Origin of the sequence: Tenacibaculum sp. E3R01 (assembly GCF_003318185.1) — a bacterium.
GTDB classification, from domain to species: domain Bacteria; phylum Bacteroidota; class Bacteroidia; order Flavobacteriales; family Flavobacteriaceae; genus Polaribacter; species Polaribacter halocynthiae.
The window spans coordinates 288,357-403,699 of sequence record NZ_QOCC01000025.1 but is presented as its reverse complement, the minus strand read 5'-3'; the positions used below and the strand labels follow the sequence as shown (position 1 = coordinate 403,699).

97 protein-coding genes, 1 other RNA gene and 1 pseudogene (2 of these 99 cut by a window edge) are annotated in these 115,343 nt (G+C 28.4%); 54 read left to right on the top strand and 45 right to left on the bottom strand.

Features of this window, described 5'->3' with window-relative positions; all coding sequences use genetic code 11:
* A protein-coding gene (locus DS884_RS14445) for an SCO family protein (protein ID WP_199488218.1) crosses the window boundary here: on the top strand, window positions 1-144 show its 3' portion. It extends 543 nt beyond the left edge of the window; 144 of the gene's 687 nt are visible here — the last part of the coding sequence; its start codon lies beyond the left edge, outside the window; its stop codon occupies window positions 142-144.
* 179 nt (window positions 145-323) lie between these two features.
* On the opposite strand, the gene murB is transcribed toward DS884_RS14445, so the two are convergent.
* Window positions 324-1,331, bottom strand: a complete 1,008-nt coding sequence (gene murB, locus DS884_RS14440) for a UDP-N-acetylmuramate dehydrogenase (RefSeq protein ID WP_113787239.1) — start codon at window positions 1,329-1,331, stop codon at window positions 324-326.
* Window positions 1,332-2,522 (bottom strand): pyridoxal phosphate-dependent aminotransferase, encoded by a 1,191-nt coding sequence (locus DS884_RS14435; protein WP_113787238.1) that lies wholly within the window; start codon window positions 2,520-2,522, stop codon window positions 1,332-1,334.
* A 147-nt stretch (window positions 2,523-2,669) separates the two neighbouring features.
* On the opposite strand from DS884_RS14435, the gene DS884_RS14430 reads away from it, so the two are divergent.
* Window positions 2,670-4,007, top strand: a complete 1,338-nt coding sequence (locus tag DS884_RS14430; RefSeq protein WP_093872053.1) for an aspartyl protease family protein — start codon at window positions 2,670-2,672, stop codon at window positions 4,005-4,007.
* A gap of 44 nt (window positions 4,008-4,051) precedes the next feature.
* On the opposite strand, the gene DS884_RS14425 is transcribed toward DS884_RS14430, so the two are convergent.
* The 4 genes from DS884_RS14425 to DS884_RS14410 all read right to left on the bottom strand — a co-directional run bounded on the left by DS884_RS14425 (window position 4,052) and on the right by DS884_RS14410 (window position 6,355).
* Window positions 4,052-4,321 carry a hypothetical protein gene (locus DS884_RS14425; RefSeq protein ID WP_113787237.1) on the bottom strand — a complete coding sequence of 90 codons (270 nt, stop codon included), beginning with the start codon at window positions 4,319-4,321 and terminating at the stop codon, window positions 4,052-4,054.
* Between the two features lie 4 nt (window positions 4,322-4,325).
* A complete protein-coding gene (locus DS884_RS14420) occupies window positions 4,326-4,913 on the bottom strand; it encodes a hypothetical protein (RefSeq protein WP_113787236.1) in 588 nt (195 codons plus the stop codon).
* 124 nt (window positions 4,914-5,037) lie between these two features.
* Window positions 5,038-5,790 carry a hypothetical protein gene (locus tag DS884_RS14415; RefSeq protein ID WP_093871313.1) on the bottom strand — a complete coding sequence of 251 codons (753 nt, stop codon included), beginning with the start codon at window positions 5,788-5,790 and terminating at the stop codon, window positions 5,038-5,040.
* Between the two features lie 154 nt (window positions 5,791-5,944).
* Window positions 5,945-6,355, bottom strand: coding sequence for a DUF1842 domain-containing protein (locus tag DS884_RS14410; protein ID WP_158530847.1), 411 nt, complete (start codon window positions 6,353-6,355; stop codon window positions 5,945-5,947).
* Window positions 6,356-6,571: 216 nt separating this feature from the next.
* On the opposite strand from DS884_RS14410, the gene DS884_RS14405 reads away from it, so the two are divergent.
* From DS884_RS14405 to DS884_RS14375, 7 genes are all read left to right on the top strand, one after another.
* The gene (locus DS884_RS14405) at window positions 6,572-7,759 is read left to right on the top strand and encodes a DUF4856 domain-containing protein (protein WP_113787234.1); all 1,188 of its coding nucleotides are present in this window, start codon (window positions 6,572-6,574) and stop codon (window positions 7,757-7,759) included.
* Window positions 7,760-7,855: 96 nt separating this feature from the next.
* Entirely contained in the window at window positions 7,856-8,959 is a 1,104-nt protein-coding gene (locus DS884_RS14400; protein ID WP_093871310.1) for an imelysin family protein, read from the top strand.
* Window positions 8,960-9,027: 68 nt separating this feature from the next.
* Window positions 9,028-10,395 (top strand): HTTM domain-containing protein, encoded by a 1,368-nt coding sequence (locus DS884_RS14395; RefSeq protein WP_113787233.1) that lies wholly within the window; start codon window positions 9,028-9,030, stop codon window positions 10,393-10,395.
* Window positions 10,370-12,799 (top strand): TonB-dependent receptor family protein, encoded by a 2,430-nt coding sequence (locus tag DS884_RS14390; protein WP_113787232.1) that lies wholly within the window; start codon window positions 10,370-10,372, stop codon window positions 12,797-12,799. The genes DS884_RS14395 and DS884_RS14390 overlap by 26 nt, the downstream gene beginning before the upstream one ends.
* 54 nt (window positions 12,800-12,853) lie before the next feature.
* Complete coding sequence (locus DS884_RS14385; protein ID WP_113787231.1) at window positions 12,854-13,888, top strand: Fe(3+) ABC transporter substrate-binding protein; 1,035 nt, start codon at window positions 12,854-12,856, stop codon at window positions 13,886-13,888.
* Between the two features lie 34 nt (window positions 13,889-13,922).
* Complete coding sequence (locus DS884_RS14380; RefSeq protein ID WP_113787230.1) at window positions 13,923-15,539, top strand: ABC transporter permease; 1,617 nt, start codon at window positions 13,923-13,925, stop codon at window positions 15,537-15,539.
* A complete protein-coding gene (locus DS884_RS14375; protein ID WP_113787229.1) occupies window positions 15,539-16,264 on the top strand; it encodes an ABC transporter ATP-binding protein in 726 nt (241 codons plus the stop codon). The genes DS884_RS14380 and DS884_RS14375 overlap by 1 nt, the downstream gene beginning before the upstream one ends.
* Before the next feature lie 39 nt (window positions 16,265-16,303).
* Here DS884_RS14375 and DS884_RS14370 read toward each other — a convergent pair whose 3' ends face one another.
* The 3 genes and pseudogenes from DS884_RS14370 to DS884_RS14360 form a co-directional block, all read right to left on the bottom strand.
* Window positions 16,304-17,377 (bottom strand): imelysin family protein, encoded by a 1,074-nt coding sequence (locus DS884_RS14370; RefSeq protein WP_113787228.1) that lies wholly within the window; start codon window positions 17,375-17,377, stop codon window positions 16,304-16,306.
* A 10-nt stretch (window positions 17,378-17,387) separates the two neighbouring features.
* Window positions 17,388-18,784, bottom strand: a pseudogene (locus DS884_RS14365) (di-heme oxidoredictase family protein).
* Between the two features lie 97 nt (window positions 18,785-18,881).
* The gene (locus DS884_RS14360; RefSeq protein ID WP_113787227.1) at window positions 18,882-20,105 is read right to left on the bottom strand and encodes an imelysin family protein; all 1,224 of its coding nucleotides are present in this window, start codon (window positions 20,103-20,105) and stop codon (window positions 18,882-18,884) included.
* A 203-nt stretch (window positions 20,106-20,308) separates the two neighbouring features.
* Here DS884_RS14360 and guaB point away from each other — a divergent pair, with 203 nt between their 5' ends.
* Both guaB and aroQ read left to right on the top strand, forming a co-directional pair.
* Window positions 20,309-21,784, top strand: coding sequence for an IMP dehydrogenase (guaB, locus tag DS884_RS14355; protein WP_093871301.1), 1,476 nt, complete (start codon window positions 20,309-20,311; stop codon window positions 21,782-21,784).
* 119 nt (window positions 21,785-21,903) lie between these two features.
* Window positions 21,904-22,320, top strand: coding sequence for a type II 3-dehydroquinate dehydratase (gene aroQ / locus DS884_RS14350; RefSeq protein ID WP_113787226.1), 417 nt, complete (start codon window positions 21,904-21,906; stop codon window positions 22,318-22,320).
* On the opposite strand, the gene DS884_RS14345 is transcribed toward aroQ, so the two are convergent.
* The 3 genes from DS884_RS14345 to DS884_RS14335 form a co-directional block, all read right to left on the bottom strand.
* The gene (locus DS884_RS14345) at window positions 22,301-23,485 is read right to left on the bottom strand and encodes a DUF4105 domain-containing protein (protein ID WP_113787225.1); all 1,185 of its coding nucleotides are present in this window, start codon (window positions 23,483-23,485) and stop codon (window positions 22,301-22,303) included. The two genes, aroQ and DS884_RS14345, sit on opposite strands and share 20 nt — an antisense overlap.
* Window positions 23,486-23,487: 2 nt before the next feature.
* A complete protein-coding gene (locus tag DS884_RS14340) occupies window positions 23,488-24,555 on the bottom strand; it encodes a PorV/PorQ family protein (protein ID WP_147239415.1) in 1,068 nt (355 codons plus the stop codon).
* Window positions 24,556-24,653: 98 nt separating this feature from the next.
* Window positions 24,654-25,628 carry a YheT family hydrolase gene (locus DS884_RS14335; RefSeq protein ID WP_093871297.1) on the bottom strand — a complete coding sequence of 325 codons (975 nt, stop codon included), beginning with the start codon at window positions 25,626-25,628 and terminating at the stop codon, window positions 24,654-24,656.
* 109 nt (window positions 25,629-25,737) lie between these two features.
* On the opposite strand from DS884_RS14335, the gene DS884_RS14330 reads away from it, so the two are divergent.
* Genes DS884_RS14330 through DS884_RS14320 form a run of 3 tightly spaced genes read left to right on the top strand, consistent with a single transcriptional unit; the run spans window position 25,738 to window position 27,343 of the window.
* On the top strand, window positions 25,738-26,472 hold the full coding sequence (locus DS884_RS14330; RefSeq protein WP_113787313.1) for a CDP-alcohol phosphatidyltransferase family protein: 735 nt from the start codon (window positions 25,738-25,740) through the stop codon (window positions 26,470-26,472).
* Window positions 26,472-26,897 (top strand): GNAT family N-acetyltransferase, encoded by a 426-nt coding sequence (locus DS884_RS14325; RefSeq protein WP_113787223.1) that lies wholly within the window; start codon window positions 26,472-26,474, stop codon window positions 26,895-26,897. Before DS884_RS14330 ends, DS884_RS14325 begins: the two co-directional genes overlap by 1 nt.
* Entirely contained in the window at window positions 26,894-27,343 is a 450-nt protein-coding gene (locus tag DS884_RS14320; RefSeq protein WP_113787222.1) for a hypothetical protein, read from the top strand. The genes DS884_RS14325 and DS884_RS14320 overlap by 4 nt, the downstream gene beginning before the upstream one ends.
* On the opposite strand, the gene lptB is transcribed toward DS884_RS14320, so the two are convergent.
* The 4 genes from lptB to DS884_RS14300 all read right to left on the bottom strand — a co-directional run bounded on the left by lptB (window position 27,340) and on the right by DS884_RS14300 (window position 30,273).
* Entirely contained in the window at window positions 27,340-28,074 is a 735-nt protein-coding gene (lptB, locus tag DS884_RS14315; RefSeq protein ID WP_093871294.1) for an LPS export ABC transporter ATP-binding protein, read from the bottom strand. The genes DS884_RS14320 and lptB overlap by 4 nt on opposite strands.
* An 84-nt stretch (window positions 28,075-28,158) precedes the next feature.
* The gene (locus DS884_RS14310; protein ID WP_093871293.1) at window positions 28,159-28,503 is read right to left on the bottom strand and encodes a carboxymuconolactone decarboxylase family protein; all 345 of its coding nucleotides are present in this window, start codon (window positions 28,501-28,503) and stop codon (window positions 28,159-28,161) included.
* Entirely contained in the window at window positions 28,478-29,299 is an 822-nt protein-coding gene (tatC, locus tag DS884_RS14305; RefSeq protein ID WP_093871292.1) for a twin-arginine translocase subunit TatC, read from the bottom strand. The genes DS884_RS14310 and tatC overlap by 26 nt, the downstream gene beginning before the upstream one ends.
* Before the next feature lie 2 nt (window positions 29,300-29,301).
* Window positions 29,302-30,273: an SIS domain-containing protein gene (locus tag DS884_RS14300; protein ID WP_093871291.1), complete on the bottom strand. Its 972-nt coding sequence runs from the start codon at window positions 30,271-30,273 to the stop codon at window positions 29,302-29,304.
* Between the two features lie 143 nt (window positions 30,274-30,416).
* Here DS884_RS14300 and DS884_RS14295 point away from each other — a divergent pair, with 143 nt between their 5' ends.
* From DS884_RS14295 to DS884_RS14270, 6 genes are all read left to right on the top strand, one after another.
* Window positions 30,417-32,615, top strand: coding sequence for an ATP-dependent DNA helicase RecQ (locus tag DS884_RS14295; protein WP_113787221.1), 2,199 nt, complete (start codon window positions 30,417-30,419; stop codon window positions 32,613-32,615).
* A gap of 11 nt (window positions 32,616-32,626) precedes the next feature.
* Window positions 32,627-33,052: a VOC family protein gene (locus tag DS884_RS14290; protein WP_113787220.1), complete on the top strand. Its 426-nt coding sequence runs from the start codon at window positions 32,627-32,629 to the stop codon at window positions 33,050-33,052.
* Between the two features lie 4 nt (window positions 33,053-33,056).
* Window positions 33,057-33,647: a YdeI/OmpD-associated family protein gene (locus DS884_RS14285; protein ID WP_113787219.1), complete on the top strand. Its 591-nt coding sequence runs from the start codon at window positions 33,057-33,059 to the stop codon at window positions 33,645-33,647.
* A gap of 86 nt (window positions 33,648-33,733) precedes the next feature.
* On the top strand, window positions 33,734-37,039 hold the full coding sequence (locus tag DS884_RS14280; RefSeq protein WP_113787218.1) for a toxin-antitoxin system YwqK family antitoxin: 3,306 nt from the start codon (window positions 33,734-33,736) through the stop codon (window positions 37,037-37,039).
* Window positions 37,020-38,960 (top strand): transglutaminase-like domain-containing protein, encoded by a 1,941-nt coding sequence (locus tag DS884_RS14275; protein WP_233487162.1) that lies wholly within the window; start codon window positions 37,020-37,022, stop codon window positions 38,958-38,960. Before DS884_RS14280 ends, DS884_RS14275 begins: the two co-directional genes overlap by 20 nt.
* Before the next feature lie 4 nt (window positions 38,961-38,964).
* Entirely contained in the window at window positions 38,965-40,920 is a 1,956-nt protein-coding gene (locus DS884_RS14270; protein ID WP_113787216.1) for a DUF3857 domain-containing protein, read from the top strand.
* A 3-nt stretch (window positions 40,921-40,923) separates the two neighbouring features.
* On the opposite strand, the gene DS884_RS14265 is transcribed toward DS884_RS14270, so the two are convergent.
* The 5 genes from DS884_RS14265 to DS884_RS14245 all read right to left on the bottom strand — a co-directional run bounded on the left by DS884_RS14265 (window position 40,924) and on the right by DS884_RS14245 (window position 45,917).
* Window positions 40,924-41,295, bottom strand: a complete 372-nt coding sequence (locus DS884_RS14265; protein WP_113787215.1) for a DUF4258 domain-containing protein — start codon at window positions 41,293-41,295, stop codon at window positions 40,924-40,926.
* 146 nt (window positions 41,296-41,441) lie between these two features.
* On the bottom strand, window positions 41,442-42,152 hold the full coding sequence (locus tag DS884_RS14260) for a DUF6733 family protein (RefSeq protein WP_093871286.1): 711 nt from the start codon (window positions 42,150-42,152) through the stop codon (window positions 41,442-41,444).
* A gap of 7 nt (window positions 42,153-42,159) precedes the next feature.
* A complete protein-coding gene (locus DS884_RS14255) occupies window positions 42,160-42,942 on the bottom strand; it encodes an enoyl-CoA hydratase-related protein (protein WP_093871285.1) in 783 nt (260 codons plus the stop codon).
* 23 nt (window positions 42,943-42,965) lie between these two features.
* Window positions 42,966-44,279, bottom strand: a complete 1,314-nt coding sequence (locus DS884_RS14250) for a hypothetical protein (RefSeq protein ID WP_113787214.1) — start codon at window positions 44,277-44,279, stop codon at window positions 42,966-42,968.
* 3 nt (window positions 44,280-44,282) lie between these two features.
* Window positions 44,283-45,917 carry an AMP-binding protein gene (locus DS884_RS14245; protein ID WP_113787213.1) on the bottom strand — a complete coding sequence of 545 codons (1,635 nt, stop codon included), beginning with the start codon at window positions 45,915-45,917 and terminating at the stop codon, window positions 44,283-44,285.
* A 173-nt stretch (window positions 45,918-46,090) separates the two neighbouring features.
* On the opposite strand from DS884_RS14245, the gene DS884_RS14240 reads away from it, so the two are divergent.
* On the top strand, window positions 46,091-46,831 hold the full coding sequence (locus DS884_RS14240) for a response regulator transcription factor (RefSeq protein WP_113787212.1): 741 nt from the start codon (window positions 46,091-46,093) through the stop codon (window positions 46,829-46,831).
* Window positions 46,803-48,299 (top strand): sensor histidine kinase, encoded by a 1,497-nt coding sequence (locus DS884_RS14235; protein ID WP_113787211.1) that lies wholly within the window; start codon window positions 46,803-46,805, stop codon window positions 48,297-48,299. Before DS884_RS14240 ends, DS884_RS14235 begins: the two co-directional genes overlap by 29 nt.
* A gap of 2 nt (window positions 48,300-48,301) precedes the next feature.
* On the opposite strand, the gene DS884_RS14230 is transcribed toward DS884_RS14235, so the two are convergent.
* The 4 genes from DS884_RS14230 to DS884_RS14215 are packed head-to-tail and all read right to left on the bottom strand — an operon-like array spanning window position 48,302 to window position 52,080.
* Window positions 48,302-49,501 (bottom strand): alanine dehydrogenase, encoded by a 1,200-nt coding sequence (locus DS884_RS14230; RefSeq protein WP_113787210.1) that lies wholly within the window; start codon window positions 49,499-49,501, stop codon window positions 48,302-48,304.
* Window positions 49,501-49,914 carry a tRNA (adenosine(37)-N6)-threonylcarbamoyltransferase complex ATPase subunit type 1 TsaE gene (tsaE, locus tag DS884_RS14225; protein WP_093871279.1) on the bottom strand — a complete coding sequence of 138 codons (414 nt, stop codon included), beginning with the start codon at window positions 49,912-49,914 and terminating at the stop codon, window positions 49,501-49,503. The genes DS884_RS14230 and tsaE overlap by 1 nt, the downstream gene beginning before the upstream one ends.
* Window positions 49,915-49,952: 38 nt before the next feature.
* A complete protein-coding gene (locus DS884_RS14220; RefSeq protein WP_113787209.1) occupies window positions 49,953-50,531 on the bottom strand; it encodes a DUF1287 domain-containing protein in 579 nt (192 codons plus the stop codon).
* Window position 50,532: 1 nt separating this feature from the next.
* Window positions 50,533-52,080, bottom strand: a complete 1,548-nt coding sequence (locus DS884_RS14215; RefSeq protein WP_113787208.1) for a bifunctional response regulator/alkaline phosphatase family protein — start codon at window positions 52,078-52,080, stop codon at window positions 50,533-50,535.
* 133 nt (window positions 52,081-52,213) lie between these two features.
* Here DS884_RS14215 and DS884_RS14210 point away from each other — a divergent pair, with 133 nt between their 5' ends.
* The 9 genes from DS884_RS14210 (at window position 52,214) to fabG (ending at window position 63,252) form a co-directional block, all read left to right on the top strand.
* The gene (locus tag DS884_RS14210; RefSeq protein WP_233487161.1) at window positions 52,214-53,470 is read left to right on the top strand and encodes an HD domain-containing protein; all 1,257 of its coding nucleotides are present in this window, start codon (window positions 52,214-52,216) and stop codon (window positions 53,468-53,470) included.
* A 54-nt stretch (window positions 53,471-53,524) separates the two neighbouring features.
* Window positions 53,525-54,565, top strand: coding sequence for a UDP-3-O-(3-hydroxymyristoyl)glucosamine N-acyltransferase (gene lpxD, locus DS884_RS14205; protein WP_113787206.1), 1,041 nt, complete (start codon window positions 53,525-53,527; stop codon window positions 54,563-54,565).
* On the top strand, window positions 54,558-55,949 hold the full coding sequence (locus DS884_RS14200; RefSeq protein ID WP_093871274.1) for a bifunctional UDP-3-O-[3-hydroxymyristoyl] N-acetylglucosamine deacetylase/3-hydroxyacyl-ACP dehydratase: 1,392 nt from the start codon (window positions 54,558-54,560) through the stop codon (window positions 55,947-55,949). Before lpxD ends, DS884_RS14200 begins: the two co-directional genes overlap by 8 nt.
* Window positions 55,950-55,952: 3 nt before the next feature.
* Window positions 55,953-56,738 (top strand): acyl-ACP--UDP-N-acetylglucosamine O-acyltransferase, encoded by a 786-nt coding sequence (gene lpxA / locus DS884_RS14195; protein WP_093871273.1) that lies wholly within the window; start codon window positions 55,953-55,955, stop codon window positions 56,736-56,738.
* 52 nt (window positions 56,739-56,790) lie between these two features.
* A complete protein-coding gene (gene efp, locus DS884_RS14190; protein ID WP_093871272.1) occupies window positions 56,791-57,357 on the top strand; it encodes an elongation factor P in 567 nt (188 codons plus the stop codon).
* A 36-nt stretch (window positions 57,358-57,393) separates the two neighbouring features.
* Complete coding sequence (locus DS884_RS14185; RefSeq protein WP_113787205.1) at window positions 57,394-58,320, top strand: UDP-3-O-(3-hydroxymyristoyl)glucosamine N-acyltransferase; 927 nt, start codon at window positions 57,394-57,396, stop codon at window positions 58,318-58,320.
* 66 nt (window positions 58,321-58,386) lie between these two features.
* The gene (gene sucD / locus DS884_RS14180) at window positions 58,387-59,262 is read left to right on the top strand and encodes a succinate--CoA ligase subunit alpha (RefSeq protein WP_093871270.1); all 876 of its coding nucleotides are present in this window, start codon (window positions 58,387-58,389) and stop codon (window positions 59,260-59,262) included.
* 115 nt (window positions 59,263-59,377) lie between these two features.
* Window positions 59,378-62,344 carry a M16 family metallopeptidase gene (locus DS884_RS14175; RefSeq protein WP_113787204.1) on the top strand — a complete coding sequence of 989 codons (2,967 nt, stop codon included), beginning with the start codon at window positions 59,378-59,380 and terminating at the stop codon, window positions 62,342-62,344.
* A gap of 161 nt (window positions 62,345-62,505) precedes the next feature.
* Window positions 62,506-63,252 carry a 3-oxoacyl-[acyl-carrier-protein] reductase gene (gene fabG / locus DS884_RS14170; protein ID WP_113787203.1) on the top strand — a complete coding sequence of 249 codons (747 nt, stop codon included), beginning with the start codon at window positions 62,506-62,508 and terminating at the stop codon, window positions 63,250-63,252.
* A 74-nt stretch (window positions 63,253-63,326) separates the two neighbouring features.
* On the opposite strand, the gene DS884_RS14165 is transcribed toward fabG, so the two are convergent.
* Window positions 63,327-64,025, bottom strand: a complete 699-nt coding sequence (locus tag DS884_RS14165) for a LytR/AlgR family response regulator transcription factor (protein WP_113787202.1) — start codon at window positions 64,023-64,025, stop codon at window positions 63,327-63,329.
* Window positions 64,022-65,716 carry a histidine kinase gene (locus DS884_RS14160; RefSeq protein ID WP_113787201.1) on the bottom strand — a complete coding sequence of 565 codons (1,695 nt, stop codon included), beginning with the start codon at window positions 65,714-65,716 and terminating at the stop codon, window positions 64,022-64,024. Before DS884_RS14160 ends, DS884_RS14165 begins: the two co-directional genes overlap by 4 nt.
* 142 nt (window positions 65,717-65,858) lie before the next feature.
* Here DS884_RS14160 and DS884_RS14155 point away from each other — a divergent pair, with 142 nt between their 5' ends.
* The 3 genes from DS884_RS14155 (at window position 65,859) to DS884_RS14140 (ending at window position 69,871) form a co-directional block, all read left to right on the top strand.
* Window positions 65,859-68,246, top strand: a complete 2,388-nt coding sequence (locus DS884_RS14155) for a TonB-dependent receptor domain-containing protein (protein ID WP_113787200.1) — start codon at window positions 65,859-65,861, stop codon at window positions 68,244-68,246.
* 299 nt (window positions 68,247-68,545) lie between these two features.
* Window positions 68,546-69,235 carry a HupE/UreJ family protein gene (locus tag DS884_RS14145; RefSeq protein ID WP_113787312.1) on the top strand — a complete coding sequence of 230 codons (690 nt, stop codon included), beginning with the start codon at window positions 68,546-68,548 and terminating at the stop codon, window positions 69,233-69,235.
* Window positions 69,236-69,244: 9 nt separating this feature from the next.
* The gene (locus DS884_RS14140) at window positions 69,245-69,871 is read left to right on the top strand and encodes a hypothetical protein (RefSeq protein ID WP_113787199.1); all 627 of its coding nucleotides are present in this window, start codon (window positions 69,245-69,247) and stop codon (window positions 69,869-69,871) included.
* A gap of 83 nt (window positions 69,872-69,954) precedes the next feature.
* Here the strand turns inward: DS884_RS14140 and DS884_RS14135 are convergent, their stop codons facing one another.
* A complete protein-coding gene (locus DS884_RS14135) occupies window positions 69,955-70,608 on the bottom strand; it encodes a DUF937 domain-containing protein (RefSeq protein ID WP_093871262.1) in 654 nt (217 codons plus the stop codon).
* A 132-nt stretch (window positions 70,609-70,740) separates the two neighbouring features.
* Here DS884_RS14135 and DS884_RS14130 point away from each other — a divergent pair, with 132 nt between their 5' ends.
* The 6 genes from DS884_RS14130 to DS884_RS14105 are packed head-to-tail and all read left to right on the top strand — an operon-like array spanning window position 70,741 to window position 76,314.
* The gene (locus DS884_RS14130; protein WP_093871261.1) at window positions 70,741-72,066 is read left to right on the top strand and encodes a dicarboxylate/amino acid:cation symporter; all 1,326 of its coding nucleotides are present in this window, start codon (window positions 70,741-70,743) and stop codon (window positions 72,064-72,066) included.
* 35 nt (window positions 72,067-72,101) lie between these two features.
* Entirely contained in the window at window positions 72,102-73,133 is a 1,032-nt protein-coding gene (gene gshB / locus DS884_RS14125) for a glutathione synthase (RefSeq protein WP_093871260.1), read from the top strand.
* A complete protein-coding gene (locus DS884_RS14120; RefSeq protein WP_113787198.1) occupies window positions 73,123-73,965 on the top strand; it encodes a sulfurtransferase in 843 nt (280 codons plus the stop codon). The genes gshB and DS884_RS14120 overlap by 11 nt, the downstream gene beginning before the upstream one ends.
* An 8-nt stretch (window positions 73,966-73,973) precedes the next feature.
* The gene (locus tag DS884_RS14115) at window positions 73,974-74,297 is read left to right on the top strand and encodes a hypothetical protein (RefSeq protein WP_147239414.1); all 324 of its coding nucleotides are present in this window, start codon (window positions 73,974-73,976) and stop codon (window positions 74,295-74,297) included.
* On the top strand, window positions 74,297-75,124 hold the full coding sequence (locus tag DS884_RS14110; RefSeq protein ID WP_093871257.1) for an N-formylglutamate amidohydrolase: 828 nt from the start codon (window positions 74,297-74,299) through the stop codon (window positions 75,122-75,124). The genes DS884_RS14115 and DS884_RS14110 overlap by 1 nt, the downstream gene beginning before the upstream one ends.
* A gap of 41 nt (window positions 75,125-75,165) precedes the next feature.
* Window positions 75,166-76,314 carry a flavohemoglobin expression-modulating QEGLA motif protein gene (locus tag DS884_RS14105; RefSeq protein ID WP_093871256.1) on the top strand — a complete coding sequence of 383 codons (1,149 nt, stop codon included), beginning with the start codon at window positions 75,166-75,168 and terminating at the stop codon, window positions 76,312-76,314.
* A gap of 3 nt (window positions 76,315-76,317) precedes the next feature.
* Here DS884_RS14105 and DS884_RS14100 read toward each other — a convergent pair whose 3' ends face one another.
* Window positions 76,318-76,830 carry a hypothetical protein gene (locus DS884_RS14100; RefSeq protein ID WP_093871255.1) on the bottom strand — a complete coding sequence of 171 codons (513 nt, stop codon included), beginning with the start codon at window positions 76,828-76,830 and terminating at the stop codon, window positions 76,318-76,320.
* Window positions 76,831-77,026: 196 nt separating this feature from the next.
* Between DS884_RS14100 and DS884_RS14095 the strand changes: the two genes are divergently transcribed.
* The 3 genes from DS884_RS14095 to murA are packed head-to-tail and all read left to right on the top strand — an operon-like array spanning window position 77,027 to window position 81,363.
* Window positions 77,027-79,357 carry an ATP-dependent helicase gene (locus DS884_RS14095; protein WP_113787196.1) on the top strand — a complete coding sequence of 777 codons (2,331 nt, stop codon included), beginning with the start codon at window positions 77,027-77,029 and terminating at the stop codon, window positions 79,355-79,357.
* A gap of 47 nt (window positions 79,358-79,404) precedes the next feature.
* Window positions 79,405-80,049: a DUF4290 domain-containing protein gene (locus DS884_RS14090; protein WP_093871253.1), complete on the top strand. Its 645-nt coding sequence runs from the start codon at window positions 79,405-79,407 to the stop codon at window positions 80,047-80,049.
* The gene (gene murA / locus DS884_RS14085) at window positions 80,050-81,363 is read left to right on the top strand and encodes a UDP-N-acetylglucosamine 1-carboxyvinyltransferase (protein ID WP_113787195.1); all 1,314 of its coding nucleotides are present in this window, start codon (window positions 80,050-80,052) and stop codon (window positions 81,361-81,363) included.
* A gap of 80 nt (window positions 81,364-81,443) precedes the next feature.
* Here murA and DS884_RS14080 read toward each other — a convergent pair whose 3' ends face one another.
* The gene (locus DS884_RS14080) at window positions 81,444-81,638 is read right to left on the bottom strand and encodes a hypothetical protein (RefSeq protein ID WP_093871251.1); all 195 of its coding nucleotides are present in this window, start codon (window positions 81,636-81,638) and stop codon (window positions 81,444-81,446) included.
* A 217-nt stretch (window positions 81,639-81,855) separates the two neighbouring features.
* Here DS884_RS14080 and DS884_RS14075 point away from each other — a divergent pair, with 217 nt between their 5' ends.
* From DS884_RS14075 to DS884_RS14040, 8 genes are all read left to right on the top strand, one after another.
* Entirely contained in the window at window positions 81,856-82,416 is a 561-nt protein-coding gene (locus DS884_RS14075) for a nucleotide exchange factor GrpE (protein ID WP_113787194.1), read from the top strand.
* A 67-nt stretch (window positions 82,417-82,483) separates the two neighbouring features.
* Entirely contained in the window at window positions 82,484-83,614 is a 1,131-nt protein-coding gene (dnaJ, locus tag DS884_RS14070) for a molecular chaperone DnaJ (RefSeq protein ID WP_093871249.1), read from the top strand.
* 318 nt (window positions 83,615-83,932) lie between these two features.
* An RNA gene (rnpB, locus tag DS884_RS14065) (RNase P RNA component class A) lies at window positions 83,933-84,239 on the top strand.
* Between the two features lie 320 nt (window positions 84,240-84,559).
* Window positions 84,560-87,337: a bifunctional aconitate hydratase 2/2-methylisocitrate dehydratase gene (locus DS884_RS14060; RefSeq protein WP_093871248.1), complete on the top strand. Its 2,778-nt coding sequence runs from the start codon at window positions 84,560-84,562 to the stop codon at window positions 87,335-87,337.
* A 174-nt stretch (window positions 87,338-87,511) separates the two neighbouring features.
* A complete protein-coding gene (locus tag DS884_RS14055) occupies window positions 87,512-89,779 on the top strand; it encodes an aconitate hydratase (protein ID WP_093872050.1) in 2,268 nt (755 codons plus the stop codon).
* A gap of 108 nt (window positions 89,780-89,887) precedes the next feature.
* The gene (locus tag DS884_RS14050; RefSeq protein ID WP_113787311.1) at window positions 89,888-90,559 is read left to right on the top strand and encodes a Crp/Fnr family transcriptional regulator; all 672 of its coding nucleotides are present in this window, start codon (window positions 89,888-89,890) and stop codon (window positions 90,557-90,559) included.
* A gap of 73 nt (window positions 90,560-90,632) precedes the next feature.
* On the top strand, window positions 90,633-91,517 hold the full coding sequence (locus DS884_RS14045) for a hypothetical protein (RefSeq protein ID WP_113787193.1): 885 nt from the start codon (window positions 90,633-90,635) through the stop codon (window positions 91,515-91,517).
* 69 nt (window positions 91,518-91,586) lie between these two features.
* The gene (locus DS884_RS14040) at window positions 91,587-92,060 is read left to right on the top strand and encodes a DUF6495 family protein (RefSeq protein ID WP_093871246.1); all 474 of its coding nucleotides are present in this window, start codon (window positions 91,587-91,589) and stop codon (window positions 92,058-92,060) included.
* Between the two features lie 9 nt (window positions 92,061-92,069).
* Here DS884_RS14040 and DS884_RS14035 read toward each other — a convergent pair whose 3' ends face one another.
* Together DS884_RS14035 and DS884_RS14030 are read right to left on the bottom strand one after the other, a co-directional pair.
* Window positions 92,070-93,821 carry an amidohydrolase gene (locus tag DS884_RS14035; protein ID WP_113787192.1) on the bottom strand — a complete coding sequence of 584 codons (1,752 nt, stop codon included), beginning with the start codon at window positions 93,819-93,821 and terminating at the stop codon, window positions 92,070-92,072.
* Window positions 93,822-93,842: 21 nt separating this feature from the next.
* Window positions 93,843-94,523, bottom strand: a complete 681-nt coding sequence (locus tag DS884_RS14030; RefSeq protein ID WP_113787191.1) for an SIR2 family NAD-dependent protein deacylase — start codon at window positions 94,521-94,523, stop codon at window positions 93,843-93,845.
* Window positions 94,524-94,570: 47 nt separating this feature from the next.
* Between DS884_RS14030 and DS884_RS14025 the strand changes: the two genes are divergently transcribed.
* A complete protein-coding gene (locus tag DS884_RS14025) occupies window positions 94,571-95,248 on the top strand; it encodes a TrmH family RNA methyltransferase (RefSeq protein WP_093871243.1) in 678 nt (225 codons plus the stop codon).
* 48 nt (window positions 95,249-95,296) lie between these two features.
* Here DS884_RS14025 and DS884_RS14020 read toward each other — a convergent pair whose 3' ends face one another.
* Complete coding sequence (locus tag DS884_RS14020) at window positions 95,297-97,954, bottom strand: T9SS type A sorting domain-containing protein (RefSeq protein WP_113787190.1); 2,658 nt, start codon at window positions 97,952-97,954, stop codon at window positions 95,297-95,299.
* A 93-nt stretch (window positions 97,955-98,047) separates the two neighbouring features.
* Here DS884_RS14020 and DS884_RS14015 point away from each other — a divergent pair, with 93 nt between their 5' ends.
* Window positions 98,048-99,226 carry a hypothetical protein gene (locus DS884_RS14015; RefSeq protein ID WP_147239413.1) on the top strand — a complete coding sequence of 393 codons (1,179 nt, stop codon included), beginning with the start codon at window positions 98,048-98,050 and terminating at the stop codon, window positions 99,224-99,226.
* A 27-nt stretch (window positions 99,227-99,253) separates the two neighbouring features.
* Here the strand turns inward: DS884_RS14015 and DS884_RS14010 are convergent, their stop codons facing one another.
* The 8 genes from DS884_RS14010 to DS884_RS13975 all read right to left on the bottom strand — a co-directional run bounded on the left by DS884_RS14010 (window position 99,254) and on the right by DS884_RS13975 (window position 109,862).
* Window positions 99,254-101,566 (bottom strand): type IA DNA topoisomerase, encoded by a 2,313-nt coding sequence (locus DS884_RS14010; protein ID WP_113787188.1) that lies wholly within the window; start codon window positions 101,564-101,566, stop codon window positions 99,254-99,256.
* Between the two features lie 99 nt (window positions 101,567-101,665).
* Window positions 101,666-103,897, bottom strand: coding sequence for a M1 family metallopeptidase (locus DS884_RS14005; RefSeq protein ID WP_093871237.1), 2,232 nt, complete (start codon window positions 103,895-103,897; stop codon window positions 101,666-101,668).
* Window positions 103,898-104,066: 169 nt separating this feature from the next.
* Window positions 104,067-106,202 carry a M1 family metallopeptidase gene (locus tag DS884_RS14000; protein ID WP_113787187.1) on the bottom strand — a complete coding sequence of 712 codons (2,136 nt, stop codon included), beginning with the start codon at window positions 106,200-106,202 and terminating at the stop codon, window positions 104,067-104,069.
* 66 nt (window positions 106,203-106,268) lie between these two features.
* Window positions 106,269-106,766: a DUF6702 family protein gene (locus DS884_RS13995; RefSeq protein WP_113787186.1), complete on the bottom strand. Its 498-nt coding sequence runs from the start codon at window positions 106,764-106,766 to the stop codon at window positions 106,269-106,271.
* A gap of 30 nt (window positions 106,767-106,796) precedes the next feature.
* Window positions 106,797-107,597, bottom strand: coding sequence for a carboxypeptidase-like regulatory domain-containing protein (locus DS884_RS13990; protein ID WP_113787185.1), 801 nt, complete (start codon window positions 107,595-107,597; stop codon window positions 106,797-106,799).
* A 1-nt stretch (window position 107,598) separates the two neighbouring features.
* Window positions 107,599-108,381 (bottom strand): carboxypeptidase-like regulatory domain-containing protein, encoded by a 783-nt coding sequence (locus DS884_RS13985; protein ID WP_113787184.1) that lies wholly within the window; start codon window positions 108,379-108,381, stop codon window positions 107,599-107,601.
* Window positions 108,382-108,383: 2 nt separating this feature from the next.
* Window positions 108,384-109,196: a carboxypeptidase-like regulatory domain-containing protein gene (locus DS884_RS13980; RefSeq protein ID WP_113787183.1), complete on the bottom strand. Its 813-nt coding sequence runs from the start codon at window positions 109,194-109,196 to the stop codon at window positions 108,384-108,386.
* 141 nt (window positions 109,197-109,337) lie between these two features.
* A complete protein-coding gene (locus tag DS884_RS13975) occupies window positions 109,338-109,862 on the bottom strand; it encodes a lipoprotein (RefSeq protein ID WP_113787182.1) in 525 nt (174 codons plus the stop codon).
* A 52-nt stretch (window positions 109,863-109,914) separates the two neighbouring features.
* On the opposite strand from DS884_RS13975, the gene pepE reads away from it, so the two are divergent.
* Window positions 109,915-110,616 carry a dipeptidase PepE gene (pepE, locus tag DS884_RS13970; protein WP_113787181.1) on the top strand — a complete coding sequence of 234 codons (702 nt, stop codon included), beginning with the start codon at window positions 109,915-109,917 and terminating at the stop codon, window positions 110,614-110,616.
* Between the two features lie 113 nt (window positions 110,617-110,729).
* Here pepE and DS884_RS13965 read toward each other — a convergent pair whose 3' ends face one another.
* The 4 genes from DS884_RS13965 to DS884_RS13950 form a co-directional block, all read right to left on the bottom strand.
* A complete protein-coding gene (locus DS884_RS13965; RefSeq protein ID WP_113787180.1) occupies window positions 110,730-111,914 on the bottom strand; it encodes a class I SAM-dependent methyltransferase in 1,185 nt (394 codons plus the stop codon).
* Between the two features lie 234 nt (window positions 111,915-112,148).
* Entirely contained in the window at window positions 112,149-112,565 is a 417-nt protein-coding gene (locus DS884_RS13960; protein ID WP_317047342.1) for a helix-turn-helix transcriptional regulator, read from the bottom strand.
* Window positions 112,566-113,357: 792 nt separating this feature from the next.
* Entirely contained in the window at window positions 113,358-114,680 is a 1,323-nt protein-coding gene (locus DS884_RS13955; protein ID WP_113787179.1) for a sensor histidine kinase, read from the bottom strand.
* A 4-nt stretch (window positions 114,681-114,684) separates the two neighbouring features.
* Window positions 114,685-115,343, bottom strand: the 3' portion of a protein-coding gene (locus tag DS884_RS13950) for a sigma-54-dependent transcriptional regulator (RefSeq protein WP_113787178.1). The gene runs 712 nt beyond the window's last position; 659 of the gene's 1,371 nt are visible here — the last part of the coding sequence; its start codon lies off the right edge, out of view — the gene reads right to left on this strand; the stop codon is at window positions 114,685-114,687.

The following is a 115,343-nucleotide window of genomic DNA, read 5'->3' as shown; positions in this document are numbered from 1 at the left end:
AAAGATGAAAATGCATTTGTACATACAGAAAACTTTGTTTTAATAGACAAAAAAGGTAGAATAAGAGGAGTTTACAATGGAACGTTGGGGTTAGATACTAAAAGATTAATAAGACATATTAAAATGCTAAAAAAAGAAAGTTAATTTATATATTAGTGACCGATTAAAAAAAACTGTGTCATATAAATAGTTTAACCCCTTAAAAATAGCATAATGAATATCTTAATTAAAAATATTAAAACTTTTTTCAACTCTTTTTTTACAAATAGAAATTTACAACCTATCAAAATTAAGGTTGAAAATAATAGAAAAGGTATTAAGTATTAGATTATATTTACTTCAATTTCTAAATTAATAGAAAATTTACTTTTTATAGTATTTTGAATACTTTGAGCCAGCTGGTATATGTTTTTACCAGTTGCGTTTCCATAGTTAACTAGAACTAAAGCTTGCTTTTCGTGTACGCCATAATCACCAAAGCGTTTACCTTTAAATCCACTTTGTTCTATTAACCAGCCTGCAGGTATTTTTATACTGCTTTCTGATATAATATAATGAGGAATTTCAGGAAACTTACTTTTAAGTTTTTCAAAATGACATAAAGAAATAACTGGATTTTTGAAAAAACTACCACTGTTTCCAATTTTTTTTGGATCTGGTAATTTTGATTGTCGAATTGAAATTATAGCGTCAGATATATTTTTAATATTAGGTTTAGTAATATTTTTTGAAGCTAATTCTTGTTCAATAGCTCCATAAGAAGTATTTAGAGCATGATTTTTTTTGGTAAGTTCAAAACTAACAGAAGTTATTATATATTTTCCTTTAGCCTGATTTTTAAAAATCGAATTTCTATATCCAAATTCACACTCTTCATTTGAAAAGATAACTAATTTTCCAGTTTCAATTTCAAGAGCTTCAACTTTGGTAATAGTGTCTTTAACCTCTACACCATAGGCTCCAATATTTTGAATAGGACAAGTACCTACATTACCCGGAATCAAAGATAAATTTTCAAGACCACCATAATTTAAAGAAATACACCAAAGAACAAATTCATGCCAATTTTCACCAGTATTAACAGTTAAATATACTGAGTTATCATTTTCACGATCAATAGAAATTCCTTTTAAATTTAAATGAATTACTAACTCTTCAATATCTTTAGTGAGTAGCATGTTACTACCTCCACTAATAATAAAAACATTTTGTTCTTCTTTTAAAATATTTTTTAATTCATATAATGAATTAACAGAAACAAAACGTTTGGCATTTACATTTATGCCAAACGTATTGTACTTTTTTAATGATATATTTTCTTGAATATTCAATTAACTATTATATTTTTCTAAAGCTACTTTTAATATTTCTACACATCGCTTTAAATCTGATTTATTTAAAACATATGCAATACGTACTTGATTTTTACCTTCACCTTCAGTAGAATAAAATCCACCAGCAGGAGCTACCATAACCGTTTCATTGTTATGATTAAACTTCTCTAAAATCCATTGAGCAAAATCTTCTGAATTTTCTACAGGTAATTCCGCAATACAATAAAAAGCTCCTTTAGGGTTTGCTACTTTAACACCTTGAATTTTTTGTAATTCAGTTATTAATGTATTTCTTCTATCTTGATATTCTTCAATAACTTCATCGAAATAACTTTGTGGAGTGTCTAAAGCTGCTTCACTAGCTAATAAAGCATATGTTGGCGGACTTAATCTTGCTTGTGCAAACTTAATAGCAGTGCTAATAAATTCTTCATTTTTAGAAACAATACATCCAATTCTAGCTCCACACATACTATAGCGTTTAGAAACTGAGTCAATCATTATTGAATGTTGCTCTAAACCTTCTAAAGACATTACAGAATTATGTTTTTCACCATCATAAGTAAATTCACGATACACTTCATCGGCAATTAAAAATAAATCGTGTTTTAATACAATTTGTTTTAACTTTTCAATTTCAGCCTCACTATATAAATAACCTGTTGGGTTTCCAGGATTACAAATTAAAATAGCTTTAGTTTTTGAAGTAATTAATTTTTCAAAATCTTCAATAGCTGGTAAGGCAAAATTATCTTCAATTTTTGAAATTACTGGTACTACATTTACACCAGAAGCTGTTGAAAAACCATTATAGTTTGCGTAAAAAGGTTCAGGTATAATAATTTCATCACCTGGATCAGTAATACTACCAATAGTAAATAATAAAGCTTCAGAACCTCCTGTTGTTGCTATAATATTATTAGCAGATACATGAATATCATTATTTATATAATAATTCGCTAATTTTTCTCTGTACTGTTCAGAGCCTTCAGATCTAGCATATGATAACACTTCTATAGTATTATTTTTTACTGCATCTAAGGCAACTTGAGGTGTTTTTATATCAGGTTGACCGATATTTAAATGAAATACTTTTGTTCCATTTTTTTTAGCTGCCTCAGCAAAAGGAACCAGTTTTCTGATTGGTGATTGAGGCATTGAACCTCCCTTAATAGAAATAGATGGCATTTTTAATTTAATTAGTTGTTTACTGGGCAAATTTGCAAAATTATTTTGACAATATATGCTTGTTTACTACGAAAAAATAAGGTTAAAAAAATCCCAAAAATTATTTATTGTAAAAATATGATTGTATATTTAGTTATCCCTAAATATATGCTTTTGAAGAAATTTCTACTATGCCTACTATTTTTATGTACTATAAATATTCAATCACAATCAAAATTCCAGTTTCTTAAAGGAAGTAAAAAACAGGTTGTTAAATTTGAATTGTTTAATAACTTAATTGTTTTTCCATTAGAAGTTAATGGTGTTAAGCTTTCTTTTATACTTGATACAGGTGTAAATAAAACGATACTTTTTAATTTAAATAAAACAGATAGCTTAACCTTAAATAATACAAAGAAAGTATTTATTAGAGGGCTTGGAGTAGGAGACCCTGTAGAAGCTATTTTATCAAGAAATAATAACTTTAGAGTTAATAATATCTTAGGAACAAGCCAAGATATTTATGTTGTTGTTGATGATACTTTTAAGTTGTCTTCAAAAATGGGAGTAACAATTCATGGGGTTATAGGATACGATTTATTAAAAGATGTTATAGTTAAAATAAATTATTCATCTAAAAAATTATATTTCTATAAACCTGAAAAGTATAAAGAACCTAAGTGTCGTTCTTGTGAAAAATTAGATGTAGAGTTTTATAGGAATAAACCTTATATAAATGTTAGTATAAAAATAGATAGTGCAGGAAATAATATACCTGTAAAAATGCTTATAGATTCTGGAGGAAGTGATGCTTTATGGTTATTTGAAGGGTCAAAAGAAGAAATAAAGGTTCCTGAAAAGTTTTTTGTTGATATTCTTGGAGAAGGTTTAAGTGGAACAATTTATGGTAAAAGAAGTAGAGTGCCTAAGTTAGAAATTGGTAAGTATATTATAGAAGAACCAACAGTTTCATTTTTAGATTCAGCTACAACAATTAATGCTAGAAGTTTTAAAAAGCGAGATGGAAGTATTGGAGGGAATATATTAAGAAGGTTTAAAGTATGGATTGATTACCCAAATAAAAAAGTAATACTAAAAAAGAATGGATCGTTGAAAAAAGGGTTTTATTATAATATGAGTGGTTTACAGATAATTTATAATGGAGAAGAATTAGTAAAAGAACAGAAGAACTCAATGAAACATAATGGATATTCTAGAAAAGAAGATTCTAAACCGGGACACATAGTTTCTTTTGTTACAAGTTATAGTTATAAGTTTAAACCTTCTTATAAAGTTAATAAAATTGTAAAAGATTCACCAGCAGAGAAAGCTGGAATAATAGAAGGAGATATTATAAAACAGCTTAATGGTAAGGAAGCTCATGAGTATTCACTTAATGAAATAGCAAATTTATTTCAAACCAAACCTAATAAGAGAATTAGAATTGTGGTTGAAAGGGGCATATTTAAATTGAAATATGAATTTAGATTAGAACAAAAAATATAGTTTTATTTCTAAGGTTTTTATGTTTTAAGATATTTTAACTGAGGTTAAACTATTTTTGAAGCTAATTTAACTAAGAAATTAACACCATTTTCAATTGTAGAAATTGCAGTTGCCTTGCTGTTGTTGTTGTCAGTAGCATTGTTTATTATTTTTAATACTTTTATTGCATTAGCATTTGTAATATTGCTTTCTTGAATAAATGTATCTACTTCTGTAATATTTAAATTAGTTAAACTTGCTATTTGTTTGTTAAATTCAAAGTCAGTTTGTGAGGCTGCTTCGTTTGCTATTTTATTCCAGTTAATTGAGCTCATAATATTATTTTAATAATTTTTCAAAAGGAGTTAGTTTATTCAAAATAGTCGATGTTTTGTTTAAAAAATCATTCAAATTATCTTCTACTTTTGTTAGATCAATTTTGTTGCCAGTTAAATTATCTATAGCTAATAAAGCGTCTTTTTCTGTAGCATTTACTTTTGCTATAGAATTGATTAAATTTTGTAAAGAAGTTGATGCTTTACTATATGTTTTATAGTTATTAGTTAGTTTAGAAATAATTACTTTTTCTTGTGCATCTAATAAATTATTTAAAGAATCTTTTTTAGTTTCAATAACAGGTAAAATACTTTTTATAATGTTGCTTAATTCGTTTTTATAATTTACTGAATCTGGCAAAAGTTTTTTGTATTTATTAATTAATGTAGGAGTATATTTAGTTTCAATAAAATTACTTAACCGTGCTTTACGCTCACTAAAAAGTTGTTTTACTAAACTTATATTTAAATTATGCATACTATTTGCTTCGTCAATTACTTGTTTAGTTAGCGTAACGGTTGATTTAGGCACAGTTGCACATGCAGTAAGTAATAGGCAGGTAAAAGAAAGTTTTAAAATAGATAGTTTCATTTTTTAAGTTTTTTAATAAAAAAATAAGGGTAGATATCATAACTAAAAGTATAAAGAAAACTTTTAAAATTGAAGTAGTTCTTAGTTTGTATCTACCCAATTTCCCCTAAAATTTTTTATAAATTTATTTAATGATTGGAGAGGTGAAAATTGATTTAATCCTATCAATTATTCCTTGTAAAACGCTGAAAATTGCATCAGATGAAAAGCCTCCAATTAAAGCTAAAATACTTTTACTAAAAAGATCAATGTTTTTTGGATCGGTGGAATAAAAAGAAATAATTTCTGACATAATTAATCCTGCGATTATTCCTAATGTTATTTGAGCTATATATGATATTGATTCTTCGGCAACAAGAGTTGTGTTTTTAATTGAGTCACTAACCTTTTTTAACAGAAAGAATAAGACTCCTAAACCAGATATTGATGAAAGAAAAGTTAAATTTAGTAGTAATGAAAAACCATTGTTATTCATTATGCCTTCATCAAGTGAGTGATTATTTACTTTAGGAGACAAGCCAGTAATAATGAAAAGAATTAAAAATAAAAGAGCTAGTAAAATTAAATTACGTACTAAAGGTAGTTTATTGAATATTGATTTTCCACTCTCTGATGAACGTAGTTTTTTTGTAAATTCTATAGATTTTGGCGTAGCTGGTGCTATATTTTTGGATAATAAATTATGAGCATTAATTAAATCATCAACGCTACTGTTTTGTATTAAATTATTTATTTGGGTATTAATTATTATGCCATTGTATATAGCATAAGATAGCATATTATTAATTTCTTTGCTTAATTCGCTAATAACTTTCGGAGAAATACCTTCAGTATTTTCTTTGGGTACTTTTTTTTGATCAGTTTTTACTGTAGTCATTTGAGTAGGTTAAACGTTAATATAAAAGTATAATTAATAGCTAGTTATAGCTGTAATTTTACCTTAAGTGATATAAAAACAATGGCAAGCGTAATTTTAAAGGTTATAAAAGATTGATTAACAAAAGGTGGATATCGTTTTATAGTAATAAAAATCAAATTGACTTTACAGGGATATTATTTTCATTTTTTGCCCCACTAATAAAACTACCTATACCATTCCAATTATTGTCAACTTCTAAGCAAGCAGTAAACTTTTCTAAATAACATCCTATAGTTAAGGGGGGGAGAGATACTAAATACTCACCAAATAAATGAACAACGTTATTATTTGTATAATAATTAGATGCTTCTATCTTTCCTACAACATTAAGTTTAATACATTGTTTGTTTATTTCTTGCCTAATCTTTACTATACCTGAAACTATATTTTTAGAAGGGGATACCGTTAATGAAAAGTGTATAACAAAAGCTTTTGGATTGTTAATTTCACCAATGGTTCCTTTTATTTTATATGTTTTTACTATAGCTTTTCTTTTAATGAAGATGTCGTTAGAAGTATTCATAGCTTTAAAAAACATTTAGTTAGTTAATAATGTATTCTAAATATACTTTTTTTAGTTTTAATTAATAGGTTTAATGTCATGAACGTCAGTAAAATAAGTATGAGTGATAGAGCCTTTGTTGTTTTTATTTAAAATAAATCTAATTAAACTTTGTGTGTTTTGCTTAGTATTGTATTTTTGTCGTCAAATATTTATTAAAACTAAATCTAAATAAAGATGAAAAGGGTTATATTTTCAGCAGTAGCTATTTTTGCTATTATGTTTTCTTCATGTTCAAGTGATGAAGTAGTAACACCACCAGTAGAAGCTCCTGCAACTTATGTATTCAATAGGGGAGGGAATACGAGTGTTAGTTATTCGGGTCAAACAACTAGAATTAAAATGGCTGAAGAATTGGTTAGTGCATTAAAAGTATCAACTAATACAAAGGCTAAGTTAGATGGAATGTTTACACATGCAGCAGGAAATAATGATTTTACTGATGCAACTTTAAACACTTCTTCTAAAAATGTTAGGAGTAAAACTGCTGCTTCTGCTGATTATTTTGCGTCGAATACTACGGAGGCAAATGCTATTAAAGCTAAATTTGACGGTTATATTTCTAGTCAAGTATCTGAAGTATTCCCTAATTGGGCAACAAATGCAGTAGCAGGAACTGCCGGTAAAATTCAAGAAGCTGGAGGAGGATCTACTCGTTATGTTAATGCTAAAGGATTAGAATATAATCAAGCATTTGCTAAATCATTAATAGGTGCATTAATGGTAGATCAAATGTTGAATAATTATTTAAGTAAGAAAGTGTTAGATGAAGCTACTAATGTAGCTGATAATGATGCGGGAACTTTAGCTACAGGTAAAAATTATACTACCATGGAGCATAAGTGGGATGAAGCTTATGGATATTTATATGGTGCAGAAGTTGATGGTGCATCTCCAAAATTAGGTGCAGATAGCTTTTTAAACAAGTATTTAGCTAAAGTTGATGGAAATTCTAATTTTAAAGGTATTGCTAAAGAAATTTATGAAGCTTTTAAATTAGGAAGAGCTGCAATTGTTGCAAAAAATTATACATTAAGAGATCAACAAATAGTTATTATTAAGAAAGCTGTCTCTAAAGTAATTGCAGTTAGAGCTGTACATTATTTACAAGCAGGTAAAGCTACTTTAGCAACAGATAAAGCTTCAGCATTTCATGATTTATCTGAAGGTTACGGGTTTGTTCACTCTTTACGTTTCACTCAAGATACATCTGGAAAAGCTCATTTACCAGTAGCAGAAATAGAAGGTTTCTTAACAGCGTTACAAGCGGGTAATGGTTTTTGGACACTAACAACTAAAACGTTAGATGATATGTCTACTAGAATAGCTGCTGTTTATGGTTTTACTGTAGATCAAGCAAAATAATATTTAAGTCTCGTTAAATGATATTAAAAGTAGCTGTTTACTCAGCTACTTTTTTTATATATTTGCACTTATTTAGAATAAATAGAAATAATTATAATGAAGAAAGGTTTATTTATACTAGTGCTTACAATGTTGGGGGTAGCATGTAGTTCAAGTTCTGACAATCCAGATAATAAAACAGATGATACTTTTGATAGAAGCAAAATTTTAACGAATGTAGCTGATAACATTATTATACCTTCGTTTAAAGAATTTAAAAATAAAGTTGTTGATTTAAAAACTAAATCTTCTGCTTTTACAAACAGTCCTACTCAGTCAACTCTTGATAATTTGAGAACATCTTGGTACAATGCCTATAAATCATGGCAGTATGTAGCTATGTTTAATATTGGTAAAGCAGAAGAATTAGAGTTTGTTAATTTTATTAATATATATCCTGTTTCTAAAGCTGATATAGAAAGTAATATTACTAATGGAGGATATGATTTTACACATCCAAACAATCATGATGCACAAGGCTTTCCTGCATTAGATTTTTTATTACATGGAACAGGAGTTAATGATACTGAAATTTTAGAAAAATATACAACAAATTCTAAAGCTGCTAATTATAAAAAATATGTAACGGATGTAGTTCAAAAAATTAATGAAACTGCAGTTGCAGTAGTAAATGATTGGGAAGGAACTTATAGAGAAAAATTTGTTACAAGTACAGGGAACACAGCAACTAGTTCTTTAAACAAATTTGTAAATGATTATATCTTTTACTACGAAAAAAGATTACGAGCAGTTAAAATAGGTATTCCAGCTGGAAATTTTTCTTCAACTGTATTACCTGAAAAAGTTGAAGCTTTTTATAAAAAAACAATATCTAAAGAGTTAGCTTTAGAATCATTGTTTGCTGTGAAAGCTTTATTTAATGGTACTTACTTTAAATCAAGTACTGAAGGTAGTAGCTTTAAAGCGTATTTAAATGCACTAAATAAAAATGATTTGGCTACTAAAATTAACGCTCAATTTGATGCCGCTAAAGCTCAGATTAATACATTAAACTCAAATTTTAATCAACAAATAGCAGACGATAATACAAAAATGACAAAAGCTTATGATGAACTTCAAAAAGCTGTTGTATTATTAAAAGTTGATATGTTACAAGCTTTTAATGTAAATGTTGACTATGTTGATGCTGATGGTGATTAATAATTATTAATCATAATTGTTAAAAAAGAATAGCACCAGATAAGATATAGACAGTTTTTTGTCAACAAATGCTTTTAAAAAAATATTTATCAAAACAAACAAACATTGCTCCATTAATAGTATTTAGACTATTTTTTGGAGTAATGATGTTATTGAGTATAATTAGGTTTTGGTTAAATGGTTGGATTGAAAAATTGTATTTAGAACCAACATTTCATTTTTCGTATTACGGTTTTGAGTGGGTAAAACCTGTAGGTAATTTTACTTATGTTATTTTTTTTATTTGCGGTTTATCTGCTTTGTTTATTGCAATCGGATTTAAATACCGAATTTCTATTATTACTTTTTTTCTAAGCTTTACTTTTATTGAATTAATGGATAAGACAACATATCTTAATCATTATTATTTTATCAGTTTAATGAGCTTTTTATTATGTTTTTTACCTGCTAATAAATCTTTTTCATTAGATAGTTATCTAAAGAAAACAAGCTATGTAAATATACCTAAATGGACTGTAGATAGTATTAAGCTTTTGTTAGGAATAGTTTATTTTTATGCGGGGTTAGCAAAATTAAATTCTGACTGGTTATTAAGGGCCATGCCTTTAAAAATATGGCTGCCATCAAAATATGATTTGCCAATTATAGGTAATAATTTGATGCAACAGGAATGGTTTCATTACAGTATGAGTTGGTCAGGAGCAATATATGACTTAACAATACCTTTTTTATTATTAGCTAAGAAAACAAGAACATATGCATTTGTTTTAGTAGTTTTCTTTCATGTATTTACTAGGATTTTATTTCCTATTGGGATGTTTCCTTTTATAATGATAGTAGGTACATTAATCTTTTTTGATGATAGTTTTCATCAAAAAATTATAAATAAATTAAAAAAACTATTAAATAATAAAAAAACTATTTCCATTACTTCAATAACAAATTATAATTATTCAAAAATTAAGAAGAGTTTATTATTAGTTGGAGTAGGATTATTTTTAACTTTTCAAATAATATTGCCATGGAGATATTTATTATATCCAGGTGAGTTATTTTGGACAGAAGAGGGGTTTCGATTTTCATGGAGAGTAATGTTAATTGAAAAAGCTGGTTACTCAGTTTTTAAAATAGTAGATGGAGAATCAGGAAAGTTTTTTTATGTTGAAAATGATGACTTTTTAACTTCTTTTCAGGAAAAACAAATGAGTTTTCAGCCAGATTTTATTTTAGAATATGCACATTATTTAGGAAATCATTTTAAAAGTCAGGGGCATAAAAATGTAGAAGTATATGTAGACAGTTATGTAGCTTTAAATGGAAGAATGAGTCAATTATACATAGATCCAAAGACAGATCTAATGAAACAAAAAGAGAGTTTTAAACATAAAAAGTGGATTATACCTTTTAATCATGAAATTAAAATTAAAGGATTATAGATTATTAGTATTGTTATTGATGATTTCTTCATCTGTTTTTTCTCAATTTAAAGTAACAGGAATTGTTACTTCTGAAGAGAATAAACCTTTAAATAAGGTTGAAATATTTAATAGTAATGGAGGAGTATTAGCAAAATCGGGAATTGATGGAAGTTATTCTTTTGAAACTGATAAAAGCCAATTGAATATTGTATTTTATGTAGATAATTATCAATTATTAGAAAAAACAGTTTCTTTTTCTCAAAAAGAAACTATACTTAACATTACTTTAAATTCTTTTACTGAAGAATTATCTGAGATAGTAATTCAGGCACAAAAAAGAAAAGTTTTTGAGTTATCTAGATTAAAAGATGTTGTTAAAACAGCTATTTATGCAGGAAAAAAAACAGAAGTTGTATTATTAAATCAGTCTACAGTAAACTTAGCGTCAAATAATGCACGACAGATATATAGTCAAGTAGCTGGATTAAATATTTTTGAAAATGATGATGCAGGATTACAATTAAATATTGGGGGAAGAGGTTTAGACCCGAATAGAACATCTAACTTTAATACACGACAAAATGGATATGATATTAGTGCAGATGTACTAGGATATCCTGAAAGTTATTATTCTCCGCCAGCAGAAGCAATTGAACAAATTCAAATAGTAAGGGGAGCAGCTTCATTACAATACGGAACGCAGTTTGGAGGATTGGTGAATTTTGTACTAAAAAAGCCAAACGCGAATAAATCATTAGAAATTTTAACTAGGAATACTATTGGAAGTAATAGCCTTTTTACAAATTTTACAAGCATAAATGGAACAAAAAATAAATGGAGTTATTTAGCCTATTATAATTACAAGCAAGGTGATGGATTTAGATCAAATTCAAAGTTCGATTCTAAAAATGCGTTTTTTCACCTAGGTTATGAAGTAAATGATAAAACAAATTTAGAGTTTGAGGTAACATATCTTAATTATTTAGCACAGCAAGCAGGAGGGTTAACAGATATAATGTTTAATGAAAATCCTTATCAAAGCAATAGAGCTAGAAACTGGTTTAAAATTGATTGGTTTTTGTACAATTTTAAATTGTCTCATGAATTTTCTGAAAAAACTACTTTTACTTTTAATTTCTTTGGTTTAGATGCTACAAGAAAAGCTTTAGGGTTTAGAACCAATAGGGTAAATCAAGTAGATCCTGGAGATGAAAGAGATTTAATAGAAGGCGACTTTAAAAATTTTGGTTTTGAAGCAAGATTGTTAAGTAGCTACAATATTTTTAATAAAAATGCTACTTTTTTAGTAGGAACTAAGTTTTATAAGGCTAATAATACTTCTATTCAAGGTCCAGGTACGAAAGGTACCGATGCAAACTTTAGTTCAGCTTTGGGCCAATATCCAAATTATGGCAATCAATCTAATTACCTTAATCCTAATTTAAATATAGCTGTTTTTGGAGAAAACATATTTTATATCAATGATAAAATTTCTGTTACACCTGGTATACGATTTGAGTATATCAAAACAGAAAGTGAAGGGTATTTTAAAAAAATAAATACAGATGGAGCTGGTAATGTAATATTGAATGAAACTATTACTAGTAATAATAATAATACAAGGTCATTTTTATTATTAGGACTTGGATTAAGTTATAAAGCATCAAAAAGTTTTGAACTTTACGGAAATATATCACAAAATTATCGTTCGGTTACTTTTTCAGATTTAAATATTGTTAATCCATCATTTAGAATTGGTAATTTAGATGATGAAAAAGGTTACACTACTGATATTGGGGTTAGAGGAAATATAAATAAGTATATTTCTTATGATTTCGGTGCTTTTGGGCTGTTTTATAACGACAGAATAGGTTTAGTATCTAAAGGTTTAGCAGATGGAAGAGTTATTCAAGAAAGAGGAAACGTAGGAGATGCTAGAATATTAGGTGTTGAAAGTTTATTTGATTTTGATTTAAGAAGAATTTTAAAAATACAAAATGATTATAGTTTTAGTTATTTTATTAATGCTTCATTTATAAAATCAAAGTATACAAGATCTGAAGTTCCAGGTGTCATAAATAATCAAGTAGAATTTGTTCCAGATTTAAATTTAAAGACGGGACTTAAATTTGGTTATCAAAATTTTTCGTCAAATATTCAATATACCTATTTATCTAAGCAATTTACTGATGCTTCTAATTCTGTAACCCCAAGTTTAAGTGGTGTTAATGGAATAATACCAAGTTACAATGTACTGGATTTTTCAACTTCTTATAAATATAAAATGTTTAAGCTAGAAGCAGGAGTTAATAATATGCTTGATGAAAAATATTTTACTAGAAGAGCTACTGGTTATCCTGGTCCTGGTATTATACCATCAGCCCCTAGAAGTTATTATGTTACCTTAGAAATTAAAATATAATATTATTTAAAGTTAAATAAATACTCTTTTTAAGAGATTAATACCCGAAATAGAATGAAAAAAATAATAAGTGTTTTTGTTATAGCGTTACTAGTGTTAAGTTGCAAAAAAGAAGCTAAAAAAGAAGAGAAAAAGCAACAAGAAGTAAATGTATATACACACCGTCATTATAAGGCAGATCAAGAATTATTTGCTCAATTTGAAAAAGAATCAGGTATAAAAGTAAATGTTGTCAATGCAAAAGCTGATGAATTAATTCAAAAAATGACAATTGAAGGAGAGCAATCTCCAGCTGATGTTTTAATAACTGTTGATGCTGGTCGTTTAGTAAGAGCTAAAGATAAAGGATTGTTACAATCAGCTACTTCTGAATTTTTGAACAATACAATACCTTCACATTTAAAAGATGTTGATAACAATTGGTTTGCATTAACAAAAAGAGCTAGAGTTATGGTATATAATCCTGAAAAAGTAAAAGAAAATGAGTTATCTTCTTATGAAGATTTAACTAATGAAAAATGGAATAAAAGAGTATTAATACGTTCTTCAGGAAATATATATAATCAATCATTATTAGCTTCAATTATAGCTAATTTAGGAGAAGAAAAAGCTGAAACATGGGCAAAGGGCATTGTAGCTAACATGGCACGTTCACCAAAAGGAAATGATCGTGATCAGGTAAAGGCTGTTGTTGCAGGTGAAGGTGATGTAGCAATTGTTAATACTTATTATATAGGGAAATTATTAAATTCAAAAGATCCAGAGGAAGTAAAAGCTGGGAAAGGAATTAAAATATTTTTTCCAAATCAAGAAGGAAGAGGAACTCATATTAATATAAGTGGTGCTGGTGTAGCTAAATATGCTCCTAATAAAGAAAACGCAATAAAGTTTATTGAGTTTTTAGCAAGTGAAAAAGCACAAAAAGTTTTTGCTAAGGCTAATTATGAGTATCCTGTAAATACAAAAATTGCACCGTCTGATTTATTAGCTTCTTGGGGTACGTTTAAAGAAGATGGTTTATCATTAACTCAGTTAGGAAAAAATAATAAGAAAGCTGTTTTAACTTTTGATAGGGCTGGCTGGAAATAAAGAAATATATTTGTAGTTTTTATACAAATAGTAAGTGAAAATTAGATTTCAAAACATAAAGAGAGATACAAATAAATGGTCAATATTATTATTGACCATTGTTTTGTTTGTAGCAATTCCCATTGGTACAATCTTTTTTAATTTATTTTATGGGCCAGGTGATACTTGGAATCATTTAGTAGTAACTCTTTTACCAAATTATATTGGTAATTCTTTAGTTCTTATTATTGGTACCAGTATTTTAACCTTAGTATTTGGGATATCATCAGCTTGGATAGTTTCTAGATATGAAATACCATTAAAAAAACAGCTAGAGTGGTTGTTAATTTTACCTTTAGCTATACCTTCATATATAACAGCATATGCATATGCTGGGATTTTTGATTATGGAGGTGTTATTGATAAGTTATTACCAGTGAAGTTTGATATAATGAATCAATTTGGACTAATATTTGTTTTAAGCGCATCATTATATCCTTATGTTTATGTAGCATCAAGAGCATTCTTTATAAACCAATCAAACAATATAATAGAAGCTTCTAAAATTTTAGGAGGTACTGAAAGAAGAACATTCTTTAAACTTATTTTACCATTAGCTCGTCCAGCATTTGTAGGCGGATTAATTTTAGTATTAATGGAAGTGTTAAATGATTATGGTGCGGCTAAATATTATGGAGTAAACACATTTACAACAGGGATTTTTCGAGCTTGGTTTTCTTTAGAAGAGCCAGAAACGGCTATTTATTTGTCTGCTATTTTAGTTGCTATTATATTTATTTTAATTGTTATAGAAAAAAGACAACGTAAACGAATAGGGTACTTTAATTCTTCTAAGAATCATCAAAATTTAAAAAAGCATCCTATTAATAAACGAATTAAAACATTGTTTTTTACAATTGTATTAATTCCAGTTTTATGTGGTTTTATTTTTCCTGTTTCACAATTAATTTACTGGGCTATTTTAACATATAAAGAAGTATTTACAACCGATTTTTTGCATGTAGCCTTTCAAAGTTTTACTCTTTCTTTAGTGTCAGCTTTTTTTGCAATTATTTTTGCTTTAGCTTTAATTTTTATGGCTAAATGGAATAAATTATCTATAATTAACGCTATAACTAGAATAGGAACACTTGGTTATGCAATACCAGGAGCTGTAATTGCTGTAGGCGTTTTAATTCCTACTTTGTCATTAGATAAATGGTTAATTACTTTTTTTAAAAATAGTTTTGATTTAAAAATAGGATTCATAATAAATGGAACAATTATAGCATTAGTATATGCATATGTGGTAAGGTATATTGCCGTAGCATATAACCCAATTGAGGCAACCTCATTAAAAATGGGTAAATCTATATCTGAAGTTTCAAAAATGTTAGGAAAAAGTAATTTAGGGACTTTTTTTAAAATTGAATTACCTTTATTGAAACCAGCCATTTTAAGTGGATTTATCTTAGTTTTTGTTGATGTAATGAAAGAATTACCCTTAACCTTAATACTAAAGCCTTATCAAATTAATACACTAGCCGTAAAAGCATATGAATATGCAAGTGATGAGTTAGTAGCTGAAGCTTCATTACCTTCATTATTTATAGTATTAACAGGTGTATTACCAATTATATTTTTAAACAGACTAATATCTAAAGCAAAATAATGAATACTAAAATTTTAGAAATAAATAAATTAAGTAAATCATTTAACAATGATAAAGTTATAGCTTTAAATAACATTACATACTCTTTAGAAAAAGGAAAGATAGTATCTATAGTAGGAGAGAGTGGAAGTGGAAAAACAACATTAATACGATTAATATCGGGACTTGAAGTTTTAAATAACGGAGAGATAAAGCTAAATCAAAAAGTAGTTTCATCTAAATCAATATTTATTGAACCTGAAAAACGTAATGTAGGAATGGTATTTCAAGATTATGCTCTTTTTCCTCATTTAACAGTTTTTCAAAATGTTGTGTATGGAATATCAAAGAAATCAGATAAAAAAGAAAGAGTTTCTGAAGTTTTATCGTTGGTAGGTTTAGAAGGTATGAATACTAGGTACCCTCATGAACTTTCGGGAGGGCAGCAACAGAGAGTTGCTTTAGCAAGAGCATTAGCACCGAAACCAGAATTGTTAATTTTAGACGAGCCTTTTAGTAATTTAGATGTGGTATTAAGAAATCAATTAAGAAAAGATTTACATCAAATATTAAAAAAGACGAATTGTACAGCAATCTTTGTAACTCATGATATAAAAGATGCAATAGCTATTTCTGATGAAATTATTGTATTACAAAAAGGAAAAGTACTAGAGCAGGGGAATACAAAAGATATTTTTAAAGAGTCAACAAATGAATATGTAAGGTTACTACTAGATTCAATATAAAAACAAAAAGCGGATATTTAATATATCCGCTTTTTGTTTTTAATCTCCATCATTATCAGTTCCTGTAATAATAATAGATAGTATACTACGTACATCAGTGTGAAATAGTACAAGTAATTCTTTCAAACTAACGTGAAGCTTTTTAATATTAGTTTTATCTGTATTTACAGCTTCTTTTAATGGTTTTTTTATTGATTTTATAGTTTCTTTTATAGTCTTAATTTTATTTTTAATTTGATTGTTTAAATCATCATTTTTTGTAATCGATTTAATATAAGTAGACACTGAAGTTATTTTATCAGAAAATAGTATTTCTTCTACTGAAGTTATATTGTTGTATATTAAATTTAAAGAATTTCCAGTATAAAAGTTTTCTACTATCTCAGGGTTTGTATGTGAAGATTTTTCAAGCCCACCAGGTTTACCAACTTTAGTAACTTTACAGTTATCTATAACATTGTACATACCATTATATAGTAAATTAAAAGAGCTTAATAATCCTTTTTCATTATTACTTTTAAAGCTTTCAGCATAATTATTCCCAGTAGAAGACCAAATAGAAGATACTTGTATTATATTGTTATGAAACTCATTTGTAATGAGTTTTAAATATCTAACTCTATTTATGTTTGCGCTATATTCCTTTAATAAATCAGTAGTATTCTGTTTTTTAAATACTAAATAATTTAAACCAGGTAAGTTTTTAGCAGCGCTTCCTAAATTTAAAATAGAAAACTTTGTAAAAGTACCTTCACTAATATTCTTTTCGATTGAAATATTATAAACAGGCCAAAAATTAATTTTACGATTCATAAAATTACTTTTTGCTTGTCCAATGTTAAAAACATACATTTTAGCATAAAACTCAGTAATATTTATTAGTTTACTTCTAACATCTAATAAGTTATTTGTAGTTTGATCTTTTGAGAATTGCTCTACAGAATTTTTTAAAGCTATAGATTTTTCAAGTATTGTATTTAAATTAGGTAAAATAATTTGATCAGTGACTGAAGTAACAATTTCATGTTTATAATCAGGTGTTACTGTGTTGTCATTTGAGCACGATACATAAAAAAAAGATATAATTGCAAGTAATAAAATTGCTTTTTTCATAAATATAATATTAAAGAGATTCAACAAAGCTTAAGAGTTCTTCTCTTTGTTGTTTTGATAATTTTTTAAATTCATTTTTTGATTTTTCAGCTTCACCACCATGCCACAAAATAGCTTCTTCAATATTCCTAGCTCTTCCATCATGTAATAAAAATGTGTGTTTATTTACGGTATTTATAAGTCCAATACCCCATAATGGCTGTGTTCTCCATTCTTTTCCATTTGCTAAAAAATCAGGCCTATTATCAGCCAATCCTTCTCCCATATCATGTAATAAAAAATCAGAATATGGTTTAATATTTTTATTTTCTAATAAAGGGTTAAAACTATAGCTATCAGTTTTAAAGTTAGTAGAATGACAACTAATACATTTTGTTCTTTATAATTTCGCCTTTTAGGAACAGCTAAAGAAGTTTGATATAATAAAACTCTATCCATTTGTTTTTCTGTAACTTCAGGATTTCCACCATTTGGAGCATCGTAACAATCTTTTTGAGGGGATGGACAAGGGTTATTGTTAAAAATAGAAGTTGTTAAACCTAGATCACCAAAAAAAGCTCCAGCAATTTGTTGTTTTAAAGAAGGTTGATTTGCTTTCCACCCAAATTTTCCTAATGATGTTTTATTTTCAATGGCATTCCAAACATAATTTGCCTTACCGGAAATACCATCTTTGTTAGTATCAAATTCATCTTCATTTTTTAATATTTCATTATCAGGCAGTGCATCTATTAATCCTAACCCAATTGTTTGTTGGCCAATTCTAGGGGAAATTAATACACCGGTTAATGATCCAAAATTTTCATTTATAATTGAATAACTAGGTTTTCTTAATTGATATTTAGTTCCATCGGGATATGTTTCTTCGATATAAGTATATGTAACATTAATATCAGCCTCTTTTTTAATATTTAAATTTGCATGATTTTGAAGTTGATCTCCATAATTTGGAACTGCTAAAGGTCCTCCATGAGGATTTCTTCCAGGGATACTTAAACGAATTAAAAAACCTTTTGATCCTATATTAGAGGGCTCAAACGGTTTCCCTCTACCATCTTTAAAGTGACAACTAGCACATGCTCTGGAGTTAAAAGTTGGACCTAAACCGTCTAAACCAGTTGTTGACGCTGGTGCAGAAACCCATGATTGATTAAATAATGAATTACCAGAAGCAAAACGAATTTTATCAGTTCTATTTAATCCGGGTATTTCTTTTCCAAAAGAATTATTATTTGTTGTAGCAACACTTAAGTTATCAGTTAAATTTTCTTCTCCTTGTTCATATTGATTTACTGGTAGATATTCATTAGATAAATTATCTTTAGAACATGATGAAAAGAAGAATCCTATACAGAAAATGCAAAGCAATTTGATTCTTATATTCTTCTTTACTCTTATGTATTTCATTTTTTAAATATGACTTTATAATTTAATATGAATTAAAATAAAGAAGAAAAAGACCTAAGTTAATAGACCTTTTTCTTTTTGATTATTAAAAAGATGTTTATTGAACTGGAGCTCCTATTTTAACAGCTACTTCACTAATATTTCCTCCAAGATCTTTTAAAGATTGACCTGCAGCAACAATAGTTCCTGGATTAGAAGTAGATTCTTCTAATAGCAATAAATCAAAAGGTTTTTTATTGTTAGCTTTCGTATCAATATCATTAATTTTTGACATCATTTGATCTGTAGCATCTTTAAACTTTTTTGCGATTGTGTTATCTTGTTGATTAATTAAATCATAAACAGATGCACCTGAAATAGTTCCGTATTTTCCAAAAAGAACATTAATAATTCCTTGGGCATTTGTAACTACATCTCTATGTGTATTGTCAGAAAAACAAGAATGTTCATCTTCTTGTCCAGACTGATCTATTCCGTCTGTTAAATCAACAGGTTTTAACATTCTCTCTTCTGATAATTCTTCATTAGCTAAAAAGAATGGACCAGAAATAATATTTTTTAATGCATCTTTTTCAGATAAAGCCATGAATACTTTGTAGTATTCACCTCCTGTTGCCCATGTATCTACTAATTTTTTTAAATCCTGAACTAAAATAGAAGTAACTACGTTTAAATACGTTTTTCTTCTCTCTTTTTTAGAATCAGTAGTGTAATCTGTTACAGATCTTTGTCCTGCTTTCAGGTCTTTAGGATTTGTTTCATCTTGTCCCCATAAAAGAAATTCGATAGCGTGCCATCCTGTAGAAATTGATTTATCATTTTCTTTTTCATTTTTACCAATTAAAAAAGCTTCTGTAATAGCATCAGTTCCTGCAATAACACCACCACTATAAGCTGTGTATCCAGCATATGCATCAGAACTAGCTGTTACATAGTCAATGTAACCTTCATCTAAAGGCCAGGCATTCATTTGTCCTTCATTATTTATTACCCATGTTTCGCTACCTTCAGAATCAACAGGTCCATTTGATCCTCTAAACACTTCAGTTTGACCATAGATATCTCTAGCTTCTAACCATTCTTTTTTTGAATTATCAAAACCAGCTTGTGAAGGATTACTTGTAAATGCACTAATTGTACTTTGCATTTTAACGGCAGCATTATAACTGTCTAAGTAATTTTGGTGTACTAGTTTTGCATAATTTGCAATCACTTCTTTTACTGTTACTTTATTTTGTGGAAGTTCGTCGTTTTCTGAGGAACATGATTTTAGAGCTATAGCTGCTAATATTAGTAGACATGCTTTTAATATAACCTTCATTTTATTTAGATTTAATATAATTAAGCAACAAAGGAATAAACTTTTTTAAACTTTACAAAGTTTATTTAGATTTAATTTAAATAAGTATCAAAGAAACTTAACATAAACTTAAATTATAGTTTAAGAATAATTATAGTATATTTGCACGTAATTAATTTTTAACAACTAAACGCTCTTTTTAAAGAGTAAAATTGATTACATTTATGGATGCTCACCAGTCAAAAATTGTAGGAGAAGGTTTAACATATGATGATGTTTTATTAGTTCCTGCATATTCAGAAATTCTTCCAAGAGAAGTTTCAATTCAAACAAAATTTACTAAAAATATAACAATAAACGTTCCTATTGTATCTGCTGCAATGGATACAGTAACTGAGTCTGCAATGGCAATAGCAATTGCAAGAGAGGGTGGTATTGGAGTATTACATAAGAATATGACTATTGAGCAACAAGCTCAGGAAGTAAGAAAAGTAAAAAGAGCTGAGAGTGGGATGATTATTGACCCTGTAACTTTATCTCTAGAAGCTACAGTATCAGATGCTAAAAGATTAATGAAAGAGCATAGGATAGGAGGTATACCAGTAATAGATAATAATGGCACTCTTAAAGGAATTGTAACCAATAGAGATTTACGCTTCGAGCATAAAAATAATAGGCCAATTGTAGAAGTAATGACTTTTGAAAATTTAGTTACTGCTAATGTTGGTACATCGTTAAAAGATGCAGAGAAAATTCTTCAACAAAATAAGATTGAAAAATTATTAATTGTAGACGAAAATTATAAGCTTACTGGTTTAATTACTTTTAGAGATATAACTAAAGTAACTCAAAAGCCAATAGCTAACAAAGATACTTTTGGACGTTTACGTGTAGCAGCTGCATTAGGAGTTACAGCTGATGTTGTAGATAGAGCAGAAGCTTTAGTTAAAGCAGGTGTTGATGCTGTTATTATAGATACAGCCCACGGACATACAAAAACTGTTGTAGCTGCATTAAAATCGGTTAAAGAAAAGTTTCCAGAATTAGATGTAGTAGTAGGTAATGTAGCTACTGCTGAAGCAGCAAAATATTTGGTTGATGCTGGTGCAGATGCTGTTAAAGTTGGTATAGGACCAGGTTCTATTTGTACAACACGTGTAGTTGCAGGTGTTGGTTTTCCACAGTTTTCAGCAGTATTAGAAGTTGCTGCAGCTATAAAAGGTTCTGGAATACCAGTAATTGCTGATGGTGGTATTCGTTATACAGGTGATATTCCAAAAGCAATTGCAGCAGGAGCAGATTGTGTAATGTTAGGATCTTTATTAGCAGGAACTAAGGAATCACCAGGAGAAACAATTATCTATGAAGGACGTAAATTTAAGTCTTATAGAGGAATGGGATCAGTAGAAGCAATGAAAAAAGGTTCGAAAGATCGTTACTTTCAAGATGTTGAAGATGATATTAAAAAATTAGTACCTGAAGGTATTGTTGGGCGTGTACCATACAAAGGTGAGTTATTTGAAAGTATTCATCAATTTATAGGAGGTTTACGTGCAGGAATGGGTTATTGTGGTTCTAAGGATATTGAAACACTTAAAAACACGGGTAAGTTTGTTAGAATTACTGCATCTGGAATTAATGAAAGCCATCCACATGATGTAGCTATTACTAAAGAGGCTCCTAATTATAGTAGAAGATAATAAAATCTATATAAAAATTACTAAACCGTTGAGTATTTTAAATATTCAACGGTTTTTTGTTTAGTTAAAGGTAAATGTAAATAACTATTGCTAACTTTACTTTTTATTTAAAGAAAGAAATGAAAAAAGTACTTATTATAAATGGACCCAATTTAAATTTATTGGGAAAGAGAGAACCTACTATTTATGGAGATAACTCTTTTGACGAGTTTTACCAAAGTTTACAAAAAAAATTTACATCTTTAAATTTGAGCTATTACCAATCAAATATTGAAGGTGAACTTATCAATAAGTTACATGAAGTAGGATTTGATTATGATGGAATAATTTTAAATGCGGCTGCTTATACTCATACATCTGTAGCAATAGCAGATGCTATAAAAGCAATAAATACTCCAGTAATTGAAGTGCATATTTCTAATGTATATTCAAGAGAAGAATTTAGACATAAAAGTTATTTAGCTCCTAATGTTAAAGGAATAATAACTGGTTTTGGTTTACAAAGTTATGAGTTAGCTATTCAAAGTTTCTTGTAAACTTTAATAAATAAGTATATCTAATTATAAGTAGAATAAAAAAGCTTATTAATTCAATAGGAAAAAGTTGAATTTTAAAAATCCATATAATTGGAATTAATACGAGTAAAATTAGTAAAAATAAAATGTATTTAGAAATCCACCTTGGTGGATTTTTTCTATTTAAAAGAAAAGAAATTATAATATTAGGAGCAAAAGCCCAAAGAATATTAAAATTATTAGGAGCTGTTGAATGATTAGTGAAAAACCACAAGAAAATAATTAAGATTCCAAAAACGCCAGTTGTAAAAAAAATTAAAAAGTCTAACCATTTTGATCGTGTATTATTTTTAAAATCCTTAAAGGTTATAAATAAACCAATAAGGAACAGTATAAAAAAGATTATAAAAGGGCTAATAGCATCTGATTTTAACTCTTTCTCAGGGTAATTTAAAAGGTTTTTAGTGGTAATAACAAGGTCTTCCTCTTTTCCGTTTTTAATAACTTTTGAGCAGGCTAAAGATTTAAAAACGTAGTCAGGTAAGTATAAATATTCTTTTGAAGTAGCTATTTTATCTAGTTTACTACCTAAAGCAATATTAATACCCAAACTTCCCCATGTATTAGTATGTATTTCATTATTCATGAGTTGTCTAATAGAGGAGTCTTCAATAACAAAATCATCTTTAAAAATCACATTAGCTCCTAACACATTTTTAATAATATCTGCTGGTTTTGTTGAACAATTATTAAAAAAAGGATCATAAAAATAACTAGCATTGCTTGGAAGAGCATTATTTTCTAAATAGCTAAAAAAACTATTTTTTTGTTTATTAGTAAGGTTTAAAATTTGCTCTTTTGCCCATCTTTGATCTTCATTATAGCCTCTTAAAGAAGGAGGGAAGGAATAGCGAACTAATTTATATTTCATGTAGCCTTTTGTAAAGTTTACATAAAAATTACTTTCAGTTAAATCAAAAAAACCGTAATTATAAATTAAATCTAATTGTAAAACAGGATCTTGTATTCTAATAGCTGTATGACCAAATTTTTCATACAGGGCATAACCTGGACCATAAGTTAGCACACTTACTTCAGCGTAAGCAGAAAGTTTAATACCTTGTTGAGCATTTGAAAAATTAAAAACAAATAAAACAAAAAATAGAATAAGGTATTTTTTAAGCATAGTTATTGTCTAAAAAAACTGTAATCAAATTTAATAGAAAAAATATTAGAATATAAAGCATTACCAATACTACCAATATTTGTTAAAGCATAATCAATTTGAATGCCTTTGTAATTAAAACCAACACCCAAATTAGGCTGAATTGCTATGGATTTACTTCCGTCAAATTCAGTAGTATTTTGAATATTACCAATACCTAAACGTAAAAATACCATTTTTTCATAATCTAGTTGTACACCTAATGAAGGATCTATACTAACAAAATCAGAAGCAATGATATCATTTGTTTTAGTGAATCTCATGTTTAAATCAATTTCAGCAAGTAAGCTAAAAAAACGATTAATAGAAAAACTTTTAGCAATACCCAATTGAGCTTTTGGTTTTGTAATTTCTGTAGTTTCTGGGAGCTCTTGGTTTTTTCCTGGAATAGCATTTTTAATTTTATCAAATTCTGTTTTATTAATAGCCCAAGTGTTAAAAGTTGTGGTAATATCTCGAACCATTAAACCAAATTTCCAATTATTTCTTTCAAATTGAACTCCTGCATCAAAACCAAACCCCCAAGAAGTTGCAAAATCACCAATAACCCTACGTACAATTTTAGCATTTATACCAAGTTGAAAACCATCTAATATCATTTTTCTGGCATAACCAATATTAAAAGCATAATCAGCAGCAGAAAAAAGACTTATTCTATTATAATCAATATTTCCTTGATTATCAATTAATTCTGTTGTGTTTAAAATGTCATCTACACCAAAACGAATTATAGCTATACCTAAAGCACTCCTTTGATCTATAGGCATTGCAAAACCAGCAAAGTTATAATTTGCAATTCCAGCAAAATAGGAAGCATGCATTAAGGAGCCTTGATAATCTTCAACAGCTACTAATCCAGCTGGATTCCAATAAATAGAATTGACATCATTAGTAGATGCTACTACAGATTTACTCATACCTAAAGCGCCAGCATCTACACCAATACTTAAAAATTCATTTGAATAATTTCTGAATTGAGCATGTAATGTACTTGTAAATAGTACAATAAAAAATAAAAAACGTGTTTTCAATATTTAAGGTTGAATGATATACAAATATCTAAAATACTAAGAACATAACTATCATTTTTAAAAGATATTGTTTTTAACATATTTAACTTACTTAAAACCTAAGTTAAAATAACTTTTTCATTGATAAAATCAATAATTTTTTGTTCTAACCAATAATTATGTGAATTAGAAAAAGAAGATAAAAAACCAACATGACCTCCATAGTTTGGAGTTAATAAATAAAAATTAGTAGAATTTTCAGCTTCGCTATAAGGGTAACACTCTTTTGTTAAAAAACTATCATCTAATGAGTTTATTAATAGTGTGGTGTGTTTTATGTTAGGTATATAAGGTTTAGAGCTTGCTTTTTTCCAATAATCTTCTGAACTTTCAAATCCAAAAACAGGAACTGTATATTGCTTCTCAATATGTCTAAAACGAGTTGCTTTGAATAATAATTTTTTATCAAGCTTAAAATCAGGAAATTTTTCAGATTTTTTAAGGAGTTTTAATTTCATAGTTCTCAAAAACTCTGTTAAATATATTTTATTTTTAAATTTAGCAAGTTCAGCTTGAGAAGCTGTTAAATCAATAGGAACTGAAATAGCAATTCCTCCTTTTATTTGTTCAGGTATAGCATCATATTCACCTAAATATTTTAAAGCTAAATTTCCGCCTAAACTAAATCCAATAATAAGAATATTTTTGTATTGATATTCTTGGCATAAATAATTTATAATAAAATCTACATCATCAGTTTTACCACTATGGTAAGTTCCTAATAATAAGTTATCTTCACCACTACATCCTCTTAAATTCATGCAAACAGTATCATATCCATTTTTATTAAGTTGTTTAGAAGTAGTGATCATATAGTTTGAATTGGAGCTGCCTTCTAAACCATGAATTAATAAAACAAGAGTATCTGAACCAATACATGAAAAATCTAAATCTATAAAGTCATTATCCCATGTTATAACCCTTTTTCGTTCATAACTAATAGTATCTCTCATGAATAATGGACGATAAATTGTATTAAAATGAGGATTTCTAAAAGGTAAATTTGGTGTAAAGTTAGTTGTGATTTTTGGCATTTGATTTTATTGATTAGCTATTTTTAACAAATATGACAAAAAACAATGAAAAAGTAAAACTGATAAAATGATTTCTTATTTTCGCCTTTAAATTCTATATACTATGAATATTAAAAAACAGATACCTAATTTAATTACTTTAGGAAATTTATTATGTGGAACAATTGCTACAATTTTTGCAGTTAAAGGAGATTTTGTAGGTACAGCAGTTTTAGTAATTATTGGTATTGGGTTAGATTTTTTTGATGGATTTGCTGCTAGGTTATTAAAAGTACAAGGAGAGTTGGGGAAGCAGTTAGATTCCTTGGCAGATATGGTAACAAGTGGAGTAGTACCAGGTATAGTAATGTTACAGTTATTAGTAAATGCAATAGATATTGATGCAGTTGGGTATTTTGGTATTGATGAATATGGAAGGTCTGGAAGTAATTTACCTTATTTAGGTTTATTATTAACATTAGGTGCTGGATATCGTTTAGCTAAATTTAATATTGATGAACGTCAATCCGATAGTTTTATAGGTTTACCAACTCCAGCAATGAGTTTATTCGTTATTTCATTACCACTTATACTTGAATATTCAGGATATTCATTTTTTAATAATATTGTTCAAAATAAATATTTTTTAATAGTTATAACAGTATTACTAACTTTTGTTATGAATACAGAATTACCTTTGTTTTCTTTAAAGTTTAAAACTTTTTCTTTTAAAGAGAATATAGTTAAGTATTTATTTTTAATAGCCTCACTAATACTACTTGTTGCTTTGAAATTTGTAGCTATTCCTATAATTATTTTATTATACATCGTAGTTTCATTACTTCAAAACTTAATAAATAAGTAATGAACACAATAGAAGAATGTCAAAATAAGGATGAAATAGAAAAAATTATTTCTGAAATAAATCATTATAATGATAGTCAAACTGAACGTGTATTACCTGATGTTTGGATTCCTATTGAGTTAATAGCAAAAAATAATAAAAGAGAAATTGTTGGAGGTGTTATAGGTGGGGTTGGTTATTATGCTGGTTTTATGATAAAAATACTTTGGGTTGATGAAAGTGAACGGAAAAAAGGTTTAGGAGGAAAACTTTTAAAACAAGCTGAAGAAATTGCTATAGAGAAAGGGGCAAAGCTAGCGATATTAGAAACATTTTCATTTCAAGCAGAAGGGTTTTATTTAAAACAAGGCTACGAAAATTTCGGTAAAATTGAAAATTTCCCTAAAAAAGGTCAGAACTTTCTATTTTTAAAAAAAGCTTTATGATTTTTATTACAAGAATGTTTTTGATTTTCTTTTTTTCATTCTTAGCAATGTTTTTATATAAAAAGATAGTAGTTTTTAAAAAAGTGAGCTTATTAACCAATAACGAAATTAATGAAGGAGAAAATGAAAAGATAAGTAATAGAGAATCAATTATAATTAATAAACTAAGTTACTCTTTTTTTCTTTTTTCGGGAATTATTGTATTGGGAACTTTAGGTTTAGTTACTGGGAATTTATTAAAATTATTAATTTTAAATTTATCAGTATATTTTAGAGTTATACTTTATGTGTTATTTTATATGCTTCTTATTCGTATCCCTTTTGGAATGGTAAATAGAATGGATAAAGAAGTAATAAAAAACTTAGAAAAAACATTTTTTTCATTACTCGTAATAAGTAGTTTTGTTTTGTCTATTGTGTTTGTAAATAGGGTTTTAGTGATTTAAAACTTCTTTTTCTTTAATTCAAAATCTTTACCTAAATATACTCTACGAACAGTTTCATCTTCTGCTAATTCTTCAGGTGTTCCTTCTTTAAGTATACCTCCATTAAACATTAAGTATGTTCTATCTGTGATAGCTAAAGTAGCTTGAACATCATGATCAGTAATTAAAATACCGATATTTTTATTTTTTAATTGAGCTACAATTCCTTGGATATCCTCTACAGCAATAGGATCAACACCAGCAAAAGGCTCGTCTAATAGTATGAATTTAGGGTCAGAAGCTAAACAACGAGCAATTTCGGTTCTCCTGCGTTCACCTCCTGAAAGTAAATCTCCTCTATTTTTGCGAACATGACCTAAACTAAATTCCTCGATTAGTTCTTCTAAACGTGCTTTTCTTTGCTCTTTATTTCTATCTGTAAATTCTAAAACAGACATAATATTATCTTCTACAGAAAGTTTTCTAAAAACTGAAGCTTCTTGTGCTAAATAACCAATTCCTTTTTGAGAGCGCTTATACATAGCATCTTCGGTAATTTCTTCATCATCTAAGAAAATAGCTCCACCATTAGGCTTTATCATTCCAACAATCATATAGAAAGAAGTAGTTTTCCCAGCTCCATTTGGACCTAATAATCCTATAATTTCCCCTTGTTCTACTTCTAAAGAAATTCCTTTTACAACTTTTCTACTACCGTAAAGCTTTTGTATGTTATCTGCTTTTAATTTCATTTGTGAGTTTAAAAGTTCAATGTTTTAATTTCTTAAAAGTATATAAAAGATATTACTAGCATCATTAAAACATTGTTAAATTGTTTAATTACTTTCTAATACTTCCCAGTACTCGTATGCTTTACGTAAATGTGGAATAACAATGGTACCTCCAACTAAAGTAGCAATACTTAATGTTTCCATTACTTCTTCTTTAGTAACACCACTTTTATGTGCTGTTTCTAAGTGGTAAGCTATACAATCATCACAACGTAAAACTGCAGAAGCAACTAAACCAAGTAATTCTTTAGTTTTTACAGGTAAATGACCTTCTTTAAAAGCGTTAGTATCTAAATTAAAAATACGTTTAATTATTTTATTATCATTGGATAATATTTTTTCGTTCATTTTAGAACGGTATTCATTAAACTCTTGGACTTTTTGAGACATTTTTTTGTTGTTTTTTTATTACATATTTTGAAACATAAATACTTACTTCGTATAGAATCATAATTGGCACTGATACTATCACTTGACTAGCAACATCAGGAGGTGTAATAATAGCTGATAAAATTAATACTACTACTAATGCATGTTTACGGTATTTACGTAAAAATTGAGGCGTTATAAGTCCTATTTTTGATAAGAAAAAAATTACAACCGGTAATTCGAAAAATACAGCTACCCCCAGTAACGTATTTGTAATTAAACTAATATAGGCTCCTAATTTAAAATTCTTAACAATAGAATCTCCAATGGAAAAGTTATAAAAGAAAAAAACTGACATAGGTAAAATTACATAATAACTAAATAGTACACCTAAAAAGAATAATAGTGAAGAAGTAAAAATAAACCCTCGAGACTTTTTTCTTTCTGTACTGTGTAAACCAGGTGCTATAAAACGCCAAAACTCCCACAAAACATAAGGAAAAGCAATAACAAAACCTAGAATTAATGAAGACCATATACCTGTCATTAATTCTTCAGTTGGATTAAGTACTTGTAGTTCTTGAGCAAACTCTATGTTACAAAAACTACTATCTATTCCAATAGCAGAAAAAATTTTACAAAAAAATTGATATGTTGTAAAATCAGGTTTTAAATGGGCTAATAAGAATTCATTAAAAATGAAATTAATATTAACAAATATTACGATTGCTAAAATAAATATTGCAGCAAAACTTCTAACTAAATGCCATCTTAATTCTTCAAGATGGTCTAAAAAAGACATTTCTTTGGTAGCCATTGTTAAAATATTCCTTCTTTTATTAAATCATGTAAATGTACAACACCAACATACTTATTTGAATCATCAATAGCTAATATTTGTGTAATACTATTGTTTTCAAGTGCATCTAATGCATCAATAGCCATAGCATCTATGTGTATTGTTTTTGGGTTTTTACTCATTATATCATTAGCAATTAGCTCATCAATTTTAGTAGTCTTAGCAAGCATACGCCTAATATCTCCATCAGTAATAATTCCAACGATAGAACCATTTTTATCAACTACTGCTGTTACACCTAATCTTTTTTCTGATATTTCAATAATAACCCTTGTTAAAGGGTCAGAAATATTCACTTTAGGTAATTCGTTATTTTTAACAAGGTCAGAAACACGTAAGTATAAGCGTTTACCTAAAGCACCGCCTGGGTGATATTTAGCAAAATCACTACTAGTAAATCCTCTTAACTCAAGTAAACAAACAGCTAAAGCATCTCCCAACACCAATTGGGCGGTAGTACTAGAGGTTGGAGCTAAGTTATTAGGACACACTTCTTTTTCAACATAAGAATTTAACAAAAAGTCTGCACTTTTTCCTAGAAAAGAGTCTGGATTTCCTGTTATTGCTATTATTTTATTATTAGAATTTTTTATTAAAGGTACTAACACTTTTATTTCAGGAGTATTTCCGCTTTTAGAAATACAAATAACTGTATCATTTTGTTGAACATTTCCTAAATCACCATGTATAGCATCAGCTGCATGCATAAAAACAGCAGGAGTTCCAGTTGAATTTAAGGTGGCAACAATTTTAGAAGCTATGTTAGCACTTTTACCAATACCAGTAACAATTACACGTCCTTTAGAATTTAGTATAAAGTTTACAGCATTTATAAACGAGTTATTTAATAAATTTGCTAAATTAGCAATAGCATTACTTTGAGAAAGTAATGTTTCTTTAGCAATTGAAAGGATATCGCTTGAGTTTTTCAAGTTTAATAGTTTAAGTATAATTTAAAAGTGTAAAAATAGAAATATTTTAGGTACAAAATCTTTTAATAAAAAGAAAGTTTATATCTTTTATTAATAGTTTTTTTATAAATTAGATTTCTGTTTTTAATTTTATATTAAAAGAAATGAGTATAGAGCAGTCGGATTTATATGAAGCATTAAAGAAAATCTTTGGATTTAATAAGTTTAAAGGTTTACAAGAAAATGTAGTAAATAGCATTTTAAATAATGAGAACACGTTTGTGATCATGCCTACGGGGGGAGGTAAATCATTATGTTATCAATTACCAGCACTAATGAAAGAAGGAACAGCCATTGTTGTTTCTCCATTAATTGCTTTGATGAAAAATCAAGTTGATGCTATAAGGGGGATTTCAGAAAATAAAGGAATAGCACATGTTTTAAATTCATCTTTGAATAAAACAGAAATAAGCCAAGTAAAATCTGATATAGAAAGCGGAATAACAAAGTTGTTATACGTTGCTCCTGAATCACTTATTAAGGAGGAATATGTAACCTTTTTAAGGCAACAAAAAATTTCTTTTGTGGCAATTGATGAAGCCCATTGTATTTCAGAGTGGGGGCATGATTTCAGACCTGAGTATAGAAACCTTAGAGCGATTATTAAACAAATTGATAATGTTCCAATAATAGGTTTAACAGCTACAGCTACAGAAAAAGTACAAGAAGATATATTAAAAACGCTTGGTATGAGTGATGCCAATGTTTTTAAAGCTTCCTTTAACAGGGCAAATTTATTTTATGAAGTACGTCCAAAAACAAAGGAAATAGAAAAAGATATAATTAGATTTATCAAAACTAGAATAGGTAAATCAGGAATTATTTATTGTCTTAGCCGTAAGAAAGTAGAGGAAATAGCACAAGTATTACAGGTTAATGGTATAAATGCGGTGCCTTATCATGCTGGATTAGATGCAAAAACAAGGGTTAAACATCAAGATATGTTTTTGATGGAAGATTGTGATGTTGTTGTTGCTACCATTGCCTTCGGAATGGGAATAGATAAACCAGATGTTCGTTTTGTTATCCATCATGATATCCCAAAAAGTTTAGAGAGTTATTATCAAGAAACTGGTAGAGCAGGTAGAGATGGAGGAGAGGGATACTGTTTAACTTTCTATTCATATAAAGATATTGAAAAGTTAGAGAAGTTTATGGCAAATAAACCTGTAGCTGAACAAGAAGTAGGACATGCTCTTTTACAAGAAGTTGTAGGTTATGCAGAAACATCAATGAATAGGCGTAAATATTTATTGCATTATTTTGGAGAAGAGTTTGACGCTGTAAATGGAGAAGGTGCAGATTTGGATGATAACATGCGTAACCCTAAAAAGAAACATGAAGCAGAAAATGAAGTAGTAAAGCTACTTTCAGTAATTAGAGATACTAATGAAATGTACAAACCTAAAGAAGTGGTAAATACTATAATAGGTAAAGAAAATGCATTATTAAAATCTCATAAAACCACACAACAACCATTTTTTGGAATAGGAAAAGATAAAGACAATCATTATTGGATGGCTTTAATACGTCAAGTATTAGTAGTAGATTTAATTAAAAAAGAAATTGAACAATACGGTGTTTTAAAATTAACCAAAAAAGGAAAAGATTTTATAGGAAGTCCAACATCATTTATGATGACAGAGAATCATGTATATGCTACTGATGACGATGGTACTATTATCACTAATACTAAATCTAATGGTGCTGGTGTAGATAATAAGTTAGTAGCAATGCTTAAAGACTTGAGGAAAAATGTTGGGAAGAAATTAGGAGTACCTCCATTTGCTGTTTTTCAAGATCCTTCAATTGATGATATGGCCTTAAAGTATCCAATAAACTTAGAAGAGTTATCGAAGGTTCACGGTGTTGGAGAAGGTAAAGCTAAAAAATATGGTAAAGACTTTGTAAAATTGATAGCGAATTATGTTGAAGAAAACGATGTAATGCGCCCTGATGACTTAATAGTAAAAAGTACTGGAGTAAACTCTGGATTAAAGTTATACATTATTCAAAATACTGACAGGAAATTACCATTAGATGACATAGCAAAATCAAAAGGGTTAGAAATGCCTGAATTAATTAAGGAAATGGAAGCTATTGTATTTTCTGGAACTAAACTTAATATTGATTATGCAATAGAAGATTTATTAGATGAAGATCAGCAAGAAGAGATAAGTGAATATTTCATGGAGGCTGAAACGGATAAAATACAAGATGCACTTGATGAGTTTGATGGAGATTATGATGAAGATGAATTACGATTGATGAGAATTAGGTTTATGAGTGAAGTAGCAAACTAATTTAAAAGAGTATGAAAACTAGTACGTATTTACATTTTAACGGTAATTGTGAAGAGGCAATGAAGTATTATGCAGATGTTTTAGGTGGTGAAATAACAATGCTAATGCAATTTAAAGAAGCACCTGAAGAAATATGCAATATGATTCCTGACTTTGCAAAAGAACTTATTATGCACTGTACTTTGGAGGTTGGAAATATGGCTATTTTAGCTTCTGACTTCTTAAATGAAAAGGAGGATTTTAAAGCTGGAAATAATTTTGCAATTAGTTTAAATGCAGAAGATGAAAATGAAGCGTTAACTGTTTTTAATGGATTAGCTGAAGAAGGTACTATTTTAATGCCTTTTGCGGAAGCTTTTTGGGGAGGTAAATTTGGAATGCTAAAAGATAAATATGGTGTTAGTTGGATGATGTCCTTAGGTGATAACTCTATTTAAAAAAATGAATTTAAAAGTAACAGAATATATACTAGACAAAAATAAATGGACGCAAGAGTTAAAACTCTTGCGTTCTGCTTTACAAGAATTACCATTAGAGGAAGATATAAAATGGGGAATTCCAGCTTATTTATATAAAGGGAAAAACATAATAGGGATGTCGGCTTTTAAAAATTATTGTGGTTTATGGTTTCATCAAGGAATATTTTTGAAAGATGAAAACAAATTACTTATAAACGCACAAGAGGGAAAAACAAAAGCAATGAGACAGTGGAGATTTAATTCATTAAAAGATATTGATGTTGAACTAGTAAAAAGTTATGCTCTAGAAGCTATTGATAATGCTGAAAAAGGAAAAGCAATAAAACCACAAAAAAATAAAACACCTATTATAATTCCTCAACAATTACAAAATGAATTGGATAGTAATTCATTACTTCTAGAAAAATTTGATTCTTTCAGTTTAAGTAAACAACGAGAATATGTAAATTATTTAATAGAAGCTAAACGTGAAACTACAAAACAAAAGCGTTTAGAAAAAATAATACCTATGATATTAAAAGGTATAGGTTTACATGATAAATATCGAAAGTAACTAAAAAAATAGAATTAAGTTTTCCATATTGATATTATAAAAATATATTAATTTTGTAAGATTATTTATAAAAATTAAAAATAGCTATGATTAAACAAATAATAATAATTGTTTGCGCCTTGACTTTTGTGAAAACATCATTGTTTTCTCAAGAAAAACTACTAAGAACCGACTATGAATCTGTTTTGAAAGAGGCCATAGAATTCTCTGATAAACAAGATTATAAAAAAGCAGCTGAAGTATTAAGTAAAATTAATCCAAATGACTCAATATTTAATTCTGTTTTAATTTCTAAAACATATTATTTACTTCAAATGAAAAAATATGATGAAGTAATAAACATATGTGATGAATATTTTGATAAAATAGATATAGCTAATAAATTATCTTTATATATAAATAAAGGCGTTGCTTTCGAGTCTAAAAAAGAATACAATAAATCAATAGAAGTCTATGATAAAGCTTTAAAAGAATACCCCAAATATTATATGTTATGGTATAACAAAGCAACAGTGTTAAAGGCTCAAAATAAATATTTAGAAGCTATAGAAGCTTTTAAAAAAGCGATTTCCTATAACCCATTTTATGCAGATGCACATATACAACTTGGAGACATTTTTTATAAAAATAAAATGTTAACTCAAGCATTAATGTGTTATAATATATATATGCTCTTAAAGCCAGATGCTTCAAACTCTGCAAGCCTTTTGAAAACGTTAAATTATCTTGTTTCTCAAGATAATAAAAGTGAATCCTTTGTAACCTTTGATGAAGAAGGTTATAATGAAAAGTATGAAGAATTAGATCTTATTTTAAGTAGTAGAATGGCTTTAAGTAATGATTATAAAACGAATAATAAATTTGAATTTTCATTAGTAAAACAAAATCATGCCTTGTTAAATAAACTTGATGAAATTGATGAGAGTGAAGATTTTTTTGATAATAAATACTTAAATCTATTTAAGTGGATTGTGAATGAAAAACAATTTGATAATTTTATTTACACCATGTTTTATTCTATAGAAGATAAAAAATATCAAAAAATAATTAAGAAAAAGGAAGATGAAATTTCTACTTTTTATAGTGAATTTAATGCTAAGTGGTTAGAATTAAATTCGCTTAATAAAAGTGATTTACCTGGAGATAATGAAATAAATAAATTTGTTTATAACGATGAAAATCAATTAGATGCAATAGGTAAAGTAAAAGAAGGGAAAAAAATAGGTAAATGGAAAGTTTATTCAACTAGCGGTAAATTAAATTTGCACGCAAATTTTAATGAAGAAGGAAACAGGGAAGGTAAATGGACTTGGTATTATCCTAATGGAAAATTGAAAGAAGAAAGCTTTTTTAATAATAATAAATTAGAAGGAAAAACAATTTCATATCACGAAAATGGAATAAAGAGCGTTGAAACGTTTTATAGTGATGATAAAATTAATGGTAATTATAAATATTACAATGACAAAGGTTCATTAATAGTAGATAAAAATTATACAAAAGGTAAGTTAGATGGGCCGTATAAATCATATTTTCCTGTTGGTAAAGAGTTATTAGAGTATGATTTAACATATAAAAATGGTGAAATAGATGGAAAATATGTAGAATATTATGCTAATGGGGATGTTTTTCATGAAGTAACTTATAAGAACGGAAAAAAAATAGGTACTGAAAAAAGATATTATTATAATAATGTTGTGAGAAATGAAATTGAATATGTAGATGGAAAAATCAATGGAGTTTATAGAAGTTATCATCCGAATAAAAAAATAAGTGAGGAAGGAAGTACACTTAATGATTTGTATCACGGTAAATGGAAATTGTTTTATAAAGATGGTACTTTAGAAAGAGAGTTAGAGTATGATGAAGGTAACTTGGTTGGAGTGTCAAAGTTTTATGACAATGATGGTAAGCTTTATTATGAGTTTGAATACAGAAAAAATAAAATCATAGCCTATAAATATTTCAAAAAGAACGGTGAAGTTTTAAAGCAAGGTAGAAAGAAAAAAGGTAAATTTTATTATGAGGGGTATTCAGCTGAAGGAAATTTAACTCTAAAAGGTAATTATAATATTTCAGGAGGGAATGATGGTGAATGGACTTACTATACAGATAATGGAGTATTAAAAACAAAGAGTTTTTACCTTAAAAATAAGTTAGAAGGAAAATATGAAGAATATTATAACAATGGTAAAGAAAAGCTAATTTCTAATTATAAAAATGATAAAGCAGATGATTATTATGTAGGTTTTTATAATACTGGACAAATGAAACATCAAGGTTTTTATAAAAATGGAGTTATACATGGTGAATGGAGGTATTATTATCCTGATGGCACTATAGAGTCAATTAATTTTTATCATAAAGATAATTACCATGGTGTTCAAAAATATTATAGTGTTAGTGGTAAATTATTTAAAACTGAAAATTATAAATATGGAATTTTAAAAAGTGAAGAAACTTATGATATTAATGGGAATATTTTAAATAAAATTGATTTTGGTTCTAAAACTGGAGTATATACAATAAAGTCTACTCATTTTAATGGTAAAACTAATTATGAAATAGACTACCTCAATGGTAAAAAGCATGGAAGTTATTCAGCGTATGATTTTTATGGAAATAAAATTATTTCGGGAAGTTACCTAAATGGCGATCAAAGTGGTGAATGGAAATGGTTTTATAAAAATGGAGAAATTGAAAGTATTAGAAATTTTATAGATGGTAAATTATATGGAGAGTCTATAGATTATTATGAAAATAAACAAGTAAAACGTCAAAGTGTATATTATAATGATAAAACTGTGGGGAACTATACTTACTTTTATGATAATGGGGAAATTAGTAGAAAAGGTTTTTATTCAGATGGGAAATTACATAAGAAAAGGTTTTTTTATGCTAAGTCGGGAGAGCTTCAATTAATACGTTTTTATAATCACGGTAGATTAATAGGTTATTCTTATTTAGATACTTCAGGAAAAGAATTACCGATGATACCATTAAAAAATGAAACTGGTAAAATTAAATCGTATTATAAAAATGGTAAAATATCAAGAGAATTAGAGTTTTTAAACGGTGATTTAATAAATGTATATAATGCATATTATCCTAATGGGAATATAAGAAAAGAGACGTACTTTAAAAATGGTGATTATTCTGGTGTAGAGAAAGAATATTATAATAATGGAGTGCTAAAAATTGAAAGACCATATAGTTTTGATAAGTTACATGGAGTTTTTAAAGAGTATTATGAAAATGGTGATATTAAGTATGAGAAAAATTATAAACACGATGTTTTAAGTGGTAGTTCAAAAGAATATGACGTAAATGGGAAATTGTTAAAAGAAGAAAAATATTTTAATGGTAAATTATATGAAGTTTCAAAAAAATAAAATAATATTAATTTTATTAGTTTTATTAATTAATCAATATTCTTTTTCACAGTTCTCAGCTGATTATAAAAAATATAAAGAAATATATCCAAAGGAAAGCTCAGTAATTTTAAATAAAGAAGTGGTATTAATAGTTGACGTTAAAAAAAGTAATTTAGTAATAAAACAAAAAGTTTTAGAAGAAAGATTATTTCTTAATGAGTCAGCAAAATACAATTCAAAAGAAAGTTTAAAATATTCTCATTTTTACGGGTTAGAAGATATTGAAGCTTCTTCGTTTCTATTTAATAAAAAAAAAAATAAATATAAAGAAATAAAAGTTAAAGACTTTAAAGAAAAAGATGAACTCACGGATGTTTTTTATGATGACACGAAATCAATTAACTTTATCTACTCAAATTTATTAAAAGGAGGTAAATCAAAATTGTCTTATACTAAGACAATAAAGAATCCTAGATTTCTGTTACCTTTTTATTTTGGAGATTCTGACCCTATTATAAATAATAAAATTACGGTTATAGTTAATAAAGATATAGATATAGATTTTGTAAAAAATAATTTTTTAAGTGAAAAATTAAATTATTCAAAAAGTGAGAAAAGAAATAAAATAATTCATAAATGGGAACTTCTAAATAGTAAAGGATATGAATATGAACAAAAATCACCTAGCTTTAGAAAAATAATACCGCATATAATACCAATAATAAAATCATTTAATCACAAGGGAGAAAAAAAATCGATTTTGAATAATGTAAATGATTTATATAGTTGGTATTATTCAATGATAGAAAACACTAATAAAATTAAACCAAATAAAGAATTAGAAAACTTAGTATTTGAAATAACTAAAAATAAAAAAACAGAATTAGAAAAAGTAAAAGCTATTTATTATTGGGTTCAACAAAATATAAAATATGTAGCTTTTGAATATGCTTTAGGTGGTTTTATACCAAGAGAAGCTAATGATGTATTCAATAAAAAATTTGGAGATTGTAAAGATAATTCTAGTATTTTACAAGTAATGCTTCAAATAATAGGCGTAAAAGGTTATATAACTTGGATTGGAACTAATGAAATACCGTATACTTACAAAAAAGTTCCATCTCCTTTGGCTGATAACCATATGATTTTAACATATGAATTTAATGAAAATACATATTTTTTAGATGCTACAGGAAGATATAATGATCTTAGTTTACCAACTTCATTTATTCAAGGAAAAGAAGCTTTAATAAGTAAAGGAAAAAATGAGTTTGTAATAAAAAAAGTTCCAATAATAAGTTCTAAAACTAATGCTATTATTGATACAACCCATATAAATATAAACGGCAATGTGATTAATGGAACTTCTAAGTTTTTATTAAAAGGGTATTATAAAACGAACTATTTTAACTATTTAGAAAGAAAAAAAAATAATGAAGAAGTTACTAGTTTCTATAATAGACAATTACAAAAAGGGAATAATAGTTTTCTAATCTCTAATTTAAAAGAAGAAAATAAATTTACATATGATAAAAATTTTAAATTAAGTTTTGATTTCAAGGTTAAAGATTATGTTAAAAATTTTGAAAATGAAATTTATGTAAATTTAAATTTAAATAAAGATTTACTTTTTTATAAATTAGAAGATGATAGAAAAAATGCTGTTGAATATGAATTTAAGCCATTACTTTCTTACCAAACATTTTTAAAAATACCCCACGGTTATAAAATAGATTATCTTCCTGAAAATATAGAAGTAAAAAATAGTTTTTTTAAATTTTCTATAAATTATCAAAAAGAAAAAGATCAAATAAATTATACTCAAGAGTTAGAAGTTTTTTTTATAAACCTAAGCTTAAAAGAACAAAAAGAATTGAATAAAAAAATTGAAGAAATTGAAAAACATTATAAAGAATTTATAATATTAAAAAAAGCATAAGAAAATGAAAAATATTTTATTAATCACATTATTTTTAGTATCACTTACTATAAAATCTCAAGAACTGTTTATTAAAGCATACGATTGGGAAAAAGAACCAAACCATAATGTTCAAGATAAAACTAAAGACTTAATAGTTTATAAAAATAAAACGATAAGTGAATTTGCTTTTGAAGGAAACATGTTTACTGAGTACTTTTTAATACACAAAATTTATTGGTTAAATTCAGATAAACAAATTGAAAATTTTAATAAAATGTACCTTCCTGTTTTTAATGGAGCAGAAGTTATAGAAAATAAAGCAAGAGTTATAACCCCTGAAGGAAAAATAATTAACTTAAGTAAATCTAAAATAAATAAAGCAATAAATCAGGAAACAGGAAAAGACCTTTTGTACTACGCTTTTGAAGGAATTACAAAAGGAAGTTTTATAGAATCATATTATCTTGTGAAAAAATATCCTACTTATAAAGGAAAGAGAATATTTTTTCAGAGTGAAAGCTATAGTAAAAATATTGAATTTGATTTATACGCACCTAAAAATTTAATTTTTGAATTTAAAAGTTTTAATAATGCACCTAAAGTTTTAAAAGACACAGTATTGCAAACTAAAGAGCATTGGTATGTAAAGTCAAACAAAATAGAACCTTTAGTTAAAGAGAATAAAGCACCATATCATGCTTCAAGATCTTTTATAATTTATAAAGCTGATAGAAATTTAAATAATAATGTTACAGGTATTTCTTCATATAGTAAAGTTGCTAAAAATATTTATAAGTACTATTATAAAGAGTATTCAAAAAAAGAAAATAAATTATTAAACAAATTACTATATTCTATTGTAGATAAAGATTTAAATGATAAAGAAATAACAATAAAAAAAATAGATAATTATATAAAAACTAAAATATTTTCTCCTAAAGTATATGATAAAAAGTATCAGGATTTAGAAAATATAATTACTGGGAATATAGCTAATACAACTGGGGTAGTTAAGCTTTATATAGCCTTATTGAGAGTAGCTAAAGTAAAACATGAAATAGTATTGACTAGTGAAAGAGATATAATAAAGTTTGATAAATTTTTTGAAGCAGATAATTTTACAACAGACTTTTTAATTTATTTTCCTAAAACTAAAAAGTATACTTCTATGGAGGACCAAGCTTCAAGATATGGATTTCCTCCTACAAATTTGACTGATAATTATGGGTTATTTATTAAAGAAGTTAAGATAGGAGATTTTAAATCAGCCATAGGAAAAGTTAAATATATAAAATCTGTAAAAACAAATCAAAATATCGATAAAATGAATATTGATATTTCTTTTAATGAAAAAGATTTAACATCAAATCAAGTAAAAATAAAAAGATCTTTGACGGGATACAATGCTTTGCCTATTCAATCATTTATGCATTTAATAAAAAATAAAGATGAGTTAATTGAAAGTTTTGCTAAACAACTAGATAAGAAAGCTAAAATATCGCTGAAAGAGATGAACAATTCTGACATAAAAACGTTTGGAGTTAAACCTTTAGTTTTTAAAATTAACTTTTTATCTGAATCTTTTACTGACAAAGCAGGTAAAAATTATTTATTTAAAATAGGTAAATTAATAGGGCAACAAATTGAAATGTATCAAGACAGAAAAAGAATGCTACCTTATGAAGATGGTTTTAACAGAAGTTATTATAGAACGATAAATGTTAAAATACCTGACGGGTTTATTATTTCTAATTTAAATGACTTAAACATAAATAATTCATATCTAGATAAAAACGGAAAAGAATTATTCGTATTTAAATCATATTATGAATTAAAAGGTAATAATTTAAAAATTACAGCAAATGAGCATTATAATAAACATTTAATACCTGTTGATTTATTTGAAAAATATAGAAAAGTAATTAATAGTGCAGCTGATTTTAATAAAATTACACTTTTACTAAAACCCAAAAAATAAAGACTATTTTAAAATAATCTTATTAATAGTTGAAGTAGAATCACAACGTGTTACGTATAAACTCATGTTTTTTAAACTGTCTTTACCAGTAATATAATATTCAGCACAAGGTTTTTGTCTTGCTTTACTTTTGCCAAAATCAACATCTCCATTTTTTAAAATTTGAGAAATATATGAAGTATCAATTTTTTTTGTAGCTAGTATTTGTTTAACATCGTTAGAAAATAGACGTTTTTTAATTCTTATAGATTTTAAAGTTCTTGCATCCATACCATAATCAAAAGAGACATTTTTGTTTTTCCAAAAAAACAATACAGCAACTGAGCCTAATGCTAATCCTATAAGGTAATATCCAAAACGTTTTAATAACTGCATAATTAAATTTTTTCTGAATGCAAAAGTAGAGATAATTAAGGTTAGAGTTATAAAATAATATTAGATTCTTGTGATTTTTATTAAAAAGAAAACCAAAGAGATTATTCTCTTTGGTTTTTCAAGTTATAAATCAGTAAAAGTTAATTTTATATAGGTATAAAAGCTTGTATTTTATAAAATTCTTTTGAGTTTACACGATCACCAGAAATATTTGGTCCAGCTGCGAATCTAAACCAAACACCATTATTAAGAGTAGTTTTAATATAAGCACCTAAGTATTGGTATAAGGTAATTGTATTTCCACTATCTGCTCTTGTTTGACCTAGATGTTCATAAAACCCTCCAATAGATAAACTCTTATTAATTTTAAACCCTGGTATAACCCAATTAAGCATTAAGTCTTGTGAGTTACCTTCACCTCTTAAACTTTTATAATAAGCGGTATATGCTTCAAATTCAAATCTACCAGAATTATAAATCATAAACAAACTAGGTATTATACTTTCAGCAATTTTAGTTTCAGCAGCACCTGATAGTAATTTTCCATGACCAAAACCTAAGCTAGGGTTTAAATAAAGCTTATTATTAGCTAAAGAGTAGCCTAAACCAATACCAGTTTCTAAAAATAAATCTTTACCTTGATTACCAAAAGATGGATTTACCCAAAAAACACTATAAAAAGTTAAATTTGTTTTTGGTTTTATTTGATGTGATCCTAAGAAAACATTATTAAATCCTGCGCCACTATTATGTATAGGCATAATTGCAAAACTTGTTTTATTTTCTTTTTCTTCTTGACTGTAAATGTTAAGTACAGATATAGTAAGTACTACAAATGATATTATTAAATTTTTCATGGTAAAGTTATTTTTTAATTGGTTGATAAATTGAGTTAAAATTTGCTATTCGCTTTTCTAAAAAAGCATCCATTCCTTCTTTTTGATCTTGAGTATTGAATAGAGAATGAAATACTCTTCGTTCAAATACAATTCCATCTTTTAAACTGCATTCTAATGATTGATTAATAGCTTCTTTCGAAGCTATTAATGCAGTTTTAGAATAATTAGCAATGTTTTGGGCGTATTTTATGACCTTGTTTAAGAAGTTGTTTTGTGAAATAATTTTGGAAGCTAATCCAATGTTCTCTGCTTCTTTAGCTTCAATATTTCTTCCTGAAAGGATAATGTCCATAGCTTTAGATTTACCTACCAAGGAAGTAAGCCTTTGAGTACCACCAATACCAGGTATAACTCCTAATTTTATTTCTGGTTGACCAAATACTGCATTTTCTGAAGCAAGAATTGTATCACACATCATTGCTAATTCGCAGCCTCCACCAAGAGCGTAGCCTGAAACAGCAGCTATTATAGGGGTTTTTATTTTTGAAAATACTTCCCAATATCCAAAATAATCTTCTTCAAACATTTGAGAAAAATTTTTAGATGCCATTTCTTTAATGTCTGCACCAGCACAAAAAATATTTTCGCTTCCAGTGATAATTATACAGCCAACTGAAGGTGATTTGTCAAATTTTTCTAGCTTAGAAATTAGCTCATACATGGTTTCAGTATTTAACGCATTTAATGCGCTAGGTCGATTTAGCTTGGCAACAACAACCCTTCCTATTTGTTCAAATAGTACGTTCATTTTTATTATGTTTATATTAATTTTTAAGAATCCCAAATAGCTCCATAAGCAGGAATTCCTCTAGATTCCATATTATGAACAACTTTTTGAGTAAGTTTTTGGTTAGATATGCATATTACAGCTTCAGCTTTAAAGTCACTATAAGCTTTATAAGCAAGCTTAACTAGATCGGGTTTTCCATTAGCATCTGTATCCCATATAATAGCATTAGGTTGAACTGCTTTAATTTCATTTACTAATTTTTCACCATATGTTTTTTCTGGATTTCTTGTAGCCCAAATAAGAACGGATGGAGTTTCATTTAATAGTAAATGTGGAATACAAGGACCTATTCCACTTCCTGTAGCAACCCAAATAATTTTTTTAAATAGTTTATCTACGTTACCAACTCCAGCAGTTGGTATACCTTTAACCCAAATTTTTTCAGGTTTATCAGAAATGAAGTTACCAGTCCAATCTCCAGCTCTAGATATGGTTAATCTAAATCCATCTTTATCAGGAGCAGGAACATTAGCAAAAGAATGCCATTCTAATAAAGGTTTTTTACTTAAAGCAGTAGATGAACCTGCAAAAGGAGTAACCCCATAGTTAAAAGATGTAAGCGCTACATGGTTAGAAGGTTTCACTATTTCGATATCTACTTTTTTAAGTCGTAACCAAGGTAAAATAACGCTTATTGTTAGAGTGATTAATATCCAGAAATCAGAACTGTAAAAAAGTGTATTGTGAGTATTTTGAATATTAATAAACAAAAACATTTGTACCCAAAATAAAATCAGCACTGTCCATCCACCTAATCTATGAGTTAATTCAAATTGATTATGGTATTTTGCTCTAATTTGAGGTAAAGCCATAAGAATGATTACAATTAATAGAGCCAAGATTATAGTGGTTATGATGATAATTTCAATATTAACACCTGGCAAATAATTTAAATAATGGTAGTATAGTGAACCTACAAAAATTAAATACCAAAGAGTTCCCATTGATGTAGAAGAACTATGTATGCCACCAAAGTGGTATACTTTAGCACAAATTCTCCTTATAAATAAAGGCCAATTTTTAGGTGGACTAGTTGCGATCTTAAATAATAAATTAATAACATATTGTTGTCTAATTAAAATTCCTAAGGCAAAATTGAATAAAATTATCTGGGCTATTTTATCAATTTCAATTCCTTCTGCTTTAAACCAATTCCAAGTGGTATATGCCTTTATAAAAATACCAATATTTATTAATGAAATAAGTATAAATAAACGATGATATGGTATTAACCAAGGATGTTTTCCTAATCTATATAGAAAACTTTTTTTTGGAGGTAATATGATATTTTCCATGATTTATTTATTTAAAGATTTTTTTAACTCCCTTTTATCAATTTTCCCTCTAGAAGTTTTAGGAAGTTCATTTAAAAAGATAAATTCATTGGGTACATAGTAATATGGTAGTTCTTTCTCTATTGCTTTTTTTATAAGCTCAGTAAGATTAGTTTTAGTTTTTGCTTGTAATCCAATAAATGAAACTAGAAAGTTTTGATGTTTTAATGTTACTGCTCTTTTAACTTCTTTAAAACCTTCAATTATTTTTGAAATAGCATCTAGTTCGACTCTAAAGCCTTTAATCTTTACTTGATCATCAACTCTTCCATAATGAATTAATTCTCCAGCCTCATTCCATTTTCCTAAATCACCAGTATTAAACATTTTACTTTTTTTGGACAAAAAAGGGTCATCTAAATATTTTTTAGCATTTAAAATATCGTTATTTAAATAGCCTTTTGTAACGCAATCTCCACCAGCCCACATAATACCAACCTCACCAATTTTTGTTGGTTTCATATCTTCATTTAAAATATAAACAGTGTTATTAGGAGTTGGTTTACCAATTGATAATTCACTTGTTCCTGGAATACATTTTTTCATTGTATTCACAATAGTAGTTTCTGTTGGGCCACAAGAGTTGTAAAAATTACAAATTCTTGACCAAGTGTTTGCAAGTATAACTGGACAAGGTTCTCCAGCAACAGCCACAGTTTCTATATTTTTACATTTTTTATAGTTAATTGTAGTTAAAACAGTTGGTGTAGCGATAATTACATTAGCTTTTTGAGCTGTTTCGTTAATATCTTTATCTCTTATTAATAAAGTGCCTCCATTACCTAGGCAGCCTAAAACTTCCCAAGCAGCCATATCAAAGGAAATATTTAGTAATTGTGCTACTTTTGTACCTGGTTTTATTCCTAAGTTTCCAGGAGAGTTAAAAAGAATATTACATAAGTTTTTATGAGTTACTTGAACTCCATTAGGTAGCCCTGTTGTACCAGATGTAAATAAAATGAAGCAAATTTTATTAATATTATTATTCTTATAATTAATAAGTTTTATGTTGCCATATAAATTTCTGTAAATCTTCTTTTTTAATTCTTTATCAATTAGAATAGTTTGTTTAGTAGAAAAAAAAGGTACACTTTCTTTGTAATTTGAAAAGGTTAGTATCATTTTTTGATTACTTAATTCACTAATGTTTTTCAACATTTTTGGTGGTACAATCCGTGGGTCTTGAGGCACATATATTGCCCCTAATTTAAGTGCGGCAACAATACCAATTAGAAAATGAATAGACCGATGTGTGTACAGACCAATAGTGTCTCCAGATTTAATTCCTTTTTGTTTTAAAATAAGAGCTAAAATGGTAGCTTCATTATCTAATTCTTTATAGGTTATTGTATCATTTAAAAATGAAGCAGCTACATTATTAGGAGTTTTTCCTAACCAATATTCAAAAGCATTGAGAACGCTTTTAAATGTAGATGTTGTTTTTTTTGCAATACCATATTCTATAAATAGGTTTTGATTTTCAGGGGACAAATTACTAATAGCATTAAAGTTAAACTCTCTATTTATTTGGTTTACCTCTTTGCTTTGTTTATATAATTCTAAAGAATTAGAACTATGTGATAAAGCTGATTTTTTCATAAAATAGTTTTTAAGTTAGTATTTATGATGTATAAAAAAGCTGCAGCTAATTTTAATGAGGTAAAGAACTTTTATAAGTATCACGGAAGTATCACAGAAAAATCATTTTTATATCACGACTAAATTTTATATGTTAGCCTTTCCCCAGTTTTTTTATGCTATTATACTTGTAAATGAAAAAAGTACTTATTATTGAAGATGATGTTGCAATTTCTAAATTGTTAGAATTTCATTTAATAGACCTTAATTATACTATTATTAAGGCTTTTAAAGGAGATGTAGGTTTAGAGAAAGCTTTAAATGATGATTTTACATTAATAATATTAGATATTACGTTACCTAATATTGATGGAATAGAGGTTTGCAAACAAATTAGGTTAGTAAAGCAAACTCCAATAATAATGCTTACTGCAAAAACTGAGGAACTAGATAAAGTATTAAGTTTAGAGTTAGGAGCAGATGATTATATAACAAAACCTTTTAGTATAAGAGAGTTTATTGCTAGAGTGAAAGCTGTAACTAGGAGGTTTGAAAATACTTCGGGAACCAAAAAAATCATTGAATCTAACAATGAATTAATATTTAAAGAGTTATCTATAAATATAGATAAGCGCAAGGTTCTTTTAAAAAATAAAGAAATAAACTTATCACCAATAGAGTTTGACTTACTTGTTTTAATGGCGTCAAATGCAGGTAAAGTTTATAGTAGAGAGAAATTATTAGAATTAGTATGGGGATATGACTTTGATGGTTATAGGCATACAGTAAATTCACACATAAATAGATTGAGAGGTAAAATAGAAGAAAATATGGTAACCCCTAAATTTATATTAACTACTTGGGGGGTAGGGTATAAGTTTAACGATGAGTTAAAGATACCCTCCCATGAAAAATCACAAAGCAGTATCGAATAAATTAATCTTAAAATTAGGATTTACGTTTTTAACACTAATTTTTATTGTAGGAGTAGTGTATATTTCTTTAACGTTTTTCTCAGTTAAAAAGTTTTATAGCGAAACTACTCAAAGACTTAATGCTAATATTGCTAATCATTTAATAGAAGAGAAGTTCAAAAATAATTCTCCTTTTTTAGATGATGGTTCTGTAAATAAAAGTTTATTTGGCGATATAATGCATGATATGATGGCTGTTAATAGAGCTATAGAAGTGTATTTACTAAATGAATCTGGAGAAATTTTGTATTCAGTAGTATTAGATCATACGAATCCGAATAAGCCATTAAAGAAGATTAGTTTATTACCTGTAAAAAAGTTTATACAAAATAAAGAGCAGTATATATTGGGGGATGACCCTAGAGAAGCTGGGAAACAAAAAATATTTTCAGCAGCTCATTTTGTAAAAAATAATAAGGAAGGTTATATATATATAATATTGGCAAGTCAAAAATTTCAACAGATTTGTGATTCACTATTTACCGACTATTTTTTTAAATTATGTACTAGAACAACTTTATTAACTATGATTTTTGCTGTTTTTATAGGTTGGTTAAGTATTTGGTTTTTAACTAAAAGTTTACGTACAATCATTCATCATGTAAATAAGTTTAAGGAGGGAGATTTGTGTAGTAGAATACCCAACCCATATAATTCTGATTTATCTGTTTTAGCTGTTACATATAATAACATGGCTCAAACGATATCGCATAATATTAAAGAAAAAGAGTCTATAAATAGTTTTAGAAAAGAACTAATAGCTAATGTTTCACATGATTTAAGAACTCCTTTAACAGCTATTAGAGGGTATATAGAAACTTTAAAAATAAAAGAAGGGAGTATTGCTATTAATGATAGAAAAGAGTTTATGGATATAATAGAAAAGAGTGCTTGTTATTTATCCAACTTAGTAAATCAATTATTTGAGTATTCTAAACTTGAAATAAAACAAATTGAAATAAATTTAGAGCCATTTTACCTGACTAATTTAATGTTAGATATTAAACAACGATATGAGATATTAGCAAAAAACAAGAATATAAAAATATCTATGATTGTTAAAACATCATTACCACCGGTAATGGCAGATGTCAAATTAATTGAAAGAGCAATACAGAATATATTGGATAATGCGATAAAGTTTACACCAATTAATGGTAAAATAACAATATACCTATCTAATAAGCAAGGTTATGTTTCAGTTAAAATTAAAGATAATGGACCAGGTATTTATGAGCATGATCAAGAATTAATTTTTGATCGACACATGAAGGCTAAATTAACCAATAAGGAACAAGGAGTTGGTTTAGGTTTAGCTATCGTTAAAAAAATAATGGAACTTCACAAAACAGAAATAACTGTTAATAGTTATGTAAATAAAGGAAGTGTTTTTGAATTTAATTTACCAAGTTATAATATTAATAATTAGATTTATAGAAACAATAAGTTAATATCTCTATATGGTAAATCAAACCAATCAGCAACTGTTTTGTTTGTTAAAATACCGTGGTAAAAATACATTCCATTTCGTAAGCTTTTATCAAATCGAGCAGCATGTTCAAAGCCACCTTCTTCAGCAATTTCTAATAAATAAGGAGTAAAAATGTTACTTATAGAAAAAGAAGCAGTTCTAGAATACCTTGAAGGTATATTAGGAACACAATAATGTATCACACCACTATCTGTAAAAGTAGGTTTACTATGTGTAGTAATTTTAGAAGTTTCAAAACAACCACCTCTGTCTATACTTACATCAACAATAACAGCACCTTTTTTCATTTGTTCAATCATAGTTTCAGTAACAACTACTGGCGCTCTATTTTTACCTCTTAAAGCACCTATAGCAACATCACATCGCATTAATGCTTTAGCTAATGTTTTAGGTTGAATAGTAGAGGTATAAATTGGAGTATTAATGCAATTTTGTAGTTTTCTTAATTTAGTTATAGAATTGTCAAAAACTTTAACTCTAGCCCCCAATCCAATAGCAGATTTAGCAGCAAATTCACCAACAGTACCAGCACCAATAATTACTACGTCACTTGGAGGAACGCCACCAATATTACCTAATAATAAACCATTTCCACCATTAGCTGTAGTCATTAGTTCTGCAGCTATATGCATAGAGGCAATTCCTGCAATTTCACTAAGTGATTTTACAATAGGGTATACACCATGATTATCTTTTATATAGTCAAAAGCAATGGCAGTAATTCTTTTTTTAGCTAATGCTTCAAAGTATTTTTTATCTTGAGTTTTTAATTGCAAAGCTGAAATAAGAACAGCTTGTGGATTAAGCATTTTAATTTCATCAAGAGAAGGTGGCTCAACTTTTAAAACTATATTACAAGCAAAAACTTCTTTAATATCATAAGAAATTTTAGCTCCAGCATCTGAATATTCTTTATCACAATAATTAGCACCATCTCCAGCTCCAGTTTCAACAACAATTCTGTGCCCATGAGCAACCAATGCAGAAACAGCATCAGGGGTTAAGCTAATTCGCTTTTCTTCAAAATGAGTTTCTTTAGGTAAGCCTATAAAAAGTTCTCCTTTTTGCTTTTTTATTTCAAGCATTTCAGGCTGTGGCATTAATTGTTCTTTAGTAAAAGGCGAAGAAATAGAGCTCATTAGTTAGTTTTTAGTTGAATATTACGTTCACCACTTTCCAATAATGAAAGTTGAATAGTAGTAGCTTCTAAAGGTAGCAAATTTTTAACATTTTCAGGCCATTCAATTAAACACAATTGATTACTGTATAAATAATCTTCTATTCCCATATCGTATGCCTCCTCTTCTGTTTCAATTCTATAAAAATCAAAATGATATACAATTCCATTATTATTAGTATGATATTCATTTACTAATGAAAAAGTAGGGGAGTGAGCCACATCTTCAACTCCTAAGACCTTACAAATTTCTTTGATTAAAGTAGTTTTACCAACGCCCATTTCACCTTGAAATAAAACTATTTTGTTTTGTAAATTTTTAATAACTTCTTCAGCTATTAAAGGTATTTCTTTTAAAGAATAATTTTTATCCATAAAAACAAAAATAAAGAACTTTATGAGAGTATAGAAATTTAGTTTTTATATCTATAATGACCAATAATTTTAAAATTAAATAAGCAATCTTCAAGTATTTGGCCAGCACCTATGTTATGAACAATCATAAAACGTTTTTTATTATTTGATTTTTTATTAACAACTATCCCAATATGAGTAACTCCTCCATGTAAATTCCAACAAACAATATCTCCAGGAAGATAATCTTTAGCATTTGTAGAATTTGTTTTTATAGTGCCCTTTCGTTTAAAAAATGTCATTAAATTTGGAACCCTTCTATGGTCAATGTTGGTGTCAGTTTTTCTTAATCCCCAGATTTTTGGGTATAGATTAAAATTAGATTTCATATCTAGATGAATTTCTTTTTGTAAATCAATACCAAGAATTCTATAGGCACGAATAACTACGTCTGTACAAACACCTTTATCTTTAGGAATATCCCCATTGGGATAAGATATTGAAAAATAGCTAGGATCATAAGTTACTTTTTGTTCAGTTAACTTCATGGCAGCTTTACTGAGTTTGTCGTATTGGTTTTGAGAAAAAATGTTTAAACATAAAGTAAATAATAAAATAAAAAAAAATGTTTTTCTCATTTTATTTAGGATTGTAAACACCACAAGGTATAATTATTTCTTCTAATGAGATACCACCATGTTGATACGTATTTTTATAATATTTAACAAAGTGATTATAGTTATTAGGATAAGCAAAAAATAAATCCTCTTTAGCGAAAATAAAAGGACTGTTTATAGCTACAGATGGTAAAAAAATATCTTTTGGATTTTTTACAGCAAAAACATCTTTATCTTCATAGCTTAAGCTTCTTCCTGTTTTATAACGTAAGTTAGAACTAATATTTTTATCTCCAATTACTTTGGTAGGAGTTTTAGAGTTAATAGTACCATGATCAGTAGTAATAATTAACTTTTGTCCTAATTTTTGTGCTTTTTGAATGATTTCATATAAAGGTGAATTTTTGAACCAACTTACAGTTAATGATCTATAAGCTTTATCGTCACCTGCAAGTTCTTTTATAACTTCCATTTCTGTTTTTGCATGTGAAAGCATGTCTACAAAATTATAAACTATCACAGTCAAATCATTTTGTTTAGTTCCATTATAATTATCAGCTAAATCTTTACCACTTTTTAAAGAAACAATTTTGTAGTATTCGTGCTGTAATGATAAGTTTAAACGTTGAATTTGTGATGTTAAAAAGTCAGATTCATATAGGTTTTTACCACCTTCATCAGTATCATTTTTCCAAAATTCAGGATGTAATTTTTCCATCTCAGAAGGCATTAAACCTGAAAATATTGCATTTCTTGCATATTGAGTAGCAGTTGGTAAAATACTATAGTATGAATGTTCTTCTTCTTTTTTATAATAGTTGTTGATAAATGGTTCTAACACTCGATATTGATCATAACGAAGATTATCAATTACAACCCATAAAACACCTTGGTCTTTACTTAAATTAGGTATAATGTAATCTTTAAAAAGTGTGTGAGAAAATGTGGGTTTATCATCATTAGTTAACCAATCCTGATAGTTCTTCTTAATAAATTTGAAAAACTGAGTATTAGCTTCAGTTTTTTGCGATTCTAAAATTTCAAGCATTCCAGTATCGTTAATGTTTTCAAGTTCAAGTTCCCAATGTACAAGTTTTTTGTATAAATCAGTCCAGTCATCATATGTATTAACCATAGCTAAATCCATAGAGATTTTCCTAAATTCTTGTTGGTAACTAGAAGTAGTTTTTTCTGATACTAATCGAGAATGATCTAAATTCTTTTTTAAGCTTAATAGTATTTGATTAGGGTTCACGGGTTTAATTAGATAATCAGCAATTTTTGAACCTATAGCTTCTTCCATAATATACTCTTCTTCACTTTTAGTAATCATAACTACTGGAAGATTTGCGTTTATTTGTTTAATAGCAGCTAAAGTTTCTAAACCAGTAATTCCTGGCATATTTTCATCTAAAAAAACAATGTCAAAATTTTCTTCGTTTACTAAGTCTATAGCATCTGTACCGTTAGTACACGATGTTACTTTATAATTTTTCTTTTCTAAAAATAAAATGTGTGGTTTTAGTAAATCTATTTCATCATCAACCCAAAGTATATCTATATTTCGCATATGTTTTTTTATCGTGTTAGCTTATATTTAACGCTAAATATAAGTTTTGTTGTATTTGTAAAAGCTAAAAATACGTTAATAAAGCTATCGGTTATTTGGTTTTGTTAATAAATTATAATTCTTTTGCTTAAAATTGAAGCAATTATCTATTTTGAATAAGCCACAAACAAATAAATTAAAAATATTAAATGATCCAATTTATGGATTTATATCTATACCTAACACGTTAATTTTTGACATTATTGAGCATCCTTTTTTTCAACGATTAAGGAGAATTACTCAAATGGGATTATCAAATTTGGTGTACCCAGGAGCAAATCATACTCGTTTTCATCATGCAATAGGATGCATGCATTTAATGCAAAAAGCAGTTCTTGTATTAAGAACAAAAAATGTTGAAATTTCTGAAGCAGAAGAGAATGCCTTATGTATAGCAATTTTGCTACATGATATTGGTCATGGAGCATTTTCTCATGCATTAGAGCACAGTATTGTTAATGGAATATCTCATGAAGAAATTTCATTAAAATTTATGAGAGAATTAAACGAAGAGTTTAATGGGAAATTAAGTTTGGCTATTGAAGTTTTTGAAGGGAGATATCATAGAAAGTTTTTATACCAATTAATATCAAGTCAGTTAGATATTGACAGGTTAGATTATTTAAAAAGAGATAGTTTTTACACAGGTGTTACTGAAGGAAATATTTCGTCTGATAGGTTAATAGCTATGATGAATGTAATTGATGATGAGCTAGTAATAGAAGAAAAAGGGATTTATTCTGTTGAAAAGTTTATTATTGCCAGACGCTTAATGTATTGGCAAGTATATTTACATAAAACAGGAATCGTTGCTGAAAGTATTTTAGTCAATGTATTAAAAAGAGCAAAAGAGTTAGCATCTAATGGAGTAGAATTGTTTGGAAGTAAAGCGTTAAAGCATTTTCTGTATAAAACAATATCAAGTAATAATTTTACTAAAGAAACTTTAAAGATATTTTCTAGATTAGATGATTATGATATTTTATCAGCTATTAAAGAATGGATAAATCATGACGATTTTATTTTGTCAAATTTATCTAAAATGATTGTTAATAGAGAGTTACTCAAGATTAAAATTCAAGAAACTCCATTTACTGATAAGTCGATAAAAGAAACAATAACCATAGTAAATGATAGGCTTAACTTAAATAAAGAAGCACTTAATTACTTTGTGTTTTCTAATAAAATTTCAAATCAAGCATACAACACCGAAAAACCTATAAAAATATACACAAAAAAAGGGAAATTGAAAGATATTGCTAAAGCATCAGATCAATTAAATGTTTTAGCTTTAACCAAACCAGTAGTGAAATATTACCTTTGTTACCCTAAAATACTTGTTCAAAGTTAAATGATCTTGTTATTAAAAGATGTAATTAAACAAAAATAATTACTTTTGCGATTAATGAAATTCAAAGCAAAACAAATAGCCGAAATTTTAGAAGGAGAGATTGTAGGTAATCCAGAAGCCGAAGTATCGAAGTTATCTAAAATTGAAGAAGGTGAATCAGGTTCATTAACCTTTTTATCAAATCCTAAATATAATTCATATTTATATACTACTGAAGCTAGTATAGCGATTGTAAATAAAAGTTTTGAGCCTGAAAAAGAAATTAGCACAACTCTAATTAAGGTTGAAGATGCTTATAAAGCTTTCTCTAAATTATTAGAATTTTATAATGAAGTAAAAAATAATAAAGAAGGAAGAGAGAACCCTCATTCAATAGCTGATTCAGCAAAAATAGGTGCTAAAGAATATATAGGAGCTTATAGTTATATAGGAGAAAATGTAAGCATAGGAGAAAATGTAAAAATCTACCCTAATTCTTATATAGGAGATAACGTTACTATAGGAGATAATTGTACATTATTTTCGGGTGTAAAAGTATATTCTGAAACCCAAATAGGAAATAATTGTAAAATTCATTCAGGTTGTGTAATTGGTTCTGATGGATTTGGTTTTGTACCAGATGAAAACGGTGAATATAAAGCTGTTCCTCAAATAGGAAATGTTATTATTGAAGATAATGTTGATATTGGTTCTAATTCAACAATTGATAGAGCTACTTTAGGTTCTACAATCATAAGAAAAGGTGTTAAATTGGATAATCAAATTCAAATAGCACATAATGTTGAAATAGGTAAACATACGGTTATTGCTTCTCAAACTGGTGTAGCTGGTTCTACTAAAATTGGTGAGTATTGTATGATTGGAGGACAAGTTGGAATTGTTGGACATATAACAATAGGCAATAAGGTTAGAATACAAGCACAATCTGGTATTGGAAAAAGTTTAAAAGATGGAGACGTAGTTCAAGGTACCCCAGCTTTTAATTATTCAGATTATAATAAATCTTACGTACATTTTAAAAATTTACCAAACATAGCAACTACTATTCATAAAATTGAAAAAGAGTTGAATACTCGACAAAACAAAAATGAGTAAAAAACAAACAACAATAAAGAATGAAATAACATTATCGGGTGTAGGGTTACATACTGGTAATGAGGTAACAATGACTTTTAAACCAGCGCCAGTAAATAACGGATATTCATTCGTTCGTGTTGATTTAGAAGGAAAGCCAACAATTGAAGCAAAAGCTGAGTATGTTACAAATACTCAAAGAGGGACTAATCTTGAGAAGAAAGGAGTGCAAATTCAAACTTCTGAACATGTTTTAGCAGCTGCAGTAGGTTTAGATATAGATAATTTAATTATTGAAATTAATGCTTCTGAACCACCAATAATGGATGGGTCATCTAAATTTTTTGTAGAAGCTCTAGAAACTGCAGGGTTAGTTGAGCAAGATGCTGAAATACAAGAATATGTAGTTAAAGATATAATATCTTTTAAAGATGAAGAATCTGGTAGTGAAATAATATTAATGCCAGCTGATGAATACCAAGTAACTACTATGGTAGATTTCGGAACTAAGATATTAGGTACCCAAAATGCTACATTAACTAAAATCTCTGATTTCAAAGAAGAGATTTCAGCAGCTAGAACATTTAGTTTTTTACATGAAATTGAAATGTTATTAGAAAACAACTTAATTAAAGGTGGAGATCTTAACAATGCTATTGTTTATGTTGATAAAGAGTTATCAGATACAACAATGGAAAAGTTAAAAAAGGCTTTTAAAAAGGATAATATAGCAGTTAAGTCAAATGGTATTTTAGATAATTTGAATTTGCATTGGGCAAATGAAGCAGCTAGACATAAGTTATTAGATGTTATTGGTGATTTAGCACTTGTTGGAACTCGTATTAAAGGAAAAGTAATAGCTAATAAGCCTGGACATTTAGTGAATACTCTTTTTGCAAAGAAGTTAGCTAAAATCATAAAGTTAGAAAAGCGAAACAATGTTCCTAAATATGATTTAGATCAACCTCCTTTAATGGATATCCACCAAATAATGGATATTTTACCGCATCGTCCACCATTTTTATTGATAGATAGAATTATTGAATTATCAGACACTCATGTTGTTGGGATGAAAAATGTAACAATGAATGAAAATTTCTTTGTTGGACATTTTCCTGGTGCACCGGTAATGCCTGGAGTTTTACAAGTTGAGGCAATGGCTCAATGTGGAGGAGTATTAGTTTTAAATACGGTTCCTGATCCAGAAAACTACTTAACTTATTTTATGAAAATGGATAATGTTAAGTTTAAACAGAAAGTATTACCAGGTGATACTTTAACATTTAAAGCAGAATTGATAGGACCAATACGTAGAGGTATTTGTCATATGCAATCTTATGCATATGCTAATGGTAAATTAGTATGTGAAGCCGAATTAATGGCTCAAATTTCTAAAGTGAAATAAATTATGAATCAACCTCTAGCATACGTACACCCTCAAGCAAAAATTGCAAGAAATGTAGTTATTGAACCTTTTACAACAATACATGCAAATGTAGAAATTGGATCAGGAACTTGGATAGGATCAAATGTTACTATAATGGAAGGAGCACGTATAGGTAAAAATTGTCGTATTTTCCCTGGGTCTGTAGTTTCTGCAATACCCCAAGATTTAAAGTTTGATGATGAAGAAACAACTGTTATTATAGGTGATAATGTTACTATAAGAGAGTGTGTAACCATAAACAGAGGAACTTCTGATAGAATGAAAACAGTTATAGGTAATAATTGTTTAATAATGGCATATTGCCATATTGCACATGACTGTATTGTTGGTGATAATTGTATTTTTTCTAATAATACTACATTAGCTGGGCATGTAACAGTAGGAGATAATGTTGTATTAGCAGGAATGGTAGCAGTTCATCAATTTGCTTCTGTAGGAAAGCATGCTTTTGTAACAGGAGGATCATTAGTTAGAAAGGATGTACCACCTTTTGTTAAGGCTGCACGTGAACCTTTGTCATATGTAGGAATTAATTCAGTAGGTTTAAGAAGGAGAGGTTTTTCAACTGAAAAAATAAGAGAGATACAGGATATTTATAGAATTTTGTATCAGAAAAATTATAATAATACTCAAGGAGTTGAGATTATTGAAGCAGAAATGCAAGCAACTTCTGAAAGAGATGAAATTTTACAATTTGTAAAAGATTCTCATAGAGGTATCATGAAAGGATATTTTAAAGCGAGTTAACAATATAAAATTGTTAATAATTTAAGAACTAATAAAAACATAAGAATATAAAATGGCAACAACATCAGATATTAAAAACGGATTATGCATGAGATATAACAATGACATTTATAAAGTTGTTGAATTTTTGCATGTTAAGCCAGGAAAAGGACCTGCATTTGTTAGAACAAAATTAAAAAGTGTTACTAGTGGTAAAGTAATAGATAACACTTTCCCTTCAGGAAGAAAGATTGATGATGTTAGAGTTGAAACTCACAAATTCCAATATTTGTATAGTGAAGGTGAAACATTTCATTTTATGAATCAAGTTGACTATTCTCAAATTACATTAGAAAAAAGCACTTTAGATGCTCCAGATTTAATGAAAGAAGGAGAAGTTGTAACTATTATTATTAATTCAGAAGATGATATGCCTTTATCAGTAGATATGCCAGCAAGTGTTATCTTAGAAGTAACACATACTGAACCAGGTGTTAAAGGAAACACAGCAACGAATGCAACTAAGCCAGCTACAGTTGAAACTGGTGCAAGAGTAAATGTTCCTTTATTTATAAATGAAGGAGATAAAATAAAGATTGAAACGACTAAAGGTACATACCAAGAGCGTATAAAAGAATAATTAATATTCCCGCTAAGGCGGGAATTTCTTTTTAAAATGAAATTTAAAAAAGCACAAACTTTAGAGCAAATAGCTACATTATTAAATATTGAATATGTTGGCGAAAAAAACTTTACTATAACAGGAATCAATGAAATTCATGTTGTAGAAAAAGGTGATATTGTTTTCGTTGATCATCCTAAGTACTATGATAAAGCTTTAAAGTCAAAAGCAACTACTGTTTTAATTAATAAAAAGGTAGAATGTCCTGAAGGAAAATCGTTATTGATTTCTGATGATCCTTTTCGTGATTTTAATAAAATAACAAAGTATTTTAACCCTTTTATAGCTTCAAAAACAATTGTTTCAGAAACTTCAATAATAGGAGAGGGGACAATAATTCAACCAAATGTTTTTATCGGAGAAAATGTTTCTATAGGTAAAAATTGTATAATTCACCCTAATGTAACAATTTATAGCAATTGTAGTATAGGTGATAATGTAACGATCCATGCTAATACTGTTATAGGAGCAGATGCTTTTTATTATAAAAACAGGCCAGAAGGATTTGATAAGTTAATTTCAGGAGGAACTGTTATTCTTGAAAATAATGTAGATTTAGGAGCATCATGTACTATAGATAGAGGAGTAACAGGTAATACTACTATTAAAGAAGGTACAAAAATTGACAACCAAGTTCATATTGGTCATGATACTGTTGTTGGAAAAAAATGTTTAATAGCCTCCCAAACTGGGATTGCAGGTTGCGTAATAATAGAAGATGAAGTAACTATTTGGGGGCAAGTTGGTACAAATAGCGGAATTACCATTGGTAAAGGAGCTGTTATTCTTGGACAAACAGGAGTAACTAAATCGATTAAAGGTGGTAAATCGTATTTTGGAACCCCAATTTCAGAGTCTAGAGAAAAGTTAAAAGAGATCGCAGAAATTAAACGTTTCTTAAAAGAACAAAAAAAGAAATAAAAGTTTCAAAAATAAGTTCTAAAAAACTATTTTTGTCATAGCAAATTTAAAAATAAAAACAAACCAATGAGTGTTTTAGTAAATAAGGATTCAAAAATTATAGTACAAGGATTTACTGGTAGTGAAGGAACTTTTCATGCTGGTCAAATGATAGATTATGGAACCAACATTGTTGGAGGTGTTACACCAGGTAAAGGAGGTCAAGAGCATTTAGGTAAACCAGTTTTTAATACAGTAGATGAAGCTGTACAAAAAGCAGGAGCTGATACTTCTATTATTTTTGTGCCACCAGCATTTGCTGCTGACGCTATTATGGAATCAGCTGAAGCAGGAATTAAAGTAATTATTTGTATTACTGAAGGTATTCCTACCGCTGATATGGTAAAAGTAAAAGCTTATATCGACGCTAAGGAAGATTGTACTTTAGTAGGACCTAACTGTCCTGGAGTTATTACTCCTGATGAAGCTAAAGTAGGAATTATGCCAGGGTTTATTTTCAAAAAAGGAAAAGTTGGTATTGTTTCTAAATCAGGAACATTAACATATGAAGCAGCTGATCAAGTTGTAAAACAAGGTTTTGGAATAACTACAGCTATTGGTATTGGAGGAGATCCTATTATTGGAACTACAACAAAGGAAGCTGTTGAGCTATTAATGAATGACGAAGAAACTGAAGCAATCGTAATGATTGGTGAAATAGGTGGTAACTTAGAAGCTGAAGCTGCTCGTTGGATCAAAGCTGATGGTAATAGAAAACCTGTTGTAGGTTTTATAGCAGGACAAACTGCACCAGCTGGAAGAACAATGGGACATGCAGGAGCTATTGTAGGTGGTGATGATGATACTGCTCAAGCAAAAATGAAAATATTAGCTGAAAACGGAGTTCACGTTGTTGAATCTCCAGCTAAAATAGGTGAAATGGTAGCTAAGGTTTTAGCTTAATTTAACCATAAATCAAAAAAAAATGTTGAATTAACATAATTTAACTAAATAAAATCCGTTGAATTTGTAAATTCAACGGATTTTTTATTTTAATCAAACACTATTAATTATCATGATGAAATTTAAGTTGCTATTAGTTAGCATGTTACTTGTATTTGTGTCGAGTTGTAAACAATCAACTACTACAAATAATGAAGTAAAAACAGAACAAAAAACAGATGCAAATGGTTTTGCATATGAAACTGTTGCAAATGATCCTACAGGACTTCGTTTGTACACACTAAAGAATGGTTTAAAAGTATATTTAAGTAAAAATACTGATGAGCCTAAAATTCAAACTTATATTGCAGTTCGTGCAGGGTCAAATTATGATCCAAAAGAATCTACTGGTTTAGCTCACTATTTAGAGCATATGGTATTTAAAGGAACTCATAAAATAGGAACTTTAGATTGGGAAAAAGAAAAAGAATATTTGAAAAAAATTTCTGACTTATATGAGCAGCACAGAACAGAAGAAGACCTTGAAAAAAAGAAAGCTATTTATAAAGAAATTGATAAAGTTTCTTTAGAAGCATCTAATTTTTCTATCGCTAATGAATATGATAAAATGACTAGTTCATTAGGTGCAACAGGTACTAATGCACATACATGGTTTGAAGAAACTGTATATAAAAATAAAATTCCTGCAAATGAATTAGATAAGTGGTTAAGCTTAGAGTCAGAGCGTTTTAGTACGTTAGTTTTACGTTTATTTCATACAGAATTAGAAGCTGTATTTGAAGAGTTTAATAGAGGACAAGATAATGACTTTAGAAAACGCTATGCTGCAATGTTAGAAGGGTTATTTCCTAAGCACCCTTACGGACAACAAAAAACTATTGGTACAGCTGAACATTTAAAAAATCCTTCTTTAGTTGATATCAATAATTATTTTGACAAATATTATGTACCTAATAATATGGCAGTAGTGTTAGTTGGAGATCTTGATTTTGATGCTACAATTAAAAAGGTAAACGATAATTTTGGTAAATTCGAGAAAAAAGAATTAACACATCCAGTGTTACCAAAAGAGGATGCAATAACTCAACCGGTTATAAACGAGGTTTTTGGTCCAACATCAGAAAGTGTTTCTATAGCGTATCGTTCTAAAGGAGTAAGTACTGAAGAAGAAAAATTAGTTACTTTATGTGATATGATTATGGCTAATGGAAATGCAGGTTTATTAGATTTAAACTTAAATCAAAAGCAGGTTGTTCAAAGAGCTGGTTGTTCTCCTACATTTTTAAATGATTATGGATACCATAATTTTACTGGTAATCCTAAATCGGGGCAAACTTTAGAAGAAGTTAAAGATTTATTACTTGAGCAAATCGAAAAATTGAAAAAAGGAGAGTTTGACGAGTGGATGATTGAAGCGGTTGTAAATGATTTAAAATTAAGTCAAACACGTCAATATGAAAATAATACTGCATTAGCTAGTGCATATTATAATGCATTTATTCACCATGAAAAATGGGAAAATAAAGTTAAGTTTTTAAACGACTTAAAGAAAGTAACTAAAAAAGAATTAGTAGACTTTGCTAATAAGTTCTACCAAAATAATTATGTAGTTACTTATAAAAGAAAAGGGGAAGATAAGAATATCGTAAAAGTTGAAAACCCTGGAATAACTCCTGTAAATTTAAATAGAGGTAAAAGTTCTGAGTTTATTCAAGCTTTTAATAAAGTTGAATCAGCTACTTTAGAACCTAAATTTATAGATTATAAAACTGCAATCAAGGAAACTAAAACAGCAAACGATATAAATGTTTCTTTTATAACTAATCAAAAGAATGACTTATTTGATTTAAATATCATTTTTGATATGGGGGGAGATCATAATAAGAAATTAAGCTTAGCTGCTGGTTATCTAGAATACATTGGTACTGATAAGTATTCAGCTGAAGAAATTAAAAAAGAGTTTTATAAATTAGGTATTAACTATTATGTAAGTGCTCAAAATGATAAAACGTATGTAGGTTTAAGAGGATTGAAAGAGAACCTGTCAAAAGGACTTGAATTACTTGAACATTTATGGGATAATGCCAAAGCTGATCCAGAAGCATATGCTAAGTATGTAGAAAAAATTTACAAAGGACGTCAAGATGGTAAAACTCAAAAAGGGAATATTCTTTGGGGTGGATTAATGAACTATGGTAAATATGGTGAAAATTCTCGTTTACGTGATATTATGCAAATAGACGAGTTAAAAGCAATCAATCCAGAAGAGTTAGTGAATATTGTAAAAGATATGAAAAACTATAAGCAACGTATTTTTTATTACGGAAAAGATGTTGATGCTGCTGTTTCTGCTTTAAATACTCACCATAAATTATATGGAGAATTAAAAGATTACCCTGAGAAAAAAGTATATAAAGAAACTGAAACAGGAGGTAATGTATTTTTTACTAACTATGATATGGTTCAAAGTGAGTTATTATTTTTAGCAAAAGGTGCTCCGTTTGATCCTAAAAACTTAGCAGCATCAACATTGTTCAACACTTATTTTGGTAGCGGATTATCATCAATTGTATTCCAAGAGATTAGAGAAAGTAAGTCTTTAGCTTATTCTGCATTCGCATCTTATAGTAATGCAAGTAAAAAAGATGATTCAAATTATGTAATGGCGTATGTAGGTACTCAAGCAAATAAATTATCACAAGCAGTTGATGCTATGATGGATTTAATGAATAATATGCCAGAAGCTGAAAAGCAATTTAATGCAGCAAAAGAAGCTACATTAAAGAAAATTGCAGCTCAAAGAATTACAAAATCTAGTATCTTTTGGTCTTATGAAAGATTAAAGAATTTAGGTATTGATAATGATAATCGTGAAGAAATGTATAACACGATTAAAAATATGACTATAACTGATTTAAAATCGTTCTTTGATAAAAATGTTAAAGGGGAATCATATAACGTAATGGTAATAGGAAATAAGAAAGATTTAGATGTTAAATCGTTACAGAAATTAGGTAAAATTACTGAGTTAGATGTAGATAAATTATTTAATTACGTAGATAAAAAAGAGGTGAAGCAATAAGTTAACCTTTCTTAAAACTATTAAAAACCATAGATTTTGTATACAAAATCTATGGTTTTTTTTATTACTAAAAGTGAAATTTCACAGTAATATTTTTAAACTTGAAAATTATAGATTAAAGAGTATTATAGTATATTTGCTATAGTTAAAACAACTAATAAATGAAACTTTTAGAAAATAAAACCGCAATTATAACTGGAGCAACCAGAGGTATTGGTAGAGGTATTGCCATAGAATTTGCAGCACAAGGAGCTAATGTTGCTTTCACATACAGTTCATCTGTAGATGCTGCTAAAGCATTAGAAAAAGAATTAACAGATTTAGGTGTAAAAGCTATAGGATACCAATCTAATGCAGCTGAATTTGATGCAGCTCAAGAATTAGCTAAAGATGTTTTAAAGGAATTTGGAACAATAGATATTTTGGTAAATAATGCTGGTATTACTAAAGATAATTTATTAATGCGTATTTCTGAAGATGATTTTGATAAGGTTATACAAGTTAACTTAAAATCTGTTTTTAATTTAACAAAAGCAGTTATTCGTCCAATGATGAAACAACGTGCAGGCTCAATTATTAATATGAGTTCTGTTGTAGGTTTAAAAGGAAATGCAGGGCAGGCAAATTATGCTGCTTCTAAAGCTGGTATTTTAGGTTTTTCTAAATCTGTAGCATTAGAGTTAGGTTCTAGAAATATAAGAAGTAATGTAGTTGCTCCTGGTTTTATTGAAACTGAAATGACTGCTAAGTTAGACGAGAAAGTAGTTGAAGGTTGGCGTAATGAAATTCCTTTAAAAAGAGGAGGAAGTCCTAAAGATATTGCAAATGCTTGTGTGTTTTTAGCATCAGATATGAGTGGCTATATTACAGGGCAAACATTATCAGTTGATGGAGGAATGCTTACATAGTATAAAATTTCCAAATTATCAATTTGTAATAAAATTTTATAAAAAAACCTATTTCAGTTTTGAAATAGGTTTTTTTATAATAATGATTCCTTTAATGTTTTATACCTTGTTCTACCAACAGGTAGGATATCATTGTTTTTTAACTCAATAGAGTATTTACTACCTGACTGAATTATTATTTCCTTAATCTCTATAATTTTAACCAAATAAGATTTATGAATGCGGTAAAAGGTTTGAGGTAATAGTTGAGAAAGTTTTTCTAAAGATTTATCATGTAGCTCTTTTTCTCCATTAGTTAGGTAAACTTCAGTGTATACACCAGCTCCCTTTATGTAGATTACTTCATTAATATTAATTAACTGAATCCCATTTCTTTTTTTTATTGCTAAAAACTGCAAATTTTCAGTAGTAACCTCTTCTTTTTTTATTATTCTATTAAAAGCTTGATCTAACCTAGATTTATTGAACGGTTTTGGTATAAAATCTAATACTCCGTATTCAAAAGCAGTTAAAGCTTCATGTTTATTAGCAGAAATAATAATGGTATGAAAATCTTCTGATACACTATTTTTTAAGATGTTAAATCCACTTTCACCGTTTAAATTCAAATCAAGTAAAACTAAATCAAGTTTGTTTTTTTTGATATGGTCTAGTCCTTCAGGTAATGAGTACAAACAAGTTATATTTTCTAAAGTATTTAAAAAGAATTCTTTGGTCATACGTTCAATTCTTTTTGCAATTCTTGATTCATCTTCAATAATTAAAATTCTCATATGTTGTTTATTTTAATTACATTTTTCCAACCATTATTTATAGAGTTAGAGGTAAATTCCCATGATTGACCATAGCTTTCAGTTAATCTTGCTTTAATGTATTTAAAACCAGTACCTCCAGCTTTACTTTTTACAGTATTTCTTATTTTACCATAGGTTATAAATGTGTATATTAAATTTTCATTAGTTGACTTTACACTTAATTTAAATTTCATAGTATTATTATTTAAAGGAGAACAGTGTGTAATTCCATTTTCAAGAAGTGTATGAATAACAGCAGGAGGAATGGTTTGAATTTTATCATTTATTACGCCTTCATCTTCCCAAAGATAATTCACTTCTTTTCTATATTTCATAACATTTAAATGACTTTTACATAGTTTTATTTCTTGAGATATTGGAATTAATTTTTCATTTTCAACTTGATTTAATACATCAAATTCCTCTGCTAGTGCTTCAATAAATTCCACACCTTTTTCAGGAGATTCTTCTACCCAATCTATTAAAGATGTTAATGTATTCATTAAAAAGTGAGGTTGAATATTCTTTTTTAGTAATTCATATTTCAATCGTGTAGACTCAGCTATTGAATACTCAAAGGCAACTCTTTGATCTTTTAGTTTTACAGATAATAAATAAAACATACATAAAGAAATGATACTAAAACTAACAAATAAACTAACATCATAAATTGAAATTTTATAAATGATAAAACTTAATATCAAGCCTATTAAAATAATAATAGCACTTTTTTGCTTTTTATAGATAGCATAAGAAATTATCATAGTTGAAGATAGCCACATCATCTGTGATAGAAAAAGAGCTGTTAAATCAAATGAATGAGAATAAAACCTATAGATTAACAATAAGAAAATAGCATACACTACTATAAATTTTTTAAAATGTTTGAAAGGAAACTGAATAGAAAAATAATAAGGAACCAAAAAAGAAATTAATAAGGTTAAGACACCAATTACTTTTAAACGAAGTATGAAATTTGAATAATGGATAGGTATGTAAAACTTAATATATTCCATAATAATTAGGAGAAAAAACAAAAGGCTAGATAAACTGAATAGCAACATTGTATATTGTTTTTTATCATTAATGAATAAAAAAAGATAGTAAATACAAGTGAGTAAAAATGCTCCTGCTAAAATGTTTATATAAATAGTATCTTTTAATTTATATGTTATTAGGTAATCATATTCTAATATATACGTATAAACATTTCGTGTATCTTTTTTTTCATAAAGTTGAGACATTCTTAGGGCTATAGAATGATTACCTTTATTAAGTAAGCTATTGGGTATAATAAAACTTTCATTGGTTGTCCCTATTTTTTCTCCTTTAAGTTCACTTCCAGGCACCCCATTTCTACCAATAAAAATTCCATCCCAATAAACTTCGTAGGCACCAAAAGAATGAATACCTAAACCAATTACCTGAAGAGAATCTGGAGATTTTGTGATATTAATTTCTTTTCTAGCCCAAAATATTTTGTCCTTTTTTGGAATTATCTTTTGTGTACTCCATTCGCTGTCATCATAATTTTTTTTAGCCCATAAACTATTGTCTCCAATTTTAAATAAAGTTTCTGAGACATCTGTCATAATATATCTACTATCATTTTTTGTATGATAGCATGAGCTAAAAAGAAGAAAGATAATTATGTAAAGTGCTTTTTTCATCTGACATATTTCTTACTGTAAAAATATAGTAAATAAAGGTGTTTTTAGAGTAGTTGACAAAACAATAGAGCAGTTTACATAAGAATATAAAAAAGAAGTAGGTAAAGTATTGAATTTTGAAGAAAATTAAAATATTCAAGTTATGAAGTTACTTATTACGTCTTTAAGTTTTTTGTTTATTAGTTTTTCAATTTATGCTCAAAAAAATACCGGCATAGGACAAATATCAGGTATAATAACAGACAGTATAAATGAACCTTTACCCTATGCTACAGTTGTATTAAAAAATATTAAAAAAGAAATTATTGAAGGAACTGTAACTGAAGAAAGAGGAAATTTTGTTTTTACTAAATTAAATAAAGGTGAGTATTTTTTAGAAATTCAATATATAGGTTTCATTTCTATAGAAAAATCAATAAAAATTTTTGATAATAAAAAAAGCATTGATCTAGGTAGCATTGCACTGAAAGAAGACTCTAAGACATTAGAAGAGGTTATTGTAAAAGGAGAAGCGTCTGAAGTTTCTTTAAAATTGGGTAAAAAAGTATTTAGGGTAGGTAAAGACATTACTACACAAGGAGGAGTTGCAACAGATGTTCTTAATAATGTGCCTTCCGTTAATGTAAGCCCTAATGGTACTATAAGTTTACGAGGAAATTCAAATGTTCAAATTTTAATTAATGGAAGAAGATCAGGTTTAACTCAGGCGCAAGCATTAGAGCAGTTATCTGCAGATGTTATAGAAAATATAGAGGTAATAACAAATCCTTCAGCAAAGTATGATGCTTCAGGTGGAGCTGGTATTATTAATATAATTCTAAAGAAAAATAGAAAATCAGGTTTAAATGGTCAGGTACGGTTGGTAGCAGGAATTCCAGATGATTATAGAGCTTTAGGAAATGTGAATTTCAAAACTAAAAAGTTTAATTTTTTTACAAACTTAGGAATTCGTTATACAAATTATGAAGGAGATTATTCAAAAAAGCAGGAAACAATAAAAAATGGAGTTACAACATATTTAACTCAAAATGAAGATGAAAATAGACATGATGATGGGAAGTTATTTTATTTTGGAACCGATTATTATTTAAATGCACAGAACACGATAACTCTAGCTTATTACAGGAATGAAACTGAAGATACTGATACAACATCATTAGATTATGATATTTCAACATCTATGAATATTAAAAACTCAATTTCCACCCTTGGAAATTCAAAAGAAAAAAGAGATTATAATCAATTAGAAGCCAATTACACTAAAGAATTCGATTCGAGTAACACTAAATTCACTATAGATTTTCAATACGACTTTTGGAACAGTAATAAAATTTGGAATTTGGAAACTGAACAAACCTATCCAATAAAAGCTCCAATAGCAACAATTCAAACTAGTGGTATAACAAATACTGATGATATTACCATTCAAACTGATTACACAACTACTACTGGAAAAAAAGGGCATTTAGAGTTTGGAGGAAAGTATGAAAACAGAAAAATTGTAAATGAATTTTTAGCTGAAGAATTAAAAAATGGAAGTTTTGAAATTATTAATGGGATCAATAATAAATTAAATTATAAAGAGAAGATAATTGCAGCTTACACTCAATATAATACTAAAATTAATAAATTTAATTTTCAATTCGGTTTGCGTTTAGAAGCAACAAAAGTATCTATAGGTAGTGAAATTAAACAATTAAATTTAAAAAATAATTATACGAATTTATTTCCTTCAGCAACTATTGGGTATGAGTTTAAAAATAACTTATCAGGGCAACTTAGTTATAGTAAAAGAATTAGAAGACCTTCTTTGTGGCAATTAAATCCCTTTTTGGAGTTAAAAGATTTTACAGCACGCTTTACTGGTAATCCTTTGTTACAACCAAGTTATACAGATTCATTTGAACTATCTTTTAACTATAGAAAAAAGAAATTTAGATTGAGTCCATCTCTTTATTATTCTGATACAAAAGATGTTTTTCAGTATGAAACTGTTGAAGATTCTCAAGGTGTATTTGTTCAATCTCCAATTAATTTAGAAAATGAAAAACGCTATGGTTTTGAGCTTTCTGGGTCATATAATCCATTAAAGTGGTTACGCTTTTCGGGAGATTTTAATGCTTATAATTATAAACAAACAGGAATTATAAATTCTTCAGATGCAACTATTTCTGATAAAACTTGGTTTGTAAATCTTTCAACAAGTATACAAATACCAAAAGGGGTAAGGCTACAAACAAGAATGTATCATATTGGAAAAAGAGTAAATGTACAAACTACTACATTACCAATAACTTATATGAACTTTGCAGTTAGTAAAAGTTTATTTAAAAATAATGGTAATCTTATATTAAATATTTCAAATCCATTTAATAGTAGTAAGGTTAGAGAAAATATTGTAGGAAGTAATTATAAAATAAATCAAATAAGAAATAGAAATGCTCAGAGATTTAGTCTAAGTTTTGTTTATAAATTTAATCAAAAACCTTCAGACAAAAATAGAAGTGCTAATAGAAGCAATAGGAATTAAAATAATATTAATTTCTATATTATTGAGTCCATAAAATTAATTTTTGTGGACTTTTTTTGATGCTAAAAGAACATAACTATAAATTACAAATATTTCAGAAATTAGAAATATTTGTTTATGAGTATATTATCTTATAAGATAAAAAAACGTTGTTTTATAAGAAGAAGTAATTATAAAAATGACAGTGAAAATTTTATATTTGTAGTAGAAATCGATGTTAAATCTACTCCATTTAAAAAAATGAGAGTTCTTAAAACAAGCAGATGTTATCATATGATACATACATTAAAAAAATAAAAATGAATTTTAAAAGTAAACGAACAACCCTGTTATTAATTATTTTAATTTTTATTCCTTTAATAAGTTTTGCTCATGGTGTAGATGATAAAACACAGATATTTTTATTAAATAATAAAGGAATAGCATTTGGTCCTTTTCTCTATATAGGAGCTAAACATATGGTTACAGGTTATGACCATTTACTTTTTTTAATTGGAGTGATATTCTTTTTGTACAAAACAAAAGAAATTATAACTTACATTACTTTTTTTACTATAGGACATAGTATAACACTTCTTATAGGGGTTTTAGCTAGCATTAATATCAATATATTTTTGATAGATGCAATTATTGCATTGTCAATAATTTATAAGGGATTTGATAACCTAGGAGGTTTTAAAACCTTTATAGGAAAACAACCTAATACTAAAAAAGCAGTATTAATTTTTGGTTTATTTCATGGTTTTGGATTAGCTTCTAAATTACAAGAGTTTGAGTTTGATAAAGATGGCCTTTTTGTAAACTTATTAGGATTTAATCTAGGAGTAGAAGTAGGTCAATTTTTAGCATTAGGTTTTGTTTTATTGTGTATTTCTTTTTGGAGACAATATGATAGTTATCTAAAATTTTCTAAAACTACTAATGTACTTTTAATGGCAGCTGGATTTTTATTATTAGGGTATCAATTAACAGGATATTTAACTTCTTAAAATACAAGTATGACAACAAACAATCAATCTTTAAACAGTAAAAAAAAGATATTAAAATCACTAATTCTAGCTTTCTTTATTGCGAGTATAGTACTCTTAGTAGCTGTTTTACCAGCTGAGTATGGCATTGACCCTTTAGGAACAGGAAAACTATTTGGCTTTAGTAAGTTACACAAAAAAGAAGTTGAAATGAATACTACTTCTGCTTCAAGTTTAAATTTTAATAAGATAACACTTGATGATGTAGGTTCTAGTTCTGATATAATAAAACCTATCGAAGCAAATAATGCTCCTCCTGAAAAGCAATTACCAAAAAGAGAAGATGTTATTAAAGTTATAGTTCCAGCAAAGAAAGGTATAGAGTACAAAGTTAAAATGCTAAAATATGGAAGTATGAAATATGAATGGTCAACAACTGATCAAATTGTTTTTACTGATTTTCATGGAGAAGTAAAACAAGATAATCCCCCAAAAGATGTTTTTTATGAAAGTTATACAGTAGCATACTCTAACAATATGGGAGGTACTTTAACAGCTCCTTTTGAAGGAAAACACGGTTGGTATTTTAAAAACCTTATTGACAATGATGTTGTTGTTGTTATTAAATTGAAAGGAGAATATGAATTGTTCAATTAATAAAAACTTATAGAGAATAAGGTTAAATACATAAAAAAGAGAGCTCAATTGAGCTCTCTTTTCAGTAAATATAAAATTAGTTTCTATTTTTTTCCAAATAAACCACCTAGTAAACCACCTAACAGTCCTCCACCAGAAGATTTTTGTTGATTACCACCACCTAATACCATTCCAGCAACATCATCAATTACACTACCATCACCATCAGCATCTAATATTTTTTCTAGGAAGCTTTGTTCTTTTTGAGTTGAGTTTCCTCCTAATAAACCACCAAGTAAACCTCCTAAATCACCAGAGTTACTAACTCCATTTTGGCGAGATTGTTTACCTAAAACACCCATTAAAATAGGGGCAGCTACTTTTAAAATATTAGCAACAGATCCAGAATCTATTCCTGCTTTTTGGCCAATAACTTGTTCAACACCTTGTTGTTTATTCCCTAAGATATGACCTAGTATATTACCACCATCTTGAACTACATTTTTATCAACACCACCATTAAATAAATCACCAAGATTATCTAAAATACTTCCATCATGTTTTTTCGTAATGGCACCCATTAAACCTTCAGCTCCTTCAGGAGTTGACGCATTTCGTTGCATTGCTTTCATTAAAACTGGTAATGCCATAGTTAAAACACTACTAGTTTTATTAGTGTCTTGTCCTGTAGATCCAGCAACACCTGATATAATTGTTTTACCTAAGTCACTGCCTAATAAGTCTAAAATACCTGCCATTTCTTGTTTGATTTATTTAAAATGTTAAAAATTGTTTCTATATACTGAGACACAAGATACAAATTTAAAGTCACACTTTTTTTAAATAATTATTTATACTTTTAGCATCTAGAATAAATAACTTAAACTTATATGAAAAAATTAGCGCTACATTGGCAAATCTTAATAGGTATGCTTTTAGGAATTCTTTTCGGATTTTTAGCATTACAATTAGGATGGAACAATTTTGTGTCTGATTGGATAAAGCCTCTCGGAACTATTTTTGTAAAACTATTAAAATTAATAGCTGTTCCATTAATAGTAGCATCTCTTATTAAAGGTATATCTGATTTAAAAGATATTTCTAAGTTTAAAAATATAGGAGTTAGAACAATTATAATTTATATAGGTACAACTGTAGCAGCAATTACTATAGGTTTAGTTTTAGTTAATGTAATTGAGCCTGGTGATGGTATCTCACAAGAAACAGTTGATAAATTAACAAATACATATGCTAAAAGCTCAAGTATTACTGCAAAAATAACTGAAGCAGGAAAGCAAAAGAATAGTGGTCCATTACAATTTGTTGTAGATATGGTGCCTGATAATGCTATGAAAGCTATGGGTAATAATAAAGCAATGCTTCAAGTTATCTTTTTTACTATTTTTTTAGGTATATCTATGTTATTGATAGGAGAGAAGAAAGCAAAACCATTAAAAGATTTTTTTGATAGTTTAAATGATGCGATTCTTAAAATGGTAGATTTAATTATGTTAATATCACCATTTGCTGTTTTTGCGTTATTAGCAAATGTAGTAGTTACTTCAGGTGACCCAGATATATTATTAGCATTATTAAAATATGCAGGTGTAGTAGTATTTGGATTATTAATAATGATTGTTTTCTACTGTGTTTTAGTTAGTGTGTATACGAAGAAAAGCCCATTGTGGTTTTTAAAACAATTGAGTCCTGCTCAATTATTAGCTTTTTCAACAAGTTCAAGTGCAGCAACATTACCAGTTACTATGGAACGTGTTGAAGAACATATAGGAGTAGATAAAGAGGTATCTAGTTTTGTATTACCAGTTGGGGCAACTATTAATATGGATGGAACAAGTTTATATCAAGCTGTTGCAGCTGTATTTGTTATGCAAGTATTGTGGCCAGAAGGATTAGGATTTGCAAATCAAATGTCTATTGTATTAACAGCTTTATTAGCCTCAATAGGAAGTGCTGCAGTTCCAGGTGCAGGTATGGTAATGCTAGTTATAGTATTAGAATCTATAGGATTTCCAAAAGATTTATATCCAGTAGCTTTAGCATTGATTTTTGCAGTTGACAGGCCTTTAGATATGTTACGTACAACAATAAACGTAACTGGTGATGCAACAGTTTCTATGATTGTAGCTAAATCTGTTGGAAAGTTAGGTGATCCGAAACCAAAAAATTGGGATGATCATTATGAACAAGTTAAGTAATTATAATTAATATATAACATTACAAGTTAATCAAAATGAATATATGCTTTTTAATGTATTCTTGGGAAGAAATAGATCCTGAGAAAGACTCAACTTTAACACTAATACATGAATGTGTGAAAAGAGGGCATGGAGTAGCAATTTGTACACCCTCAAATTTAACTATACGTAATAGTGTTACAAATGCATTTTGTTCAATTATTAATAGACTAGAAAAAGTACCATCAAGTATAAAGTCATTTTATAAAAAAGTTACACTTAGAGAGGAAATGCTTCCCTTAGCTGGCTTTGATGCTATTTTCATGAGAGGAAATCCACCTTTAGATCCTTTAATGCTAAATTTTCTTGATTCTGTTAAAGATGATGTCTTTATAATTAATTCTGTAGAAGGAATGCGGGAAGCTAATAATAAGTTGTATACTGCAGTTTTTGAAGATCCAAATAATGAAATAATACCTGTTACTCATGTATCTAAAAACAAAGATTATTTAATTAAAATGATTGAAGAATCACCTTGCGATAAAATGATTTTAAAACCTTTAAATGGTTATGGTGGTTCTGGAGTTATTTTAATAGAAAAATCGGCAATGAGTAATATTAATTCGTTACTTGATTTTTATATATACAAAAGTGATGGATCTTCTGATTATGTAATACTTCAAGATTATATTGAAGGAGCTGATAAAGGGGATGTAAGAATATTATTACTTAATGGAAAACCTATAGGTTCAATGAAACGGATTCCTGGTGATAAAGATCATCGTTCTAATATTACAGCAGGTGGAAGGGTAGAAAAACATAAACTTACGGCAGCAGAAAAAGTTTTATGTAATAAAATAGGCCCAAAACTGGTAAAAGACGGATTGTATTTTGTAGGTATTGATGTAATTGGAGGTAAACTTGTAGAGGTTAATGTAATGAGCCCAGGAGGTATTACCTACATAAATAAAGTGTCAAAAGTAAAAATTCAAGAAAAAGTAATTGACTTTTTAGAAAGTAAAGTGTTAGAAAAAAATGCATCATTCAGAAGAATGACAGATTTAAAGCGTAGAGTAGATGAAGCTTAAAATTAATCAGCCTATAGTAGAGGTTGAATGGTTACAAAATAATTTTACCGCTGAAAATTTAATAATTTTAGACGCAACAATTAAAAAAGTTACAACTAAAAATAAGATGATAGATCAAAAAAAACAGATTGTAAATGCTGTTTTTTTTGATCTTAAAAATGTATTCTTAAAAAAAGAAGCAAAATACCCTAATACCTTACCTTCTGAAGAAAATTTTGAAAAAGAGGTTCGTAAACTTGGGATAAATAATAATAGTTGTATTGTGGTTTATGACGATATAGGAATGTATTCATCTCCTAGAGTTTGGTGGCTGTTTAAAACTTTTGGTTTTAACAATATAACTGTTTTAAATGGTGGTTTACCAGCTTGGAAAAAAGCTGGTTTAATAACAGAAAAACCTAAAGAAAGAGAACTTTTTATTGGAGATTTTCAAGCCAATTTTCAACCAGATAAAGTTAGTTATACTGAAGAAGTTATAGAAGCCTCAGTAAATAATAAAAAATTTATTTTAGATGCTCGTTCGAAAGGTAGATTTGAAGCTAATGAACCTGAACCTAGAGTAGATTTAAGAGGGGGACATATACCAACATCCTATAGTTTACCATATACAGAGGTACAAAAGAATAGTAAAATGAAAAGTAAAGATGAACTTAAAGTTCTTTTTGCTAAAAAAAATAATAATGATTTTCCAATAATTTTTACTTGTGGTTCAGGAATAACTGCTTGTATATTAGCTTTGGCTGCAGATATAGCAGAAATTAAAAATTATACTATATATGATGGTTCATGGACGGAATGGGCTAGTAGATTAGAGTTACCTATTGAAAAATAATAATGATTATGAGTTGGACTAAAGAAGAGTTTAGAACCTATGTGCTATTGTTTGTAGCCCATTGTAACTATATAGAAACAAAAGAAGAAAGCGAATATATAATTTCAACTATTAATGAGGATTTATATAATAAAATTCATACTGAAATAGTAATGGATGCTGATGAAGAAGTCAAATTGCTAAAGGTACGTGAATATTTAGAAGATAATAGTTACTCTGAGAATGATAAAAAATTACTACTTGAAGATATTAAGAAAGTAATTTTTGCAGATGGAACTGTTGATATATTAGAAAAGAAGGCATATGCTTTTTTAAAGAAAATTTTAAGTTGATGGAAAAGTTAACCATTGAACAAATAGTTTTAAAAATTGAATCTGAAGATGTTTTTGAAGCGGTTTGTAGTGATTATTCTTTTACACTAAAAATAGATAAATATGTTCCTTATGTTTGTGGTGCTGTTCATGATGGTCATCAATTCAGAAAAGAATTATGGAATAATTGTTTGCATACCGAATATGAACGTTGGTATGAAGAAGATCCAGCAACAAAGCAAATGATTCAATCACATCCTATTGTAATTGCAGGATTAGACTCACGGTTTGAATACGACTTAAATAGAACTCCAGAAACAGCTATTTATTCAGATGCTTGGGGAAAAGAATTATGGAAAGAACCATTACAAGAAGAATTGAAAGTTAAAAGTTTAATAAAACACATGAACTTTTATAAAATAGTAGGTGTTTTAATTTCAAAAATTGAAAATAAATTTGGAACTTGTATAGTTTATGATATGCATTCATATAACTGGAAAAGATGGGATAGAGAAGTACCTACATGGAATTTAGGGACTTTAAATATTAATAATAAAAAGTTTATTGATGAAATAGAATCATGGAGAACTATTTTAGAGAAAATGCCGTTGCCAAATGGTATAAAATCAACAGCTAAAATAAATGATACATTTCAGGGTAATGGATATTTTTTAAAATATATTACTCAAAATTTCAAAAACACATTGGTTTTAGCTACCGAGATAGCTAAAATTTATTGTGACGAGTTAGAGCAAATAATGTATCCAGAAGTAGTTTTAGCTGTAGAAAAATATTTAGAAGTAGGCTTAAAAAAACATGCAGAAGCTTTTTATCTAAAATACAAATAATAAAATACAAAACCTTTTAAAGGAGTCTTACAATTAATCATATGCAAGTAGCAAGTACAGCACTTTTTAAAATAGATAAGAAAATAGATAAACTTGTTAAGAAAATAGAACTTTTAAATTATGTAAATCCAATAAATATAGAAGAAGAGAAAAAACGTTTTTTTAAATCTAAATATTTAACTGACCCAGTTTTTAAATATCCAAAAAGAGATTTTGATAAATTTAAAATTCATCAAAAATTTTTCACACAGCCTTTAGAATCTATAGAAAATGAGCAGATTAGAGATTTATATGAAGATATTATTTATTTCTATTCAGGTATAGTAAGATGTATTGAAACTGTAGGAAAAGGTAAAAGGTTTTATTATAATAGTTTACATTCTTTTGGAACACCTACAGAGCAAGATGTTGAAAATGCAAAATTTATATTACATTTTGAAGAAGAAAACAAAAAAGATAAAATATTTAAACCAAAGTATACATCAGAAGAAGCTACATCTATTTTTAAAGAATATGCTAACCGATATGATTTCTCATTCAATATAAAAGAATCTTCAGCCATGGGAGCAATAGCTATGGTTTTAAATAATATTCAAACTTTAGTGTTAAATAGTAATCATAGATTCTCAAAAAATGAAATGGGAATTCTAACCAATCATGAAATAGGTGTACATATGGTTACAACTATGAATGGTTTATTACACAAATTAAAAATATTTTCACATGGCTTTCCTAATAATGAAGAAACTCAAGAAGGTTTAGCAGTATTTAGTGAATACATGTCTGGTAATTTAACTATAAAACGATTAAAAGAACTAGCTTATAGAGTTATAGCTGTAGATAGTTTAGCTAAAGGGTATTCTTTTTCAAGAACATTTAGAATGTTACATAATACATACGATTTGGGAAAAGAACAAGCTTTTTATATTACAACAAGAGTGCATCGAGGAGGAGGATTGACAAAAGATTATTTATATTTAACTGGATTAAAAAAAATATACGATTATTATAAGTCAGGAAAAGACCTAAATTTGTTAATAACAGGGAAAGTTTCTTTAGAGTATTTAGAAGATATTAAATATTTAATAAAAAACAAATATGCAGTGCCTCCTATACATATAACAGATGCTTACGCAGAAAACTTAAATACAAATAAAACTCTAGATTTTATTCTTGAAAACTTAAAATAATAATTATAATAACTTTTTAACATCCTGTTTTAAAAAAGTAACCACCATTTCTGTAGGGTTTTCTTCCTTGCTATAATCAATTAAAACATTTTCACGTAAATCTTTTGAGGTTTCTGAGCTTTCTGCAACTTTTCTTAATTTAGCTATGATTGCTAATTTAGATGTTAACACAGCTTTCCAACTATTATCTGAAATATAAAGTTGTTGAACTAAATTGTGTTCAAACTCCTGTTCAATACTTGCTATAAGCAATTGTAAATAATCTTCGGTTTTATTCCCAATAGGATTAACACGAACTAATAATTTTGTAGGATTTATACGCTCACAAAACAATAACATTCTTTCGTAAGCTTGTAATTTTATAGGTAAGCTTTCTTTTTTCTTTTGAATTAAAGCATTAAATTTCTTCTCGTTATTATCTTGCTTAATAAAAGCACTTAAAATAAAATAAGCAACTCCTCCTGTTACTAATGCAGGCAAAGCATATGCCAGTCCTTCAATAATTTTATCTTCCATCTTAAAATATAGATTCTATGAAACGCTAATATACAAGTCTTCTTTAAAAACCAAATATAAAAATATAAAAATAGGATCAGAAAAAACATCTAAAAAAGTAAATAATAGACTGTGAATAAAAAAATGCCAACATATTTTATAAAACCTAAAAGAATGGTTAATTTTCCGTTTTTAAATTCTTTCAATTTATATTTCTTTGAACACTTATTTAGAGCAACTTAACGAACCACAAAGAGCAGCCGTTTTACAAAAAGATGGCCCAATGATAATTATTGCAGGAGCAGGGTCTGGTAAAACACGTGTGTTAACCTTTCGGATTGCACATTTAATGCAAGGAGGTGTCGATTCTTTTAACATTTTATCACTAACATTTACAAATAAGGCAGCTCGTGAAATGAAAGAGCGTATTGGTAGTGTTGTAGGATACAGTGAAGCGAAAAACTTATGGATGGGAACATTTCACTCTGTTTTTGCGCGTATTTTAAGGTCTGAGTCTGATAAACTTGGATACCCTTCAAATTTTACAATTTACGATTCTCAAGATTCAGTACGTTTAATAACTGCAATTATTAAAGAAATGAACTTGGATAAAGACCGATACAAGCCAAAGCAAATATTAGGTAGAATATCATCATTTAAAAATAGTTTGATTACTGTTAGAGCTTATTTTAATAATTCAGATTTACAAGAAGCAGACTTACAAGCAAGCAGACCAAAAGTAGGGGAGATATATAAAGAATATGTTGATAGGTGTTTTAAGTCTGGAGCAATGGACTTTGATGATTTACTATTAAGAACGAATGAGTTATTAGCGCGTTTTCCAGAAGTGTTAGCTAAATATCAAGATCGTTTTAGATATATTATGGTTGATGAGTATCAAGATACCAATCATTCGCAATATTTAATAGTAAGAGCATTAGCAGACCGTTTTCAAAATATATGTGTTGTTGGTGATGATTCACAAAGTATTTATAGTTTCCGTGGTGCTAACATCAATAACATTTTGAATTTTCAAAAAGATTATCCAGATGTTAAAACGTTTAAATTAGAACAAAATTATCGGTCTACAAATAATATTGTAGAAGCTGCAAATAGTGTTATTGATAAAAATAAAACGAAGCTAGATAAAGAGGTATGGACAGCAAATGATCCCGGAGAAAGTATTAAAATCATGCGAACTATTTCTGATGGAGAGGAAGGAAGATTTGTAGCTCAATCTATCTGGGAAAATCAAATGAATCATCAATTAACAAACAATGATTTTGCAATTTTATATAGAACCAATGCTCAGTCAAGAGCAATGGAAGATGCTTTAAGAAAGAAAGATATTAAGTATAAAATTTATGGAGGTATTTCATTTTATCAACGTAAAGAAATTAAAGATTTATTATCTTATTTACGCATACTAATAAATCCAAATGATGAAGAAGCTTTAAAAAGAATTATTAATTACCCTGCACGTGGTATTGGTGCTACAACTCTTGATAAATTAGCAATAGCTGCTAATCATTATAAAAAGTCAATTTTTGATATTATTAAGCATATTGACAAAATAGATATTAAAATAAATTCTGGAACAAAAACAAAGTTGCAAAATTTTATAAATATGATGCAACGATTGCAAATTGAAGCACAAACTAAAAATGCATTTGAAATGGCAGATTTAGTAGTGAAACAAACGCAATTAGTTAAAGATTTACAAAAAGACGGTACACCTGAAGGTGTTAATAAAGTTGAAAATGTTCAAGAATTATTAAATGGTATTAAGGATTTTATAACAGATAAAATTGAAACCGGAGAAGATGCATCACTTACTTCATTTTTAGAAGATGTAGCTTTAGCAACTGATTTTGATAGTGAAAAAGATGATACACCTAGAGTCTCATTAATGACTATACATTTATCTAAAGGTTTAGAGTACCCTTATGTTTATATAGTTGGTTTAGAAGAAAGTTTATTTCCTTCAGCCATGAGTATGAATACACGAAATGAATTAGAAGAAGAAAGACGCTTGTTTTATGTAGCACTTACAAGAGCTGAAAAAGTAGCTTATTTAACTTATGCACAAACACGTTATAGATGGGGTAAACTTACTGATGGTGAACCAAGTCGTTTTTTAGAAGAAATTGATGAAAAGTATGTTGAATATCTGGCACCAAAAGTACCTGAACCTTCAGCGAATAGATTTATAGATGCAAGTTTATTTGGAGATGAAAATTCATCTAAAAAAATTAGATTTCAAAAACCAATTCAAAAGAAGAGAAAAGAATTTTTAGCTAAGAAGGAAAAAGCAACAATGGTACCTCCGAAAAGTAAAATGAAAAAGGTGTCAGAAGCTACTTCAAAAACTAATTTGTTTGATGGTGAAATTGTAGTTGGAAATATTGTTGAACATAACCGTTTTGGAACTGGTAAAGTACTGGCATTAGACGGTAAAGGACCCAATAAAAAAGCCGAGATTGAGTTTGGAACTGTAGGTAAAAAGAAATTATTATTACAATTCGCAAAATTAAAAGTAATAGGATAAGTTATTCATAATAATTACTTATTTTGCATACATATAAAAATAGAGAAATGACGTTTGATTTAGAATATAATTCAGGGAGAACTACTTTAATTATTCCAGAATATGGAAGACATATACAAAAATTAGTCAATCATTGTATTGAACTTGAAGAAAAAGAAGAAAGAAATAAAATGGCGAAGGCCATTATACATGTAATGGGAAATTTACAACCTCATTTACGTGATGTTCCTGATTTTAAGCATAAATTATGGGATCAGTTACATATTATGGCTGATTTTAAATTGGATGTAGATTCTCCTTATGAAACCCCATCAAAAGAAGAGTTAACTGAAAAGCCAACAAAACTAGATTACCCAAAATCGGCATCAAAATATCGTTTTTATGGAAATAATATCCAAACAATGATAGATGTAGCTTTAACTTGGGAAGATGGAGATATGAAAGAAGCTTTAATTTTTACCATAGCTAATCATATGAAAAAATGTTATTTAAACTGGAATAAAGATACTGTTGAGGATGGAGTAATATTGGATCATTTATATGATTTATCTGATGGTAAACTAGATATAAGAAATACTGAAGAGAGCTTATCTGAAAGTAAAAACTTACTTCGTAAAAGAAATAATCAAGGTCACCATAAAAATAACACAAAAACAAAATCTAATAACAACAACAAATACAGAAAAAAATAAATGGCATCATTTAAAATTGAAGGAGGTCAAAAATTAAACGGAACAATTACGCCTCAAGGAGCAAAAAATGAAGCTTTACAAGTTATTTGTGCTGTTTTATTAACTTCAGAAAAAGTAATAATTAATAATATTCCTGATATTCTTGATGTAAATAAGCTTATTTTTATTTTAGGTGAATTAGGAGTAAAAGTAGAAAAATTATCGGCAAATTCATATAGTTTTCAAGCAGATGCCATTAATTTAGAATACCTAGAAAGTGCAGAATTCAAAAGAGATGGAAGTTCTTTAAGAGGATCAATTATGATTGTAGGGCCATTATTAGCTCGTTTTGGAAAAGGATACATACCAAGACCAGGAGGTGATAAAATAGGGCGTCGTCGTTTAGATACTCACTTTGAAGGGTTTATTAATTTAGGGGCTAAATTTCGTTATAACAGAGAAGAGTATTTTTACGGTGTAGAAACAGATACAGGTTTAGAAGGTACTGATATGTTACTAGATGAAGCCTCAGTAACAGGAACTGCAAACATTATTATGGCTGCAGTTTTAGCTAAAGGAAGAACTACTATTTATAATGCAGCTTGTGAGCCATATATTCAACAGTTATCAAAAATGTTGAATAGCATGGGAGCAAAAATTTCAGGAGTTGGATCTAATTTATTAATTATTGATGGTGTTAAAGAGTTAAATGGTTGTGAACATACTATTTTACCTGATATGATTGAAATAGGAAGTTGGATTGGTATGGCAGTAATGACTAGATCTGAACTTACTATAAAGAACGTGAGTTGGGCTAATTTAGGTCAAATACCAAATGTATTTAGAAAACTAGGAATTACTCTTGAGAAAAAAGGAGATGATATTTATATTCCTGAACAAGAGAATTATGAAATTCAAAATTATATAGATGGTTCTGTTTTAACTGTAGCAGATGCTCCATGGCCTGGATTTACTCCAGATTTATTGAGTATCGTATTGGTTGTTGCTACTCAAGCTAAAGGAACTGTATTAATTCATCAGAAAATGTTTGAGAGTCGATTGTTTTTTGTTGATAAGTTGATTGATATGGGCGCTAAAGTTATTTTATGTGATCCTCATAGAGCAACTGTTATTGGTCATAATTTTCAAAGCCAGTTAAAAGCAACTAAAATGACTTCACCAGATATTAGAGCTGGAATATCATTGCTAATAGCAGCTTTATCAGCTAAAGGAACCAGTATTATTCATAATATTGAACAAATTGATAGGGGGTATGAAAATATAGAAGAACGATTAAGAGCAATAGGTGCAAAAATCGAAAGAATAGAAGATTAATTAATAAACAATTATTTTTTTAAATAAAAAACCAGCTACATATAGTAGCTGGTTTTCTTTTTTTGTGTAATCTTTAATAATTACATTTCTTCGTTACAAGTATATACCTGTGGACAAGCAATAATATTATGACAATAGAAAGGACCAGTAACTCTTCCAGCGCAATCGCAACCACATTTTTTAGGATCTTCAAGCGAGATACCTCCTGTAAAGTTTTTTTGTTCTTTCTTAGTTAAAATTGAAACTCCAGTAATACTTAATAAATTTTTCTTCATAATTAATGAGGGACTTAAATGTTTATAATTTTTATTTTAAACTGCTATAAAAGTATAGATTAAATATGTTAAAAAAAAGGTAAATTCATATTTGATGTGTTAAAATTATAAAAATTACTTTTAGTTAAATAAAACACATGGTGTCATTATGACATTATTTTTTTATTGGCAGTATTCTTGTTTAAGTAAATTAAGAATATAAAAGAAAAGATTTACAATGAGTAAAGATCAATATACCAAAGAAGATGAATTAAAAGATGCTATTGATAATTCTGAGCTAGAAGGAAATCAAGAAGAAGCTAAGGGAAATGTTGAAGTTGAGGCAAAAGAAGAGCCTTCAGCTGAGCAATTAATTCAAATAGAAAAAGATAAATATTTACGTTTATTTGCAGAGTTTGAGAATTATAAAAAAAGAACTTCCAAAGAACGTATAGAGTTGTTTAAAACAGCAAATCAAGAAGTAATGACAGCTTTACTGCCAATTATGGATGATTTTGATAGAGGATTGGTAGAGATTAAAAAAAGTGAAGATTCTGAATTGTTTACAGGGATTGAACTTATTAGTAATAAGTTAAAAAACACTTTAACTCAAAAAGGGTTAACAGCTATAGAGGTAAAAGCAGGAGATGATTTTGATTCTGAAATCCATGATGCTATTACACAAATACCAGCTCCAACAGAAGATTTAAAAGGTAAAATCATAGACTGTGTAGAAAAGGGGTATAAATTAGGAGATAAAATTATCCGTCACCCGAAAGTGGTTATGGGTCAAGCATAAACAATTAATAATTCAATTAATAATTACCAACTGCTATTGTTAATTGTTAATGGTCAATTGAAATAATATGGCAAAACAAGATTATTACGAAATATTAGGTATATCAAAATCAGCTTCTCAGTCTGAAATTAAAAAGGCATATCGAAAAATGGCTATAAAGTATCATCCAGATAAAAATCCTGGAAATACTGAAGCTGAAGAAAAGTTCAAGCTTTGTGCTGAAGCCTATGAGGTTCTTAGCGATGATAATAAAAAAGCTCGTTATGATCAATATGGTCATGCTGCTTTTGAAGGAGGTCAAGGTGGCTTCGGAGGTGGAGGAGGAATGAATATGGATGACATATTTAGCCAATTTGGAGATATTTTCGGAGGTGCATTTGGTGGTGGATTTGGAGGCTTCGGCGGAGGCGGAGGTCAACGTCAAGCTAGAGTTAAAGGAAGTAACCTTCGCATACGAGTAAAACTTACTTTAGAAGAGATAGCTAATGGAGTAGAGAAAAAAGTTAAAGTACGTAGAAAAGTTCAAGCAGACGGAGTTACATATAAAACTTGTACAACATGTAATGGTAGTGGACAACAAATGCGTGTTACAAATACTATATTAGGTAGAATGCAAACAGCAACTACTTGTGGTACTTGTCATGGAGCTGGAGAAATGCTAAATAAGAAACCTTCTGGAGCTGATGCGCAAGGAATGGTTGTAAAAGAAGAAACTGTATCTATTAATATTCCTGAAGGTGTAACTGAAGGTGTTCAGTTAAAAGTTGGAGGAAAAGGTAATGAAGCTCCAGGAAAGAATTCTATATCTGGAGATTTATTAGTGTTAATTGAAGAAGTTCAACATGATACATTAAAAAGAGAAGGAAGTAATATTCATTACGATTTATATGTTAATTTCTCTGAAGCTGTATTAGGTGTCTCAAAAGAAATAGATACCGTTACAGGTAAAGTTAAAATTAAAATTGACCCAGGTACTCAATCTGGTAAGATTTTAAGGTTAAAAGGTAAAGGATTACCAAGTATTGAACGTTATGGTAATGGTGATTTTTTAATTCATATAAATGTTTGGACTCCTCAAGAGTTGACAAAAGATCAGCGTAAGTTTTTTGAGCAAATGCAAACAGATGAGAACTTTAGCCCTAACCCACAGAAAAATGATAAATCTTTCTTTGAAAAAGTAAAAGACATGTTTTCTTAATAAAGAAAATAAACTACTTTTTTATTAGATAATATTTTATAAAAGTTATATATTTGTAAGTGTTTAGAAGACGTTCTAGACACTTTTTCTTTTTCATAGCAATTTTCCCACTCAATCTTTGAGTGGGTTTTTTTATGATTTTAAAAGTTAAATAAAAAAATATTAAAAATGGTTTTTTAGTGTTGGTTATTAAAATAATATCATATATTTGCAGTGTCTAGAAGACGTTCTAGACACTTTTTCTTTTTCATAGCAATTTTCCCACTCAATCTTTGAGTGGGTTTTTTATGAAAAAAGTTGAAAATATATAAAGATAATTAAGCAGACCTATCTTATCGACTTATATTTAGTATAAGTAGGAAAGTCTGGACACCAAAGAGTAGCATAGCGGATAACAACCGTCCGGTGTAAACCGAGGACAAGTGCAACAGAAAGAATGTACAGGTAATGCTGTAGTGAAACCAGGTAAACTCTATGCGGTGCAATGTCATGTACATTAGAGCTTGAGCGCTACTCGCGCGATTCTAAGGGGTAGGCAGATTGATTTTACAAGTAATTGTAAAACTAGATAAATGATAAGAGCCTTTTTAAGGAACAGAATCCAGCTTATTGGTCTGCTTTTTTTATTTTTATATAAACTTCACATTCTTACAATTCTTCTTGAATGTTAATTTGATAAAAAATTAACAAATAACAATGTGTAATTTATTGATTTTGGTGTTTTTTTATGGTTTTGATGATTTTTGTTTACTAATAAGCCTAGTTAAGTGATTATTTTTTAATTTCGACTTAAAATACTACTTTTGCATAGCAAAAATTAACAAAAATAGACTACATGTCTATAGGTACTAACATGATTAAAGGTGCTTGTATTTAGCTCTAATAGTTGAAATAATACAATAAGGGGATTGTAATAGCACTTTTAACAATAAAAAAACTTATATAATGAGTATTTATAAAGATTATATAAAAGAAATTGAGGAAAGAAAAGTTCAAGGTCTTCATCCTAAACCAATTGATGGTAGTTCACTAATAAGTGAAATTATTAAGCAAATAAAAGATATTGATAATGAGTATAGAGAAGATTCTCTTAACTTTTTTATTTATAACGTTTTACCAGGTACAACAAGTGCAGCTGGTGTTAAAGCTAAATTTTTAAAGGAGATTATTCTTGGGGAGTTTGTTTTAAAAGAAATTTCACCTTCTTTTGCTTTTGAACAATTAGGTCATATGAAAGGAGGTCCTTCTGTAGAAGTACTTCTTGATTTAGCTTTAGGAAATGATATTTCTATAGCTAATGAAGCTGCTAAAGTATTAAAAACTCAAGTTTTTTTATACGAAGCAGATACAGAACAATTAGAGAAAGCATATAAAGCAGGAAATACTATAGCTAAAGAATTAATAGAGAGTTATGCTCAAGCAGAATTCTTTACAAAGTTACCAGAAATTGAGGAAGAAATAGAAATTGTAACTTTTGTTGCTGGTATTGGTGATATCTCAACAGATTTATTATCTCCAGGAGCAGATGCACATTCAAGATCAGATCGTGAATTACATGGTCAGAGTATGTTTGAGCATAATAAAGAAATGCAAAAGGAATTATTAGCATTAAAAGAAAAGCATCCTAATAAGCGCGTGATGTTAATTGCCGACAAAGGAACTATGGGAGTTGGATCTTCTAGGATGTCTGGTGTAAATAACGTTGCTTTATGGACAGGTATTTCTTCAAGCCCATATGTGCCATTTATTAATATTGCTCCTGTAATTGCAGGAACTAATGGTATTGCACCAATTTTCTTAACAACAGTTGGGGTAACTGGTGGTATTGGTATCGATTTAAAAAACTGGGTAAAGCAAAAAGATGCTGATGGAAATACGATTGTTGACGAAGAAGGAGAAGCAATTTTAAAAGAAGAGTATTCTGTTGCTACAGGTACTGTATTTACTATAAATACAAAAACAAAACAATTGTTTAAAGGTGATAAAGTAGTAAAAGATATTTCTACAGCTTTAACACCACCAAAAAAGGAGTTCATTAAAGCAGGAGGTTCTTATGCTGTTGTTTTTGGTAAGAAATTACAAAGCTTTGCTTGTAAAGTTTTAGGTATAGATGTACCACAAGTTTATGCAGTGTCAAAAGAAGTTTCTATTGAAGGACAAGGGTTAACTGCTGTTGAAAAAATATTTAATAAAAACGCTGTTGGAACTACACCAGGTAAAACATTACACGCTGGTTCTAATGTAAGAGTTGAAGTAAATATTGTAGGATCTCAAGACACTACAGGTTTAATGACTTCTCAAGAATTGGAGATGATGGCTGCAACAGTAATTTCACCTATCGTTGATACAGGTTATCAATCAGGGTGTCATACAGCTTCAGTTTGGGATGATAAGTCTAAGGCTAATATACCAAGATTAATGAAGTTTATGAATGATTTCGGGTTAGTTACTGCACGTCACCCAGAAGGGAAATATCATGCAATGACGGATGTAATTCATAAAGTATTAAATGATATTGCTGTTGATGATTGGGATGTAATCATAGGTGGAGATTCACATACACGTATGGCTAAAGGTGTTGCTTTTGGAGCGGATTCAGGAACAGTTGCTTTAGCATTAGCTACCGGTGAGGCTACTATGCCAATTCCAGAGTCTGTAAAGGTTACTTTTAAAGGAGAGATGAAATCCTACATGGATTTCCGTGATGTGGTTCACGCTACTCAAGAACAGATGTTAAATCAGTTTGAAGGGGAGAATGTTTTCCAAGGAAAAATTATAGAAGTACATATTGGTACATTAACTTCTGATCAAGCATTTACATTTACAGATTGGACTGCTGAAATGAAAGCAAAAGCATCCATTTGTATTTCTGAAGATGATACGTTAATAGAATCATTAGAAATCTCTAGAGATCGTATTCAAATTATGATTGATAAGGGGATGGATAATCCTAAGCAAGATCTTAAAGGATTAGTAGATAAAGCAAATAATCGTATTCAAGAAATTAAAACAGGAACTAAATCGGCATTAAAGCCAGACGCAGATGCTAAATACTATGCTGAAGTTGTTATCGATTTAGATAAGATAGTTGAACCGATGATTGCTGATCCAGATGTGAATAATGAGGATGTATCTAAGCGTTATACGCATGATAATATTCAACCATTATCTTTTTATGGAGGAATTAAAAAAGTAGATTTAGGTTTTGTTGGTTCGTGTATGGTACATAAAGGAGACATGCAAATATTGGCACAAATGCTTAAAAACGTTGAGGCTCAAAAAGGAGAAGTAGAGTTCAAAGCACCTTTAGTTGTTGCACCACCTACATATAATATTGTAGATGAATTAAAAGCAGAAGGTGATTGGGAAGTTCTAGAAAAATATGCCGGATTTGTATTTGACGATAGTGCTCCAAAAGCAGTTGCAAGAACTAAGTACGAAAATAAATTATATTTAGAACGTCCAGGATGTAGCTTATGTATGGGTAACCAAGAAAAAGCAGAACCAGGAGATACTGTAATGGCTACTTCAACTCGTTTATTCCAAGGAAGGGTAGTAAGAGATACTGATGCTAAAAAAGGTGAATCTTTATTATCTTCAACACCTGTAGTTGTTTTGTCTTGTATATTAGGAAGAACACCTACTATGGAGGAATATGAAGCTGCTGTAGAGGGTATTGTATTAACTAAATTTAAACCATCTCAAAAGCAATTAGTAATGTAATATTATATTGTTTTTTTAATATATAAAAATCTGAGTTTTTAACTCAGATTTTTTTTATGACATATATTAATCAATTAATTAGATGTTTGTATTGGTATTAATTATAAAGGAATCAAGTAGTTTACATGATTTTTTGTTAAATTGAGACTTGAAACAAAAACTAAACAAAAATATATGGCTTTCGATATTGAAATGATAAAAGAGGTGTACCAAAAGGTAGTTGAAAGGGTGGATGCTGCTCGTAAAATTACCGGTAAACCTTTAACACTAGCAGAGAAAATATTATATACTCACTTATGGGATGGAGCCCCAAATACAGCATTTATAAGAGGAAAAGACTATGTAGATTTTGCACCAGATAGAATTGCTTGTCAAGATGCTACTGCTCAAATGGCATTATTGCAATTTATGCAAGCTGGGAAAAAAAATGTAGCAGTACCAACAACTGTTCATTGTGATCATTTAATTCAAGCAAAAGTAGGAGCAGACAAAGATTTGCAAGCTGCTTTAAATAATAGTAATGAAGTATTTAATTTTTTAGAATCAGTATCTAACAAATACGGAATTGGTTTTTGGAAGCCTGGAGCAGGTATTATACATCAAGTTGTACTTGAAAATTATGCATTCCCTGGTGGAATGATGATTGGTACAGATTCTCATACTGTAAATGCAGGAGGGTTAGGTATGGTAGCCATTGGAGTTGGAGGAGCAGATGCAGTAGATGTGATGGCAGGAATGCCTTGGGAACTAAAATTCCCTAAATTGATAGGAGTTAAGTTAACAGGCAAATTATCTGGTTGGACTGCACCAAAAGATGTTATTTTAAAAGTAGCTGGTATTGTTTCAGCTAAAGGTGGAACTGGTGCTATTGTAGAATATTTTGGTGAAGGAGCTAAAGCAATGTCTTGTACAGGGAAAGGTACAATTTGTAATATGGGTGCAGAAATAGGAGCTACTACTTCTACTTTTGGCTATGATGAATCAATGGAACGTTATTTACGTGCTACTGATAGAAGTGATGTTGCAGATGCTGCTAATAAAGTTAAAGATTATTTAACTGGTGATGCTGATGTATATGAAAACCCTGAACAGTATTTTGATCAGGTTATTGAAATTAATTTATCAGAATTAAGTCCTTTATTAAACGGGCCATTTACTCCAGATTTATCTACTAAGGCTGGTGAGGAAATGACAACTAAAGCTAATGATAATGATTGGCCATTACAAGTTGAATGGGGGTTAATAGGTTCTTGTACAAACTCGTCTTATGAAGATTTGTCTAGAGCAGCATCAATTGCTCAACAAGCTATTGATAAAGGATTAAAAACAAAAGCAGAATTTGGTATTAATCCAGGTTCAGAAAAAGTAAGATATACGGCTGATAGAGATGGTATTTTAGAAGTTTTTGAAAATTTAGATGCAACGATTTTTACCAACGCATGTGGACCGTGTATTGGTCAATGGGCACGTTATGAAGATCCTAAAAATGCACCTAAAAACTCTATAATCCATTCATTCAATAGAAATTTTGCAAAACGGGCTGATGGAAATCCAAATACACATGCCTTTGTGGCATCCCCTGAATTAGTGGCAGCAATTACTATTGCTGGACGTTTAGACTTTAATCCAATGACAGATAAGTTAATTAATGAAAATGGAGAAGAGGTAATGTTAGATGAACCAACAGGATGGGAACTGCCTCCTAAAGGTTTTGAGGTAAAAGATGATGGGTATTTAGCTCCTGAAGAAGATGGAAGTGGTGTAGAAATAAAAGTTAATCCTGATTCTGAACGATTAGAATTATTAACACCATTTATTCCATTAGGAACTGAAATTAACGGGGCTAAATTATTAATTAAAGCTCATGGAAAATGTACAACAGATCATATTTCTATGGCTGGACCATGGTTACGTTATCGTGGACATTTAGATAATATATCTAATAATTGTTTAATTGGAGCAGTAAATGCTTATAATATGAAAACTAATTTTGTAAAAAATCAGTTAAATGGTGATTATGATGCTGTACCAAAAACAGCAAGAGCTTATAAGGCGGCGAATGTAAAAACAATTGTTGTTGGTGATCATAATTATGGAGAAGGATCGTCTAGAGAGCATGCCGCTATGGAGCCTCGTCATTTAGGGGTGGCTGCAGTATTGGTAAAATCATTTGCTCGTATTCATGAAACAAACTTAAAAAAACAAGGAATGTTAGGTTTAACGTTTTCAAATGAAACTGATTACGATTTAATTCAAGAAGATGACACATTTAATTTTCTAGATTTAAATAAATTTAGTCCAGGAAAACCACTAACAATTGAAGTGGTTCATTCTGATGGGGCTAAAGATATTGTTATGGCAAATCATACATATAATGAAGGTCAAATAGAGTGGTTTAAAGAAGGTTCAGCTTTAAACTTAATAAAAAAGCAAAACGCTTAGCATTAATATTCTATATAATTACAAAAGGGCTCTGGTATTTACCAGAGCTTTTTTGTAATGTATGTACTTTTTTTTAGACAAAATATCAGAACCTTAAAACTACATGTTATGAGTGCAATTTGGTATTTTGAAGATATTAACTTATTTAAGATATTATGCCCACATAAATATCCTGCATATAAAGAAAATCACAAGGTAAACTCTTATAAGAAAAGCGATTATATCTATTTTGAAGAAGATACTGCCAATAAAATTTATCTTATTGATAAAGGTAAAGTTAAAATAGGGTACTATACAGAAGAAGGTGATGAAGTTATAAAGTCAATTCTTACAAAAGGTGAAATTTTTGGAGAGAAGGCAATTTTGGGGGAGGATAAGAGAAATGAATTTGCACAATCTATTGATAATACTACTTCTATTTGTCCAGTTTCAAAAGACACTATGTACGAATTGATGAGAGATAATGTTTCTGTGAGTTTTAAAATTTACAAGTTTATTGGCTTACGAATGAAAAAACTTGAAAGAAGGTTACAATTATTATTATATAAAGATACCAGAACACGTTTAATTGAGTTTTTTAATGAATTATGTGACGATTATGGGTATGAATGTGATGAAACGGGAGACCATATAATAAAACACCCTTATACTCAAAAAGACATAGCAACTTTAATTGGCACTTCAAGACCAACATTAAATACATTGATGAATGAGTTAAAAAGTGAAGAAATCATAGATTTTAAAGGAAAAGAGTTAAGATTATTGAAAAAAGTAGCTTAAGTGTTAGCTAGCTAACATTTTAATATAATCATCTAAAATATCTTTGTAGGAGTAATCTTAAAAACAAAAAACAATGAGAAAAATATTTTTAGGTGTTTTAGCTGTAACTGCTTTAGCTTTTACTTCTTGTAGTGATGATGATACTACTGCACCAAGTACATCAGTATTAAATGTAAATATTAATGGTTTAGAAAATTTGGGAGCCAACTTTAAATATGAAGGTTGGATTATTGTAAATGGAGCACCAGTTACAACAGGAGTTTTTACAGTTGATGATTCTGGTAAATTATCAAAAACATCATTTGTGGTTAGTTCAGCACAACTTGCTGTAGCTACAAAATTTGTTTTATCAATAGAACCAGCAAATGATACTGATCCTAAACCAGCCGATACTAAAATTTTAGCTGGAGATTTTACTAGTAATACAGCAAATATTTCTTCATCAGGTATAGTAGGGGATTTTTCAAAATCAGCAGGAAAATACATATTAGCAACACCAACAGATGGGATGGCAAATAATGAGCGTAGTGGTGTTTGGTTTTTAGATAATTCAAGTGGTAGTGCTACAACAGGATTAACATTACCAACATTATCAGCAGGATGGAAGTACGAAGGATGGGTAGTAATGAATGGAACTCCAGTAAGTACAGGTACTTTTACAGATCCTGCAAAAGCTGATGATAATGCAACAACTTCTACTTTTAAAGGAGGTATGGGGAATGGTCCAGGATATCCAGGTGAAGATTATATACAAAATGCACCAACAGGATTAACATTTCCAACTGATTTAAGAGGTAAAAAAATAGTTATATCTGTAGAACCAGATCCTGATAATAGCACTAAACCATTTGTTTTAAAGCCGTTAGCTCATGATGTGCCTGCAGATGCAGTAGATCACAAAGCTTATGCAATGGGTAATGGACCAGTATCTGCAATTACTGGTACAGTAACACGATAGTTTTTTGTTTATAAGTCTTTAAAATTTAAGAGTAATCAAGTATCTTTGATTGCTCTTATTTTTTTTAGAATGAAGTATAGTCAATTAACAAAAGAACAGTTTGAAAGTTTGCATAATGAGTTTGCTAGATTTTTAGCAACGCAAAGTATAGATGTGAACGAATGGAATCAAATTAAGAAGGAAAAACCAAAAGTTGCTGAAGATGAAATGAATGTTTTTAGTGATGTTGTTTGGGATGATGTACTTAGTAAAACTGAATACTTAGAACATTTTTCTCCAAGAGTTTTAAACCTTTTTAAATGTGAAAAAGAAAATATTCATAGAATTGTTGTGCAAATAACTAATAAAGAAATAAATTTATTAGAACAAGAAGGGTATGAATGGTTACTAAAAAACACACAGAGTAAAGAGGTAGAAATTTTAGAAGGAACCAAAGGTTATAATGAAGAAAGAAATACTGAACTATTTGATTTAATACAGAAAGGGAGTTCTATTTCTAAAGGAGAGCTGTTTGAGTATTTTAATAAATTAATAACGAGTTAGTAAAGAATATTAATAAACAACTTCATTACCATTAATAAAAGTTTTGATACATTTAATTTCACCAATTTCATTTGTTTTTAAAGTATAAGGGTTTTTATTTACAATAATAAAATCAGCGTATTTTCCTTTTTCTAAAGAACCAATTTTATCTTCTTTATGTATTTGAAAAGCAGCATTTATAGTTAAAGTTTTAATTGCTTCTAATAAATTTATTCGCTCGTTTATACCAATTATATTACCTTCTTTAGTTTTTCTTTCAATTGCAGTTTGGATCAATCTAAAAGGATTACTTTCAAACATTGGTTGATCTGCATGTAATGTACTTTTTATATTTTCATTAAGTGTAGATTTTATAGCTAATATTTTACTTGTTTGTTTTTTTCCTAAAATATCATTATTCAACGCTTCTCCATAATACAATAAGTGATTTATATGAAAGCTAGGGAGTAACTGTAAATTTTTAATTCTTAAGATCTCTGAATTAGGTAACATTAAACAGTGTTCTAAACGATGTCTAGAATTACTATAATCTAGCTCACTTTTCAGTTCTTCAAAAGCATTAACTGTTTCAGTAATGGCAGCATTACCTTGTGTATGAATAGCTATTTGCCATCCTTTATTATGGTATGTTTTAATAAACTGTTTTAATTTTTCTTTATTTATAAGAGCTTTTCCCTTTGTATTAGGTGGGATATGTAATTTTTTAGTAGTTAAGTTTGAAATAAGATAAGGATCATTCATGTACATTGAACCCGTGTATGGAGATCCATCATACCAGTGTTTAATACCAATGATATCATAAAAATCATTTATTTCTCCCTTTGTTTTAGGTAAAACATGTGCCATATCATGGCGTACATATATAAAATGTCGAGGAGTTGGAGTTCTTTCAGGAAGTTGTTTAATCAAGGTTAAAAAATTACCTAACAAACTAGGTTTTTTATCAGATAGATGTTTCATTAAAATTAATGGTTTAGAATCATTAATTGTTAATCCAGTTGAAACTATAGTTGTATTTCCATTTTTAGCATATTCTTTCATTACTTTTTTAGAAGAATTACTCAATAATTTAGGAGTAAGCACTTCAGTTTTTAATTTCTCAATGAACGGTTTAAAAGCTTCTTGTTCTATAATTAAACCTGTTAAATTACCTAAAGAATCTTTTTCATAATAACTTTTTTTCGAATGGTTTTTAACAGTATTATTGATCCCAACACTTTCAAAAGCTTTTGTATTAACCCAATAACTATGTAAACTTTGGCTAAAAATAGCTACTGGATTATTAGGTGCAATTTGATCTAAATATTTTAAAGTAGGAGTTTTTAAATCGGGAACTAAAACAGGATCTAACCCTTTAAAAACTAACCATTCATTTTTAGTAACATTTTTTACACAGCTTTCAAAATAACTCCAAACATCAGAATTACTCTCATGCTTAAAACCTGATAAATCATACATTTTTTCAAAAAACATGGATAAAGCAAAATGTGTATGAACATCTATAAAACCAGGCATAACCGTTGCTCCTTTAAGATTTATTTTTTTTACAGTTGAGTTTTTAAATAACTTAAGATCTCCAATTTCTTTTATAATTCCATCTTCAACCAACATAGCATTAGCATTTGGTTGTTCATTATTAATAGTAATTATATTAGCATTAAAATAGAGAGTAGGTGAGGCTTTTTTAAAGTCATTTTTTGAAAATATAAAAACAATAATTGATATCAAAAAAAATGAAATGAGTAGTTTTATCTTTTTCATTGTTTGAATTGTTAGATTTTATTATAGAAAAAAGCGTAATAACTTTTCAGTACCAGTACTAGCTACTTCATTAATAATAGTTAAGTTGTTAAAATCATTCTTACTAACAGCTGGTTTCGGATCAATAAAATAAATAGGAGTGTTTATTGAAATGTAACTAATCAAACTAGCTGCAGGGTAAACTTGCATAGAAGTACCAATAATAACTAAAATATCAGCTTTTTTAGTAATTTCAATAGCCTTTTCAAGCATAGGAACATCTTCACCAAACCATACAATGTGTGGGCGTAATTGAGAATTATATTCACACAAATCACCTAAATTTATGTCATCACTCCAGTTATAAATTGCATGTTCATTTTTAGTACTTCTAGCTTTTAACAATTCACCATGTAAATGTAATATATTAGAACTACCAGATCTTTCATGTAAATCATCTACATTTTGAGTAATAATATTGACATTAAAATATTTTTCTAATTCAGTTAAATTATAATGCGCTTTATTAGGAGCGACAGTAGTAAGTTGTTTCCTACGTTCATTATAAAAATTTAAAACAAGTTTAGGATTTGCAGCAAAACCTTGAGGAGAAGCAACTTCATAAATATCATGACCTTCCCATAAACCATTTGCATCTCTAAAGGTATTAATACCACTCTCAGCACTAATACCAGCACCAGATAAAATAACTAAATTTTTCATATCAAAAATTAAACCTCTAAAATATGAAAATTTAGTATGTTTGCTACATGATTGATGAAGGATTATTAGCTTATTTAGAAGGATATATTACAGAAAAACGTAAAAATACTTTTCATAAAGTATTAAGTAATAGAACTCGCCATTTTACAGTAGTTTTAGAAGATATTTTTCAACCACATAATGCAAGTGCAGTAGTAAGGAGTTGTGATATTTTTGGTATTCAAGATGTGTATGCTATAGAAAATAAATTTACCAATAAAGTATCAAGGCATGTAGCTAAAGGTAGTCAGAAGTGGTTAAATATTAACCGTTTTAAAGAAGATGGAGATAATACAAAAGTATGCTTAGAGGAATTACGTACCAAAGGATATCAAATAATTGGAACGACTCCACATACAGACTCCTGTGTGTTGTCTGATTTTGATGTTACCAAAAAATCTGCTTTTGTATTTGGAGCTGAGAAAGATGGTATATCAGATTATATAAAAGAAGAAGCTGATGGTTTTTTAAAAATACCTATGGTTGGTTTCACTGAAAGTTTAAATATATCGGTAGCTGCTGCAATTACTTTACAAGATATAACATCTCGTATTCGTAAAACTACTATTGATTGGCAATTAAATGATGATGAAAAGCAAGTTTTATATTTTAATTGGATAAAAAATACTATTAAAAACCCAGATAAGATTATTGATCATTATTATGAAAAGAAAAACGTATTATAATTTTCAAGTTGAATAGTATAATACGTTTTTAATAAGTAAAAATAATAACTATTGAATTATTATCTTTTTACTCATTTTTTGATTTTTATCTCCCAAAATATTAGCTATATATATACCAGGAGTAAGTTGTGAAGTATTAATTGTAGCTTCATTATTTATAAGTGTAACATCATTTTTTGTCAGTACTTTTTTACCTAAAATGTTATAAAAATCGATATTAAGTTTTGAGCTTATAGAATTTTTTAATTGTAAAGTTATAAATTCATTTGCAGGAGTAGGGTATACGTTAAAATTAGTTTTAAATGCAACATCGTTATCATCAATAGATAACGAGCGAGTATCTATTTTGAAATCTAATATCCCTGAACCCCAAGAAGCAAAGCGAACTGTGTTTATTGACGGAATATAGTCTACATCTGTTGCATTAAAAAAACCAATTCCTTCTGCAATTGAGTACCATTTTTCTTTAGCTACATCAAAAACATAAGGACCAATATCAGTTCCTGCAAATACAAATTCACCACCAGAAGTAACAACCATTCCACTAGTTTGTGCATCAATTCCACTAGGGAAATCTCCTGTAATGTCAATCCAAGTTTGTCCTCCATCTTTTGATAAAATTGAGCCTACATTATTTGTACTAGGTCCACAAAATAAAATCCAATTGTCATCATTAGGTAATACAACTCCGCTACCTATATCACCTCTTCCAATAACTTCATTAGTTTTAGAAAAAGGTGTAGTTATTTCTGTGTCAAAAGTGGTTCCTCTATCTTCTGAAATAAATACTTTACCATCTTGAAGCATATACAATTTATCTGGATTAAGTGTTGCCTGAGCTAAAGCTGCTACATGATTAGTACCTTTATCAACTGTATGAGAGGTAATTGAAGTACCATCCCATGTTACTCTATTTAAATCTTTTGATAATACCCACATATTTTTATCTGAATCTGTACGATCTATATATGTTTGAACGTAGGCCATTGCAGTTTTTTTTGTAAAGCTAACTGAGTATTCATCTTTAAACTGACGATTTATTTTACTTATTGATTGAAAAGCTCCAGTGTTACTATATATTTTAACAGGAGCATATACTTTCGTACCTTGTCTTTGCCATTTCCAAGCATATTTTCCATCATGACTGTTAATTGGAGGGCCATCACCACCAATACTTTGATAAAAATCTAATACCTCTTTATTATCTTCTCTTTTACTATCATCATTTATAATACTTCCACTTCCTTGATCTTGAGTACTGTAATAAATATGATTAGGGTTACTATATCCAGTAAATAAATTATTTCTATATATTAATGGGTTTATGGTATTGATAACATTTAAGTTAATATAATGAGCATCCTTATATCCAGTATTGTTAAATGCAGTTCCTTCATTAGGGAAATCTTCCCATTCTTTGTAGGATATAAAAATCCCGCCGTCACTGCACCTTACAGAAAATAAATCTCCTGTACTATTATAAAAAAATTGAGAAGATTGAAAATCTGGATGGTAATTAAATCGAATTCTATTATAATAGTCTTCAGTATTTAAACTCGTACCATTTTGATATCTACCCCAACCTGTAGTTGTTGAATGGTTTGTGTTTAATTTATCTAAAGAAATTATAGGTTGTGAGTATCCAGCAATTGAAATGCTAGGATTTTCTGGATGTGCTGCAAAGAATTTACCAGGTGACATTTTTACTGTTCTATTACCATAATAATTTCCTTTAGGGTGTTTGTTAACCCAGGTTTTTCCTTCATCGTTAGACACCCAATAGTTTTTATCTTCCGTAATATAAAGAACTCTACTATCTCCACCAATACTAAATAACCTACTTCCGTGGTTAGTGGTATAGGTTCCTAATTTTGAAAAATCAGTTTTTTTATCATTTAATTTATAAAAGGTACCTCCATGAGCTAAATAGATAGCTTCAGAATTTGCTTGTAGATCGTATCTGGGAGTATATAAAAAACTATTTTCTTTAGTATTAAATTCTTTAAGTAAAAAGAAGTTAGCTCCTTTATCAGTAGAAAAAAATACCAATTGACCATTAGTTACATATATAGTATGATCATCTTGTCTGTTGATAATAGAACTAGTATTAGCATCTGGTAATCCATTTGATTGAGACCATGTAGTTCCATCATCATCAGAATAATATAGTGGACCATTTTCAATATGGGCAACTAACCTTGTGATTGAGTCGATTTTAAAAGCAAATAAATTTTGATATCTGTTTGGCCAATTTGCAGTAAGTACTTTAAAGTCATCTCCACCTTTACCCGTTTTTGGGTTGTAAACGGTTCCTTTAAAAATCAAAGCCTTTGAATTAAATTCACTAGCATAATGATTATGGCTTACTCCATATATAACATCTGTATCATCAAGCATTTCAGTAAATTTAAATGCTCCGGGCATGTTTTTAGGACCTCTGTTTTTCCAAGTACCTCTTAAATGACTTTCATCATAAGAATAGGAACGGCCTTTTTTATAATTGGTTTTTTTAGCTTTCGATGACAACTTTTGAAGTATTTTTTGATGTCTAGCAGCTTGTTTTTCTGTCCAAATAGCATACTTGTCTGGGTTTTCCTCTTTCTTTTCCTTCTTATGCTTTTTAGGAATGCTTACTGAATTTTTTTTTTCTTTTTCGCAAGAGAGTAGGATTACCACTGCTAATGCATAGATAATTAGTTTATTCATGTCGGGGGGACTATAAGGTTTATCTAAATATACTATTTTTTTTGTAATTAATCAACTTATAGGTTTAATAATTAAGTGTTTATGTTTTTTTTAATGTTTTTTCTAGATGGATATTTAGAGGAAGTTGAATTAAGATCTAACAAAATTAACAGCTTAATTTTAGACAATCCAAAACTTAAGATACTTAGAGCTAGTAAAAACCAATATGCAACTTTAGATGTAACCAATTGTCCGGAATTAGAGGAGCTTTCTCTTACACAAACATTGTTAGTATCACTCGATGTTAGAAACGGAAACAATAATTTAATGACTAATTTTAATGCTAAGTTTAATAATTATCTAACGTGTATTGAAGTTGATTATGCATCTGCATCTTATTTATCAACTTGGGAGAAAGATGTAACAACTAATTTTACAGAAGATTGTAATAATTCAATTTGGACAGGAATTAATGGTACAGATTGGACAGATAATGGAAACTGGACTTTAAACGCTATTGCTTTAACAACACAAAACGTAATTATTCCAGTATTAGTAACATCTCCAATTATTGAGTCAGGAGTTACAGCAGAAATTAATGATTTAGAAATTCAAGAATTATCATCGTTTACTATAGAAAATAATGGTATTACCATTATAAATGGTAATTTAAATAATACAGGAACGATTAGTATTAGTTCCTCAGCTAATACAAGCGGAACTCTAATTGTAAGAGGAACAGCAAATGGTAATGTAACTTATGAAAGAAGTGGATTATTAGCTAATAAATGGAGTATAATTACTGCTCCAGTTTCTGTTCAAAGTATTAAAGATTTTATAGAATCTTCTGAGAATGATATTCGTGTAAATACAACTGTTACTCCAAATAGATATGCAGTAGCTTATTATGATGATACTAAAACTGATGGAAATAAATGGACTTATTATACAGCAGATGATATTCAAACTAATACTTTAACTTTTGAAAAAGGCAAGGGGTATATAGTTTCAAGAGCTACTAATGGAAGTGTCAAATTTACTGGAACATTGACTACCACTGATGTCTCAATTTCAGTAAATGAAGTCAAATGGAATGCCATAGGAAACCCTTATACAGCATTTTTACCAATTAATAATAATTCAAATGAAAACTTTATTCAAGAGAATATAAGCAAATTTCATCCAGAAAATATTGGAGTTTATGTATGGGATAATTCGCAGAATAAATATGTTGCAAAGTCATTGGTTAGTTCGTCAACTTCGTTAACATTAGGGCAAGACTTCTTAAATTAAAATATGCTCTACAATAATTTTGTAGAGCTATTTTTTTGAAATTATATTAAATACTAATTCTTTAGTCAGTTTTTGACCATTAGCCTCTTTCTTAATGTTCTCAAAAGTAAAAACAAAATTACATCCATTTTTATATTCAGAACATCCGTAGGCAGTTTTTCCTTTTAAAAGTTGTCCTTTTTTACATTTAGGGCATGCTAAAGTATTTGTTGGCTCAGAAATTTTAGTAACTGAGGAACTTGAAGATTGTTTAACTTCTAATTTAAGAGAAAAATTTTCATCAAAACGTATTAATCCTTCAATTTTACCATTTTCTGAATTCCAACCTTTTAAGTTGGTTGTACAACCTTTATCTAACAATCGAATAAGTTGATTTTCAGATATTTTCTTTTTCATATACTCAAAAGGTAATGTAAATTTACAACCAGTTTTGAATGCTGAACAACCATAAGCAGATTTTCCTTTTAAGAGCTGACCTTTATTACATTTTGGACATTCTTTTCCTACAACTGTTTTCTTTTTTGAACTTACTTTTTTAGAAGTCGTTTTAACTTGTTGTGTTTCATATGAAATTCTTTTAGTTTTGGTACTTGATCTCACTTCGTAAACAAGGTCATCTACCATTTTTTTCATCTGTTTAATAAAAGTAGAAGCATGGTATTCACCTCGTTCAATTTCTTTTAAACGTTTTTCCCAAAGCCCAGTTAATTCAGCAGATTTCAATAATTCATTGTCAATTAAATCAATTAAATCAATTCCTGTTTGAGTTGGAACTACTAATTTTTTTTGACGCTCAATATATTTTCTTCTAAATAACGTTTCAATGATACTTGCACGTGTTGATGGACGACCAATACCGTTTTCTTTCATTAACTCACGCATTTCGTCATCATCAACTTGCTTTCCAGCAGTCTCCATAGCACGTAATAAGCTAGCTTCAGTATAATTACGTGGAGGTTTTGTTTCTTTTTCTAAAAAAGAAGGTTCATGAGGACCTTTTTCTCCTTTAGTAAATGTAGGAAGCATACCTGAATCATCACTTTTTTTAACTTCTTTACCATATTCAAATACTACGCGCCATCCTTTGGTTAATATTTCTTTTCCAGTAGTTTTAAAAGAAACATCTCCTGCTTTACCAATAACAGCGGTGTTTGAAATATCACTATCAGGGTAAAAAACAGCAATAAAACGTTTAGTTATAATATCATATACTTGTTGCTGATTGTATTGTAAGTTAACTTGAATTCCTGTAGGAATAATAGCATGGTGATCAGTTACTTTTTTATCGTTAAATACTTTAGTAGATTTTCTTATTTTTTTTCCTGATAAAGGTTTTGTTAACGTACTATAATTTGTAAGTCGTTGAAGTATAGAAGGCACTTTGGGGTAAACATCATTAGGTAAAAACGTAGTATCTACTCTAGGATAAGTAACTACTTTCATTTCGTAGAGTTTTTGAACTATTTTCAGGGTTTCATCTGCAGAAAAACCAAACTTATTATTACAATATACTTGTAATCCTGTTAAATCTAATAGTTTAGGAGCATATTCTTTACCTTTCTTTTTGGTTACAGATACAATTTCAAAATCACTTTCTTTTACTTTATTAGCAAAAGTTTGTCCTTCTTGCTTTTTTAAAAAACGACCTTCTTCACAACTAAATAATGTATTTCTATATAAAGTTTGTAATTCCCAATAAGGTACTGGTTTAAAATTTAAAATTTCTTTATAACGATTAACTAACATAGCTAGGGTAGGAGTTTGCACTCTACCGATAGATAAAACTTGTTTATAACCACCAAACTTAACAGTATACAAACGCGTAGCGTTTAAACCTAAAAGCCAATCTCCAATGGCTCTAGAATATCCAGCATAATATAAGTTGTCGTATCCTTCTGATGGTTTTAAATTTTCAAACCCTTCTTTTATGGCTTCCTCGGTTAATGATGAAATCCACAACCGTTGTATTTCACCTTTATAATCAGCTTGATTAATAACCCAACGCTGAATAAGTTCTCCTTCTTGACCAGCATCCCCGCAATTTATAATAACATCAGCTTTATCAAATAATGATTTTACTATTCGAAATTGTTTTTGTATTCCAGAGTCTCCTGTAACTTTTGTACCAAATTTTTCTGGAAGCATAGGTAAATTGTTTAAATCCCAACTTTTCCAATAGGGTTTATAATCTTTAGGCTCTAAAAGTGTACATAAATGCCCAAAAGTATAGGTTACAGCATATCCATTACCTTCAAAATATCCATCATGTTTTGTATTGGCTCCTAAAATATTAGCTATTTCACGAGCAACACTTGGTTTTTCTGCAATACAAACTTTCATTCTATCCTATTTAAAACTCGAAAGTACTATTTTTTGTAGTATGTATGCAAACAAAAAACGTGGCATTCGCCACGTTTTTTTAACAATATAAAAAGTAAGTTATTGCTTAACTTTATTTTTGAATTTATCAAACTTATTAGTTGTTTTCTTAGGCCAACTATTATTTGATGTATCAATATCAGCTGTTTCAAAATCAGGATCTACTACAATGCTTTTAATCTCTTGGCTAGAAGAGAATACACGATACACTTTATTTTCATTCATTCTCCAAATTTGAGCAGGGAAAGTTTCACGCTTTTTAGTACCATCAGCATAAGTTAACTCAACAATGATAGGCATCATTAAACCACCTGGCTTTTCAAATTCAACTTGATACATATATTTAGGCATTTCTTTAAGTTTAGCCTTTTCAGCAGCTGGTAACCCATTAATATGCGCTTCTACCTCTTTTGAGTTAGCTTCTTCTTTTTTAGTAGTTAAGAAAACTAATTTTCCTAAACGAGCAAAATATGTAGGATATTGCTCTTGTAATTTTTTAGTTCTTTCATTAGGCTTATCAGTTAAAAATAAAGGTTTAACCTCTTTAATACCTATGTCAGTAAAGTCAGTTGTATAAAACCAACCTCTCCAAAACCAATCTAAATCCATACCTGAAGCATCTTCCATAGTTCTAAAGAAATCAGCTGGTGTTGGGTGTTTAAACATCCAACGTTTAGAATAAGTTCTAAATGCGTAATCAAATAATTCAGGACCCATTATAGTTTGACGAAGCATGTATAATCCAGCAGCTGGTTTAGTATATGCATTTGGTCCAAAGTTATATACATAATCTCCTTGAGACATAATAGGAGATAAACGCTTTTGATCAAAACTCATGTAACGCGTAATATTTTTAGTAGGATTTTGAGCGAATAATTTAGCATCGTAATCAAATTCAGCTAGTATTTGAACAAATGAATTTAAACCTTCATCCATCCAAGTCCATTGTCTTTCGTCAGAATTTACAATCATAGGAAAGAAGTTATGTCCTACTTCGTGAATAATTACTCCAATCATTCCTTTTTTCAAACGATCTGAATATGTTCCGTCAGGATTTGGGCGTCCAAAATTGAAACAAATCATAGGGTATTCCATTCCCATACCATCATTGGCATTAACAGAAATTGCTTTAGGATATGGGTAGTCAAAGGTTAATTTAGAATACTCTTCTAAAGTATTAGCAACAGTTCTTGTTGAATGCTCTTCCCATAAAGGGTTTCCTTCTTTTGGATATAAAGAAACTGCCATAACATTCTTACCATTAATGTTAACAGCCATAGCGTCCCAAATATACTTTCTTGAAGAAGCAAAAGCGTAATCACGTACATTTTTAGCTTTAAAATGCCATGTTTTTGTTTTTGTAGATCTTTTCTTTTCGTTTACTTCAGCTTCTTCTTGAGTAACGATAAGAACAGGGTTTTTATATGATTTTCTAGCTTTTTCCCAACGTTTACGTTGCTCTCTAGTTAAAACATCTTTTTCATTTTGTAATTCTCCAGTAGCTTCAACAATATGATCTGCAGGTACAGTAAGTTTTACATCATAATCTCCAAACTCTAGCGCAAATTCACTACGTCCCCAGAATTGCATGTTTTGCCATCCTTCTACGTTATTATAAACACATAATCTAGGAAAAAACTGAGCAATTATAAAAGCTTTATTACCATCAGCGAACTCTTCAACTCCAGAACGTCCACCATCAGTTACTACATTGTTTATTGTGTAATTCCACTTAATTTTGAAAGAGAATGTATTACCAGGAGCTAAAGGCTTTGGTAAATTTATTCGCATCATTGTTCTATTTATAGTGTATGATAAATCTCTACCATCTGCTTTTTTAACAGCTTCGATATTGTAACCAAAAGCTTTAGGTTTTGACATGTTATTTTCAACAAACTTCTTAGGAGTTTGAAAACCACTAGCACCTTTTGATTCAACTAAAGGAGATTTCGAATCAGGAGCACGCATATTTTGATCTAATTGCACCCATAAATATTCTAAATGATCTTTAGAATTATTATGATAAGTAATAGATTCATCTCCATATAATTTATTTGAAGTTTCATCTAAACGCAGGTCCATAACATAATCTACTTTTTGCTGAGTATATGCATGTCCAGGAGCCCCAGAAGCTGTACGTTGATCATTTGGTGTTGCTAAAACGTCTTTTAATTGACGAAATTTATTTTGGTCAATATGACCTTTTTGGGGCTCTTTCTTAGTTGTTTCTTGTGCAAATAAAGATGCTGATACAAAAAGAGCTGAAAATAATAGTGTAGTATATTTTCTCATTTTGTGCTTATTGGTTTTTAAATAATTGGAAAATTAGTGAATTAATCTTAGTCAAAAAGAGTATATGTTAAAACTTTAACAAATTTTTATCTATTTGGTTAAAAAACAGATATGAAAAAAGCGATATAAAATATTTTATACCGCTTTTTTATTTTACTATGTTAAGTTTTTAACCTTTAATTTTCTTTTTAAATTTATCAAACTTATTAGTAGTTTTCTTAGGCCAACTATTATTAGAAGTATCTACATCTGCTGTTTCTAAATCTGGATCAATTGTAATATTAGTAATTTCTTTATCTGAAGAAAATATTTTAGTCACTTGCTTGTCATTAAGCCTCCAAATTTGAGCAGGATACGTTTTTCTTTCTTTAGTCCCGTCTTTATAAGTAAACTCAGCAATTATAGGCATAACTAAACCACCTGGCTTATTATAAGTAATTTCATAATGATATTTTGATTTAGGGTTTTTCTTTGAATCAAAGCTTAAACCTTCTGTTTTGTCTTGAACAAAATTTACAGAATTATTAGGCCCTTCAGTTGTGTAATATTTTTTAACATCTTTAACACCAATATCAGTAACATCAGTTGTATAAAACCAACCTCTCCAAAACCAATCTAAATCCATAGCTGATGCATCTTCCATAGACCTAAAGAAATCAGCAGGGGTAGGGTGTTTAAATTTCCAACGTTTTGCATAAGTTTTAAAAGCATGGTCAAATAATTCTTTACCCATAATAGTTTCTCTTAAAATCCATAAAGCAGTTGCTGGTTTTCCATATGCGTTATTACCAAATTGATATACATTATCACCTTTAGACATAATTGGAGCAATCTTTGACTGGTCACCACTCATGTAACCTACAATATTCTTAGGAAGCCCTCTACTTAAAGGGAAATTAGAATCGTAGTCTAATTCAGCTAACATTTCCATATAAGAGTTTAAACCTTCATCCATCCATGTCCATTGACGTTCGTCAGAGTTTACAATCATAGGAAAAAAGTTATGTCCAACTTCATGGATAGTTACTTTAATCATTCTGTATTTTACTCTATCAGAATAGGTTCCATCAGGGTTTGGTCTACCAGGATTAAAACAAATTTGAGGATATTCCATTCCCATTTGACCGTCTACAGAAATTGCTTTATGATATGGGTAATCAAATGTATATCTAGAATACGTTTTAAGTGTTTGCGCTACAGCTCTTGTTGAATGATCTCCATATAAAGGGTTAGCTTCTTTTGAATAATATGAATATGCCATTACAGTTTTACCGTTAATATCTACAGCCATACCGTCCCAAATAAATTTCCTTGAAGAAGCAAAAGCATAGTCACGTACATTTTTAGCAACAAATTTCCATGTTTTAGTTTTTTTCGATTTTCCTTTTTCAATTTCTTCAGCTTCTTTTTGAGAAACTATTAATACCGGCTTATCAAAAGTCTTTTTAGCTAAAGCTAATTTTTTTTGTTGCTTTTTAGTTAAAACTTCACTTTCATTCATTAAAACTCCAGTTGCTCCTAGCATATGATCAGCAGGAGTTGTAATATTTACATTAAAATCACCAAATTCTAAAGCAAATTCACTTCTTCCCCAAAATTGATCATTTTGCCATCCCTCAACGTTGTCATAAACACATAACCTTGGATAGAACTGAGCAATTACATAATTGTTATTTCCATCAGCAGGGAAATGTTCAAATCCAGATCTACCACCTTGAGTTCTATGATTATTTATGTTATACCACCATGAAATTTTAAAAGAAAAAGTTTCTCCTGAAGCTAAAGGCTTAGGTAAGTTTATTCGCATCATAGTTTGATTAATAGTATGCGATAAATTACTCCCATTAGTATTAGTTACACTAGTAATTTTAAAACCACCATCAAATGGTTTTTCAGGGAAATACCTGTCATATACTCTTTTTGGAACCCCTCTTTTAGGCGCACTAGTAGGTTGAATATCTGGTGTCTTAGAATCAGATGCACGCATATTTTGATCTAATTGTAACCATAAATAGGTTAATTCATCTTCTGAATTATTATGATACGTAATAGTTTCGTTACCTGTAATTCTTTGTTTATCGTCATCCAAAACAATATTCATTGAATAGTCAACTTTCTGTTGTGTATATTTTTTACCAGGAGCTCCAGAAGCAGTATGCCGCCTATCTGGTGTTGCTAATTCATCTTTAAGTTGTTTAAATTTATTTTGATTTGTATGCCCTTTTTGTGTTTCTCTCTTGCTTTGAGAAAAAACGGAAGAAACCACAAAAAAAACAGAAAAAATTAATACAATATTTTTCTTCATTATCTAATTAGTTGTTTAAGTAGGTTCTAAAAGTAATAAATAAGGAAGAGGTATGGTTAAAGTTTGTTAAAAATTTAACAAACCTTTATCATTTTTTTTATCAAGAAATAAACTTTTACGTTCTTTTTTAATAGTGGCTTTTACTAAATTTTTCTGTTCAGGAAAATGCTCTATTAAAACATCATTTTTAATTTCAATAGATGTGATAGATGAAATTTTTTCAATTTCAAGGTAAAAATATACAATATCTCCATCGTATTCTTTACCTATAAAATTGTAGGTTTTTACGTTATTATTTATTGAAACTTTAAAATGTTTATTTAGATATTTTTTAATGAAACTATCGGTGTTTTTATCTTCTTTTTTTGTAGATAGCTGCAAGTCAGTATTGTAGTCTTTGTTTATAGCATCTTCAATATCATCTATAAACACATTCATAATCATCTGTATAGATTGAGAATTTTCTTTGTATTCGATTTCAGTTAAAGCAAGGTAATATTTATGAAGAGTAGCAAATGAGAATAAACTAAAAGTGACTACTGTTATAAAAAATATTTTTTTCATATTAAAATTACTGTCAATTATTAAGCCAAATTACTGCTTTTTTATTATTTCTAAATACTTAATATGTTCAGTTGTTAGAATTTTAATAATTTTTAACGTTTCTCCTTCTTTATGTAATTGTTCTATTCCTAAAGGGTTACAATATTCTAAAAAGTGATAATATCTTTCGGGCGGTATCTGTAATTCCTCAAAAAAGTATTTTTCTCCTAATTCAGCTAATAATTTAGCTGGCATACCTTTTTTTAAAGCTAGTTCTTTTCTAAGTGCCCATAAACGTTTAGAATATCCGAACGGAATAATTGCAGTAGCACCCACACCTGCAAAATTGGCAGTAGGATCAGTATTTACAATGTGTGGACGAACCCTTTCATCAATATGGTCATTAGGCTCAACAACACTCATATCTACTTTTGAAAAATCCATCGTTTTTCTTAATGCTTCTTCTCTTTTATCTTCAGGTGTTTTTCTAATATCTGAAGTTATACTTCCTTGTAAATTGTGTTTTTTAATTTCCACTTCATTTAAAGTGTAAGCAATTTTTTTTATGAAAAAAGTATTATCATGCATTCCAAAAAATTTATCTAAAACATTTATTACTTTGGTTTCATAACCAACATATGAAAAACGTAAACTGTCATTAACTTTTGCAGGGATTTTGAAATCACCATTACTATTCGTGTATGTGCCGTGTTTCGTATTTAAATTTATAATATGAACATTAGGTAATATTCCTATTTTGTCTAAAATTTTACCATGAATATATCTACGTTCATTTTGAGAACATAGATTTATGGAAATTAATAAAAGAATAAGAAGGGAGATGTTTTTCATACTATAGGTTTTTAAATTCTTTAGACTTTTGTTTTAAAAAAATAATCATTGATATTTCGCCTTGGTTTAAGATACGATTAAATTTAGAATCATTTTCACAAAAATAAATAAAGCGATACAAATTATCTTTTCCAATTCCTAAATCATTAATAATGTACCTTTCATGAATATCTTTAATAAAACTAATCTTTTTCTCTCTTTCTTCAATTACTTTTAGTTTTTTTAACTTTTTTATTCTTCCAGAAATACTGTTTATTATTAAATCTAAAGATACAGAACCACCTAATAAACCTAACATATATGGTGTACTACCTCCTTGAGCAGTTTGTAACCTTCTTTCAGCAGGTGTAAGGATTCTTGATCCTGCAAATGGAAGCTTTAAAGTTTCAGCATTTATTACTTTTTCTTTTTTTATTAATTTTGAATCAGCCGACAAGAAACCTAAGAGATTATTTTTTTTTAAATTAACTTCATCTAAGGTGTAAGTAATTTTTTTTAAAACGAAGTTATTATTTTGAATTCCAAGGTGTTTTTCAGTTACTTTTAAAAGTTTAGTTTCATACCCTACAAAAGAGAATCTTAAACTATCGTTTAAATTAACAGGAATTTTAAAGTTCCCACTATCATTAGTGTAAGTACCATGTTTAGTGTTTAAGTTTATAACATGAACGTTAGCTAGGTTTCCTAGTTTATTATAAATTTTACCATGCATATACTTTCGTTCATTTTGTGAATGGATGTTTAAAGAAATAATAACTAATAAGGATAAAAATATTTTATGCATTTCTATTTTTTATTAATTATTTGAAGATAACTCACACTTTCTTTTTTTAATAATTGAATAACTTCAAATAACTTCTTATTATGAAAAAGAACTTCAACATTAGTATGACTGCAGTACTCTATAAAATGATAATATTTTTCTTTAGGTATTTTTAATTCACTGTAAAAAAAATGTTTTCCAAAGTCACGAAGTAGTTTGTCAGGAAATTGTTCTTTTTGTTCTAGTCTTTTTCTTTCTTCTCTTCTTTTTTTTTCGTAACCACCACCAATGCTGCCACTGTAAAGTTTTATACCGTCAGTAAATACATTTGGAATTCCTGGTGCTGCTGATTTTGACAAATGAATTTCATCACTACCAGTAGGCATGTTCATTATTTCATCTAATTTCATACTTTTAATACCATCCATCATTTTATTAACAAGCTCAGATATAGTATCCTTTGGAGTTTTTTTTATGTCAATTAATAAATTACCAGATAAATTATGTCTTTTTATTTCTACTTCATTTAAAACATGACTTTTAGTATGCATTTTTATTGTTATGTTTTTTTGTTGAAAAATATTTTTTGAAATAGTTATTTTTTTGGTATGGTGTTGAATAGTAGAAATTTGTAGTACATCATCTACTGAAATGGTAATAGAGAAATTCCCGGAATCATTAGAGAATGTACCTTCTTTTGTATTTAAATTTAAAATGTTAGCATTTTTTATTACTCCAAGTTTGTCTTTTAAAATTCCTTTTAAGACAGTTTTCTTTTTTTGAGAAAAACAAAGAGTAGTGGTAGTTATAATTAAGAAGAGTAATTGTTTTTGCATATAATTTTTGTTTGTACTAAACAAAGAAACAAAGTCCCCTTCTTAAAAATGTTTTAATGTCTTTGTAAATTTTTGTTAAATATAAACGCCTTACTAGATAATAGTAAGGCGTTTATATTTAACAGTGTATTCTATTTTATACTATTTTTCTAAAACTATGTACTGTATACCATTTATTTGTAAATCAATACCATTTATTGTTTTTTTCTCATTAACAACATATTTTAAAACTATTTTATCTTTTTGAAAATCATCAATTGGAATTTCAAAAGATTCCCCACCGCTAGTAGTTAGTTTTAGAATATTATTTTCAATATTCCATTTAGCATTATTATCAAAACCATCAATAACTTTTGCATCACTTTTATTAGTTTGTGAAACTCCTAAAATTGTTGATGTTGTTACTATAGTAAAAAGACCTTTTAAAGAAAGGGAATTATCTTGATTAAAAGTAAAAGCAAAGTTATAGTTTTCACCATGTGATTTTACATTACCACTAAAATTTTGCCCTTTGTATGTTCCTTTAGTAGTTCCTTCAATTTTAAAATCAGTTAGATTCCATGTGCCTACAACATCATTATTAGTAACTGTTGGGATGTTTGAATCATTTTTTGAGCAAGAAGTGAGTGTAAGAATTAAAGAAAATAAGAAAAGTAATTTTTTCATTGTTTATTTTTTTTAAATAATTAGTTTTACCAAAGTTATAAAAATATTTTTTATGAAAAAACTAATTGTAGCAAGTACATCAACAGTTCATGGAAGTGGGTATTTAGAGTATATATTACCAGCACTTTCAATTCATTTTGAAAAAGCAACTACTATTTTATTTATTCCATATGCTAGACCTGGAGGAATAAGTTATGATGACTATACTGAAATTGCTAGAAAAGCTTTTAAAAAAATAGGTAGGGATGTAAAAGGAATTCATGAATTTAAAAATCCGAAGCAAGCAATACTTAATGCCACTGGAATTTTTACTGGAGGAGGAAATACGTTTGAATTAGTAAATCAATTATATAAAAACGATGTGTTAGAAACTTTGAAAGAAGTTTTAGATAAAGGAACTCCGTATTTAGGAACAAGTGCTGGAAGTAATATTTGCGGAGAAACAATGATGAATACTAATGATATGCCTATTGTATATCCACCAAGTTTTAAAACTTTAGGCTTAATTCCTTTTAATATTAATGCACATTATCTTGATCCAAATCCAAACTCAAAGCATATGGGAGAAACAAGAGAAACACGAATAAAAGAATATCATGTGTTTAATGCTACTAGTGTTTTAGGATTACGAGAAGGTAGTTGGTTAGAGGTAAAAGGAAAAGAGATTACTTTAAAAGGAAGTTTAACTGCTCGATTTTTTCAAAAAGATAAACACCCAATAGAATTAGATACTAATAAGGAAATAATTATATAAAAGAAAAGCCTTGATTAAAAAATCAAGGCTTTCTGACATGTTTTATTTTCCCCTAATAAAAAAACACGTCCGATATAGACACTTATCATTATAAGAACGTGGAAAAGTTATTATTATTTTATTTTTTTGCATTTAATAACAATAGGCTCATTGTTAAAATTTGTAGTGAAAAATAAATAAATATTACCTCCGTCTTTTAGCTTAGTTTCTTTTCGTAATTGAGCTACTGTTTTTGGGAAATTTCGAATAGTAATATTTGCTTGTTCGTCTAAAATTTCTTTTCTAATTCTTTTTTTATTGTATTTAAAAAACTTCTCAATTAAGAATGTTCGTCCTGGAAAATTTTCTTTTAAAAATTCAGAAGTATAAAGGTGAGAATGTTGATGTAATTTATCTAATTTATAATAACTTGAAATTTGATTAAATCCTCCAGATTTTAAGACAGCTGAATTAGGCTCATATAGAAAATTTAAAGGTAAATTAAAGATAGCTTTACTAATTGAATTAAAGCTAAAGTTAAACGCTTGTTTCTTTTTGTTTATCAGGAAGTTATGTGTTTTTATTTCTGTGTTTTTGTTGTGGTTTTTTTCTAATAAAAAGACAAGTTCTTTTACTTCGTTTTTTACTGCGATAATATGGATTTCTTTAACATATTTTAGTTCATTAATTGTAGCAGAAATATCTAATATAGGAGAGTTTTTAATAAGGATTATATCAGATTTAGAGAATAAAAAATCAAGGTTATCTGGAACATTAGGTAGACAATCTTTTAATAAAAACACTTTTCCTTTTGCATCATTTCTTCGTGAAGGATCAATATAAATGCAATCAACTTTCTCTGATGTTTCTTTTAAATACTCAATACCATTTTTAGGAATTGTATGCACATTTTCTACTCCAAGTTGGAGATAGTTATAGTTAACAATTTTTGATAATTCTTCATTAATTTCACAATGAATTACATTTTCAAATATTTTAGAAAAATAATAGGTATCAACACCAAAACCTCCTGTTATGTCAATTATAGTCTTACCTTTAACTATATAACTTTTATATTCGGCGGTTATTTCAGATGATGTTTGTTCTATACTTAATTTAGCAGGGTAATATATTGTACTAGTATTAAACCAAGTTGGTAATTTTTTTTCTGACTTTTGTTTAGCTATAATTTGATTGGCTAATTCTTGAATAGTAACCTGTTTAAAAGGACTGCCTTTGAAAAGTAATTTATCAATATTTGATTTTAAATTATTATTTATAAATGATTGAACATCATTATTTAAAATATATTTATTCATTAAAAAGGTAAAAATAAAATAGAGTTAAGTAAATAATACAAAAATACTGATATTTTGAATCAAGAGTTTGATTGATGTAAATAAATTATAAATCTAATAGTACGCAAAGTAAGAGTACTATTATTAAAAGAAAGTTTTTATTGAATTTTTGACTCTCTGAGAATTGAGTATTTTAATATTATTATATACTTATTCAGTATATGTAAATATATAAGAATAGGTTTTTACATAAAATTATTGCTTAAACTCTTCAAATGTTCCGTCATTATATAATAAGACAACTTTTATTAATTTTTTGGCACTCTCTGAGAATTGAGTATTTGAAATCTCTTTAGAAGTTGGTTCGCTATGAGTAAATAGAGAAGGAGTCGTGTTTTTAGTTTTTTCTAAGACTTCTTTTTTTTGCTCAATAGTAATGTCTACATTTTTTTTAGGGAAATTTCCTTCTCCATTCAAAAGCCAATATAAATCTACATCTGGAAACTTATCTACGATTTTTAAAACAAAGTCGAGACTAGGTTTATTTCTTCCTGACATTAAATGTGACATACTTGATCTTTGTACCTCAATAGTATCAGCAAAAGTTGATGATGTTAAATTATAGTATTCTAAAATTATTTTTAAACGAGTTATAAAAGCTTCTGAATTCACAATTGTCAATTATTAATGATGTGTACAAATGTAAACAATTGTATTTTAATACACAATTAATAGAATAATGTATAATAACCATATTTTAATTAAACAAAACAATTAAATAATTACATATAAACACCTCTAAAACAAATATTTAATCTTTTATTATAGAGAAAAACTATACTTTTACTTAAAAAAAGTTTTCTTTTAAGGGATGGGTAAGTTTATAATTGTAAAAAAGAAAGATGCAGGAAATTACAATTAACATTTGTAATTAATACAGAGTATGATGTATTATACAAAGATTATATTTAATTAGTATATACTAAAAAACAAAGTAATTATACTTATCAATAGAGTGTAAGGGCTAATTAATCTTATTTAAGAGCTTTAAGCTTATTTTGGTAGGTAAAATAAATAAAGAAGACAATAATACGTGTAATCAATGGAACTATAGAAAAGACTAGTTTAATAATTAGTAATATATCAACAAGTATTTAATCTTATATGATGAATTATGTCCAATTAAAATAGTCAAGAAATTTAATTTTTACCAGTAGTTTACAAATGTAACTAAGTAAAAAAGTATGACAATTAATTAAAATACTACTTATTTTTAATAACTTACTTAAATACGAATGTAAAAATAAGTTTATGACTTAAGCCTAGTGGAAAACCCGTTTATAAACTGATGTTTTATCTATAAACACTATATCATTACTTATTCTACACAATATAATTACTTTTATTATTTAGTGACTTCGTTTATTACGTTGTATAAACAAATAATCAATTTACAATTGTGAATCAATTAATAAAGGTTAACGTAAAAGTAGTTTTACCTACAACTGATGAAAATTGAATAATTCCGTTATGAGATTCTATAATACTTTTACTTAAAGTAAGTCCAATACCAGATCCATCTTTGCGTGTTGTAAAATATGGAACAAATATATTATCTTTAATTTCTGAAGAAATACCAATACCATTATCAACTATTGACAAATGTGTACGCATATTACCACCAAAAATTGAAATAGTTATTTTAGGAAGTTTAATATTCTCAAAAGCATATAAACAATTTGATAGTAAATTAACAATAACCTGTTCTATTTGTTTTTTATCTGCATTAATTATAAACTCAGATTTAATTGAGAACTCAACTTCAATATTCTTTAATATAAACTCTTGGTTAAAAAGTTGTATAGTGTTTTTAACAAGTTCAGTTAAATTAAATTTTTCTTTTTGAGGTAAAGGTAATTCTGCTAATTTTCTGTAGGTATCAACAAAAGATGTTAAATGCTTTGAACGTCTATTTATAATTTCTAATCCTTGAGATAGTTCATCAATAGTATCTGCATCCGGAGAGTCTTCTTGCAATAGAGATCCTAAATTTTCTGCTAAACTACTAATAGGAGTAATCGTATTAATAATTTCATGAGACATTACGTTCATTAATTTATACCAAGCTTCTTTTTCTTTTTTGTCAATTAATTGTTGAATAGTTTCTAAAGAAACAATTAAATATTCATATTCATTTGTTTGAGTAACTGACGTTTTTAAGAAAAAAGTTTCTTTTTCTTCGTTAATAGTTAAAACTACTGTATGTCTATGTTGTTTCCAGTCTGAAATATGAGTTAGAAGTTTTCCTAATTTACTTTTTAATAAACTCCATTTATAAAATTTGGGGATTCTTAGAAATTTACTAAAGGTAGTATTTAACTGAAAGACTTCAATAGAATCATGTTTATCTTTTCTTAAAATAAGTATACCAATATTTAAACTTTCAATTATATTAGTAAGTATAAGTTGCTCTGAAGTTTTTTGAATATTCTGTTTTCTATGTTTTTCTAATAATAATGCAGTTTTATTGTACAATGAATTTTTTCTTTTCTCTTTAGATATAGAATTTGAATAATCATCATATAATAAACAATCTATAGATTTTTCAACATCTGAAAATATTTTATTCAGATAATTAAGAAATAAAAAAAACTGAAAAAATAGCAACAAAGTAAAACCTATGGTATTAATGATGTATCCTTTTGTATAACTGCTAAAAATAATAACGCCATTAAAAATTAATAAAGCAATCCTTATACTAATTTGATAATATTGAGGTCTTCCCATTGTTTTATAATTGATGTTTTTCTAAACGTCTATATAAAGCAGCTCTTGTTAGTCCTAATTCTTTGGCTGCTCTTGAAATATTTCCTTGATGTTTTTGTAAGGCCTGTTGTATTAAGAGCTTTTCTGTTTCTTCTAAATTTAAGTTATCAGTTAAAGAATTTGTTGCCTTTTTTGTTGAAAAATGTAAATCTTCTAATTGAATTTTAGTGTTATCAGTAATAATAATAGCTCTTTCAATGATATGCTCAATCTCTCTAATATTACCTGGCCAATGATATTGGTTAAGTGCATTTAGTGCTTCTTTAGAAAAACCTTGAATTTTCTTTCGATATTTTTGATTTAATTTTTGTAAAAAGTGAGTGGTTAATAACTCTACATCTTCTTTTCTATCCCTAAGTGGCGGTAAGTTTAACTCTATTGTATTTATTCTAAATAATAAGTCTTGTCTAAAAGTTTGTTTATCAACCATTTCATGTACTGGAGCATTTGTAGCGCAAATAATTCGTACATCAATAGCACGTTCTTTTCCTTCGCCTAAACGAGTTATTTTTCTGTTTTGAACAACAGTTAGTAATTTTGACTGTAAATGCATTGGTAAATTACCAATCTCATCTAAAAAGATAGTACCTCCTTTTGCCAATTCAAAACGACCAATAGAGTCTT

Coding starts and splice junctions, on each gene's coding strand:
- DS884_RS13985 (WP_113787184.1), bottom strand. CDS start 108,381: ATGCATAAAATATTTTTATCCTTATTAGTTATTATTTCTTTAAACATC.
- lpxA (WP_093871273.1), top strand. CDS start 55,953: ATGAATCAACCTCTAGCATACGTACACCCTCAAGCAAAAATTGCAAGA.
- DS884_RS14415 (WP_093871313.1), bottom strand. CDS start 5,790: ATGACTACAGTAAAAACTGATCAAAAAAAAGTACCCAAAGAAAATACT.
- guaB (WP_093871301.1), top strand. CDS start 20,309: ATGGATGCTCACCAGTCAAAAATTGTAGGAGAAGGTTTAACATATGAT.
- DS884_RS13995 (WP_113787186.1), bottom strand. CDS start 106,766: ATGAAAAAAATATTTTTTATAACAGTAGTCACTTTTAGTTTATTCTCA.
- DS884_RS14165 (WP_113787202.1), bottom strand. CDS start 64,025: ATGAGAATTTTAATTATTGAAGATGAATCAAGAATTGCAAAAAGAATT.
- DS884_RS14295 (WP_113787221.1), top strand. CDS start 30,417: ATGAGTATAGAGCAGTCGGATTTATATGAAGCATTAAAGAAAATCTTT.
- DS884_RS14240 (WP_113787212.1), top strand. CDS start 46,091: ATGAAAAAAGTACTTATTATTGAAGATGATGTTGCAATTTCTAAATTG.
- murA (WP_113787195.1), top strand. CDS start 80,050: ATGGCATCATTTAAAATTGAAGGAGGTCAAAAATTAAACGGAACAATT.
- DS884_RS14135 (WP_093871262.1), bottom strand. CDS start 70,608: ATGGCAGGTATTTTAGACTTATTAGGCAGTGACTTAGGTAAAACAATT.
- DS884_RS14375 (WP_113787229.1), top strand. CDS start 15,539: ATGAATACTAAAATTTTAGAAATAAATAAATTAAGTAAATCATTTAAC.
- DS884_RS14035 (WP_113787192.1), bottom strand. CDS start 93,821: ATGAAAAAGATAAAACTACTCATTTCATTTTTTTTGATATCAATTATT.
- DS884_RS14050 (WP_113787311.1), top strand. CDS start 89,888: ATGAGTGCAATTTGGTATTTTGAAGATATTAACTTATTTAAGATATTA.
- DS884_RS14385 (WP_113787231.1), top strand. CDS start 12,854: ATGAAAAAAATAATAAGTGTTTTTGTTATAGCGTTACTAGTGTTAAGT.
- DS884_RS14030 (WP_113787191.1), bottom strand. CDS start 94,523: ATGAAAAATTTAGTTATTTTATCTGGTGCTGGTATTAGTGCTGAGAGT.
- DS884_RS14270 (WP_113787216.1), top strand. CDS start 38,965: ATGAAAAATATTTTATTAATCACATTATTTTTAGTATCACTTACTATA.
- DS884_RS14160 (WP_113787201.1), bottom strand. CDS start 65,716: ATGAAAAAAGCACTTTACATAATTATCTTTCTTCTTTTTAGCTCATGC.
- DS884_RS14325 (WP_113787223.1), top strand. CDS start 26,472: ATGAACACAATAGAAGAATGTCAAAATAAGGATGAAATAGAAAAAATT.
- DS884_RS14420 (WP_113787236.1), bottom strand. CDS start 4,913: ATGAAACTATCTATTTTAAAACTTTCTTTTACCTGCCTATTACTTACT.
- DS884_RS14040 (WP_093871246.1), top strand. CDS start 91,587: ATGAAGTATAGTCAATTAACAAAAGAACAGTTTGAAAGTTTGCATAAT.
- DS884_RS14015 (WP_147239413.1), top strand. CDS start 98,048: ATGTTTTTTCTAGATGGATATTTAGAGGAAGTTGAATTAAGATCTAAC.
- DS884_RS14175 (WP_113787204.1), top strand. CDS start 59,378: ATGAAATTTAAGTTGCTATTAGTTAGCATGTTACTTGTATTTGTGTCG.
- DS884_RS14310 (WP_093871293.1), bottom strand. CDS start 28,503: ATGTCTCAAAAAGTCCAAGAGTTTAATGAATACCGTTCTAAAATGAAC.
- DS884_RS14265 (WP_113787215.1), bottom strand. CDS start 41,295: ATGCAGTTATTAAAACGTTTTGGATATTACCTTATAGGATTAGCATTA.
- DS884_RS14430 (WP_093872053.1), top strand. CDS start 2,670: ATGCTTTTGAAGAAATTTCTACTATGCCTACTATTTTTATGTACTATA.
- DS884_RS14400 (WP_093871310.1), top strand. CDS start 7,856: ATGAAGAAAGGTTTATTTATACTAGTGCTTACAATGTTGGGGGTAGCA.
- DS884_RS14260 (WP_093871286.1), bottom strand. CDS start 42,152: ATGAAAAATTTAATAATATCATTTGTAGTACTTACTATATCTGTACTT.
- DS884_RS14110 (WP_093871257.1), top strand. CDS start 74,297: ATGGAAAAGTTAACCATTGAACAAATAGTTTTAAAAATTGAATCTGAA.
- DS884_RS14025 (WP_093871243.1), top strand. CDS start 94,571: ATGATTGATGAAGGATTATTAGCTTATTTAGAAGGATATATTACAGAA.
- tsaE (WP_093871279.1), bottom strand. CDS start 49,914: ATGGATAAAAATTATTCTTTAAAAGAAATACCTTTAATAGCTGAAGAA.
- DS884_RS14345 (WP_113787225.1), bottom strand. CDS start 23,485: ATGCTTAAAAAATACCTTATTCTATTTTTTGTTTTATTTGTTTTTAAT.
- DS884_RS14280 (WP_113787218.1), top strand. CDS start 33,734: ATGATTAAACAAATAATAATAATTGTTTGCGCCTTGACTTTTGTGAAA.
- DS884_RS14360 (WP_113787227.1), bottom strand. CDS start 20,105: ATGAAGGTTATATTAAAAGCATGTCTACTAATATTAGCAGCTATAGCT.
- DS884_RS14290 (WP_113787220.1), top strand. CDS start 32,627: ATGAAAACTAGTACGTATTTACATTTTAACGGTAATTGTGAAGAGGCA.
- DS884_RS13975 (WP_113787182.1), bottom strand. CDS start 109,862: ATGAAAAAATTACTTTTCTTATTTTCTTTAATTCTTACACTCACTTCT.
- DS884_RS14255 (WP_093871285.1), bottom strand. CDS start 42,942: ATGAACGTACTATTTGAACAAATAGGAAGGGTTGTTGTTGCCAAGCTA.
- DS884_RS14105 (WP_093871256.1), top strand. CDS start 75,166: ATGCAAGTAGCAAGTACAGCACTTTTTAAAATAGATAAGAAAATAGAT.
- DS884_RS14435 (WP_113787238.1), bottom strand. CDS start 2,522: ATGCCATCTATTTCTATTAAGGGAGGTTCAATGCCTCAATCACCAATC.
- aroQ (WP_113787226.1), top strand. CDS start 21,904: ATGAAAAAAGTACTTATTATAAATGGACCCAATTTAAATTTATTGGGA.
- DS884_RS14285 (WP_113787219.1), top strand. CDS start 33,057: ATGAATTTAAAAGTAACAGAATATATACTAGACAAAAATAAATGGACG.
- DS884_RS13990 (WP_113787185.1), bottom strand. CDS start 107,597: ATGAAAAACATCTCCCTTCTTATTCTTTTATTAATTTCCATAAATCTA.
- DS884_RS14080 (WP_093871251.1), bottom strand. CDS start 81,638: ATGAAGAAAAATTTATTAAGTATTACTGGAGTTTCAATTTTAACTAAG.
- lpxD (WP_113787206.1), top strand. CDS start 53,525: ATGAAATTCAAAGCAAAACAAATAGCCGAAATTTTAGAAGGAGAGATT.
- fabG (WP_113787203.1), top strand. CDS start 62,506: ATGAAACTTTTAGAAAATAAAACCGCAATTATAACTGGAGCAACCAGA.
- DS884_RS14075 (WP_113787194.1), top strand. CDS start 81,856: ATGAGTAAAGATCAATATACCAAAGAAGATGAATTAAAAGATGCTATT.
- DS884_RS13980 (WP_113787183.1), bottom strand. CDS start 109,196: ATGCAAAAACAATTACTCTTCTTAATTATAACTACCACTACTCTTTGT.
- DS884_RS14045 (WP_113787193.1), top strand. CDS start 90,633: ATGAGAAAAATATTTTTAGGTGTTTTAGCTGTAACTGCTTTAGCTTTT.
- DS884_RS14370 (WP_113787228.1), bottom strand. CDS start 17,377: ATGAAAAAAGCAATTTTATTACTTGCAATTATATCTTTTTTTTATGTA.
- DS884_RS14215 (WP_113787208.1), bottom strand. CDS start 52,080: ATGCGAAATATAGATATACTTTGGGTTGATGATGAAATAGATTTACTA.
- DS884_RS14020 (WP_113787190.1), bottom strand. CDS start 97,954: ATGAATAAACTAATTATCTATGCATTAGCAGTGGTAATCCTACTCTCT.
- DS884_RS14410 (WP_158530847.1), bottom strand. CDS start 6,355: ATGAATACTTCTAACGACATCTTCATTAAAAGAAAAGCTATAGTAAAA.
- dnaJ (WP_093871249.1), top strand. CDS start 82,484: ATGGCAAAACAAGATTATTACGAAATATTAGGTATATCAAAATCAGCT.
- DS884_RS14250 (WP_113787214.1), bottom strand. CDS start 44,279: ATGGAAAATATCATATTACCTCCAAAAAAAAGTTTTCTATATAGATTA.
- DS884_RS14235 (WP_113787211.1), top strand. CDS start 46,803: ATGAAAAATCACAAAGCAGTATCGAATAAATTAATCTTAAAATTAGGA.
- DS884_RS14145 (WP_113787312.1), top strand. CDS start 68,546: ATGAATTTTAAAAGTAAACGAACAACCCTGTTATTAATTATTTTAATT.
- DS884_RS14090 (WP_093871253.1), top strand. CDS start 79,405: ATGACGTTTGATTTAGAATATAATTCAGGGAGAACTACTTTAATTATT.
- DS884_RS14010 (WP_113787188.1), bottom strand. CDS start 101,566: ATGAAAGTTTGTATTGCAGAAAAACCAAGTGTTGCTCGTGAAATAGCT.
- DS884_RS14200 (WP_093871274.1), top strand. CDS start 54,558: ATGAGTAAAAAACAAACAACAATAAAGAATGAAATAACATTATCGGGT.
- DS884_RS14155 (WP_113787200.1), top strand. CDS start 65,859: ATGAAGTTACTTATTACGTCTTTAAGTTTTTTGTTTATTAGTTTTTCA.
- DS884_RS13955 (WP_113787179.1), bottom strand. CDS start 114,680: ATGGGAAGACCTCAATATTATCAAATTAGTATAAGGATTGCTTTATTA.
- DS884_RS14060 (WP_093871248.1), top strand. CDS start 84,560: ATGAGTATTTATAAAGATTATATAAAAGAAATTGAGGAAAGAAAAGTT.
- tatC (WP_093871292.1), bottom strand. CDS start 29,299: ATGGCTACCAAAGAAATGTCTTTTTTAGACCATCTTGAAGAATTAAGA.
- gshB (WP_093871260.1), top strand. CDS start 72,102: ATGAATATATGCTTTTTAATGTATTCTTGGGAAGAAATAGATCCTGAG.
- DS884_RS14425 (WP_113787237.1), bottom strand. CDS start 4,321: ATGAGCTCAATTAACTGGAATAAAATAGCAAACGAAGCAGCCTCACAA.
- sucD (WP_093871270.1), top strand. CDS start 58,387: ATGAGTGTTTTAGTAAATAAGGATTCAAAAATTATAGTACAAGGATTT.
- lptB (WP_093871294.1), bottom strand. CDS start 28,074: ATGAAATTAAAAGCAGATAACATACAAAAGCTTTACGGTAGTAGAAAA.
- DS884_RS14185 (WP_113787205.1), top strand. CDS start 57,394: ATGAAATTTAAAAAAGCACAAACTTTAGAGCAAATAGCTACATTATTA.
- DS884_RS14230 (WP_113787210.1), bottom strand. CDS start 49,501: ATGAGCTCTATTTCTTCGCCTTTTACTAAAGAACAATTAATGCCACAG.
- DS884_RS14275 (WP_233487162.1), top strand. CDS start 37,020: ATGAAGTTTCAAAAAAATAAAATAATATTAATTTTATTAGTTTTATTA.
- DS884_RS14395 (WP_113787233.1), top strand. CDS start 9,028: ATGCTTTTAAAAAAATATTTATCAAAACAAACAAACATTGCTCCATTA.
- DS884_RS13965 (WP_113787180.1), bottom strand. CDS start 111,914: ATGAATAAATATATTTTAAATAATGATGTTCAATCATTTATAAATAAT.
- pepE (WP_113787181.1), top strand. CDS start 109,915: ATGAAAAAACTAATTGTAGCAAGTACATCAACAGTTCATGGAAGTGGG.
- DS884_RS14390 (WP_113787232.1), top strand. CDS start 10,370: ATGAAATTAAAATTAAAGGATTATAGATTATTAGTATTGTTATTGATG.
- DS884_RS14245 (WP_113787213.1), bottom strand. CDS start 45,917: ATGAAAAAATCAGCTTTATCACATAGTTCTAATTCTTTAGAATTATAT.
- DS884_RS14335 (WP_093871297.1), bottom strand. CDS start 25,628: ATGCCAAAAATCACAACTAACTTTACACCAAATTTACCTTTTAGAAAT.
- DS884_RS14405 (WP_113787234.1), top strand. CDS start 6,572: ATGAAAAGGGTTATATTTTCAGCAGTAGCTATTTTTGCTATTATGTTT.
- DS884_RS14220 (WP_113787209.1), bottom strand. CDS start 50,531: ATGAGAAAAACATTTTTTTTTATTTTATTATTTACTTTATGTTTAAAC.
- DS884_RS14055 (WP_093872050.1), top strand. CDS start 87,512: ATGGCTTTCGATATTGAAATGATAAAAGAGGTGTACCAAAAGGTAGTT.
- DS884_RS14140 (WP_113787199.1), top strand. CDS start 69,245: ATGACAACAAACAATCAATCTTTAAACAGTAAAAAAAAGATATTAAAA.
- DS884_RS14005 (WP_093871237.1), bottom strand. CDS start 103,897: ATGAGAAAATATACTACACTATTATTTTCAGCTCTTTTTGTATCAGCA.
- DS884_RS14130 (WP_093871261.1), top strand. CDS start 70,741: ATGAAAAAATTAGCGCTACATTGGCAAATCTTAATAGGTATGCTTTTA.
- efp (WP_093871272.1), top strand. CDS start 56,791: ATGGCAACAACATCAGATATTAAAAACGGATTATGCATGAGATATAAC.
- DS884_RS14100 (WP_093871255.1), bottom strand. CDS start 76,830: ATGGAAGATAAAATTATTGAAGGACTGGCATATGCTTTGCCTGCATTA.
- DS884_RS14120 (WP_113787198.1), top strand. CDS start 73,123: ATGAAGCTTAAAATTAATCAGCCTATAGTAGAGGTTGAATGGTTACAA.
- DS884_RS14115 (WP_147239414.1), top strand. CDS start 73,974: ATGAGTTGGACTAAAGAAGAGTTTAGAACCTATGTGCTATTGTTTGTA.
- DS884_RS14000 (WP_113787187.1), bottom strand. CDS start 106,202: ATGAAGAAAAATATTGTATTAATTTTTTCTGTTTTTTTTGTGGTTTCT.
- DS884_RS14320 (WP_113787222.1), top strand. CDS start 26,894: ATGATTTTTATTACAAGAATGTTTTTGATTTTCTTTTTTTCATTCTTA.